Here is a 115,343-nt window from a genome sequence, read left to right as displayed (position 1 = left end):
TTAATCCAGTGAACTTGATTTGAATTGAAACCTATTTGGGCATTACTACAAATAAAATTAAGGCATGGTATTGCAATAAAAAGTTTTTTCATAGGGCTAGTAATATGTTTATTAATTTCTAGAATAACTCATTTTTCAGTTCATTTAGATACGTACTACAAATTAACATAAAAAAAGTAGATTTTTAATAAAATATTAAAAATCTACTTTAAAATAAACGAATATTCGTTAAATAATGTTAGTATAAATTTGATTTTAAATAAAGCTAATATAGTAACATTTTAACCAAAAAGTTTAAATTATTTTATAAACTTTTTTGTCTGAATTATTTTAAGGCGAGTGAATAATAATCCACTCGTAAATGTCGGAAAGATTTTTGCCTTTTAAACTTTTTCATAATGTTTTGTCATTTTCCAAAATATATTACAAGTGCTAGGTTAAACATAACTACAGTTTTTTTTAGCCTCAAAAAATCCAAGTGGAGGAGATATTTTGAAACCTCTTCGCCCAATATTACTATAAGCTGTTGGCGTGTAGATAATCCAAAAGTTATTGGCCTTTGAAGTTAGAGGAAATTATGTAAAATTAAAACAACCTGAAATGCAAGGAAAAGGTTGTGTATTTCTCGACATCGTAATTGCAGTAATAAAAATAAGAATTGTGTTTTCATGATGGTGTTGTTTTATTTTGGTAAAATAATTGGTTTGTCAAAGTTAATTTTACTATTTATGGGCTAGTTTCAATTACAAAATGCTTGTTTAAGGTATAATTATTCTTTACAAAATTTTATGTCCTTTCCATTATCTATTTTTAGGAAGTAGATGCCGTTGCTTAAATTTTGAAGGTCTATTTTTTGGTTGTTTGTGATAGTTCCATTAGAAATTTTTATGTCTAAAATAGAAAATAGGGTATAATTTGGTTCTGTCGTTTTGCCTGAAACAGCTATAAAATCTTGGTCAGGATTGGGGAATATAAACACGCTGTTTTTATTTTGAAAGGCTGTTGTATTCAAAGGGTTTGGATTTTCATAAATATGCACATGGTCTGCGTTGGCACCATTACCATCGCTATTAGGTAAAATTGTTGTTAATCGCGATTTCATATTTATTTTATATTAACTATCCAAGTATTTGTTAGTTTGCCAATCTTATTGTGAACTTCTAAGTATTCAACGTAATTTACGTTCTCACTATAACTTAAATACATTTTTTAAATGTTTACCTCTAAATAGCATTCTACTTCCAAAGTATCCATTTAGTTCCATCAAAAACTGCTAATGCTTTAGTAGCCAGATCATAAAAAAGAGTTCCAACAACTGCATTTCTATACTGGGTAATATCTGTAACTTTTGGTAAAATCAACGCTTTATTTGATGATTGTAAAACCAAAACTCCTGTTGCAGTACTTGTATTTGATCCCAGAATAACACCATTAAGTAAATCAGGAGCTGTATTGATATCAAGGTTTGGCAAAGGTGTATCATCTGTTAAATTAACCCATGCACCGTTTTGTCTCACTTGCACTGCAACACTGGAAACATCAACAGTGTTAACCAAGATGGTACCATCTGTAACGGCCGCGGTTTGTGTTGGCATCTCAGTCACCCGGGGTAATACAATGCCTCCTTTTAGATTTAAATCAAAATCTAAAATTCCTGAACCATTAACTGAATTTTTGCCGATAGCCACTTGCGCGGTACTATGAAAGCAGGTACCAAATAGGATTAAAAAAAATATTTTATTCATTATTGTAAATTTATATAGTGTTAAAAAAATAATTGTTGAATATGCTTATAATAGAAGTTTACAACTTTTTAATATACTTTTGCTGCCTTTATTAATTAACGCGTTCTATACATTTCCAAAGTACTCCATTATATAATTGATAGCAGTTTTCAGTGGTATTATAAATTAACATCCCTTCAACCGCAGTAAGCAAATCTCTTTCCGTTGTAGTTAAACGTGTAACAACCATACCTTTACCCTTAGCTTCTAAAACTAAATCACCACTTGCAATATTGTTTTTTATTCTATCTTCTAAATTGTTTTGTGCACTGATGCCTACTTTAACATCAGAATTAAGAAGTCCTACCAGACAACCATTTAGTGATGCGTTTGCTGTATTTTTAACCAATGGTATTTTTGCAAATGTATTTAGCTCTGTTTGTGTCATCATGTAATCATTAGCACCCAACCAATCTTGCATAAGTGTGGCAAAAATTTGACGATAGTCGTAACGCCTTTGCGTTGCATTGTTGTAATAAAATGAAGTAGTATCAGTAAAAACGGGATGATTTCCTAATATGCCAGGATTTACATTAGAACCTACCACAAAGAAAGGTGATAAATCGCCATGGTCTGTTCCTAAATTACCGTTTTGTCGTACTTGTCGTCCAAACTCGCTAAAAGTAGTAGTCATTACTAGGTCTTCTAATCCCATTGCCGCTAAATCTGCATGAAAAGCAACGACTGCATTGGATATGGTTGCTAATAAATTTGCATGACGCCCTAAATGCGTTGCGTCACTTTGTATTTGATTGACATGTGTATCAAAGCCTGTTAGATTGACCTGAAAAATTTTCGTTTTAGAACCTCCTTTAATCATTCGTGCTACTGTTTTTAATTGTTTAGCCAGATCGCTTGTAGGATAGGCAATGGTTGAATTTGAACCCGAATTAAAAACTTCTGTTACTCTATTATAATATCTATCCATACTATTTTGAACACCAGTAATGTAATTTAATAGCTCTTGGTGTTCCGAATTTGGTGGCATAATTCTATTCAATTGTCCAAATAACGTTCCTTGTAACGATGTCATATTATATTCTATATTGTTTTCATGACTGTGACCATAGAATAAACAAGGATTTGAACTTCCTAGTTGAATGGCCAAAGGATCAGGTCGCTCATTAGAAGGATTTCCTGCTAATCCAGGAAATACAGCAGCTAAATACCTACCAAAAATTCCATCAGAAACATCAGCAGCGCCGTCTGATCCTGAAAACATTATGTTTTCAGATGCAAAATGCGAGTAACTAGGTGATGGATAACTCACACCATTTATTAATGTTAGTTTTCCATTGTCATATAAATTTTTAAAACCTGTCATCCTTGGATGCAAACCGACTTTTTTAGCGTCTGTCTGGCTGTTATCAAGAGGGATATAGGCGCCAGTTCCTGTTTCGTTAATTCTTATGTTTGGTCGGAGAGCAGCATAAGTACTATATTGACTAACTGGAATAACGGTATTCAAACCATCATTTGCTCCTGATAAACGAACTATGACCATGACCCGATTATTTATGCCATCGCAACTTATTGGAAAATCTAAGAATTGCGTCATGGCTTGCGCAGTAAAGCCATTCAACATAAATGGCGTACCTACCGTAGCAGTGCCTATTAATTTTAAAAATTTTCTTTTATCCATTTTTTTTAAAATTTATCTGTTACAATTTACATTACTTGATACTCAGGCGATTTGACCATCGCACGCACCAATCTATCAAGAGCAATTTTGACTGTTGTATGATTATTTGTACTGATGTAGGCATTCCAATCCATTTGCCAGTTGATGGTACTTAAACTGTCTAATAGCGCTTCTCTAAAGTAAGTATGTCGTGTACCTTGAGGAGTAGCAGTAAACAAAAGGTCATAAAACTCTTGTAATAATACATCTGCATTAGCAGGATTTAAAAAATGACCGCTATTTTTTACAAAAGTATGGGTGTCAAGTCTATATAAATGTCCTGTGTATGTAAATCCAGTAATTAATTGATCAATAAACAATGAATATCGATTACGCAAAGAACTTGTTGTTATCCAATTTTTATCATAATTCAATATATCTGAATAAGCAGGATAACCATTAACATTTAGAGGATAAAGCCACTGAAATGAACATGTTGTAATGACATTAATAATTCTTACTCGAGTAAAATTGTTTATAGAAAGGGCATTAGTAGCATAATTTGGAAGCGAAATTTGAAAAATAGAATACAGTTGTAAGCACAATTCTAGAGGAGATTTTACTAAAGCTCCAATCACTTCATCCCCTACAATACCATCATCTTCATCATAAAAATGCTGGCTACAAAGTAATTGTTTCACTACCGGCATTACGTTATAGTTGTTTGCCATCAGTGAAGTAGAAAGTGGAGTGATGATATCCGTTTCTATTTCGGGCGTTATGTTTCTACTTACAAAATAGCGGTACATGCGCCTGCAATAGTTTTTTGCCGTTTCCGTTTGATTAAAAACCATGGCTACAAAATCAGCTAATTCTTGTTGAATTCCTGCTTGTGTATTGCTTCCCGTAATGACGGTATTGTTAAAAGCGGCACTAAATGTTTTGTTGCCCGAATCGTGATTTGTGATACTAATAGTACCATGAGGAATTTTTGTAATAGGATCTACGTTGGATAATCTTGTTGTTGGGTTATAAGTAGAAACTGTAAATCCTGTAAACACCCTAGCAGCTTGCTGTACATCATGCTCTGTATAATTGGTATAATTGCCTGTTGCAATTTGAGGTCCTTTTAATATGGTAAATAACTCAAGAAACTCACGAGCATAATTTTGATTGGGACTTATTAAGGTATTAAATCGGTTGTCTAAGTAAGTAGACATGTGGATGTTACGAGACATTCTAATGGCTAAATCTTGTAAACTACCGTTAGTATGATATCTCAGTAATTCCATATAATCAAAAATCTCTGCACTACCTCGGCCCAAATTACTTGTAATAAAAAGTGTATGTAACCAATTCAATAATTTAAATTGTATGGTAGGCATCGTTAAAGCTTGATGCACATACCAACTCATAACATTATCTCGTAGATTATCGTTTATAGCTTGAACATTTGGTTCATAAAATGTAGGTATAAAAGTTTGATTTAAATTATCTAAGGGTTTTGCGGGATTTGGTTGCATAAATACAAACAAATCATCTAAAGCTTGCTGAGGTGTTTTGAGTGCATAATCATTTATTAAAGTTTTGTTAAGACAATAGGTTACTCTTTTTAACAGATGGGTTGCATTGTCATAACCTAATACAGATGTTTTTGGAAGAATGGATGCCATATTTTAAATTTTTTAGGAAAAAAATGTTAAGTAATTTATTTTGTTATTTCGCTTTTTCTACCACTTCAAAGCGGGCATATTTACCTCCAATTTTTTTGTTTTTTTTGTATCAAAATGAGGGTAGGTATACTTAAATATAATGGTCGATTATCGTTTGTCCTAATCCCAAGGTAACAAATGGATCAAAAAAAGTGGTATCAAAAATAGTACTAGACTTAATTAATCGATATTTGATGGCTAAATCGTATGAAAAATAGTCTTTGTTTTTGTTTAAAGATGTACCGTTTACTATTTTATCGTTTTTATATTCGTTCATGGTAACACTTATTGTTGTTAATTATTAGCATGTCCCTGCATTTGTAAGGGTATAGATTATTTCTCACTTACTTTCCTAAGAGTTGCTTTATTTTTGGTAGTAGCATTTTTTTCAAAATCACTTAAAGCTTTCTTTGATTTTTCCAACTCTTTTGCACTATCTAAAGTTGTTTTTGCATGCGCGGTTAAAATGGCACTTTTTAATGCAATGTTTTTTTCGATTTCTCTCTTTTGATTTTCAACCGCTACTAATTCTTCTTCTAGCAAAAGCAGTTTTTGTTTTTCTTTCATTACATCTTGTTCTTTTTTTCCTATAAGAATTTCTAAATTTTTCCTTTCAACACTAACGCCGAGTTCGTCAAGCAAATCTAAAATGTTTTGAGAAGCACTTTTGTCATTTTCGAGGCTTATAAAATTGTCGTAGCCTTTACTAATTAGCACGATAATTTTAATATAAGAGCCATTATCTGTTTTGGTTTCGTTCATTTGATAGTAAATGTCTAAGTAGCTAGTGCTAATTTTTGTAAAATTAATTTGGTTAAATACCAAAAAATTATTCTCCGTCTTTTTAGCTGTACCTAAGCGATCAATTTCAAATTTTGATTTAAATATTTCGGTCACATACTCAAGTTTTTGTGGTAGTTCAATTTCAAAGGCATTGACTGATTTTGCTTGAAACTGAAACGGAATTGCACTACTCTTCACTTGACTTACCACATTTTGAAAGAAGATAAGAAAAAATACTGCTGCTAAAGTTTTAAATTTGCTCATGTTTGATTAAGGATTAATTGTTTTTATAATTTTTAGATAGTTTTTGGTCAAAATTTCGATTTTATTAATTTTTTATTTCACTTTTTCCAAACCTTCAATGCTGTCATATTTACCTACTATTTTTTTGTCTTTGTCTAAAACTATAAAGGTAGGTGTACCGTAGATGTAATAATCGCTTACTGCTTTGCCATCCCATTTTTTTAAATCGGTGTTGTGAAAAATGTTTGGAAATTGTTGTATTGTGGTTTCATAAGCTGTTCGGTCTTCGTCTAGGCTTATGGCTACTACTTTGGTCTTGGGGTTTTCTTTTGCCCAAGCGTTTACTTTGGGAAGCTCTTCCATACAATGCGGGCACCAACTTGCCCAAAAAACTACGATTGTTTTTTCACTTTGAATGTCGTATAAAGTGCTGTTATTGGTAAAGGTAATGTTGGGTGCTTGCATGCCTTCTTTCATAGCGGCATAACCCGCCATTCGTTTATCAAAGGCTGTTTTGTCGGCTTCGTCTTGGCATTGCGCTGCTAGTTCTTGATACTTTTCGTCAATATGCTGTAATACCTTTTCGTTACCTAGTTCTTTAAAACCCAATTGCAAGTATTGAAGTGCAAATTTTTTGGTTGCTTCGTTAGTACTAAATTTTTGCATAATGGTATCGACACTTTTTATAAAACCTGTGTTCATCTCTTGTTCGCTAAATTGCATTTCAGGATTCATGTAGTATTTTAGGTATTCTAAAATAAGCTCGGTGTACAATGGCGAATTTATGAGTGCAGGATTGCCTGCATCTACCTTGTCCCAATAGTGGTCTCGGACTGCAAGATCTTGCAAACGCCAATCGTCTTTAGGGTTGGTAAAATATACCTGTTTGTTTTGGACCATGCTTGCTGCCCAAGTGTTTGCGTAGTTTTTTAAAAAGGTTGTTTGTTGTTTGTGGTAGTTTTGTTGTTCTTGTGTTAGAGCAGTTTGCAACTGTGCTACAATTTTATCGGTAGCCTTAGGGTAGCCTGCCAGAGCTTGTTGTAAAGCGGCTATTTTTTGCAATTGCAGTTGGCTTTGGTTTTGGTAGCCGTACCAATTTTGATTTTCTTGCGATTGGGTAAAAATGGGTTTTCTTTTTTCGGCGTCGTTCTGGAGGTCTAGGCTAAAAGCAATGTTTTTTTCTTTGCCGTTGATGATGACATCTATATACTCATTAGCGGTTTGGCTGTATTGCAAGCGGTATACTCCTGGTTCTATATCTATGGGTGCGGTTATGGTAAATTTGTTGTTTTCGATAGGGAAGGCGCCAATAGCAAAACTCCCAATACCAAACTTATTGATTACTACTTTGGCAAAACGGCTGTTGTTTTTGAGTTCGCCTTGTATTACGATGCTGTCTTGTGCAAAGGTGTATATTGAGAAAAGAAGCAAGAAGCAAGAAGCGAGATGTTTTAATTTTGTGTTTGTTGTTTTCATTTTTTGTATTTATTTTTTTACCGCGGAGGCGCTGAGTTCGCTGAGTTTTTTTTTCTTCTTTGCGTTCTTTGCGTCTTTGCGGTGGATTGTTTTTTACCGCGGAGGCGCTGAGTTTGTTTCTTTGCGTTCTTTGCGTCTTTGCGGTGGATTGTTTTTTACCGCGGAGGCGCTGAGTTCGCTGAGTTTTTTTATAATTTGTTTACTATCCTTTTAAGTCCATTTTTTAAAAGCACTTCGTTAAAATTGATTAATAGTCCTAACTTTAAATCTTTTAGTTTTAAATAGGTTAATAATTGAGCCGTATGCATGTCTGCTAATGATTCTAGGCTTTTTAACTCTATGATTACTTTATTTTGCACCAACACATCTATTCTATAGCCTGCCTCTAGTTTAACTTCTTTGTATATTACTGGTAATGCTAGTTGCTGTTGCACTTTTAAGCCCATTTGCCTGAGTTCATAAACTAAACAACTTTCGTAGGTGCTTTCTAGTAGCCCTGGACCGAGTTGTTTGTGAACTTCTATGGCTGCACCGATAATTTTTGTGGCTATTTCGTTTTCTGTAATTTTTTTTTCTGTGTGTTCTCTGTGTCTTTGTGGTTAACTTACCACGGAGGCAAGGAGGTCACGGAGTTTTTTTATTTTTTTCTTTGCGTTCTTTTCTTCTTTGCGGTGGACTGTTTTTTACCGCGAAGGCGCTGAGTTCGAAGAGTTTTTTTCTTTGTGTTCTTTGTGTCTTTGTGGTTAACTCACCACGGAGGCACGGAGGTCACTGAGCTTTTTTTATTTTTTTCTTGGTGTTATTTTTTTATGTTGTTGCCGTTGTTTTTTCCATGTTTGGGGTTGTTTTATGGTTGTTTTTGGTTTGTGAACCCCAAGAAAGAGGTTGTATTGCTCGTTTTTGGGGTATTGGACCTCAAAGTATTATTCTTGAACGTCATTTGTGGGGTTATCGGCTTTTGTGGTTCCTGTTCTGTTAAAAAAATGTTTCAACTCGGTTTCTTTGGTGGCGTAGCCGGTGGCACCTGAGTTGTTTTTGTATTGGGTGTAACTGTAATCTACTAAAGCGGCTTGGTAGTTGTCCCAATCGTGTAGTATTTTGGCGTTTTCCATTCCTCGTACTAACTCGGTTAGGCGTTCGGCTTGGTTTTGCAAAAAGGCACGGCTGTCGTGGTCTTGCAGGTACTCGCTCCAATCCACATCTGGGCTGCTTAGGTTGGGTTGGCTTTCGCGGTTGTCTTTTACTTTGTTGATGATGCCCTTGTTTTACTCATTTACGCTACCGTATTGTTGGCGTTCTTGTGGGTTGAGGTTGGCTAGCTTGGATATTAGGGCTGATTCTAATAATGCTAAGGCCTCTTGTATTGTAGTTTTTTCTGCTGCAGAAAAATGACGGCTGTCGAAATTTAAAAATGGCATGTTTTGATTATTGTTTTATGGTTAGTGATAGTTTTTTGTTTATGTCTGTTGTAGATAAGTTGTTGGTAATTTACGTAATATCCTAAGACCCTTATGTTCCTTCGGAATGACAGACAAACTTCGGAATGGAAGACAAACAGACAAACTAGTTTGGTTGAAAAACGCCCGACTCTAAAAAGAGTAGAGCGTTTTAGTAATCTCAAATTTTTATTTATGCTAGCAAGCCCAAGGCCTTCGTATCGTTTGTTTTATAGGTGTTAATTTTTAAGACAACGAACACTAAAGCCACTCCATTTTTTGCTTGTGAAGCGACCCACACCGCGCAGGCTCGAGTAGACACGGCGGTCTAGAACCGTAGTAGGATCCGTAGCAGACGAAGTCCACCAGTAGGTGACACTCGGACGACCAAAGAAAGTACCGTCTGTTTTGCGTTGGCCGGCAAGCAAGCCCGAAAAACCAGAGGCATTGGTTTGACCTGTACCTGCACTACGCAGTTTATACCCCGGTGTACCTTGATTATCATCAGTATTAGCTCTATAAGTTTCATTGGTAACTTGCTGACTCAATGACATACCCTGCCCGTGTTCTAGGTACATCCACTCGCAATCGCTTGGTATGTGCCATCCTGCAGGGCAAATACCTTGTGCGCGCTCGGTAGTACTTCCAAGCATGGCTGCACTCCATTGGTATAATAATCCTTCATCAGCAGCTGGCTCTGTCGTAGCCCATCCTGCAGAACCATTTGTGGTATTCTTGTTAAAGTAACCATAGTATCCTAAATCTATTGTTTGGCTTGTATTTAGCCATTGGCTTGCATTTACAGCCACGCCATTTGGCAATTCTTTTAAGTTTTGCGTCATCCAGCATTGGCCGTTAATGTTTGCAATAGGGTAGGTGTTACCACCTATTGTAATTGTGCTACCCACACAAGCAGAAGTCGAGATCGGTTTAGAAAAACAAGTTCCGTTGTTACTGAAGGTTTCTCCCGTAGTATAAGTAGAAAGTAAGTTATTAACAGAAACCTCAGCTATAATACCGTTGAAATGAGTAGTGTAATTAGCACCAAGTTTTACATTTGTTACCGTTAAAGAAGTAGTTTGTGTAGTTGAACCCAAACCTGTAATGGTGAAAGCATCTCCACCTGCATTGTACGCCGTTTGAGTTCCTGCCGCGGTTAATGTCACCGTATGTGCTCCTGTAGCATACGTGCCACCTCCACTAAAAGAATAACCGTTTACTGTTGTTGTAGAAAAATTAATAGAACCCGGAGAGGTTACGTTGATGCTTACAGCAATTGCATTTGAGGCATCCATTAAACGATTCGTATAAAAATTTGATGAGGTTTGCGCAGCACCTGTAAAAGTAAATGTAGCGGAACCTACAGAAGCTGTTGGGTCGTAATATACTACTTGAATACCTGTTGTAGTTCCTGTTGTTGCTACTGGCGTTACTCCAAAACCAATAAATTTAGTTGCCTGCGCATTGGTTACTGTAAACGTTGTGGCGGTTGCCCCAGCAATAGCGGCTTGGTTGGTTCCTGTTGCATCATCAGCAGTGTACCATTGAAACAAACTTGTTCCTTCAGGATCCCCATTGGCATCCGCATATGTGTAACTAGCAGTAAGGTTCACATTGACACCAGGACTAGCAGGACTAAAAGTAACATTACTTGCAGTTGGTGCTGCTTCAGCAGCTAAAGTAACAGGGCCTACCCAGTTGCTGTACACAAAATTAGTAGCCGAAAAGGATGTGTTATCTATCGCTCTCACTCCAAAACGAATGTATCTGCCAATTTCTGTACTTAAAGGAATTAGGGTTTTGGTATGCGCTGTAGCACCATCTGGAAAAGCAATGGTTTGAATGTTTAATCCAACATTATTGGTAGCTGATTGCCAATCGTAAGTAGAACCTAAAGTGTTCTCAGTACCTGAGCCACCGTTAAAGGTATATACTCCAGTAAGTACACTTCCTTGTGTAACAGTACCTGTTACACTAAGGGCAGAACCATAAGGTAGCGTACCACTAACAACTTGCGTCCAATTACCATAATAGGCTATTCCATTGAGCATACCTGTAACTGCTCTTGGCGTCACTTTTATTCTCACAAAACGTCCAACGTTAGCAGGTCCAAAAGTAACTGATGCACCAGTACTTAAATTGGTTTTAGAAGTACCTAGGTTATCGTTAGCCATTTCCCATTGTAGGGTTGTTGCTCCTTCTACATCTCCTTGTGCATCTGAATAGGTGTACAGGATGGTTGCCGTACCACCGTCTCTAAATTCGCCCGTGTAGTTCAATGTACTAGCAGTAGGAGGAGTATTTTCCATACTATTTGCAGGTGTGTAACCACCCTCGGTAACGGCTACCCAACAAGTACAAGCGGTTTTGTACACCTCGAAAGAGTTGTTAGAGGTATTCCAAATCAATAGACCATTAGCTGGAGCTGTTATTGCTTCTCTTTGTGTAGAGGTCATACGAGGTATTAGAAGACCTTTGGTTGTAGAGGTTACATCAAGTGCCGCTGAGCCATCGGGAGTTGAGGTATTGATACCCACTTGGGCACTTGCTACTCCTAAGGATAGTAGTGCAAATGCGGTTAAAATTTTTATTTTATTATTCATATTTTAATTTATTTAATTATTATTTTACCATTTCCACAGCAAAAGCCAATGGACTATGTGTTTTCTGTTTTCTCATTTGCTACTGCGTTTTGGTTTTTGTTCCATCCTGCTAATTGATTGCTAATGTTTTGTATGGCAATATTCCATTTGGTAAATTTTTATATACTTATTTGTCGTAAATCATAGAGTAGCCTAATATACAAGCGGCATTTTTCTATACTTTCTCTCGCCTTGTCAATATAATCTACTTTGTTGTAGTTACTATTTGCACGCCAAATAAACATCATGGCATCTATCATTTCATTTTTAAGGTTTTCTCAAAGAGTATATTTAAAATCTCTATTGAAACTTTTGGAGGCTTTCAATAAATCAAAAAGCAACCCAAAAGTAACTTAAGACACATTTAATTCGGTATAATTTGCCATATTTTATAATTATTTTTGCAACTGGTATAAACACATATAAACCTCGATGGGTGTTTTACTAGCTAATGGATATTCTTTTAATTGATTTAAAATCAAAGTAGCACTTTTCATTTCATTTACAACAAAGGTAGTGTACCATTGTTCATATTTGTCAAGTTCAAAAATGACATTATTTATTGTGAATTTTAATATTTTATCATGAAGAGCGCTAATTTTGTATTGTATTCTGTATTTATTAAGAACACTCTGAGGAAACCCCATAGTATAAATGGTTGTATTTACCACTTTTAAATATTTAGCACTTACCTTGTACTTGGTTATTTTTTGAAACATAAACGCACCTTCCTTATAGACTTTATAAAACATGCCTTCTTTAAAAAGATAATAGTTTTTACAATCATTACTTTGTAGTGTCAATTTTTCTTGGATTGTCCTAAAAAAAAGAATAATAATTTTATTTCTACCCGAAAGGGCAGAAATAAAATTATCTTGATCAAAATAAACCAAAATTAATCTAATAAATCTAATCCTTAAGGCAACGAACACTAAAGGCGAAGAAGTTATTGTTGATGGTGCGTTGCACGCCTCTGTTGCCCGTGTTGATGATGCGGTTGATAGCCTGATTGGCACTCGTTGCAGACGAAGACCACAAGCCACTGTTAGCCCCACGACTGAAGAAAAGACCACTGTTATTGCGGTTGCCGGTAAGCAAGCCCGAAAAACCAGAGGCATTGGTTTGACCTACACCTGCACTACGCAGTTTATACCCCGGTGTACCTTGATTATCATCAGTATTAGCTCTAGAATTGCTGACAAGAACTTGCTGACTCAATGACATACCCTGCCCGTGTTCTAGGTACATCCACTCGCAATCGCTTGGTATGTGCCATCCTGCAGGGCAAATACCTTTTGCGCGCTCAGTAGTACTTCCAAGCATGGCTGCACTCCATTGGTATAATAATCCTTCACCAGCAGCTGGCTCTGTCGTAGCCCATCCTGCAGAACCATTTGTGGTAATCGTGTTAAAGTAACCATAGTATCCTAAATCTATTGTTTGGCTTGTATTTAGCCATTGGCTTGCATTTACAGCCACGCCATTTGGCAATTCTTTTAAGTTTTGCGTCATCCAGCATTGGCCGTTAATGTTTGCAATAGGGTAGGTGTTACCACCTATTGTAATTGTACTCCCCACACAAGCAGAAGTCGAGATCGGTTTAGAAAAACAAGTTCCGTTGTTACTGAAGGTTTCTCCCGTAGTATAAGTAGAAAGTAAGTTATTAACAGAAACCTCAGCTATAATACCGTTGAAATGAGTAGTGTAATTAGCACCAAGTTTTACATTTGTTACCGTTAAAGAAGTAGTTTGTGTAGTTGAACCCAAACCTGTAATGGTGAAAGCATCTCCACCTGCATTGTACGCCGTTTGCGTTCCTGCCGCGGTTAATGTCACCGTATGTGCTCCTGTAGCATACGTGCCAACTCCACTAAAAGAATAACCGTTTACTGTTGTTGTAGAAAAATTAATAGAACCCGGAGAGGTTACGTTGATGCTTACAGCAATTGCATCTGAGGCATCCATTAAACGATTCGTATAAAAATTTGATGAGGTTTGCGCAGCACCTGTAAAAGTAAATGTAGCGGAACCTACAGAAGCTGTTGGGTCGTAATATACTACTTGAATACCTGTTGTAGTTCCTGTTGTTGCTACTGGCGTTACTCCAAAACCAATAAATTTAGTTGCCTGCGCATTGGTTACTGTAAACGTTGTGGCGGTTGCCCCAGCAATAGCGGCTTGGTTGGTTCCTGTTGCATCATCAGCAGTGTACCATTGAAACAAACTTGTTCCTTCAGGATCCCCATTGGCATCCGCATATGTGTAACTAGCAGTAAGGTTCACATTGGTACCAGGACTAGCAGGACTAAAAGTAACATTACTTGCAGTTGGTGCTGCTTCAGCAGCTAAAGTAACAGGGCCTACCCAGTTGCTGTACACAAAATTAGTAGCCGAAAAGGATGTGTTATCTATCGCTCTCACTCCAAAACGAATGTATCTGCCAATTTCTGTACTCAAAGGAGTTATGGTTGTGGTATGCGCTGTAGCACCATCTGGAAAAGCAATGGTTTGAATGTTTAATCCAACATTATTGGTAGCTGATTGCCAATCGTAAGTAGAACCTAAAGTGTTCTCAGTACCTGAGCCACCGTTAAAGGTATATACTCCAGTAAGTACACTTCCTTGTGTAACAGTACCTGTTACACTTAGTGCAGAGCCATAAGGTAGGGTACCAGCAACAACTTGCGTCCAAGCGCCATAATAGGCTATTCCATTTAGGATACCTGTAGCTGCTCTTGGCGTTACTTTTATTCTCACAAAACGTCCAACGTTAGCAGGTCCAAAAGTAACTGATGCACCAGTACTTAAATTGGTTTTAGAAGTACCTAGGTTATCGTTAGCTATTTCCCATTGTAGGGTTGTTGCTCCTTCTACATCTCCTTGTGCATCTGAATAGGTGTACAGGATGGTTGCCGTACCACCGTCTCTAAATTCGCCCGTGTAGTTCAATGTACTAGCAGTAGGAGGAGTATTTTCCATACTATTTGCAGGTGTGTAACCACCATCGGTAACGGCTACCCAACAAGTACAAGCGGTTTTGTACACCTCGAAAGAGTTGTTAGAGGTATTCCAAATCAATAGACCATTAGCTGGAGCTGTTATTGCTTCTCTTTGTGTAGAGGTCATACGAGGTATTAGAAGACCTTTGGTTGTAGAGGTTACATCAAGTGCCGCTGAGCCATCGGGAGTTGAGGTATTGATACCCACTTGGGCACTTGCTACTCCTAAGGATAGTAGTGCAAATGCGGTTAAAATTTTTATTTTATTATTCATATTTTAATTTATTTAATTATTATTTCACTATTACAATTTTTACTCTTCGCGCCAAAGGGGTTCCATTGTTAGAGGGACTGTAGGTGGTGTCGATACCTTTAACATCTATTGTTATTCGGTCTCCGCTTACGTTAAAACTTTGCAATATGTTTTTTAATTTGGCTACTCTTCTGTCAGACAATAAATGGTTAGACTTTACGTTCCCTATATTCTCTGTATAACCTATCAGTTGCACTTTGTATTCCGGATGTTTTTGCAGGTAATCTATCACAAATTTTAATTTTTGTCTTGATTCTTTGTTGGGATCTACTCTGCTAAAATCGTAATACATGATGTTGTACTTAAATTCGATGATAGCATTGTATTCAGCGTCTTCTGAAGGATTAAAAGGTTTTATATATTCTAGGTTTTCTTCTTTTTTATCCGGAATACCTTTATTGTTTTCGTCACTAAATCTAAGTTTGGAGTCTACTTTTAGACCCGTATCGTTTTTCAAATCCAAATAATCAGGAACCCTATCTTTGTCGAAATCTAAAATTTTTTGTTCCAAATCTTCGATACGTTTTTTTAGTTCTTTATCGTCGTACTTTTCAACAGGATTTATAGCTACATCTTTTTCAGAATACCAGTCGGCATGTTTTTCTTTTTTACCTAAGTAAAAAGTTAAACCTAGTGAAGTATTGTACATCATACCAGAAAGGTTATCGTCAGAAATAGCTGCAGAGCCATCCCAATTTAAGTGTTGTCTAAGATTGTTAATGACAGTAAAGTCTGCTGTAAGTGCCAACCATTTTGTTAATCGCACTTGCGGCGTAATACCAAACATAACCCCACCATTGTCTTCGGTAATGTTTTTGTTTGCACCTTCATTCACAGATAATTGTGAAACATGAACTCCTGCATGTGTTAATAATCCTAAACGATTGGAAAACGATTCAAAACGCAAGAGTCTGCCTAAATTCATAACCCCTTGAAAGCCAAAACGATTAAGTTTAGTATCAAATGAAAGGGAACCTGCTCCAGATTGTTCCGAAAATTGATCCATACCGTAGTCTAACTTTAAACCAAAAGCATTTGAAAGCATATATCTAACGCCAATATCATAATGAGTTACCCCTGAAAAATTAAAATATTTAGTTGGGTCAGAGGAATAGTATCCTACAGCAAAAGGTCGCACAGCTTTGTTTTGTCCAGCGCTAAGTTCCACAGACCATTTGTTGTAATCGGTAGTGTTTTTTTCTTGGGTATGCCCTAAAAGGAAGGATAACAAGAAAGCACTAAAAAAAGCATTTTTCATAAATGTTATTTTTGATTGATAAGTTTAATGTTCGCTGTGCTACCGTTTTCTAAAGTTACTTTGGCGATGTACAATGCCTGTGCGTGATTGAAATCTGCAGAGAAACTAGTCGCATTTTGTATTTTAGATTCGTACAGTTTTTTGCCAGTTAAGTCAAAAATTGCAAAATTTACCATAGGAGCATTTGCAGTTAAGGTTACTGTGTTGTTTTTGATATTGGCTATAACCGCAGCAGCGTTGAGCTGGTTGTTCGAAAGCGTTTGTCCTTGGTATACAATTTTGAAACGGCTGTTATCTTCTGTTGCAGTGGTGGCAAAGCTGTAGGCACCATCGTTAAAATTGTGGTACACATTTAAGACCGTATCGTGCAGATATATTGGTGTAGTAGAAGCAAAAACACCTTCTTTTTGTGCCACATTGATGCTCAAGATTGCTGCATCTGTTGTTTCTTTTTTGAAACCAACGGCCACTTGATCGTTCACATCAAAAACAGGACGCGCGTTGATGGCTAATTTTTTAGTATCGCTGTCTAGGATGCTATACATTTGCAATGGACTCACTGTATTTAAGGAAGCATCGTACATACGGTCATAAGCTAAAGAAGCGTCTGGCATGTAGGCCACTAAAATTTGATTTCCTGTTCCGTCTGCATGTGTAATGTTTACATTGAATCGGTCGATGTTTGTGGTTGTTGCACTTGAGCTCATTTTCATGAATTGTGTATTATTTCCAGAAACACGCATGCAATTGTTGAATGTTGCTGTGCCAGTAGGAGCAGTGTCTATTGCTTTTACTTTAAATCCTTGGCCGGTAGCAATTTTTCCGTTGAAAGTGGCATTAATTCCAGAAATTCCCGTAGTACCTGCTCTAGTGTAAGCAATATAATCGCCAACAGCATAATTCGAAGTGCTTGTTCCTAGATTTGGTGTAGTTGCTCTCCATAAATAAATCACTCCATCTAAAGTGGTATTGTATTCTAAAAACTTATCAGCGTCTATAGCGGAAGGGTATGGATTGGCTAATAAATTATTGTTTCTCGCACTAGTGGTAGATGTTGCATTAACATTGGCTGTCGGTACATTGACCAAACCATTGTTTGCGCTACCTGTAAATGTTAGGTTGATGTAACCGCTGTAAGGAGTTGCGGCCGAATACGGTGCTTGGTCTTTTATACGCATAATAAAACCTTGCCCTTTGGTAGTAGCACCAAGTGGTTGCCAGCCGCCAGCTGTACCCATAATTCCTGCTGCGTAGGCATATTTGGAATCGAATGCAGCAGCGGTTCCTGTTAAAACATTAGTAGCATCATAAGCTCTGGCACCATCTAATTGGCTGAATGAATCGGTTGTTAATGGCGAACCCCAGTAGATGTAGTCGTTGGCGCGCATGTTTACACGAGAACTTTTTGTTAAAATAATGTTTGGAGTGATAATACTTGCATCATTACGCTGCATAACACTTGCTGTACTAGACATGGTAATGGTACCAGTACCTGTTATTTCGTTTACTACTTCAATGGTTTGTCCGTCTGCTAAAGTTACAGCATTCGTTCCAATATTTAATGAGTTACAAACAAATGAACCGGCATTACTCGGGTAAGGACCTGCTAACACGGCAGCATCTGCTAAAGTAGGAGTTGTATCCCAAGCCGTGCCACTCCATGTACTTGTAAGACCAGAGTTAGCTACTAGTGGAGCACAAGTGATGCCTTTTTCTGCTAGTGTAAACGCGCTATAAGTAGCTAAGTTTACTGCTGCCGAGGTAGCAATAGCTCCTGTACTCAATGATCCTGTAGCAACCTCTGAAGGAATGGCTACCCAAGTGGTACCAATTAAACCAGCCACCGTAAGATTGGCAATAGAATTGGTTAGCGAGACAATGCTACTATTCCATTTTAAAGTAAGTATTGCGTTATCGCCTTTCACATCCCAATAACCTGATGATGGCAAGGTTTGAATTGTAGCATCTGCCACAGTACTAGTTAAAGCACCATCGTAAAAAGCGGCATCTACTCCATTTGTAACTGCAAAATTAGTAACTCCAATTGGAGCATAGGTAGTGCCTTGCCCTGTAGGAAGTTCAAAGTAAGCAGCGCTTCTGGTGTTGGCATAACCATCTACGAACAAAGCAGCTCCTGAAGCTGAACCGTTTGCTGAAGCGCCAGTTCCAAAAGTAATCTTTCCGTAGCCCGAAGTTCTTAACGTTTTAGTAATAGAACCTGTTCCAAACGTAAAAACGCTATTTGTATGTAGTATGGCATTTTGACCTACGTATACGGTGCCATTATTCTGTACTTGCGCATGAAGATTGTTTGCACACGTAGTTACCAAAAACAGTGTTAGTGCTTTTGAAAAATACGTGTAAAAAGAATCTTTGATTAGATTTTTTTTCATTTAGTTTCTGATTTTAAGTTATGTTTTACTACTAAATACACTCCCAATAGTAGTCCAAAAATTACCGCAAGATTTATGTAATCGTCTATGGGTGCTGGTGGTGGTGGATCAATTTCATCCTGAGCATAAAGTCTAGAGCTCATCACTAAAAACAATAATACAATACCAAATTCTAATTTTAGTTTCGTTTTCTTCATAATTTTTGATTAATTTATTTACAAAATTATTTTTAAACCTTTGAAATAATGTGCTTATTATTGTCTTTTGTTGTTTATTTTAGATTTTATTATTATCATTTTATCAAAAAAAAAGTGCCAATTACAAATTTTAGTTGGCACCTCGATATTTTTTAACTTTTTATTTTTTTAAGTACGAGATATTAATTTCGTTGCATTTTCGAAAACTTTCTGGTGTTTTTCCAGTTATTTTTTTAAAAACGGAGCAAAAATTACTGTGGCTTTTAAATCCTAATTCGAAGGAAACTTGTGTTATAGGAATAGATGATTCGGAAAGTAATGTTTTGGCATAATCTATCTTTTTGATAATAACGTATTTGTAGGGTGTAATACCTATATATTTTGTAAATAATCTATTGAAGTGCTGCGAGTCCCATCGTGTTTGCTTTGCTAGGTCGGATATTTTTATTTTATTGGTAATGTTTTGGTTTATAAAAGTGATGGTGTGTTTTAGAATAAAAGGGATTTCATCGTTTAGTTCTTTATCTTGTCTTAACACATCAATGTTTCGGTATTTGAAATTATTTAGGACAATAGCCACCGTTATTTTGATATCCTCGGGTTTAAAAGGTTTTACAATGTATCCGTAAGGTCTGGTTTCGCTGGCTTTTTGTAATGTTGTTTTGTTGGAGTAGGATGTAATGTAAATGAACGGAATCGTATCTTTTTTTAATAAATAGTTTCCTAAATCGATGCCGTCTTTAACTTGTTTTAGGTTGATGTCAATTAATACTAATAAGGGATTTAAAGTTTCAATTTCGTTTATAGCGTCGTCCACGTTGGTGATGTTGATGATCGTATCATAACCTTCTTCAGTTAAAATTTCTTTTAAGTCTAGCGCAATGATTAACTCATCTTCAACAATTAGAATAGTTGGTTTCATGGTTGGTAGGTTAATTTCAGATTTAGGTATTATATCTTTTGCATATTTTGTTTTAAATACTGTTTTTCATTACATTAATTTAAGTAAACGATAGTACTTGGGCTAGTGTATCTTATTTTATCTTATGATTGAAAGTATTAATTTGTGCAACACATTAAATTATAATTTCTTGAAATAAATAAAAATTTGTTTTTACTTACGTTGAGTTCTTATTTCATGATAGATTGGAATACTTTATTCAATGCATAAAAACTATTATATTTTAGAAAAAATAAATGATATGTTTTCTGCACTAAAAGAATTGTAGATTTTTGCAAAAATGTAAGTGAATTTTAGTGAAATTGTAGCATGATTATGGCGGTTTTAGTATTTACAAGTATTCATGAACAAATATATTTTTATTAAATATATTTTATGTGCTAGTTATAGATATTATTTGCTTATATTAGATATATAATGCTCAATTTAGATATGAAATATTGATTTCGTTACTACTTTTGAAATAAAAAAATAGCGTGGGACAAACTAATTATCCTGAAAAAAAGGCACCGCCAAGCACCATAACCAAGAATAATTGTTGCCCACGCTTAGTTTTTAAGCATTTATAGAACTAATTATCTTGCGGTTAAATTTAAATTGGCGGTTTCTGTTTAACAAGATTCATAATAAAGAGATCTTCCTCTTTATTGACTACAAATTAAAAAATAAATTTTTAATAAAAAATTATTTGTAAGGGTATTTTTTAATTGTTGTTTATTCGTACAATTGGATTTGGGTGGTCAATATCACGGGAATTTGCAGTTTTAGAATTTAAAGTGTTTAATTTATGAATTGAATATTAGAATTTGAAAGTTTTATATTTTAGAAAGAAAGTAAGTGAGCTAATCAAGAACTTTTAGATAAATTAAGTTGGGTTAATTTTTGTTTTAGTATTTCCATATCATCACTTACCTTTTTATCAAGTATTTTCGCATACTGTTGAGTGGTTCTTAAACTGGCATGGCCAAGCATTTTACTGACGCTTTCCATTGGTACTCCATTTGCTAGTGTAACTGTAGTAGCAAATGTATGTCGCGAACTATGAAATGTTAGTTCTTTATTAATTCCACAAACATCAGCCACTTCTTTTAAATAACTATTCATTTTTTGATTACTTAAAATTGGTAATAGCTTAAATGAATTTTGGCATTTTGGATGGTGTTTATATTTTGCAATAATTGATTCTGGAATAGGAAGTAAAGGTATGTTAGAACGAATTTTGGTTTTTTGCCGATGCGTAAAAATCCATTTGGATCCGTCAATACCTATCGAAATATTTTCAGAAGTTAGTTTTTCTATGTCTACGTAAGCTAGCCCTGTAAAGCAAGCGAATAAGTATATATCTCTAACTAAATCAAGTCGGCTGATAGGTAAATATTTATTATACATAGTTTCTAAGTCTTCTTTATTTAAGATTTCTTTTTCTACGGGATTAATTTTAGCATTGTATTTAACAAATGGGTTTCTTTCAATCCATTCGTTATTATAACAATCTTGAATTATTTTACCAAAGTTTCTAACATATTTGATGGTAGAATTGTTATTACAGCTTTTTTCTGTCCTCAAATAAAAGTCAAAATCATTTATAAAAGAGATGTTAATTTTATCAATACTTACATCATTTAATTTATACTTTTTAAATAGAAACTCTTCAATATGCTTTAATGTAGTTCTAAATTTTTTTAATGTATTAATCGAGTATTGTTTTGTTACCAATGATTCCATTCGCTTATTATGTTCTTTAAATATTGGAATTAACATGTGTGATTGAATTTTTATGCCTAAAAATTTATTTTTAAATTCAATTAGGTCTATATTATTTGAATTGCGGAGTAGTAAGTTTTCAGTTTCGTATACTTTAGATCTTAAAAGATCTAGATGACTATTAATTAGCATGGCCTCTTTAGAATTACTTTTCATTCTGCCAGCATTTGAATTCCATTTGGAACGTTCTACATGCTTGCCTGTTTGAATTTCTAGTCTTTTTCCATTAATTGTAATCCTTAGATATATTGGAAGTAATCCATTCCTTAGTGCTCTGGAACTCTTTGCATGGAAGAGTATTGAAATTTTGTTTGACATAATGTGGTGACTTTTCTGATTTTTAAATTTACGCTTAGATTTAGAAGTTCACAAGATGTTCATTGTTTGAACACCTTGCTGTATAAGCTTTGACGTTAAATTCGGGGACAATTTTTTAAATTTAAAATTGTCCCCGAATTTGCCCCCGAATACATTATGTTTTTAAAGTTTATTTTGATATTTCGTAAACTAGAAAAGCCCATAAATCCTAAGATTTATGGGCTTTTAGTTTACTTTGAAAAGTAACTTGTGGAGTCGCCGAGAATCGAACTCGGGTCCAAACAAGCAATCAAAGAGCTTTCTACACGCTTATTTCCTGATTGAATTTTCGTTATTCTGCTTGGCCAGAAACAGCCACAAAATACTTATCTTCTTAAATTTTCGTAACAGCTCCAAAGCTCCACTGTTCTTAGGTTCGTATTTACGATTCACCTATACCGACCGCCACAAACCAAAGCTTTCGAGGTAAATCCTGCTTTCCTACCTTGTAGGAGCGTGGCTAATCTTACTATGATTCAGATTATGCAGCAAGAGCGTAGTTTCCTTCGCCGTTTATGTTTTTGTACATTTGGATTTACGAGCTAAAAATACAACGCTCGGCGTGCTTACAATTTAATTCCACTTGCTGTCAAAACCAGTCGACCCCATGCAGTATAGTACTAATTTTATAAGGGTGCAAAGATAGGATTCTTTTAGAAATACAAATCGAATTCTTCACTTTTTGAAATAAAATAATTTTTAATTGGTTTTTGTGCTAAATTTTAATTTTTAAACACCTCAATTTAAAGTGATATTTACGATATTTGCATTCCAAATTTTATAAAAAAAGTGATTATGGGAATGAATAAAAATACAGTTTTGGGATGGGCTACCTTTATCATGATTATCATGGGGTTGACTCTGATTGCTTTAGGTGCATTTCGATATAATGAAATTGCAGGTTGGGGTTTTGTTACGGTCGGCATCGGGTTTTTAGCCAATGCATGGGTTTTCAGCTCTTTAAAAGGTAGAGTTTAATGAGATTTGAATTAAAAATTAAGAATTAAGAATTAAAAATTAAGAATTAAAAATTAATATCAAAAATCTAATATCAAAAATCTAATATCAAAAATCTAATATCAAAAATCTGAAATCTAATATCTAATATCTAATATCTAATATCTGAAATCTAAAATCTGAAATCTAAAATCTGAAATCTAAAATCTGAAATCTAAAATCTGAAATCTAAAATCTGAAATCTAAAATCTGAAATCTAAAATCTAATATCTATAATCTAATATCTAAAATCATACACATACTATGTCAGACGATAAGAAAGTAATTTTCTCAATGCAAAAATTGAGTAAATCGTATCAAGGAAGTGATAAACAAGTGTTGAAAAACATTTATTTAAGTTTCTTTTATGGTGCCAAAATCGGAATTCTAGGACTTAACGGTTCGGGAAAATCATCTTTATTAAAAATCATTGCAGGAGTAGATAAAAACTACCAAGGTGATGTGGTATTCCAACCAGGTTATACTGTTGGGTATTTAGAACAAGAACCTCAGTTGGATGATACCAAGACTGTAATTGAAATCGTAAAAGAAGGAGTAGCTGAAACGGTTGCTGTTCTTGAAGAATTCAATAAAATCAACGACATGTTTGGTTTGCCAGAAGTATACGAAGATGCTGATAAAATGCAGAAACTGATGGACCGACAAGCCGATTTGCAAGATAAAATTGATGCGTCAGGTGCTTGGGAATTGGATACCAAACTCGAAATTGCTATGGATGCGCTGCGTACTCCAGAAGGAGATACTCCAATTAAACATCTGTCTGGAGGAGAACGTCGTCGAGTAGCCTTATGTCGCCTATTATTGCAACAACCAGACGTTCTATTATTAGATGAGCCAACCAACCACTTGGATGCCGAATCGGTACTTTGGTTGGAGCAACATTTAGCGCAATATGCGGGAACTGTAATTGCAGTTACACACGATAGATATTTCTTGGATAATGTTGCTGGTTGGATTTTAGAATTGGATAGAGGTGAAGGTATTCCTTGGAAAGGAAACTATTCTTCTTGGTTAGATCAAAAATCTAAGCGCATGGAGCAAGAAGAAAAAACTGCTTCCAAACGTAGAAAAACTTTAGAACGTGAGTTGGATTGGGTTCGTCAAGGTGCTAAAGGAAGACAGACGAAACAAAAAGCGCGTTTGCAGAATTATGATAAATTATTGAATGAAGACCAAAAGGAACTGGACGAAAAATTAGAAATCTACATTCCTAATGGACCGCGTTTAGGAACTAATGTTATCGAAGCGAAAGGCGTTGCCAAAGCTTTTGGAGACAAATTATTGTATGATGATTTGAATTTCACTTTGCCACAAGCAGGAATTGTTGGAATTATCGGGCCAAACGGAGCTGGAAAATCAACTATCTTCAGAATGATTATGGGCGAAGAAACTCCAGATGGAGGAACATTTGCAACTGGTGAAACTGTAAAAATTGCTTATGTAGATCAATCGCATTCGAACATTGATCCTAATAAGTCAATTTGGGAAAATTTCTGTGATGGTCAGGAATTAATAATGATGGGTGGAAGACAAGTCAATTCAAGAGCTTATTTGTCACGTTTCAATTTCGGAGGAAGCGAACAAAACAAAAAAGTATCGGCACTTTCTGGTGGTGAACGTAATCGTTTGCATTTGGCAATGACCTTAAAGGAAGAAGGAAATGTACTCTTGCTAGATGAGCCAACCAACGACTTGGATATTAATACACTGCGTGCTTTGGAAGAAGGATTGGAGAACTTTGCAGGTTGTGCTGTTGTTATTTCTCACGATAGATGGTTTTTAGATCGAATTTGTACCCACATTCTAGCTTTTGAAGGCGATTCTCAAGTCTACTATTTTGAAGGTGGATTCTCAGAATATGAAGAGAATAAGAAAAAACGTTTGGGTGGCGATTTGACACCGAAGCGCTTAAAATATAAAAAGTTAATAAGAAATTAAGTATATTTGTAAAGAAGTCCCATTTTATAATGGGATTTTTTTATTTAATTAACCAACCAATTTAACCCAACCGTATTGAAATTTAAGAAATTCATAGTATTATTTTTTGTACTAATTTGTAGTCAATTTACATTTTCACAAATTGATTTGGTTTCCAAAAAGGTAATCAATACCGAGTTACGCAATGCAGGTTTGGCATTTGTGAATCTTGAAGTTGAAAAATCTTTAAAACTGTCAAAATTGGCTTTAGAGCAATCGCATCAAATAAAAGACGATGTTTTGATGGCCAAAGCATATAACATCATTGGTCTTAATTTTGAAGAGTTTTATGATGTTAAAAAAGCTATCGATTTCTACAACAAAGCGCTGTATCATGCCAACTTAACTCAAAATGATTCCATCAAAGATTGGATTTACAACAATCTTGGAAACGCCTACACATACCGCGATATTGATTTTAAACAAGGGATTGCATATTATAAAAAAGGATTACTCTTTGCTCAAAAAATAAAAGATCCAATTGAGGTACTTTATACTCAATTAAATATTTCGTCGGCCTACTTTGCCATTAAAGATTTTAAATCCGGTTTATACTATTTGAATAGTGCAAAAGATGCTATTCTAGCTAGCGATGAGTTGGAAGCTAAAATCATGATGTGTACACAGTACGGTTCTTATTATAGTCATCTTAAAGATAATATAAAGGCTGAATTATTTTTTAACGAATCTATTAAGTTAGGAAAGCAAAGCAAATCGGGCGTTATCGATGCTACAATTGCCGATGTATATTTTGATTTTTCAGAACATTATAAAGGTACTAAGCAATTTGAAAAAGCACATTACTATTTGAGCTTACACAAAGAGCTGAAAGAAAAAATTTACAATGCCGATCGAACCAATAAAGTTAAAATTTCGGGTAGTGAAATTGAGACCGAGGAATACAAGCGTCAAATTGATAAAATTGAAGGCGAAAAGCACAAACAATCGAAAGACTTAAAAGAATCCAAATTAATTGTAATTCTGTTTGCCATTATATTTTTGATTTTAGTATTGTTTCTAACTTCTTTATACCGCAATAATGAGTTACGAGCCTTGTCAAACAAAGAGTTGACTATTGCGAATGCTAACTTGAAAGAAGCCAAAGAAAAAGCAGAAGAAGCTTCGATATTGAAATCGCAGTTTGTGGCAACCATCAGTCACGAGTTACGAACTCCGCTTTACGGTGTAGTTGGGATTACCAATATTATTTTAGATGAGCATAAGGAATTAGAAAACAGTCCGCATTTGAATTCCTTGAAATTTTCTGCCAAATATTTACTCTCGCTAGTCAATGATTTGCTTCAAATTAATAAAATTGAAGAAAACAAAATTACGATTGAAAAAACAATATTTAGCTTGGAAGATGAACTGAGAACAATCTCGGATTCGTTAGAATTTATTGCGATTAAAAATAATAACAAAATCGAAGTCGAAATTGATCCCGAAATACCTGAATTATTGATAGGAGACAAGCTTCGATTGGCGCAGATTTTTATGAATTTGGTGAGTAACGCACTTAAGTTTACTACTGATGGAACAGTAAAAATTACGGCTTCTTTTGATAAATTTGATAATCTAAAGCATTACGTTAAATTTGCTATAGCCGATAATGGTATTGGAATTGCTGCAGAAGATCAAATAAAAATATTTGAAAAATTTGTTCAAATAGAACGCAAAGAAAGCGACTACCAAGGAACAGGATTGGGATTGTCAATTGTAAAAAAGTTGGTAGAATTGTTTGATAGCAGCATTTCTCTAGAAAGTAAAGAAGGTGTTGGCACCACATTTTATTTTACCATTGGGTTCGAAGCCGACGAAAATTCTAAAAATAGTATTATCAATAATATCGAAGTTGATCTGTCAGTGCATCAATTTTACAAAATATTGGTAGTTGAAGATAACAAAATTAATCAATTGATAACTAGAAAGATACTGGAAAACAACAATTTTAAAACCACTATTTTAGAAGACGGTTATGCGGCTATAAACTTATTGGAGAACGAACAATTTGACGTGGTGTTAATGGATATTAACATGCCAGTCATCAACGGATTTGAGACTACAAAACTCATTCGAAAAAAAGGATTGAAAATTCCAATAATAGCTTTAACCGCTTTTGATAAACAGGAAATTATAGAAGATGCGCTTGCTGCAGGAATGAATGATATAATTGTAAAACCGTTTGACTCGGCGAAGCTTTTTCAAATCATCACCAATTTAGTAAACAAAAAAAACGCTGATTAATACCAGCGTTTTTTATTTTGTTTCGAAGCAGCCGATTTTCTCGAATTACTTTCTTTATTTTTATTTCTCAAATCGGGTTTAGCATCTGGATTTTCAGGTAAGTCGGTGTAAGGATAGGGATGTTCCTTTTCAACTTTAATATCCATTTTAATCAATTTCTGAATGTCTTTCCAATACGGTTGTTCGTCTTTAGCGCAAAATGAAATTGCCAATCCGCTATTACCAGCTCGACCTGTTCTTCCTATTCGATGTACATAGGTTTCCGGAATGTTAGGCAAATCTAAGTTTACAACATAAGGCAAACTTTCTATATCAATTCCACGTGCCGCAATATCGGTAGCAACAAGTACCGAAATTTCTTTGTTTTTAAAACTTTCCAATACGCGCTGACGAGCGTTTTGCGATTTGTCGCCATGAATAGCTTCAGCCAAAACACCATTTTTCTTTAAAGCTTTCACCACATTATCGGCTCCATGTTTGGTTCTTACAAACACCAATACATTGTCTATTTTATCATTTCTGATGATGTGGTATAATAATTTTCTTTTGTCTCCTTTTCCAACAAAATATACTTTTTGATTTACATTTTCGGCAGTACTAGAAACTGGTGTAACCGAAACGTATTTTGGTTTTCTCAAAAAAGTATCTGCAAGTTCTCTAATTGCCATTGGCATTGTTGCCGAGAATAGCAAGGTCTGACGGTTATCGGGTGTAAGTTTTACAATTTTCTTTACATCGTTGATAAAGCCCATGTCCAACATTTGATCGGCTTCATCAAGAACTAAAAAGTGTAGTGAGTCTAAATCTATAAATCCTTGTTTGTGTAAGTCTAAAAGTCGGCCAGGTGTTGCAATTAAAATATCGATGCCTTTTTTTAATTGATCGACTTGCGCCATCTGGTTTACGCCACCAAAAATTACCATCGATCGGATGTTGGTGTATTTTCCGTAAGTATTAAAGCTTTCATCTATTTGAATTGCAAGTTCACGAGTAGGCGTAACCACAAGTGTTCGGATAACTTTTCTTTTGGATGATGAGCCTGTAATTTTGTGTAAATAATTTAGTATCGGAATTGCAAATGCTGCTGTTTTTCCAGTACCTGTTTGCGCACAACCTACCAAGTCGGTTCCTTCTAAAATAATTGGAATGGCTTGTTCTTGAATAGGTGTAGGATTTTCGTAACCTTCTTCAACAAGTGCTTGTTGAATATTTCGTATTAAATGTAAGTCGCTAAATGTCATAAATGTAGTTTCGTATAATCGGCTTTGCCGTTTTGCAAAGATAGGCTTTATTTATGGATAAGTATTTTTAGAATTTATCTTGTAGAGCTGTTTTAGCTTTTATAAAATCGGTTACTAAATATCCAATCAATTTTCCTACCAAATGGCTGTTCTTTTCGTTGTCTAAACTTGGTGCGCCTTCGCAAATGTGTAAGTACGTAGCATTTTCATTCTTTCCAAAATAATATACAAATCGGCGCAATTCTTCTACTGAAAAACCGCTACAAGTCATGGCACTACTTGGAATATTGGGAATGGCATCTAAATCTATTTCAATTCCAAAAAAATCATTATTGAGGAACATTTTCGCAAATCGCATTTCGTCTTCAAAGTTTTTTTCTCTTCGAATGTTCACTTCATCGTAGGTGTTGAACTGCACGCGGTCTTGCAATTTCTTGAGTTCGGTTAACACACTTTTGGATGTATAACTTTCATGCAATCCGAAAATGAAGTATTTCTTTAAGAACCCTTCTTCAAATGCATAAGAAAAACCGTTGCCACTGTGACGTCCTTCCAAAATTCTAAAATCTGAATGCGCATCAAAATTGATTGCATTTACAGGCTTACCTTTTGCCAAAGCAGTTCCTTTGATATTTCCGTAGGCATTATTATGTCCGCCACCAATGATGATTGGAGTTTTACCCGCTTTAACAATTTGAGTAACCACATGGGCGACTTCTTTGTCTATTTTCACGACCAAATCGCTCATTTTTTTTCGATCTTCGGTTGTATTAAAGTCCAAACCTTGTACTGCATGCATTTCTTCGGTAACATCCAATTCGCCCAAAACAATAATATTGGAACCTTTATTAAAACGGTTGTGTTGAATGTTGGCAATACTTTTTATGGCAGTTTCCCATGCCGAGTTAGTTCCCGGACGACCGTAATTCGCGCGTACGCCAATGTCTTCGGGAATTCCGAACAGTACAAATTGTTCCTCGCGAGCAATTAAAAAGGGCAAGATTTCTTGATCGGGTGGAATGATGGTCATTTTTTCTCCGAACTTTACTTCACCACTTCTATAATTGGTAGCCTTTGATAAATCTGAGAGTGTAAACCGAATTAATTTGTCCATAAATATTAAACTTATCTTAAAATAATAATAATTTGGCGTAAATTTACGTTTTCTAAACTTATAAATAATTTGAATAAAGAAAAACTATGGAAAATCAAGAAAATCAAAAAAGCAATTCTTCGTTAAAAGCGGTTGTAATTGTGTTAGCGTTACTGTTAGCAGGAAGTTTAATTTATATTTTTAAACTTACAAATGATACTACTACACTAGAAACTACTGTTACAAAAACTTTAAGCGAAAAGGAAAGTGTAATGAAAGACTTGGGCGAACTCAAAGCTACGTATGATGCTGCAATTGCAGAAAACACATCGATGTCTGACGAATTGGTTGCAGAACGTGAGAAAATAGTTACGTTGATGGCAAATTTAGAAAAATCTAAAGGTGATGTAAATTCGTTAAAAAAATACAGACAGCAATACAACGATTTGCAAGCAAAAATGAAAACATTGATGCAGGAAGTTGAAGTTTTAAAACAACAGAATCAAACGTTGACTACTAATCTTGATAGTACCAAAGTGGTTTTAGAAGAATCTAAAAATTACAACCAAACTTTAGTAGGTCAAAATGAAGAACTTACAAAAACTGTTGAAAAAGCATCTAAACTAACGGTATTGAATTTAAAAACAGCAGCTTTCAAAAAAAGAAGCTCGGGTAAAGAAATTGCAACTGAAAAAGCAAGCAGAGCCGATATTTTGAAAGTAACTTTTACAATTGCTGAAAATCAAGTAGCAAAATCAGGTGATAAAACGTATTATGTTCAAGTTATTGATGCTAAAAACAATGTACTTGGAAATAAAGAAACGGTGACTTTTGGTTCAGAAGTTTTGACTTACAGTTTTAGCACTGTAGTTCAGTTTGAAAATAAAACTGTTCAAGTATCAGAAGAATTACCAGGCAAAAGTTTTGAAAAAGGGACTTATTTTGTAAATGTTTTCGATAAAAACGAATTGGTTTCAAGATCAAGTTTTACTCTTAAATAAGATACTATTAAAATTATTAAGAAAGGTGTGATTGATTCACACCTTTTTTTTGTTTATAACTTGCCAGTTTATCAACGCTGTAAACAAGCAATTTACTGTTAATTTGTGTTGCTTAACAACTCATTATGTCAACCAAAAGAAATGTTTCTATTCTTATCGGGATTATTGGAATTTTGATTTTGCTACTTGCAGGCAGTATCGGTTATATTATTGCTAATGAAGGAAATGGTGCTGCGAATAATTCAAATAATAGTGCCGAAAATGCTAAGGTTTTAAAAGAAATTGAAGCATTAAAGCAGTTGTACGATACCAAAATTGCAGATAAAACCAACAACTATGTTTCGTTACAAATACAGAAAGACAGTATTGAAGCTTTAGTACGTGCTTTAGAAGATTCTAAAAGCGACGCCGACGCTTTGATTAAATACAAAACACAATATCAGAATTTGGAGTCTAAAATGAAAATTTTGGTTGATGAGATTGTTGTTTTAAAATCAAAAAAATCAGTTGCAATTACTAAAAAAGGAAATAAGCCCAATTTAGAAAATGAACCAGTATTCAAGAAAATAGTAGATGTTGCACCTAATAAAAACGAAGGTGTAGCAAGTAAAAAAGAAAATCCAATTTCGAAGAATGAGGATTTTGTTCCTAAATCGGATGCACAAGCAGGTAAAAGTTCAACTTCAAAAGAAGAAGCTACAATTTCTAAATCGGAAACTACACCTCGCCGAAATAACAAATATGTGAAGATTACGTTGTCTGATGTTGCAGCTACTGCCTACAATTCGAAATCGGCAACGAAAAAAGTGCCAACTGATGCTGCTTCTAAAACTGATTTTATCAAAATTTCTTTTACCATCGATGGAAATTCTAACTTTGGAGAAGGAGAAAAGACCTATTATTTTCAGATTTTAAATAATAAAAACAATGTTATGGGAAAACGCATTACCGAATATTTTGACAATGAGGCGTTGACGTATAGCTTTTCAAAATCGTTCAATTATGATGGGCAATCGGTACAAGTGTCGCAAGAATTTTTAAACGCAAAATTTGAAAAAGGCTACTACTTTGTCAATATATTTGATCGAGATGCTTTGGTTGGCAAAACAAGTATTCAGCTTAAATAGTTTGTCCGTTTATTATTACCGTCTCAATAAGGTTACTTCCAAAAGCATAAGGTAATTGATAAAATGATGTAACTTCCTTACTTATAATTACATTAGCTTTTTTACCTAGAGTTATACTTCCATACAAATCTGAAATTCCCATAGCATATGCAGCATTGATTGTTGCTGCATTTATAGCTTCTTCAGGAGTCATTTTCATTTTAATGCAAGCTGTAGATACTACAAAATTCATGTTTCCTGATGGAGTTGAACCGGGATTGAAATCGGTAGCCAAAGCTAACGGTAATCCTGCCTGTAACATTTTTCGCGCTGGCGTGTACGGAATGCTTAAGAAATAGGAGCAACTTGGCAAAGCAACAGGCATGGTATCGGTGTTCTTTAATACTTCGATATCTTCATCGGTCATTATTTCTAGATGATCTACCGAAAGTGCTTTGTATTTCACAGCCGCTTGTATTCCTCCAATTGTATTAAACTGATTGACGTGAATTTTGGGTATTAATCCGTGTTGGATTCCAGCTTCCATGATGCGTTCAGTTTCATTCACTGAAAAATAGCCCGACTCACAAAAAACATCTATATACTCGGCTAAACTTTCACTAGCAATAGCAGGTAGCATTTTCTTGATAATCAAGTTAATGTATTCTTCATGATTCTCTTTATATTCTATTGGAAACGCATGCGCACCAAGAAAAGTAGCCTTTATTTTTAGGGGATAATTTTCAGAAAGTTTTTTAATAACCCGCAACATTTTTAATTCGCCTTCAACCGTTAATCCGTAACCTGATTTGATTTCAATTGCTCCAGTTCCGAGTTGCATGATTTCTTCTAAACGAATTTTAGATTGGTTGTAAATTTCTTCTTCAGAAGTTAGATTGAGTTTAGCCGCCGAATTTAAAATTCCGCCACCACGATTGGCTATTTCTTCGTAGCTCATGCCGTTAATTCGATCTACAAATTCTTGTTCGCGATTTCCTGCATACACCAAGTGTGTATGACTATCGCACCATGTTGGAAGTACGATTCTACCTGTGGCATCGATGGTTTTGTCGAAAGGTGTTTTTGGACAATGATCCATCAATCCAAAATCAGTTATTGTATCGTGTTCAAATACTAAATAGGCATTTTTTAGGGAAGGCAGTTGTGCCATTTCTTGTCCAGAAACTTTATCAATTCCGGCTTCACGAACCTGTAATAACTCTTTTATGTTAGTAATGATGGTTTTCATTTGTTTTTTTTAATCGTATTTTTCAATTTTAATTTTAAATTGATATTATTTCAAAGCAATAGTGTTAGATTTCGGGTAAAATTAGTTTGAAAATAATTATTATTTCTAAATTTATAAAAAAATTGAGTTTCGTGAGAAAAATTAAATATAAAAAAGGTCGTAAAGTAGTACCAACATTTCTAGATTATACTGGTGTTCACAAGAATATCGCCACCGAAATGCAATTATTTGTTTACGATAGCGAAAGTCTTGTTGAATACAATCATTTGGTTACGGAAGATTTGCAACAGTGTTTGGATTACAGTAAAGTGAATTGGTTGAACGTACATGGATTAAACGATATTGCTATTATTCAAGCAATTGGAACCAATTTTGATGTTGATAATTTTATGTTAGGCGATATTTTAAATACAACCAAACGAACCAAATTAGACGAGTATCATGATATTTTATTTTTCAATATAAAATCACTTTTACCAATCGAAGATTCGAATACAATTGCCGTTGAACAAATTAGTTTTTTATTAAAAAAAGGCGTTTTATTGTCTTTTCAAGAGAAACGAAGTGATTTTTTTCTCCACATCCGCGAACGCATCAGAACACATTCAGGAATTGTAAGAGAGAAGAAAGCAGATTATTTGTTGTACTTGCTTTTGGATGCCATTATGGAAAATTTTTATATCACTATTGAAAGTGAGGAAGATAAGGTAGAAGAGTTGATCAATATTTCTAAAACAAGTACCAATCCAGAAGTTTTAATTCAGGTAGAAAAGCACCGCGACAATTATAATTTTTTAAAACGTTCCATTATACCGTTACGCGATTCGTTGTACGCTATAAAAAGCATCAAAGATGATGAAATTTTTAATGAAATTGAAGACAAGAATTTTACGTTTTTTGACCGATTACATCAAAAATCATTAGAACTATTGGAACAAATAGAATATGATTTGACAACTTTAGACAGTGCTTCCAACTTTTATTTTTCTACGCAAAGTCATAAAATGAATGAAATTATGAAAACTCTAACCGTGGTTTCGGTTTTCTTTATGCCACTTACTTTTATTGTAGGCGTTTACGGAATGAACTTCGATAACATGCCCGAGCTGCATTGGGAGTATGGCTATTTTACTATTTTAGGATTTATGGTTTTACTTCTTTTAGGGATGATTTATTATTTCAAAAAGAAAAAATGGTATTGAATTAATTAAAAATTAAGAATTAAAAATTTTGAATTAATCTAAAAGCTCTTCGACAACTTCATTTTTCAGAACTGATTTTAAATAAAGAAATCCAAAAAGTCCAGCAATTAATGAGGAAACTAGTATCATAATTTTTGCATTGTCAATGTGTTCGGCATCTGAAAAGGCTAAAAGTGTTATGAAAATAGACATTGTAAATCCGATTCCACCAAGGAATCCAACACCAAAAACGGCTTTCCAGTTGATATCTTCTGGTAACTGACAAATTTTGAGCTTTACGGATACATAACTGAACAGCATTATTCCTATTGGTTTTCCTAAAATCAATCCCAATGCAATTCCGACAGTATAATTGTGTGAAAGGGCGTAATGCCAATCAGAATTTATTAAAATTGCTGTATTTGCAAGAGCAAAAATGGGAAGAATAAAAAAGGCAACTGGTAGATGAAGAAAGTTTTGCAAAATGATGGATCCCGATTTTTTATCGCCAGCACTAAACGGAATTGCAAATGCTAACAATACACCGGTAATAGTAGCATGAACTCCAGAATTTAGCATAAAGTACCACATGAAAACGCCTCCAATTAGATAGGGAATAAGATTATGAACTTTCAAACGGTTTAAAATCAATAAAAATGCAAATAGGGATAATGAGATTATAAGATTCATCCAAATTAGGGTTTTGGTATAAAATAATGCAATGATCAAAATGGCACCTAAATCGTCTATTACGGCCAATGCTGTTAAAAATACTTTCAGTGATGTAGGAACTTTATTCCCTAATAAAGATAAAATTCCGAGTGCAAATGCAATATCGGTAGCCATTGGAATTCCAGCACCAGATTGTGTATCGGTCCTAAAATTTAATAGTAAAAATAATCCCGCTGGTAGAATCATTCCTCCTAAAGCAGCTGAAATGGGTAACAAGGCATTTTTAATATCAGATAGTTCACCATTGTAAATTTCGCGTTCCAATTCTAGTCCAATTAATAAAAAGAAAATAGTCATTAATCCATCATTAATCCAATGTTCGATGCTATGACCTGCAAATTGTGTATGCCAAAAATGAATGTAGTTTTCACCTAATGCAGAATTTGAAACAAGTAATGAAGCTAGGGTACAAATAATTAAAACTATTCCGCCAGCTTTTTCACTATGAAAAAAGTCGTTAAATATTCTAGTAACTTTCATTTTTGTTGTTTTGATTCTTTTTACAAAGATAAATTTTATAATTCGTACTTCCTCAGTAAAAGAATACTAATGGTTGCTACTTGTTTCTTTTACTTTGAATTTCCTACCATAGTTTCTGGTTGTACCCATATATCAAAATCTTCTGCTGTAACGTAACCCAATCGAACCGCTTCTTGTTTTAATGTAGTTCCGTTTTTATGTGCAGTTTGGGCAATTTCAGCCGCTTTATAATACCCAATTTTAGTATTTAATGCGGTTACTAGCATTAGTGAATTGTTTACTAATTCTTGTATTCTTTTAGTGTTTGGTTCGATACCGATGGCGCAGTTGTCGTTAAACGACTTGCATGCATCACCAAGTAATTGTGCCGATTGCAGAAAGTTGGCCGCCATTACAGGTTTAAAAACATTCAATTCATAATGTCCTTGCATGCCGCCAATCGAAATAGTAACATCATTTCCAATTACTTGTGCGCATACCATTGTTAACGCTTCGCACTGTGTCGGGTTTACTTTTCCTGGCATAATTGACGAACCCGGTTCGTTTTCTGGAATTAATAATTCTCCAATTCCAGATCGTGGTCCAGAAGCTAGCATTCTGATATCGTTTGCAATTTTATTCAATGATACGGCCAATTGTTTTAAGGCACCATGCGATTCTACTATTGCGTCGTGCGAGGCTAAAGCTTCAAATTTGTTTGGAGCAGTTGTAAATGGATGTCCTGTGAAATTGGTAATGTATTCGGCAACTTTGGTATCATAACCTTTTGGAGCGTTTAATCCTGTGCCCACCGCTGTTCCGCCTAATGCAATTTCAGATAAATGCGGTAATGTATTTTTTAATGCTTTTAATCCGTAGTTGAGTTGTGCCACGTAGCCTGAAATTTCTTGTCCGAGTGTTAGTGGCGTAGCATCCATAAGATGAGTACGACCAATTTTTACAATGGTATCAAATTGGGTTGCTTTTAGATGCAGCGTATCGCGAAGAAGCTCTACTGACGGAATTGTATTTTCAACCAGTACTTTGTAGGCTGCGATGTGCATTGCAGTTGGAAAAGTATCGTTGGAAGATTGTGATTGGTTTACATCATCGTTAGCTTTGATTATGGCTTCATCTTCACCAATTCTGAATCCGGCTAGGACTTGTGCTCGGTTGGCAATCACTTCGTTTACATTCATGTTACTTTGAGTTCCTGATCCTGTTTGCCAAATAACTAGTGGAAACTGATCATTTAGTTCATCGGATAGTATTTCATTGCAAACTTTTGCAATAGCATCACGTTTTGTTTCCGATAAAATTCCCAACTCACAATTGGTGTAAGCTGCTGCTTTTTTTAAATAAGCGAATCCTTTTATAATTTCCAAAGGCATAGAAGCTCCTGGACCAATTTTGAAATTGTCGATGGAACGTTGGGTTTGTGCGCCCCAAAATTTTTCGGCTGGAACTTGTACTTCGCCCATGGTATCTTTTTCGATTCTGTATTGCATTGGTATTGATTTATAGGTTTTTACTTGTGGATTGTATTTTAATAGCTACATTTTTTCTAAAGAAAATCTGCTGTTTAAGGATTTACAATTTACGAATTTTAAAGTTTTAAAAAAATAATTGTCAGTATTTATTGGTTTGTGTAATTATATATTTTACTTTTGTTAGGAATTCAAAAAATCCGGAGAACATGTTCACATTTGCTCAGTATTTAGGCTTTTTGGCTTTTTTAACGATATTAACTATCGGTTTCTGGTTGATGATTTTTTTAATTCACTTCGTATTCTATTGGATAGGTGGTGCGTTATTTGAAATGTACAAAGAGAAAAAAGCTCAAAAGGCATTAGAACAAGCTTAATTGTTTGTTTTATAAAATAAAAAAGGTTCGCAATTGCGAACCTTTTTTTGTGTCTATTACTTTGTGATTAACCTGGGAAATCACCACCATCGTTATTATCTTGGTTTGATTTTCTTGGTTTTTCTTTTTCGTTTTTAGGTTTGTTGAAACGGTATGTGAATGAAAGTGTTACTTGTCTTTCTCTCCATTGCATTTCGCTGTATGATGATACAATTCCAGGTAGGAATGTTTCCATAATTCTTTTTCTAGAATTAAAAAGATCGTTAACATTTAATGCTATGGTTGCTTTATCCTTTAATACGTCTTTACTAAATGCTAAATTGGCTGCAAAAATTCCAAGTGATTTTCCTTGTGCATTGGTTTGCGGACCATTGTAAGTAAGGTTGGTTTGCCAGTCGATTTTATAAGGTAAATTTATTTTAGAGGTTAATCTAGTTGACCAAGAGTTGGCCGTGTTGTCAAAATTTTGATTTACTATTTCGTTATTCAAATTGGTGTAGGTAAAATCACCTTGAGTTTCTACTCTAAAGAAGTTGAAATTACTGTTAAGTTTCCACCATTTGTATGGATTGTAGTTCAATGTAAATTCAAAACCTGCACGGTATTCTGTAGCCAAATTGATTGGTGAACTTTGAACAACAGGAACTCCATTAACAATATCTCCAGTTTCTCTTCTTACAAATTGAAAAGAATCGTTGGTTTTGTTTACATATAATGAAGTACTTAAAGTTAATTTACTCCAACGTTTTAAATAACCAAAATCTAAGGCATCTGTAAATGCTGGATCTAAATCTGGGTTACCTACGAAAATATTGGTGTTGCTTGAAAGCCCGCCAAATGGATTAAGGAATCGTCCTCTTGGTCTTTGTATTCTTCGGCTGTAACTAACCGATGCACTACTTTTATCGCTAATTTCGTAAGTAAAAAAGGCACTAGGGAAAAAGTTATTATATCTTTTATTATTAAAATCTGATGTTGCTAATTGGTTGATGTCAATATTAGAATCTTCCCAACGAAGACCAAACAACATCGACAACTTACTTACTTTAGTTCCGAATTGAGTATATAGTGCGTTTACTTTTTCTTTGTATTGCAAAACATTGGTAAAGTTATTATCAATAGTTCCGTTTATATTAACTTGATAATCGGTAATTAATTCAGAGAAATCTCCTCGGTAACCCGCTTCAAATTGTGATTTTTTACCAATTGGCAACACGTAATCCGTTTGAAGTAAACTTCTATTTTGTTTTTGATTATTGAAAGTTTGATCTAAACGAATTACATTAGTATTGGTTGCAGCATCAGTAATTAATGCATCATTAATATCTGTATTAGAAGAAAATGAACCGTCTATGGTAAGTTTATGTCCTTCTTTTTTAAAGTTTTTGGTTAAGTTAGTAGCAAATTCAATGTTTTCACTTTTGCTAATTTCATTGTTTACACGGTTTCTTGTGTAATCAAAAACACGATTGGCATCAAAATTATCTTGAAAAACATTGTCAGTATTGTCACCACTTGTTTTTCTATAGTTAACAGTATTGGTCCAAGTAGTTGTTTTGTCTAGAAACCATTCCATTCCGAAATTACCATTATAGCCTTTGTTAAGACGATCATTTTCTCTAGTTTCGTCCACAAAACTTGTGGTTTCATTTAAGTCGTTTAAGTATCTAGAATTGGTTAATGCATTTCCAGGATTGCTACGGTAACTGTAACCTTGCGTCGTGAAAAGATTAAAATTTTCTGATTTGTAGTTTATACTTCCACTTAAACCGTGGTTATCAGGATAACCTGTAGTTGCAATTACAGTACCATTCAACCCGTTGGTTTTTCCTTTTTTAAGTACAATATTCAAAATTCCACCACCACCTTCTGCATCGTAACGTGCCGATGGATTGGTAATTACTTCTACTTTTTCTACTGCATCGGCTGGATATATTTTTAATGCTTCAGTAATGTTAATTGCGTTGGAAGGCTTTCCGTCAATTAAAATTCTAACATTTTCATTTCCACGAAGACTCACATTTCCTTCAACATCTACAGAAACAGAAGGAATATTGTCTAATACATCACTTACAGTTCCACCTTTGACCATCAAATCGTTACCTACGTTGTAAACTTTTTTATCTAGTTTTATTTCAACCGTAGTTTTTTCAGCACGTACCACGACTTCGTTAAGTTGTGTGGCATCTTCTGCTAGAGCGAAAGTACCTAAATTAGTATCAGTTGTTAATGATTTATTGTTTACTTCTTGCGATTTAAAAGATATAAACTCAGCTTTTATATTATATGTTCCTGGAACTACTTCAACGACAAATTCACCTTTGGCATCGGTACTTGCGCCCGAATTACCTTTAGGATTTTTGGTATTTGTTAAAGAAATAATTGCGTATTCTAAAGGTTGATTGGTTCCTTTATCTACAATTTTTCCTGTAATTTTGATTTTTTTAAAACCTGCAGCTTCTTGCGAATAGTTTAAAAACGTACTCATCAACAAGCCAATTGTTAGCAATAATTTGATGTTTTTCATAAATAGGATTAATAATTAAATGTTTTCTCACATTTGACGGCAAAATTAAACGATAGTTTAATTTTCAAATCACAAAGGTTTGTTAAAACATCTATTTATTAATTCTAAATAATGATTTGTTGGTTTTAGCTGTAGCATGGAGCTATTACAGTATTGTTTTTACCTTATCAAATGGTCTTGCAACGACAGCTTTTTTATTATGAACTACAATTGGACGTTCAATTAGTTTTGGATTCTGAACCATTGCTTCAATAATTTCGTTGTCTGATAGGTTCTTGTTTTTGTAATTTTCAACCCAAATTGCCTCTTTGGTTCTTACTAATTCAATTGGTTTGATATTTAATTGGTGCACTATTTCTGATAGGGATTCAAATGTAAATGGCGTATCCAAGTATTTGATGACTTCAAATTCTAAGTTTGTATTTTCTATAAATGCCAAGCATTCTCTTGATTTTCCGCAACGTGGATTGTGGTAAATTGTAATCATATTTTTTTTACAAAGGAAGTAATATTTGCAATAAATAATGTAATTTAGACCAAAGAAAAATTGCTAGTATGTTTATAGAACAAATACACACAAAAAATTTTAAGTGGTTTTTATATTTGCCCATTCCCTTAGGTTTTATATCTCTAATGGTTTTGAATTATTTTGTTTCGCAAGGAGTTGATACTGAAAAAACTATACACGATACAATCGAAAATTTTGGTGTCAACACAACTTTTGTACTAATCGTAGCGCCTTTGTCATTTGCTTGTTTAATGGTTCTATTTTGGGTAAAATTTGTGCATCAGCAAAGTTTGGTTTCACTTACAACTTCGAGAGCTAAAGTGGATTGGATGCGAATTTTCTTTTCATTTGGATTGTGGTCGGCTGTTACTGTTCTTACAACGGTGGTTGCTTACTATTCATCACCACAAGATTTTGAATTCAATTTTAAGCCAGTACCATTTTTAATTTTTCTTTTATTGGCTGTAGTGTTGATTCCGCTGCAAACTAGTTTTGAAGAATATTTGTTTCGTGGTTATTTGATGCAAGGAATTGGAGTTGTAACTAAAAGCAGATTAATTCCATTAGTTTTTACATCGGTACTTTTTGGAGTGATGCACATTGCAAATCCTGAAGTTGGAAAACTAGGTTACATTATTATGATTTATTATATAGGTACAGGTTTTTTTCTTGGAATTATTACGCTAATGGATGAAGGCTTGGAGTTGGCTTTGGGTTTTCATGCCGCCAATAATTTGGTTGGTGCGTTATTAGTAACTTCTGATTGGACTGCTTTTCAAACGCATTCAGTTTTAAAGGATGTTTCAACACCAACCGCAGGATTTGACATAATAATTCCAGTTTTTGTAATTTTCCCGATACTGTTATATATCTTTAGTAGAAAATACAAATGGAACAATTGGAAACAACGACTAACAGGAAACTTAAATTTAGATACTAACAAAATACTTTAATAAAAATGATAAATCCGACTTACGAAAACGTGCATAATTTGTTTAAACTAAATGGTTTTCATTTGGATAGAGAAGATTTATGTCGTGTAGCTTATAGTTTTATAAAAGAAGGTGAGGAGTTTGAAAAACCTGTTGGCGATTTTATTTTAGATTGGTTCGATGGAAAATCATTCATAGAAATGCATACTTCTGGATCAACTGGAATTCCAAAAATCATTCGTGTTGATAAGCAAGCCATGGTAAATTCGGCATTAGCAACAGGTGATTTCTTTGATCTTAGAGCTGGAAATAAAGCATTACATTGTCTTCCTGTGAAATACGTAGCTGGTAAAATGATGTTGGTGCGCGCCATGATTCTTGGTTTGGATTTAGAATTTGTTGCGCCAAGTTCACATCCTTTACGGAATTTAGATGGTGAGTTTGATTTTGCTGCGATGGTTCCAATGCAAGCGCAAAATTCGGTATCAGAGTTGCATCGAATAAAAAAATTGATAGTAGGCGGAGCAAAAATAAATGCCGCATTAGAAAAAGAGTTGATCCAATTAAATACTCAAGTTTTTGAAACCTATGGAATGACCGAAACCATTTCTCATATTGCTGCTAAAAAAGTAGGTGAGAAGGCCTTTACTGTTTTGCCTAATGTGACCATTTCTTATGATGATCAAAATTGTTTGGTAATTCATGCACCAAGAATCAGTGACGATTTGATTGAAACTAATGATGTGGTTGAATTGACCAATGAAAATCAGTTCGTTTTTCTTGGACGAATAGACAACGTTATCAATAGTGGCGGAATAAAATTGTTGCCTGAGCAAATAGAAGAAAAATTGGCTGGAACAATTGCGCCACGTTATTTTATTTCATCTAAAGAAGATAAAGAATTAGGTGAAAAAATTATCTTAGTTATTGAAGGTGATTCTTTTGAGGTAGATAAATCAATTTTTAAAGTATTAGATAAGTACGAAAAACCAAAAGAAATTTTGTTTGTACCCAAATTTAAAGAAACTGGAAATGGCAAAATTATTCGTAAAGAGAGTTTGAATTAAGCTACCATTTCATTTGATAAAAAAAAATGTCTCGACTAGTAATCGAGACATTTTTTTTAGCATTAAACTGTATTTTATTTTTCTTCGGTAACACGAACGTAAAATTCAGTTTTTAGCACTTCAACCTCATTTAAAGATTTGATTTTAAGTTTAGATTTTGCAAATTCATTTGTGGGATGAATTCGAGTTTCTTTTCCATTAATTTTTACATCAACGGGCATTTTAAAATTAGGCTCGTTGGTTTTCCATTTGAATTCTAATTTACTGTTGTTCAATTTTAGAATCAATTCTGGAAGTGCTGGATAACGCAAATATTGATTGAAAACCGAGGTTAAGTCTTGTCCACTTTCTTTGTTAAAAAAGGCAATTACCGTTTCGGTATCAATAATTTTGTGACGAAACGTTTCGGAATATTTCAAAATCAATTTCCACCATTTCTCATCGTTATCAATAATATTTCTGATGGTGTTTAAAAGCAAAGCTCCTTTAGGATACATGTCGCCCGAACCTTCGTTGTTTACGCCGTAATTTCCAATTATTGGAGTTTTGTTTCCAACATTAAAGCGCAGACCGTTTACATACTTATCGGCTTTTTCTTTTCCGTATTGGCATTCAACATATACTACTTCGGTGTATTGTGTAAAACCTTCATGAATCCACATATCGGCAATGTCTTTAGATGTTACACTATTGCCAAACCATTCGTGACCGCTTTCGTGAATAATGATATAATCGAACAACAAGCCAATTCCTGTTCCAGATAAATCAGAACCCATATAACCTTTTTTGTACTTATTTCCGTAAGCCACAGCACTTTGATGTTCCATGCCTAAATAAGGTGTTTCAACTAGTTTGAATCCGTCATCAGAAAACGGATACTTTCCAAATTTTTGCTGAAAGCAAGTTAACATTGGTTTTACTTCTTCAAAATGCGTTTTGGCTTTTTCTTCATTTTCTTTAAGTACGTAGTAATCTAAATCCAATCCGTCAAGCACATCATGAATGTGAGCGTAATCGGCAATGTTAAGCGTAATATCATACGTATTTATTGGGTTTTTAACTTCCCAATCCCAACGCGTGTAGCCGTTTTTTAAATCTTCTGAACCTAAAAAGCGACCGTTGGATACATTCATTAATCCGTTTGGCACCGCTACTTTTATGGAAGCACCATTGTCTGGCTCGTCGGATTGTGAATCTTTGACTGGATACCACAAACTAGCTCCAGTGCCTTGAACAGCAACAGCAACCCAAGGTTTTCCAGCTTTATCTTTTTTATAAACAAAACCACCATCCCAAGGAGCATTTTTAGCAACTAATGGTTTTCCAGAATAGTAAAATTTGATTTTTTCGTTGCTTCCCGATTTTAATTCGGATGGGAAGTTTATAAAAACGGCATTAAAATCTCTTTTGTATTCTAGTTTTTTATCTTTGAAAATGATCGAATCAACGGACATGTTATCAAATAAATCAATTTGAATTCGAGAAGTGTTGGAAACTACTTTGAACGCAATGTCGTTGTAACCAGAAATTGTTCGATCGTCAATATTGACCTTGATGTTTAAGTCATAACGTTGCACGTCAAAACTAGTTCGTTCAATTCGTAATCCGCCTTGAAGAGAGTCTTTTCTGGTGAAGGTTTCTTGCGCAGAAACAGACTGAAAACCAATAAACGTTAAACCAATAATAAAGATTTTTTTCATGATGATTTAATTTAAAATTGATTAGTAGTTGGTTTTTGGAATTTGTTACTAATAAAAAAAAATAAAACACAAAAGCCACAAAAGGTTTAATAAAAATTATTTTGTGATTTTTATGTTAAAAAATTACACCTGTATAACTCCCAAATTAAACTTCTTTTCAATAGGCGAGTGATTCGCTGCTTCAATTCCCATAGAAATCCAAGTTCTAGTTTCAAGTGGATCAATAATTGCATCGGTCCATAATCTTGAGGCTGCATAATAAGGAGAAACTTGTTCGTCGTATCGTGCTTTGATTTTATCAAATAATTCTTTTTCCTTTTCTTCATCAACTACTTCACCTTTTGCTTTTAATGAAGACGCTTCAATTTGCGCAAGAACTTTTGCAGCTTGCGTTCCGCCCATAACGGCTAGTTCAGCACTTGGCCAAGCAAATATCAATCTTGGATCGTAGGCTTTTCCGCACATTGCGTAATTTCCAGCACCATATGAATTCCCTACAATTACAGTAAATTTTGGAACAACCGAGTTGGCTACGGCATTTACCATTTTGGCTCCATCTTTAATAATTCCGCCGTGTTCCGATTTTGAACCTACCATAAACCCTGTTACATCTTGAACAAAAACCAATGGAATTTTTTTCTGATTGCAATTGGCAATAAATCGTGTTGCTTTATCAGCAGAATCAGAATATATAACACCGCCAAATTGTATTTCACCTTTTTTAGTTTTCGATACTGTTCTTTGGTTTGCAATTATTCCGACTGCCCAACCATCAATTCGGGCATAACAAGTAATAATTGATTTTCCGTAATCTTCTTTATACATATCCATATCAGAATTATCAACCAATCGTTTGATTACTTCCATCATGTCATATTGCTCGGTTCTTGCTTTGGGAATTATGCCGTAAATATCTTTTTCATCTAATGCAGGTTTTTGAGGTTTCTCTCTATTAAAACCAGCTTTGTCGTAGTCACCAATTTTACCCACGATGCTTTTAATTCGGTCTAAGGCATCTTTATCGTCTTTGGCTTTATAATCGGTAACTCCCGAAATTTCGCAATGCGTTGTAGCACCACCAAGAGTTTCATTATCAATATTTTCTCCAATTGCTGCTTTAACTAAATAACTTCCTGCAAGAAAAATACTTCCAGTTTTATCTACAATCATGGCTTCGTCACTCATAATAGGTAGGTACGCACCACCAGCAACACAACTTCCCATAACGGCTGCAATTTGGGTAATTCCCATACTACTCATGATGGCATTGTTTCTAAAAATGCGTCCAAAATGTTCTTTATCTGGAAAAATTTCGTCTTGCATTGGCAAATAAACTCCAGCGGAATCTACAAGATATATAATAGGAATAGAATTTTCCATCGCAATTTCTTGCGCTCGAAGATTCTTCTTTCCGGTGATAGGAAACCAAGCACCAGCTTTCACAGTAGCATCATTAGCAACAACAATACATTGTTTACCTGAAATGTATCCTATTTTTATTACAACTCCACCAGAAGGACATCCGCCATGTTCTTTATACATTCCATCGCCAACAAATGCGCCAATTTCAATACTTTTAGCTTTTTCGTCTAATAAATAATCAATTCGTTCTCTTGCGGTCATTTTGCCTTCGGTATGTAATTTTTCGATCCGATTTTCGCCGCCACCAAGTTTTACTTTGGCAAAACGTTGTTTTAAATCGGATACTAAAAGTCGGTTGTGGTCTTCGTTTTTATTGAAGTTAAGGTCCATATTTGAATGAATTTTTATACTAAATAGTTTAGGTTTGCTAAAGTACGAAAACGTTTTCAAAAGGAATAATTCTTACAAGTTAAAAAGTATTTTTTAATAAATTATTTAATAAGTTAATATTCACTTAACATTAGATGAATACATTTGCAGCATCAAAAAATAAAAAAAGTAATGACAATAAATAATATTTTTCAGTATTTAGTTCCTAAAGATAAAAAGTTTTTCCCACTTTTTGAGCAAGCTTCGGCAAATTTGATTGTTTTAGCAGAAACGCTGCATGAAGCAGTAAATGCTCCAAAAATCGAACGTGAAGAATATTTTCAAAAAATAGAGGAGTTAGAGGCAATTATTGAAGAGATTACTCATAAAACTCATTTAGAGTTGAGTAGAAATTTTATTACTCCATTTGATAGAGAAGACATCCATTCGCTTATAAAAGCAATTGATAATGTTGCCGATTATATGCATGGTGCGGCGAGTAGAATGCGTTTGTATCAAGTTGAGAAAATCACCAAATCTATACGTAAATTAACTGAAATCAATCTTGAAGCTTGTCAATTAATAGGTTTGGCCATTGGTGAGTTAAAAGATATGAACAATCTTAAAGCTATTTCTGAATATTGTAAGCGAATTAATAAATTGGAAAGCAAAGCAGATGTGGTTTTTGATAAAGCTGTCGCTGATATTTTTGAAAATGAAACTGATGCAAAGAATATAATTAAATATAAAGAAGTGCTTTCAGCTTTAGAATCAGCTTCAGATAAATGTAAAAGCGTAGCTAACGTTTTGGAACAAATATCGGTTAAACACTCGTAAGTAATAATAATTAGATAATTATACAGATGACATTATTAATTGTTATTATAGTTCTTGCTTTAGTTTTTGATTACATAAACGGTTTTCATGATGCTGCAAATTCTATTGCTACAATAGTTGCAACAAAAGTGTTAACACCTTTTCAAGCTGTTATTTGGGCTGCATTTTTTAATTTTTTAGCGTATTGGGTTTTTGGATTTGGCGTGGCAGATACTGTTGCCAAAACCGCTCATACCGCAAGTATTGACTTGGTTACCATTCTAGCTGGAGTTATTGCAGCTATAATTTGGAATTTGATTACATGGTGGAAAGGTATTCCATCATCTTCTTCGCATACTTTAATAGGTGGTTTTGCAGGTGCAGCAATTGCACATGGATTGTCTACCGTAACTGATCCTGAACATGCTGGATTTAAAATTGTAAACTGGTTCAAAGCAGCCAAAGAAGGAGAGTTGATGCCTTCTGGTGTTGTTATTGTGATTATTTTTATCGTTTTTGCTCCATTATTAGGAATGTTGATTTCCTATTTTATGTCGATATGGTTGATGTATTCTTCAAAGAAAAATATATATCCGAAAATCGTTACTGTAGCATTAATTATTCTCGTTTCATGGTTTTTAGTTTCCGTAATGATTTCTTATGAGGATATTAAAAAACCAAGATTTCAAAGTCATTTGTGGAGTGTTATTACAGAACCTCATAATATTAAGTGGTTTTTAGTAGCTTTTATCTTTTACAGTATAGCGATTTTTAATTTACTATTTAGTAGTTTTTCTACTGCAACTGCAGAAAAAGTATTAAAAAAAATGCAGTTATTATCTTCTGCAGCCTTTAGTTTAGGACATGGTGGAAACGATTCTCAGAAAGTTATGGGAATTATTGCTGCAGCTGTTGCTGTGTATATCAAAACTAACCCGAATGTGGATTTATCTGCTGGTTGGTTGGATTTAAATGTTGTACTTCCTTCAGAAAAAGATGGAGTAGTGGTAGATGGAGTAATGCCTGGATGGATACCACTGACTTGTTATACTGTAATTGCATTAGGAACATTGAGTGGCGGTTGGAAAATCGTTAAAACCATGGGTAGTAAAATTACTAAAGTTACCGCATTTGAAGGCGTTGTTGCTGAATCTGCAGGAGCATTAACCTTATTTACAACAGAGCACTTTAAAATACCTGTATCTACGACTCACACAATTACGGGTTCTATTATCGGTGTTGGGGTTACTAAAAGGATATCTGCTGTTCGTTGGGGTGTAACTGTTAAATTACTTTGGGCATGGGTATTAACCATTCCTGTATCCGCAGTGTTAGCGGCTTTAACCTATTACTTTTTGAAATTATTTTTATAAAATATAAATTATCTATTAAAAGCGTTCCTCAAAAGAACGCTTTTTTTTATATGTTTATTAACTTTTGTTCGCCTACTTTATTCCTAAGTTTGCTTTAAAATAAATAATTATGAAAAATAAAATAGTTTTAGTACTAGCTTTAATTACTAGCTCAGTATCAGCTTTAGCCCAGTTAAAAGCTGTAGATTATAATGATGGAAGTCAAAAACTAAGTGGTTTTTTTGCCAAACCGGTTAAATCGTTAAAAAATAATCCAGGAGTATTGGTTCTTCCAGCTTGGATGGGAATTGATGATCATTCCAAAGAAACTGCCACTGAACTGGCTGCTATGGGATACAATTCTTTTGTAGCTGATATTTATGGAGTGGGAAACAAGCCGAGTAATGCTTCACAAGCAGGTGAAAAAGCAGGTTATTACAAAAAAAATATTGCTGAATATCAAAAGAGAATTCAATTGGCATTAGATCAATTGGTGAAGAATGGCGCGAATGCTGATGAAATTGTTGTGATCGGATACTGCTTCGGTGGTACTGGAGCGATTGAGGCTGCAAGAAGTAACATGAAAGTAAAAGGTATTGTATCTTTTCATGGAGGCTTGGGTAGAGATGAAGCAAGAACAATTAATCCAATAAGTGCTAAAGTACTTGTACTTCATGGTGCTGATGATTTCTTTGTTCCTGAAGCTGAAATTAAGGCGTTTCAAAATGAGATGAGATCTGCAAAAGCCGATTGGCAAATGAATTATTATGCCGATGCTGTTCATGCTTTTACCGAAAAAGGAGCTGGAAATGACAAAACTAAAGGTGTTGCCTACAATGAAAATGCTGCAAAAAGATCATGGCAAGCAATGAATGATTTTTTGAAAGAAATTTTGAAATAATATATTTTAAATAATAAAAAGTCCCGATATGACAATAACAGTTCATATCGGGACTTTTAATAAATACAAAAGCCACTCTGGAGCGAGTGGCTATTGTGGTGAGGTGTAACTTCCTTTCGGAATCCTCGATGCAAATATACAGTATAAATATCTATTAAACTCCTGTATTGAATATTATTTTCTCAAAAATTCATATTTGATTGAAAATGAGGTTCTACTGAAATTAACTTCAGTAAAATTTATTGCTGCAATGTTGTATGTTTTATTAAATCTAATTTCAGCAACGAACCGATTATATTTATAACCAATAGATCCAAAAAAATTATACGTAAAATTAGCTACTTCTTGATCTGACGAACGTTCAAAATCAATTTTTGAACCGTTTTTTAAATTAGTAATAATCATACCACCACCTAAATAAAACTTTGTTGCAGGCTGTTTTCCAAAATAATATCGTACTCCGATAGGTACTTGTAATATAGATAAATCAACGGATACGTTTTGGCTTAACGTATTGTTAAATTCGTATTTTACTTCTTTATTGCTTTGGTATTTTGCATAATTTGGCTCAATAAAGAAACTCCATTTGTAGTTATTAAACGGAAAAATTAATTCTAAGTCGGTACCAATACCTAGTGTGACTTTTCGGTTTTTTTGAATCGCATCATTAGAGGTAGAATTATATTCAAAGCCGTCAGTATTGGCAATAACACTTAATTTTACACTAAAAATTGTTCTTTTTGAAACACTTTCAACGAAGTTGCTTGAACCGTTGCATGAGTTTATTTTAATAAAGTACTTTTGTAAATCACTTCTAGTATACTCCAATTTGTTTATGTCGCTTACGTTTGATAAATCACAGGTTACATTGTCTAATAGTTGTTTTTTAAAAGCTTCGTTCGCTAAAATACTTCCTGCTTTATTATTTTTATATTCAGGATTGGTAGTTACATCTTCGGTATCAATGGTATATAATAAGTAAACAAGTTGTTGCACTTCGTTTTTTGTATTAGAAAAAAAGAATTTTTCAATACCATTATCAAAATAATAATAAAGGTTGTGCGTACCCGAAATTAGAAATTTTAAGAAAACTGTTTCATCAATAAAAACTGGATTTTTGCTTTTCCTTAATGATCCAATTTTATCGCTTGATCGATCTATTTTTATTTTTGCTTTAATAAATCGATTTGTTTCAACACTAAATTCAATGCAATCATCTATCTTAATAATTTCTTTAGGCTGGTCTTCACTACTTTTAAAATCGAAAGATTTCGGATTGTTTTTCCAGTCTCTATTGTTTATATAACCTTCAATTTTTGCACCAGAGTTATCAATATAATAACCCTTTTGAAAGTTTTGAGCACAAAGAATTATTGAATAAAATACAAAAATGCAAGTAAGTATTGTTTTTTTCATATAGTTTAAGTTAATTTGGTTTACTCTTCTTTTTGTCCCATCATCATTAAATAGGCTTTTAGAAATCCATCAATTTCTCCATTCATAACGCCATCAACATTGCTTGTTTCATAACCAGTGCGAACATCTTTTACAAGTTTGTACGGTTGCATTACGTAATTTCTAATTTGTGAACCCCATTCTATTTTCATTTTTCCAGCTTCGATATCGGCTCGTTGTGCCATTTGTTTTTTGAGTTCAATTTCGTACAATTGAGATCGAAGCATTTGCATGGCTCTTTGGCGATTGTCTTGTTGTGATCTAGTTTCGGAACACTGAATCTGAATGCCAGTTGGTTTATGAAAAAGTTGGACTTTGGTTTCTACTTTATTTACATTTTGTCCTCCAGCGCCACTTGACCGTGACGTAATAATTTCGATATCGGCAGGATTAATGTCAATTTCGATGGTATCATCTACTAGTGGATAAACATAAACTGAAGCAAACGATGTATGACGTTTGGCATTGCTGTCAAATGGTGAGATGCGAACCAAACGATGTACGCCGTTCTCACCTTTAAGATAACCAAAAGCAAAATCACCTTCAATTTCGAGTGTCACTGTTTTTATTCCAGCCACATCACCTTCTTGAAAGTTAAGTTCTTTAATTTTATACTTTTGCTTTTCTGCCCACATCATGTACATTCGCATAAGCATTGATGCCCAGTCGCAACTTTCTGTACCACCAGCTCCAGCAGTTATTTGAATTACAGCGCTTAGATTATCACCTTCGTCGGAAAGCATGTTTCTAAACTCTAAATCTTCAATATGGGTGTTGGTAATTTCAAATTGTTGGTCTAATTCTTCTTCAGAAACATCTCCTTCTTTATAGAATTCATACGTGATTTGAAGTTCTTCTGCTAAAGCATTTCCTTTTTCAAAATCTTCGACCCACTTTTTCTTTGAACGTAAGTTTCTTACAATTGCTTCGGCTTCTTTGGCGTTGTTCCAAAAATTGGGTGCAAATGTTTTTTCTTCTTCGTTGGATATTTCGATAAGTTTGGCATCAATGTCAAAGATACCTCCTCAACGCACCAAGACGCTCTACAATACCTTTTATTTGTTCGGTATTTGTCATAAATTATTATATTTTTGTTGTTGCAAATTTAGTATTTTTTTTGGAAGAAAGATAGTTGTAGTTAGTACATTTGCGAAAGGGATTGCAATGGAAATCCTTTATTGTTTTTTTAACAATAAAGATTGAAATGGAAAGCCCGACAGCATTGCATTTTTTTCTTTTTAGAAAAATGTAATGGTGTTTCGCCCTAATTATATAAAATAGAAAATGGAAATAAATTTAGTGAGTGATACGGTTACTAAACCTAGTTTGGAAATGTTACAGCATATGTTTAGAGCCGATGTTGGTGATGATGTATACAAACAAGATCCAACAGTTAATGAATTGGAAGAAACTGTTGCTGATTTATTTGGAATGGAAGCCGCTTTGTTTTTTCCTAGTGGAACAATGGCAAACCAAACAGCTATAAAACTTCATACCAATCCTGGTGAACAAGTTATTTGTGATAAATATTCGCATATATACCATTATGAAGGTGGTGGTGCAAGTTTTAATAGTGGTGTTTCTTGCTGCTTGGTAGACGGTAAAAGAGGTATGATTACTGCAGATTTAGTGAGAGAAGCTATTAATGATCCTGAGTTTTATCATGCACCATTGACAAGCTTAGTGAGCATTGAGAACACTACAAATAAAGGTGGAGGAGCTTGTTATGATATTGAGGAATTACAAAAAATCAAGCAAGTTTGTGTTGAAAATAATTTGAAATACCACCTCGACGGTGCTCGATTGTGGAATGCTTTGATTGCTAAAAAACAACATCCAAAACAGTTTGGCGTGTTGTTTGACACCATTTCAGTTTGTCTTTCTAAAGGACTTGGCGCGCCTATTGGTTCGGTTCTAATTGGTAGTAAAGCCGATATGAAACGTGCTTTACGAATTCGAAAGATATTTGGTGGAGGAATGCGTCAGGCTGGATATCTAGCTGCGGCAGGAATGTATGCGTTGCAAAATAATGTTTCTAGACTTGAAGAAGATCATAAAAGAGCTAAAGAACTTGGCGCCGTTTTACAACAATTACCTTGGGTTGAAAAAGTAGAGCCTGTAGAAACTAATATTTTAATTTTTGCTGTAAAATCACCCTTAAGTGATAAAACGGTGATGGAAAAATTGAAACAAAAAAACATTTCAATAAGTTCGATGGGGCATGGAAAACTTAGAATCGTAACTCATTTAGATTATAAGCAAGTCATGCACACTTATGTGTTGGAAACTTTGGCTAAATTAACTTTCTAATAAAAAAGGCTTTCTAATTTAGAAAGCCTTTTTTATTATTTAAATAGTTGGTCCATTCCTGGAATCATGGGCATATCCATTTTGGCAACCGCATCAAGTTCTGCTTTATTGATAGCTTCTGCTTTTTCTAATGCTTTATTGATTACAAGTACCAAATAATCTTCTAACTGTTCTTTATCTTCTAACAGTGCATCGTCAACATGTATTGATTTTAATTTGTTATTGGCTGTGAAAGTTACTTTTAAAAGCCCATCTGAACTTTGCTCGTCGATTAAAACGGTGTCCAATCTTTTTTTAGTTTCTTCGATTTTGTTTTGGGTATCTCTTAATTTACCCATCATTCCCATTAAGTCCATAATTTTCTTTTTTAATGAAGCACAAATATAAGTAAATGCTGTTAATTTCTATTGTATAAATATTTTCAAATAACATTTTATTATGAGTAAGAACACTTATTTTTGTTTTTGATAATGACTGAAATTTACCTTATGAATAAAGATATACAAGCACCAATTGCAAAAATTATTCCGCATACTTTAGAAAAACATGGACATGTTAGAACAGATAATTATTATTGGTTGAATGAACGAGAAAACCCTGAGGTATTGGATTACTTGAATAAAGAAAACGACTTTTACAAGCAATCAACTGCGCATACTAAAGATTTTCAGGACGATTTATTTGAAGAAATGAAAGCCCGAATAAAAGAGGACGATGAGTCGGTACCTTATTTTTATAACGGTTATTTTTATATTACACGCTATGAAAAAGGAAAGGACTATCCAATTTATTCTAGAAAAAAAGGAACACTAAATGCCCAAGAAGAGATTTTATTTGATTGTAACGAAATGGCCAAAGGATTTAGTTATTTTCAGCTTTCGGGAATTAGTGTAAGTGAAGATAATAAATGGGCGAGTTTCGGAATTGATACGGTTTCGAGACGCCAATATACTATTCAAATAAAGAATCTAGAAACTAACGAAATTCTTCCAGTACAATTAGAAAATACTACTGGAGGATCAACGTGGGCAAGCGATAATAAAACTATTTTTTATTCTAGAAAAGACGAAACAACACTACGTCCCGACAAAATTTTTAAGCATAAATTGGGTTCAAATGCTGATACAGATGAAGTAATTTTTTATGAAAAAGATGAAACTTTTGACGTATCTGTTTATAAATCTAAATCGAATAAGTACATAATTATTAATTCTAGTAGTACATTAACTACTGAATATCAAATAGTTTTGTCATCATCGCCTGATGATAAATTCAAAATGTTTCAAAAACGTACTCGAGAATTAGAATATTCTATTTCACATTACGAAGACAGTTTTTATATATTAACTAATAAAGATGATGCTACCAATTTCAAATTGATGAAAACTCCAGAAGACAAAACTTCTAAAGAAAATTGGGTGGATTTAATTCCCCATCGCGATGATGTTTTATTAGAAGGCATTGACATTTTTAAAGATTATTTGGTTGTTTCTGAGCGCGAAAATGGCTTAAACAAAATTAGAATTATGCCTTGGAATGGAATAGGCGAGTACTATCTTCCATTTGATATTGAAACCTATACAGCCGAAACAACCACCAATATAGATTTTGATACCGAAATTTTGCGTTATGTGTATCAATCTATGGCAACACCAAGTTCTGTAATTGACTTCAATATGCGGACTAAAGAAAAAGTTGTCTTAAAAGAACAACAAGTTTTAGGGGGAAAATTTGATAAAAACAATTACACCGAAGAGCGCATTTGGGCAACCGCAACCGATGGAACAAAAGTTCCAATTTCAATGGTGTACCGAAACGGAATAGCGTTGAATTCAGAAAATCCTTTTTTACTTTATGCTTATGGTTCGTATGGAATGAATATTGATCCCTACTTTTCAACAACAAGATTGTCCTTGCTTGACCGCGGATTTATTTATGCAATTGCGCATATTCGAGGCGGAGAAGATTTAGGACGTCAATGGTATGAAGATGGAAAATTATTGAAAAAGAAAAATACATTTACCGATTTTATCGATTGTTCTAAACATGTTATTGAACAAAAATATACTTCTCCCCAACATTTATATGCCGAAGGAGGTTCCGCGGGCGGTTTATTGATGGGTGCAATTGCCAACATGAATCCAGAACTTTATAACGGAATCATTGCTCAAGTACCATTTGTAGATGTTGTCACCACAATGTTAGACGAAACAATTCCGTTAACCACAGGCGAATATGATGAATGGGGAAATCCTAACAAGAAAAAATATTATAATTATATGTTGTCGTATTCACCCTATGATAATGTAGAAAATAAAGAATATCCTAACATGTATATTTCAACTGGATTGCACGATTCACAAGTACAGTATTGGGAACCAGCTAAATGGGTAGCAAAACTAAGAGTTAACAAAACCAATGCAACTAAATTATTTCTTGATACAAATATGGATGCTGGACATGGAGGTGCATCGGGAAGGTTTGAATCGCTTAAAGAAGTTGCTAAAGAATTTAGTTTTTTGTTAGATTTAGAAGAAATTAAAAGATAGTGTAAAAAAAAATTATTAAATTTGCAAAGTTTTGAAGTATCTAAAAATTGACTTTGAATAATTGCCTTGACTAATTTATTTTATGAAAGAAGATATAAAAGCTTACAATAACGTTTTGGAATTAATAGGAAATACACCTCTTATTAAATTGAATAGAATCACTGAAAAAATAGAAGGTAACTTCTACGCTAAAGTTGAAGCTTTTAATCCAGGACATTCATCAAAAGATAGAATTGCACTTTACATTATTGAAGAAGCCGAAAAAAAAGGTATTCTAACTCCGGGAGATACAATCATTGAAACTACATCTGGAAATACCGGTTTTAGTCTTGCAATGGTTAGTATTATAAAAGGTTACAATTGTATTCTTGCGGTAAGTTCTAAATCATCTAAGGATAAAATTGACATGTTGCGCAGCTTGGGAGCAAAAGTATATGTTTGTCCAGCTCATGTTTCTGCAGACGATGAACGTTCTTATTATAGCGTTGCCAAGCGTTTGCACGAAGAAACGAAAGGTTCGGTATACATCAATCAATATTTTAATCAATTGAATATTGATGCACATTACTTAACAACTGGTCCAGAAATTTGGGATCAGACTAATGGTAAAATCACTCATTTAGTTGCTTGTAGCGGAACCGGAGGAACAATTTCGGGCGTTGCAAAATTCCTTAAAGAAAAAAATCCAAATATTAGAATTTTAGGGGTTGATGCTTTTGGTTCGGTATTGAAAAAATACCATGAAACAAAAGAATTTGATGCCAACGAAATATACCCATACCGTATTGAAGGTTTAGGAAAAAACTTGATTCCAACGGCAACGGATTTTGATTCGATTGATCATTTCATGAAAGTTACCGATGAAGCAAGTGCGCACACAGCAAGAGAAATTGTTAAATCGGAAGGCTTATTTGTAGGTTACACTTCAGGAGCAGTTATGCAAGCTATAAAGCAATATGCTGATGAAGGTGAATTTGATGAAAACAGTAATGTTGTTGCAATTTTTCCAGATCACGGTTCGCGATATATGAGCAAAGTCTTTAGTGATGAATGGATGAACGTACAAGGCTTTTTTGATAGCATTAATGCAGAAGAAGTTCAGAAAATTGAGTTTATTAAATAAATGACATATAGAATATATAAAAATCCCAAGTAATTTACTTGGGATTTTTTTGTAAAATTAATTTTTAAACGTTGTAACATTTATGAAAAAGAGGTTTATTTTGTTTGTTTTTTTAATGGTAAATTGTTCGTTTTCTCAAGACTATGAAAATAAACTTATAATTTATCAAGATTCTATTACAAAAGAATTTAAACAAAATGGAATTACTGAATATCTTTTTTTATCAAATAATTGTCCAGGTAGTGTGGCTGTAAGTAGCAAAGAATTTAAAGATGAAATTAAAAATGTTAATGTATTTGTAACATATTTAATTTGGAAGAAAAAATCTAAAATATTAATAAGAAAGATTTCTAATAGCGACAATTTTTTGATTATCAAGGAATCTGCTAATTTTGAAATTAAAAATTTTAATCCATTTAAATTCATCAATAAATACAAATCAAAAATTTTGAATGAAAAGGTTTTACAGAATGTAATAATAGATGATCATGGTGAAAAAACAACTTTTTTAACGACATTGCAATGCAAAACAATATTGAGAATTTACTTGAATTCTATTTACATTGAAAATTACTTTTTTGAAAGTGATCTTGTTAAAAGAATTTATTTAAACTATGATGGAAAATCAAATGAATCAGAAGGTTTAAATATCAATTATAAAGTAAATAATAATTTAAAAATGATTAGACTTTTTAGAAAATTAAATCTAGAAATTAATAAGATAAAATTCTAATACTCACTAAACTGTAAGTTACTTAAATTCTTATAAATACCATTTTCAATTTCAAGTAGCTCTTTATGGGTTCCTTTTTCAGAAATAACACCTTTGTCAAGAACCAAGATAGCATCAGCATTTCTAATAGTAGATAATCTATGTGCAATAATAATGCTTGTTCTTCCTTCCATTAAAGTTTCCAATGCTTCTTGAACTAGTTTTTCGCTTTCGCTATCTAACGATGAAGTGGCTTCATCCAAAATCAAAATACTAGGATTTTTTAACAAAGCTCTTGCAATTGCAATACGTTGACGCTGTCCACCTGAAAGCTTTATACCGCGTTCTCCAACTAAAGTATCAAATTTTTCTGGAAATCCGTTTACAAAACTAAGTGCATTAGCTTGTTTTGCAGCTAATAAAATTTCTTCTTCGGTTGCATTTGGTTTTCCGTAGGCGATGTTTTCTCGAATTGTTCCGCCAAACAAAATCACATCTTGCGGAACAATACTCATATTCCCACGAAGATTTTCCAATTCGTAATCGTAAATATTTTTATCATCAATTAATATTTGTCCGCCATCAATATCATAAAAACGCAGTAGGAGCGAAGAGATAGTTGATTTTCCAGCACCACTCGGACCAACAATTGCAATTTTCTGACCGAAACTAGCCGTGAAATTAACGTCTTTCAAAACTTCGATTTCTTTTCTTGAAGGATAACTAAACGATACATTTTGAAATGTTACATTCCCATTAATTTTTTCGGTGATAATTGCTTGTGAAGAATTTATTTTTTCTGATTTTTCTTCTAACAATTCAAAAATTCGTTCGGTTGATCCAATTGCTTTCTGAATTTGAGAATACAATTCAGCGATACCACCAAACGATGCACCAATAAACGAGGTATATAAAACAAACGAAATTAAATCACCAATTCCGTCAACTTCGCCTTTGATGGTTAAAGTAATTCCATACCAAACGACTGCTACAACGCATCCAAATAAACACAAGATTATGAAGGAAGCAAAATATCCACGATATTGTCCGCCTTTAATTGCAATTTTTACAATTTCTCTAATTTTGGTTTTGTAGCGTTCTATTTCATACCATTCGTTGGCAAATGCTTTTACATTGCTAATTCCTTGCAGCGTTTCTTCTACCACAACCTGACTTTCGGCTACTTTATCTTGTGTTTTTTTTCCGTATTTTCTAATAAATTTACCGAAGATTACTGCCGCAACAGCCACAATCGGAACAATTGAAAGCATCATCAAGGTCAGCTTTGGGCTAATTGTTGCCAAAATAATAAATCCTCCGATTATCAAAATAAACTGACGTAAAAATTCGGCAATTGTGCTTGTTAACGTATCTTGAAGTTGAGAAACATCGGCGCTTAATCTGCTATTAAGTTCACCTACACGTTTTTGAGAATAAAAAGACATAGGTAATTTAATCAAATTTTCATACAAAGCAAAACGTAAATTTGCCAAAGTATTTTCGGTAAAATTTACAAATAATGACAATCTGAAGAAGGAAAAAATTGCTTGTAAACCCAGAATTCCCATTAACGAAAGTGCAATCCAATTGGCCTGACTTAAATCTTTATTGGTAACGCAATCAACCAACATTCCCATTAACATAGGAAATGCTAATGCTGTCGCGCTTGTGAGTAAAAGGAAAAATAAACCCAAGTAGAATTTCCATTTGTGATTGGCGGCATATTTGAATATTAAAATCGCATTTTTTAAAGAACTTGCATTGACTTTTGCTTTTGGTAAATCGTTTTCTTGAAACCTTGCCATAAATAGAAATTTTTAGCAAAAGTAACGAATAAATAGGCAGTTTTTAATTAGACAAATTGTAAAATTTTAATTTTGCTTCTTCACTTTCACTACATACGTACATATAGGCTGAACTCCTATAGTTACATGTACATCGTAGGTACCAGTGCTGGTAAAAGTATATTTTATTTGTATGGTATCATTTTTTAAACGTTCTATTGATGGTTTGATAAATTGGCTACTTGTTCCGTAATCAATTTGTAAAAAAAATGAAGTAGTATCAAGTTCTTTTACATTTTTAAAGATGAAAATAGCTTCTTTATTTTTTAGAACTTCTATGTTCATCAATGAGGGTTCCATTGGAAAAGTAGCATATTTATAAGCGGCACCATATACCAAAGGAGCTTTTAAAAAATCATTTAATAACGGCTTTTCGTTTAGTAATAACCACTGTGCATCAATTGGAAAATGATTTTTTGCAAACAATTCAGGATCAGCTAAAAAGTAACCTTCATTGTATTTAAATTCAAAGGTATAGGTAGTTAAATTATAAGTACCACTAGACCAAGTTGCATCACACAAATACCATTTATTATTGAGCTGTACCGCATTCCAAGAATGATTTGGAAATTGTAGTTTAGAAGCTATTGTGCTTTCATTGCGACCAAATCCACCAATAATTTCACAATTGATGTTTACCAAATTGGCTAGAGTTTTAACCAAATACGCATAACCTGTACAAATCGTTTTTTTCTCTTTTGCTAATTTTTTAAAAACTTGATTGCTAAAGATTTCATTCCATTTGACTTGCTCCAAACTATCATTTTGATGCTTACTTCTTTTAGCGCTATTTTTTCTAAATCCGTCATAGTCACCTTCGATATTAGTGCTAACCCATGTGTAAATAGCTCTAAATTTTTCGACATCAGTAGATAAATTGTATGTAAGATTGTAAGCAAGTGCAGGCAAATTGGATAAGTCATTACCTTTATAAGCATCCGCAATTTTATCAGCATTTTTAAAATTGATGTTTTTAAAATCTGAAATTTGTGCTTCAATTTTTAATTGACTTAGCAAGGTAATGACTAAAAAAATCCACTTATTCATTTGTAAATAATGATTTTATTTTCTGAAACAATGTTCGTTTGGATTTGTAAACTTTATTGGTAGCGACTTCTCCCAACATAACCATTTGGCAGCTATCAAGCTTAACATCATAACTCATAATTATTGATTCGTTTTTACTTTTTACTACAATTTGTTTGTCATTATATCCCAATAAAGAAACAGTTAATACATCTCCAATTTCCAATTGTTCTGGAAAATTAAATTTCCCATCAACATCAGTAGTTGTAGTATTGTTTTTACTTTTCCAATAAACAATTGCACCTGGAAGCGGACCTACTGTATCGTAAACTACGCCGCTAACAGTAATTTTTTCTTTAAAATCTATCGAATCATTTTCTTTTTTAGTTGCGCTATTTTCCTCTTTTACAATTGAAGTAGCATTGGTTTGTTGCTGGGAATGGGCATTAGTTAACGATAAAAGAGATACTAGTGAAATCCCGAACACGCTTGAAGCAAAGGTGTTCGACATTTTTCTGTTTTTGGAATGGATCGGATTTGAATAGCTTTTTAATTGCGATTCGAGAAATAGGCCACACGTTTTACTTTTTTGAGTTTCAAAGTAGCGAAATACTTCTTGGTCACTCATTTTAGTAAAATCTACCACATTTATTTTACATGAATTACAAAATCCACCATTCTCTGTTTTTTGAAAGCTCTTGAATTTCTCAGAGCACGGATTGTTGATTTGAATGTTAATTTTTTCCATCTTTAAAGTTTTTAGGTTTCTTATAAAGAGGTGATTATTTTGCAAAAGGTTGGGATAGGTAAAAAAAAATCCGCTTTGCTTTCACAAAACGGATTAAAAATTAGATTAAAAAATTATTTTTTTGTTGTTGATGTGTCATTTTTCGTATCCATCATTTCCATTAGTTTCATACCTAACAATCCGCTAATACCACCTTCAGAACCATTTGTTCCTGAAATCAACACATCAGGAATTACTTTAATATTACCTTTACCGATTTCTTCAGTAATTTTGTATTTAGCAAAATTATCTTCACCCATTGCAGAAACCTGTAATTGATAAGCCTCAGCAGTTGATTTACCAATTGCCATAATTTTCTCAGCTTCTGCCAAACCTGTTTTAGAGATTTTTTCAGCTTCTGCACTAGCGTTTAGTTTTGTTGCTTCGGCTTGTGCACCAGCTCTAGCTTTGGTTGCTTCAGCTTCAGCGTTAGCTCGCATTTTTGTAGCTTCAGCTTCTGCGTTGACATTTAATTTCAAACTGGTTGCATCACCTTCTGCTTTCTTTACAGTTGCATCGGCTGTTCTTTGAGCAATTTCTACACTTTGCGACGCTTTTACAATTTCTTTTTGCATGTCAGCAATTGCGGTTTCTTTCTCCATTCCTTGGCGTTGTTCTTGTGCCATTTTTTGGGTTTGATACGTTTTTTGCTCTTCTTCGGCAATCTTTCTATCAGTCAAAGTTTTCATTAATGAATCTGGCGGAACGATATCACCAATTAAAGTATCAACTGCATTTACATTGTATTCATCCAAAACCACTTTGATATGATTTTTGGCTGATTCCTGACGTTCTTTACGAGTACTTAAAAACGAAATCACATCGCTTTCTTGAGCCGAGTTTCTAAAATAATTACCAATTGTTGGTTCTAATACCTGGGAAACCAAGTTGGTCATGCTTCCAAAACGTGCAATAACTTTTGGCGCTTCGTTTGCCGGAACATGAATGATTTGTGAAACGTCCAAATTGAATGGGAAACCATCTTTAGAACGTACTGTAATTGTAGATAAATTGTGATCTAAATTATGTGATTCACTTCTAGCATCTGCCCAATTCAAAACTAAATTGGTTGTTGGAACCGATTCTAATTTGGTTGTATATTTATTCAAAGCGTATTTTCCTGGTCCAAGTGGTTCCATCCAAACACCACGTTGTCCTTTAGAAACAATATTTCCGTGTTTAAAATGCTCACCTGTAACGTCTAAACCGTCTTCACCTATATAAGAAATTACAACACCTACATAACCAATTGGCACATCAGTCATTGGATTTTGCTCAATTTGAATTGCCCAAGAATTAATGTAATACGAACCTGCCAACATCACTTGAGGTTGCAATCCACGGTTACCACCAGCTTCCAAAAACATATCAAAATCTTGAAAATTATTGTGATTGGATACATTTTTACCAGCAATTTGTCCGTCTGGAATTGGATCACCATCTAAGGCTGTTACAATTCCTATCATGTTTTCGTAGATTTTTACTTGATCTACGATAATAATTTCAAAAATAAAGGTGTTGATTCGGTAAGAACCAGTTGTAATAAATGCTGTTTGACGTCCTTTTTGACCGCCGTTATTTAGAAAGGCTTCGGCATCTTGAAAATTATCACTTTGTACTTTTCTGGCAAGAATTCTACCAGTTGGAATTTCTTTTCCGTCTTTACTCAATACTAGTCCAATTTTTCCTTCTGGAATAATAGTAAATGGAGTCATATCGACAGAGAATTGCCAAATCCACATTCCCCAATATAATCCTGGCGCTAATGTTTGCGCTTGAAATCCTGATTCACCTTTAGTAGCAATTATTCTGCTATCTGGAAGCGATTTGTCGGCTCCAAAGAGAACGAACTTTTTGGTTACTAATCCTATTTTGTCTTCGGGAACAATTACCATTCCGAAGAAAACTCTTAAAAAAAATTTGTAAAGAATTACAGATAAAACAATAGGAATTACCCACCACAATGTAAAAAATGTTGTCATGTTATAATATTTAAAGTAAAAAATGGTTTTTGATTTTGGATAGAAGAATAAGATAATAAATCGTAAAACAGGTAGTTCACGTACCACAAATTCAAAGTACTAGTTGGTTTTGAATTTAGTTTTTGAATTACAACACTTTATTGTGCCATTTTAGAATTAGTTCTATTTTAAAATCTTTTATTATACGAAACGCTTGTTAAAAAGTTACAAATTTTTAACATAATATTTATTACAAAAAGGGTAATTATTTAATTATCAAAATGTTATAGCAAAAAAAAACTTCAAGTTTCCCTGAAGTTTGTAAAATGCTTTTTAAAAATCGACTTCAATGTCAATAATAATGTCAAATTCAATGTCAATATCAAATTCAATTGAAAATATTTAAGTTCAAAAATCCAATATCTAAAATCCAATATCTAAAATCCAATATCTAAAATCTAATATCAAAAATCTAAAATCTAATATCAAAAATGCTATTGCGATTCGTCCATAGTGTGATACACATTCATCACGTCATCGTCTTCTTCAATCTTCTCGATCAGTTTTTCAACATCAGCAATTTCTGCTTCAGAAAGTTTTTTTGTGATTTGTGGAATTCTTTCAAAGCCTGAAGATAAAATTTCAATACCACGACTTTCAAGCTCTTTTTGAATTGCTCCAAAGCTCTCAAATGGTGCGTATATTAAGATTCCATCTTCGTCGGCAAAAATTTCTTCGGCACCAAAATCGATGAATTCCAGTTCCATTTCTTCAATGTCAACGTTGTTATTTGGAATTCTAAAATTACAAGTGTGGTCAAACATGAATTCTACCGAACCTTGTGTTCCTAAAGTACCGTTACATTTATTAAAATAACTTCTAATATTGGCAACGGTTCTGTTGTTATTGTCAGTAGCAGTTTCAATTAAAAGTGCTATTCCGTGTGGTGCATAACCTTCAAAAAGTTGCTCTTTGTAGTTAGCAGTATCTTTATCAGTAGCTTTTTTAATGGCGCGTTCAACATTTTCTTTCGGCATATTAGCCGATTTAGCATTTTGAATAACAGCACGTAGTCTAGAGTTGGCTTCCGGATTTGGACCACCTTCTTTAACGGCCATTACGATATCTTTTCCAATACGAGTAAACGCTTTTGCCATTGCTGACCAACGTTTCATTTTTCTACCTTTTCTAAATTCGAATGCTCTTCCCATTTCTAATTATGTATTTCACTATTCAACATTCTTAATTGAACAGTCAATATTTACTATTTTAAAAATTATTATTTATCATTTACAGTTTGCAAAAATAGTGTAATATTCTATTTATTCAAATCTAATTTCAAATCTAATTTACTCTTGCGGAACGTGTCTTGATACAAAGCTATCGCTCACCGAATTCCAATTGTTTATGGCATTACTCTTTTCTTGAAAATTTAGATTGTTGGCTTTGTTGTATTTATCTATCTCTTTATTAACTTGTTTTACCATTGCGTTGTAGTTATCCACTTCTTCTTTACTTCGATCTTTTTGAGACTTGGCGTCCAATGTTTTTTTGGCATTTTCAAATTTGTCGTTAAACATATAAAAATCTACTACGCTTGGTATGAATTTTTCGGCTTCTTTTTTGTAAAATTCCAATGCTTTCTTGGTAGCGTTAGCCAGCGAAGCATCATTTTTATAATTAGGTAGCGTTTTTAACTTTTCTAAACCTTCATTACTGTATTGAATTAAGGAATTGGCATTTTGCTGAATTGCTCCTAAATCTTTACTTTCAATGGCTTTGGATAAATTGTTGTCGGTAAAATTGGCTTTGAAAAACACTAAATAAATGATGGTATGGTAGTCAAAAACTTCGTTAGAAATTTTCATTTTCTTTCCCAATTCCGAAGTGTCTTCAGTTAATGTGATGTTGTATTTGGCAGCAAACGCTTTTTGTGCATTGCTTACTTTATTGTTTTCAGATTCAATTTTATCATTTACCAAATCTTTTGCCAAAATATAGGCTTCCATAAAATCATATGATTGTTCGGCGACTTCTTGCATATCAATAATTTTACCATAATCCTCATTGATATGATTTTCTGATAATTTTAAAAAGTCTAACACTTGATTTTTGTATTCTACATCACCTTTGTAGCCTTCTTTTAAATCAGCTATTTTCTTACTAGCGGTTTGAATGCTTTTGATTAATAATTTCCTAGTTGCATCAATCCTTCTTGCGCTTTTAGAATGTGCCACTGCTGATGTATATTTCCACATACTTTTGGAAATAGTGGTTTGTTCTTTTCCAATAAAACTTAAATAATCTACTGGAGTTTTAAATTCTTGTGCGTTTCCGTACAGCGTGAAAAGGACGAATAGGGTATAGGTAAATTTCAATTTCATAGTTTTTATTTTAGGTCGTTAAGTATATTGGTGGCTTCAACAATATGTATATTGGTTTTGATAGCTTTAATTTTTTCTTTATTACTGCTCTTTAAATATTCATCAAATTGTTGATAATCAACATCTACAGAGTTTTGCTTTACCACAATCGGAAATTCAATTTCGGACAGCGATTTTATTTCTTTCCATAAGTTATTGACTCTTTTAATTTCATCAAAAACTTTTGAAAACTGCAGCGTTACTGGAGGAATATCAAAATCATAAAGCAAATTAATTTTATTATTTAAAGCTGTAATCGCTTTCATAGAAGCATTTTCAGCTACGCGAATTTTACTTTTTTCGATTGCTTCTTTATTAGAATTTACAAAAGCCGTATAACGAAGATTGGTAGTGATCTCATCATTTTTTAGTGCCGTTGGGTACGCACTCTCTCGCGGCATTTGTTTGTCAAATAGGATTGGTATCTCAACATCGGGTGTAATCCCCGAATATTGATTGCTTTTTCCTGTAATTCTGTAAAATTTTTCAATAGTAAGTTTTACATATTCTTCTGGTTTTGCCTCGTTGGAAAGTGGTAAAATTCGTTGCATTGTAGCTTTTCCCAACGATTGATTTCCAATTACTACTGCGCGGTTATAATCTTGCATGGCATTGGTAAAAAATTCACTAGCCGATGCAGAAAAACCGTTAATCATGATTACAATTGGACCTGAAAAAATCGTCCCACGATTGGTATCTTTTAGCGTCTGATTTTTCCCTTGTTTTGTATTCATTAATGCAATTGGACCGATATCAGTAAACAAACCAGTCATTCTAATGGCTTCATCCATCGAACCACCGCCATTGTTTTCTAAATCGATGATTAATCCCGTTACTTTATCCTCTTGAAGTTTATAAATTTCGCGAACCAAATCATCGGTAACACTAGTTTTTCCGTTTTCGAAAGTAGAATAAAAACTTGGTATTCTGATGTAACCTAATTTCTTTTTATCTTTTTCAATAATGTAACTGTACACGTTGTTTTCATAATCTTTCATGACTTGTTTTACCAAAGACACGGTAAATACTTCTCCGCTTTTTTTCTTAAAGGTAAAATCGGCCTTCATATAGTTGCTTGAACTGATGATTTCTGCAATTTTCTCCATCGAGGAACAAGCAATGGTGTATTCTTCATTCTTCGATTTCAATTGTATCAAAACATCTCCAGCATCAATTTTTTCGGAAAAATAGGCCGAACTTCCAGCAATTACATCATCAACTACAACTTCGTCTTTTTCATTTTGAGATACATAAATACCAAAAGTTAGGTTATCAGCACTTACAGATGATAAAAAAGAAGATTTCTCACTTGCCGAAAAATAATTGGTGTGTGGATCAAAATAAGTACAGAAAATATTAAATAATTTGGTATTGAAATCAGTTCTTGAAAGGCGTAAACTGGAAGTTTTGCATTCGTAGGATTCAAATATTTTGGCTTTAGAAATTGGTGCGAGTTTGTCAAAATTTGCCGCAATTGAATCTTTATTGTCGCTTATTTCGGAAATATCTTTTAATATAGTGAACAAAATACTTTTTCGATACAGGTTCTTTAACTCTTTATCATCTTTTAAATAAGGAAATGATTTCTTAGAAAAACGTATGTTTTCTTCGCTCGAAAATGCAAAAGGTTCTTTTTTTAAAGAGGTGATGATGCTTTCGTACCGATCAATTGCCTTTGTATACGTAGTATAAATTTCATCAAGAAAGGCACAATTTTTTGACAGAATATAATTGTCAATTTGTAACTTATTTTTCTTAAAACTTTCAATTTCAGGTTCGATAAAAAGTCGATTGTCTTCGTCTAATGACTTTAGAAATTCATTAAAAACATACACCGACAAACTATCATCAACAGGTTTTGGCTTGTAGTGTTGGTCTTGAATGAGTTGATTTATTTTTTGTAATGTTTCACAAGGATTTACCTCACTTTGCGCAAAAAATAGGGTAGGAACAAAAACTAAAAGGAGGTATATTTTTTTCAACAGCGCATTTTTATAAACCGCAAAATCATAAATTATATTTTTTATACAATTTGTGAATTTGCGGTATTTCTCTTTATCTATTTTTTGTAAAATGGCATCTTAACCACTTTAGCAGCAACTTTTTTATCTCTAATTAGAATAAAAATTTCAGTATCGACAGCCATAAATTCGGTCTTCACGTATCCCATTCCAATTGCTTTTCCAACACTTGGTGCCATTGTTCCTGATGTTACTATTCCGATGTTGTTTCCGTCAGCGTCTACAATTTCATAATCGTGTCTTGGAATTCCTCTTTCGATTAATTCAAATCCGATTAGTTTTTTAGTAACTCCAGCTTCTTTCTGCGCTTTTAAGTTTTCAGAATTGGTGAATTCTTTAGTAAATTTAGTAATCCAACCTAAGCCAGCTTCTAAAGGAGAAGTAGTATCGTTAATGTCGTTGCCATACAAACAGAATCCCATCTCTAAACGCAAAGTATCTCGTGCTGCCAAACCAATTGGCTTGATACCAAAAGCTGCACCTGCTTCAAAAACCTTGTTCCAAACTTGTTCCACTTCTGAATTTTTGCAATAAATTTCAAATCCGCCTGAACCGGTATATCCTGTAGCCGAAATAATTACGTGTTCAATTCCAGCAAAATCGGCTACTTCAAAATGGTAATATTTTATGGCGGCTAAATCCACAGAAGTCAAAATCTGCATGGCTTCAACTGCTTTTGGACCTTGAATAGCAAGTAACGAATAATCGTCGGAAAGGTTTTTCATTTCGGCACCCATTGTATTTTGAGCGGTAATCCAATCCCAATCTTTATCGATATTAGAGGCGTTAACTACTAACAAATATTGTTCGTCTTTAATTTTGTACACAATTAAATCGTCTACAATTCCGCCATCGTTGTTAGGTAAACAAGAGTATTGTGCTTTTCCTATTTCAAGAGTAGCTGCATCGTTGGACGTTACTTTTTGAATTAAAGCCAAAGCTTGTTCACCCGAAATTAGAAATTCACCCATGTGCGACACGTCAAAAACACCAACGCTATTTCGTACGGTTTCGTGTTCTGCGTTGACACCTTCATAAGAAACGGGCATATTGTAACCTGCAAACGGAACCATTTTGGCTCCTAATCCTTCGTGAACGTGCGTTAAAGCTGTATTTTTCATTACCAATTTTAGTTTGAATGTTTGAGTTGCTAAAATAGTATTTTTTTAGACAATTGGCGTAGCTTGGAAAGTAAATTTATTTGAGGAATTATTAACTATAAAAAGCGTAAATTCAGTTGACAATTGCATTGGTTTTATTGGATTTTTTTTGCGGAGTTTAAATTTTATTGTCTTATAAACTTTAACGTCTTTGGAAATAATCTGGCTGTTTTATTATATCGCAACTGTTTATCATCAATTTCCCAAAGCAAGGTATTATTATTAAATGTAAGGTTAACTTGTGAGGTGGCACCACATTGCCACGTATCGCTATTTTCTGAAAAGAAAACTATAATTTTATTTACGTTATTTTTGTCTTCAAATATTCCACCTGCAATTAAATTTGGTAAAGAACTAATTAATGTATCTTTATTTTTTATGACTTTTAACTCTATAAGTAGCATATCTTGTTGGTTATCGCTATCAAATTTTTGAAAAACTTCTAAATCGATTTTATATAATTCGTCTTTATAAAACCACTTACCAAGAAATTTTTCAAAAACATTATTTAGATCTTTAAACACATACTTTTGGTGGTTCTTATCAGTACGTAAAACATCCATTTTACTTTCAACTGGCAAAACATTATTTTGTGAAAATAAATTAGAACTTAAAAAAATTAGGAGTACAAAATATCTCATGTTAATGTTGTTTTACTTTTTAATTTTTCAAAATATTTTTTCAAATGAATCGTCATTAAAAGTATAAACACTTCCATTTGCCATTCCAAAAAGTAAATTGTTATTATTGTCTTTAAAGATAGTCCAAACCATTTGTGATTTAAGACTTTTGTCTATGGTATAGTTTGTCATGGTAGTACCATTATATTTCCAAGCTCCAGTATCTCGATCTCCAAACCAAATATTTCCATGATTATCCTCTTCAATAGCAAAAACGTGTTCAAGCGTTCCTGGCAAAGACTTATTTCCATTTTTTGAACTTGTTGGATGAATTAAGTTGTGCTTTTCAGAAAAATTGCTAGTTGTTTTACCTTCCTTTAATACTACGCCGATTCCATTATTTCCTATCCAAATGCGTCCTTTTGAATCTGCTAGAACACTTCTAATGTGCAAATACTCATTCGGTTTTAGCTTTAATTTCTCATGATTAAAGATAGTAACCATTTTGCCATCATATTTGAATAATGCTGCATAGGTGGCAATCCAAACTTTTCCATCTTTATCTTTTGATATATCGGTTACACCATATGAATTTTCAGGATTTTCATTTTTAGGTTTTGGAAAAATTAAATAGTTCATATTGATTCCGTCAAAACGATTTATTCCGTCTTTCTCACCTGCATTAAACCATAAATCTCCGTTGGTTTCATTCCATTTATACTTTGGTTCGTTACTATTTATTGAATAATTAGTAAACTTTCCTTGGTAATATACACTTACACCATTGGCAGTACCAAACCAAATTTTTCCACTCTTGTCTTCTTCAATGGAACGGATTTGATTGTCGGATAAACCTTCATTGGTAGTAAAGTATTCAAAAGAATTTCCGTTGTAATTGCTTACACCTTCATTATGACTTCCAAGCCAATAATTACCTTTACTGTCTTGTAATATTGAACGTATTCCGGAAGTAAATTTTAAAGTATCTGTTTTTGAATTATTTAATAATTCAGATTGATTTATTACTTTTTCGGTTGTTCTTTTTTCAACACAGGAAAGGTTGAGTGTTATAAATAATAAGTAAATTAAAGTATTTAAATTTCTCATAATGAACTTAGTTTCCAAATTTCTCAAACGAATCACCATTAAACTTATATACACCTGCATTGTGACTTCCAAGCCAAAGAACTCCTTTATTGTCTTTATAAATAGTAAAAAGTAACACATCTGTTGATCCATCTTTGATAGGGTAGTGAATCAGTTCTTTTCCATTGTATTTCCAAACACCGTTTTCATAAGTTACCATCCACAGGTTACCTTTATTATCCTCTGCTATGGATAAAAAAAATGGAAACTCTAGTTGTTTATTCTCGTTTTTATAACCAACTCCGACCTCTTTATGAAAGTCAATATTGGTACTACTATTAGGTTGTATATTGTACCGAAAACGTGTATTATTTATCCAAAACTTTCCTTCTTTATCTTCAAAGATGGCACGTGTTCCAAAAGAGCCACCACTTGGTGTTGTTTGTAATTGTTCTTCGTAATGCCAACTTATTTTTTTGCCATCAAATCGACATAAGCCAAGATGCGATGTTCCAAACCACATATATCCGTTACGGTCTTTGTAGATGGTATAAATTCCATAGGGTTTTAACCCATGATTATTTGATTCTGTGCTATATAATATATCTTCTTGAGGAGATTTTGGCAATTTCAGATAATGTACAAGTTCTCCGTCAAATCGATATACACCATTAGCATTAAAGCCAATTCTGAACCACAAGTCATTAGGTTCTAAAAGCCAATCTGTTGAAGGCGAATCGGGGTTTGCTATTTGCAACGTTTTGAAAGAATGTCCATCAAATTTACTGATACCTCGCTCGGTTTCAATGTAGACATTGCCCAACGAATCTTCTTGAAAACCGCGGACTTCATTGTTTATCAAACCATCATCTACAGTAATTTGTTTAATTTGCTGACCGTTATAATAATATACTCCATTTTCCTTACTTCCGAACCAATAATTTGATTTTTTATCTTGATAAATACTCCAAATTGCTTTGTCAACTTTAGAAACAGTTCTTCCGATTTCAATAGTCTTCCATTTCTGTTTTTCTGTTTTTTTTTGCCCATTACTACAAGTAAAGGTTGAGAAAAAACTTAATAGTGAAATTGAAAATAGGAAGATTTTAATCGTATTCATTTTAAAAATTTGTTTGAATAGTGTTCTGATTTATGATGCCACTCAAAATTTAGGATAGTAATGAATTTGAGATAAACTAAAACCATACCTTAACAAATATAACCAAAATTTTAATTTGAATTATTTTGTATTTCAGGTAAATTCGGTGATGTGCAATTTTTATAAGCTGCTGTTAGTAGCCGATTTTAGTATTTAATTTTTCAAGAATCTTTTCATTTTCGATTTGATTCAGGGATGTTTTTATACAAAAAGTTTTTACTTGATTTTTTTCGTTCAAATAATTCACTTTGATTGTATTATTACTTTCTAAATCAATTTTTCTAATTGTATTTATTAAAATTATTTTTCTGATAAAGTAATTCCGTTTTTTTATAAAATTGATGATTTCGTATAAAAATAGCAATCCAATTATTAAGTTTAATGTTCCTGAGTAAATTTTATTGTTATCAAAACTTTGATAAGAAAAACAAAATAAGCCTATTGCAAAAAAAAGTTTTACGACGCTTTTTAAATTATGCTTAAGTAATTCTATGTCGGATACCTTGTCGGTACAATTGTCTAAACTAAAAATTAATTTTTGGTTGCTAATGTGACAAAATCCTTTTGTTGTTTTAAATGATTCGAACGTCATAATTCCGTCTTTTATTAATAGGCTACTAACTTTTCTCATCACCAAGAATTGCGATGAATATATACCAAATTTTCACAAATGTAATTAAGTTTTAAATTGAAACTGTTTCTAATTTCTGATAAATCCCGAGACTTTCCATTGCTGAAAGCCTCTTTGGCACTGAATATTTTTATATTCATCATCAGATAGTATTTTTTTGTCAATATTCCGACGGAAGGTTTAATTAATTTAATGATTTTTTCTTTGTCTTCTGTTGAAAGTTTATTGTCAGCCTTCTTGATAAATTTAGTGAGTTTTTCTAATTTACTTTTTTTGAAATTAAACATAGTATTCTATTTTTTTTGGGTTTATGAAAATTTATGCACAAGAATAAACATCTATTACATTCAAAACCTACCAATTTATCCAAATATAAAAAAGTCTTGGGTAATTTGATTCTTGAGGTAATTGTGCCACAACATTTACCAAAGCAAGACACTAATATAATAAAGTTCTATGAAATTTCTAAGCATATATACACTACTATTTGAATTAACTAAGATACTATAATAATTGACGGTACTGAATTTCATTTTTATTAGGATTAACCCTTTTTTTTATGTAATTTTAAGTATCTAATATCGTAGTATGATTGAAGTGACTAGAGATTTTATCCTGAATTTATACCAACCAATTGCAAGCAATACGCACAAAGGACTACAAGGTCATGCACTTCTAATAGGAGGTAGTTATGGCAAAATGGGTTCGGTGTGTTTGTCCAGTAAAGCTGCTTTGAAATCGGGTTGTGGTTTGGTTACAGCCTATATTCCAAAATGTGGTTATACTGTTGTGCAAGTAAGTATTCCAGAGGTTATGGTTTTAACCGATGACAATGAAAAATTTATTACCAAAATTACTTTTGATTTTACAGCTAGTGCTATAGGGATTGGCATTGGTATTGGTCAAGAAATGGAAACACAAATTGCAATTCATCAATTGCTTTTAAGGACCCAAATACCTATGGTTATTGATGCCGATGCATTGAATATTTTAGCTTTAAATCCAACTTGGCAAACACTTTTACATCCTAAAACTATTTTGACACCACATCCGAAAGAACTAAAACGTTTAATTGGAACTTGGAGTTCTGAGTCCGAAAAAATTTGAAAAAACAATTCAATTTTCAAAACAATTTAATGTTATCATAGTTATGAAAGGTGCCCCAACTATTACAATTGATGGTGACACCGTTTATCAAAATTCGACAGGAAATCAAGCGCTGGCAACAGCAGGAAGTGGCGATGTGCTTACAGGAATTATTACAAGTTTACTGGCACAAAATTACGAACCAATAAATGCTGCACTTTTTGGTGTTTACCTTCACGGATTGACAGCTGATCTGGCATTACCAGAAACTGGTTATCAATCATTCATAGCATCTGATATCATTAATTATCTTGGAAAAGCTTTTCTAATTTTAGAAAATTAATTTATTCTGCTTCAGATTTATTGTAATCTTCCCGTACTTTTTGTTGTTCCAATATTGCTTTCAAAAAAGGTTTTATCTGCTTTTCAACTTCTGCTTCAGAAATAATTAGGGCTTTCGGATTTTGAACCAATTGCAACCAAGGTTTTGGCGCATCAAAATCATAACTACCGAAAACCACAACTGGAGTTCCTTTTACTTGCACCGTTTGTTTGTCTTCTAGAATCCATTGATCGGCCCAATCATATAAAAATCTGGCATCTTTTTCTAGTAATCGCAAGCAAGAATGTGATGCAGGATAACCAGGTAATTCATATTCGTGAAAGCCTACACCTAATTTATTTTCAATGTTGAAATTCCATTTCAATTCCCACTCGTCGTCAAAAGTACTTGTAGTTTTTTCTGCCTTCCAATTGGTGTAAAACAATCCAGTAGGAGTCAGATCTTTTTTTCTACCCATATTCGTTGGGCCGGAATAGACAAGAACACCATTTTCATAAGCTGCAAAAGTTTGTGTAGGATAGGAGAAAAGTACTACTTTAGAAACGTCATCTAGATAGTTAACTTCTAGTGGAAATGGTAAATAGTAAACCACATCACCACTAAAGTCGGTTGGAATTACAATCGAATCTTGCTTAGCTAAGTTCTTTTTATCAGTTCGATTGATGGCTGTTACGATTTCAATTTTCGAAACATCAGTACCATTTTGCTCCAACCATGTTTTAGCATTTACTAAAGTATAAGAAACCGATTTGGGTTGCTTTCTAACTATTTTCTTTTTTTCTTTTATTGGACTTCCGTTTTCCTTGCATGAAAATAGAGTAAGAAAAGCGATTAGCGTAACAATAATAAATTTAAATTTCATCGGTTTTGGTTTTCTGTAAAATTCATCATTTCGCAATCAAAAACCTTTACACAATTTTTAAAAATAGTTGTCTAATTTACGGTTTTAGAAAACGTTTCAAATCTTCATACGTTTTAATTTTACTGCTAATCTTTTCTTTATTTAAAACACGTTCAATTTGTTTAGGGATTTCCAATTTGACATTCAAAACAGGTTCTACAACATCTAAAAACTTTATTGGATGCGCCGTTTCTAGGAAAAAACCAACTGCATTTGGATAACGCAGTAACTCTTTTTTTAATCCTAAATAACCTACTGCGCCGTGAGGTTCAGTAATATATCCCGAGTTTACATGAATGTTTTTCATGGCAAATTGGGTTTCATCGTCAGAATAAGAATAAGACGAAAAATCGCTTTCGAAAGCTTTCAAATCATTATTATATAATTCTTGAATGCGCACAAAATTACTTGGATTTCCAACATCCATAGCATTTGAAATGGTTGCTATTGATGGTTTTGCATTGTAAATTCCGCTTTCTAAGAACCTTGGAACGGTATCGTTGGCATTGGTAGAAGCAACAAAATGGGTGAGTGGCAATCCTAATTTTTTAGCCATGATTCCAGCGCAAATATTTCCGAAATTTCCACTGGGACATGATACTAGAACCTGTTTGTTGTATTTTTTTAATTCTTTGTAAGCAAAGAAAAAGTAAAACATTTGTGGTAACCAACGTGCAATGTTAATGGAGTTAGCCGATGTCAGGTTTTTAAACTTTAAATCATCATCAAGAAATGCTTTTTTGACCATATCCTGACAATCGTCGAAAACACCATCAACTTCTAAAGCAGTACTATTTTGACCTAAAGTTGTTAATTGTCGTTCTTGAATATCGCTTACTTTTCCGGATGGATACAAAATTACAACTTCAACGCCTTTCACACCCAGAAATCCGCTTGCAACTGCGCCACCAGTATCGCCAGAAGTTGCTACTAAAACTGTATTTTTTTGATCTTTATCTCTGTTGAAATAGGCCAAACAACGCGACATGAATCGGGCGCCAACGTCTTTAAATGCCATTGTCGGACCATGAAATAATTCTAACGAAAACACATTTTCTTCGACTTTTACCACTGGAAAATCGAAGGATAATGTTTCTTTTATTATTTGCTTTAATTCGGCTTCTGGAATTTCAGTTCCTACGAATTGCTTTATCGCTTGGAACGCAATTTCTTCGTTTGATAACTGCTCTATTTCATCAAAAAAGGATTGTGGTAATTGAGTAATTATTTCAGGAAAATACAAACCTCTGTCAGGAGCAAGTCCTTGAATAACGGCTTCTTGGAACGAAACCTTGTTATCTCTATTATTTAAACTGTAATATTTCATTTTTTACTAATTTTTTCACACGAATTTGACGAATTAATTATGATTATTGATTTCACTAATTTATTTTTGCGAAATTTTTTAAATTCATGTAAATTCGAGAAATTTGTGTCTAAATTTTAATTATATTGACTCCGTGAGAATTTATTTTTGAAATATGCATATCAAAAGCAATTCTGGTATCTTGATAACTTTCGCTCATGGCAAATGCTACTTTTTCAGCACTTTCTTGTCCTTTACATAAGGCAAAAATACTTGGTCCAGCACCAGAAATTCCAGAACCTAAAGCACCATTTTGCAATGCTGTATTTTTAACTTCATCAAAGTTAGGAATCAAATGTTTTCGTGCAGGTTCAACAATCACATCATTTAGTGAACGACCTATTAAGTTGTAATCCTGTGCGTACAAACCAGCTATCAATCCGCCAAGATTTCCCCATTGCGTTATCGCGTCTTTCATCGGAATCATTGGTTGTAGAACAGCTCGTGCATCAGCTGTTTTTACTTCGATATGTGGATGCAAAACTACTGCATAGAGTTCAATTGGACTTTCAATTCGAATCACATCCAACGGATTGTAACCGCGAACCAAAGTAAAACCACCAAGTAGGCAAGGAGCAACGTTGTCGGCATGTTCCGAACCACTTGCAATCGCTTCTCCTTTCATGGCAAAATCTACCAATTCGTGCTTTGTGAATGGTTTTCCAAGTAATTCATTGATTCCGAAAACTGCTCCAGCGGCGCTTGCCGAAGAACTTCCAATTCCGCTTCCAGCTTTAATTTTTTTATGAATTTCTATTTCAAAACCAAAATCTAAATTCAACTCTTTTATAATTGCCAAGGCAGCAACACCAGCAACATTTTTCTCGGTTGCTAATGGCAAAACGGCACCAGTTATTTTGGTGATTTTTATTCCTTTTTCTGCTGATTTTCTAATAATCATTTCATCGCCAACACCTTCTAGGCATAAGCCTAAAACGTCAAATCCGCAATTGAGATTGGCGATGGTTGCTGGACAGAATATTTTTATGCTAGTCATAAAGTTTTAAAGTTTGAAAGTTTTAAAGTCAAAATGTCATGAATAGGTTGAAAAGTTTTTTTCTTTGGACCTTATGACTTTTGACTTTTGACTTTCGACTAAATTACACATTTCCAATTCGAATGACATCAGCAAAAATTCCAGATGCAGTAACGGCAGCACCAGCTCCAGCACCTTTTATAATTAATGGTTGGTCGATGTACCTATCGGTGTAAAATTCAACGATATTGTCTTTTCCTTCCAAATTGTAAAACGGACTTTCTTTTGGAATAAATTGCAAACCAACACTAGCTTTTCCGTTATCAAATGAAGCTACAAACTTAATTCTACAATCTTTCGATTTTGCTTCAGATAAAAGGTTTTCAAAATGGCTTGAATGTTTAGTCAAAGACTTGAAAAAATCTTCATTATTAGTTGTTTCCATGCATTCTTGTGGCAAAAAACAATTGTTTTCTATGGCTTCCATTTCCATTTCGTAACCGCTTTCGCGAATTAGAATTAGAATTTTTCTAGCTACATCAACACCACTTAAATCAATTTTTGGATCAGGCTCAGTAAATCCTTGCACTCCAGCTTCTTTTACAACATCGTGGAAGTTATACGAATCACTAAAATTATTAAAAATAAAGTTCAAACTTCCTGATAAAACAGCATTAATTCTGTTTACTTTATCTCCCGAAGCAATTAAATGTTTTAGCGTGTCAATAATTGGTAAACCAGCACCAACATTGGTTTCGAATAAAAATGGAGCGTTGTATTTTCGAGATAATTTTTTTAAGTTTTTATAGTTGTCATATTGTGATGAACAAGCAATTTTATTACATGTAACTACAGCAATATTTTGTTTCAAAAACTGATCGTAAATGGATGCAATGTCACCATTTGCAGTAATATCTACAAAAATACTGTTGCGTAAATTCAGTTCTTTTGCACGAGAAATAAATTCAGAAACATTGGCAATTTCGCCTTCATCTAGGAGTGATTTCCAATCTTTCAGCGACAATCCATCTTCATCAAACACCATTTTTCTAGAGTTTGACATTGCAATTACGCGAACATTAATTTTTAAATTCTCTTTCAGGAATTTCTTTTGTTGGTTAATTTGGTCAACGAATTTTTCACCGACATTTCCAACGCCCATTACGAACAAATTCAGCTGTTTTGTGTTGTCTTCAAAGAATCGTTCGTGCAACGTGTTCAGTGCTTTTTTAACATCTTTTTCATTAATTACAACCGAAATATTTCTTTCAGATGCACCTTGAGCAATGGCACGAATATTTACGTTATTTTTTCCCAAAGTACTGAACATTTTTCCGCTCAAACCTTGGTGGTTTTTCATATTTTCACCAACCAAAGCCACAATACACAAGTCTTTTTCGACAATACAATTGTCTATTTTATTTTGAGTAATTTCTAATTCGAACGTTTTATTTATTGCTTTTCGAGCTCGTTCTGCATCTTGATTTAGAATTCCGATACATATGGAATGTTCTGATGAAGCTTGAGTTATAAAAATCACATTGATATTTTCTTGAGAAAGTACTTCAAATAATCGTTTTGATGATCCAGCGACACCAATCATTCCAGAACCTTCAACGGTTAACAAAGCAATAGTATCAATGTGAGAAATTCCTTTTATTGGGTTGGCATTTGCATCAGGATTGTTAGAAATTAAGGTTCCGTAAGCTTCAGGTTCAAATGTGTTTTTTATCCAAATTGGAATGGCAGCTTTCAAAACCGGTTGAATTGTTGGTGGGTACAAAACTTTGGCACCAAAATGCGACAATTCCATTGCCTCTTGATAGGAAATAGATTCTATCGGCTGTGCTTGTTTGACTATTTTCGGATTGGCAGTAAACATTCCGTTGACGTCGGTCCAAATTTCTAATGAATCGGCATTCACGCCATTTGCAATAATTGCTGCTGTATAATCAGAACCACCACGACCCAAAGTTGTAGTATTTCCGTCCTTAGAAGAAGCAATAAAACCGGGTAAAATTACAACCTGTGATTTATTTGAATTGAAATAATCAGCAATTAACGAATTAGTTACATCAAAATTCACGACTGCTTTTCCAAAATTCGAATTGGTTTGAATCAACTCACGACTGTCTTTAAAATTACTATTTGGAATAGTTTGTTGCAAAGCAGTTGCTATAATTTGTGAGGATAATAATTCACCAAAACTTGCAATAGCATCCGATGTTCTTGGCGTTAATTCGCCCAATAAAAAGCATCCATCAAGAAGTGTTTGCAATTGATTAATTTGACTGTTTATCTTAATTAAAAGCTGATTTTGATTGTTGCTATCAATTAAATCTGAAATGGTTTCGAAGTGTTTTTGTTTGATTTCTTCAATGTTATTTTTATAGTTCTCGTCTTTTGAAGCTGCTTTTTGCGAGGCATTCAATAGCATATCTGTGACGCCACTTAAGGCAGATACTACTACAATTAATTTTTCTTTTTTAGATTTCTCTGTAACAATGTTGATTGCTAATTGAATATTTTGAGCATTGGCAACAGAGGTTCCACCAAATTTTAATACTATCATGATTTTTATTGTAAATTGATTTTATGAAAATGATTTCAATACGAATTGCACTCTCATTTTGAAAGCCCATAGAAATTGGATTATATGTGAAAATTATACCCCAAATGGGGTTGTAGTTGTTGTAGAGGTAGTGCCAATAAAATTGTCAACCAAAGAATTGGTTGTTGCTAGAAAGCTGTATTTGTGGCAATTGTTATACATAAACCTCAAAAATACCATTTTTTAGTTATCAAAAAAATGAGTTTCAAATTTTTGTGAATACTTCATTTTTGAGCAGTTTATTAATTTGTAAAAATGATATTCTATTAATATTATGTAATTTTTTAACAAATACTCAATAAAATAATGTCATTAAACCTTGTTTTTTAACAATCGTTTACGGAATTTTGAGCTCTAATTTAATTCCAAAATGGACAATTCGCATTATATAAGTTCAGAAGTACTGCACTTAGAGACTTTACAAGAAATAATTTCACAACATAAAACCATTGCATTATCCGAAGAAGCCAAAGTTAATATTCAAAAATGTAGAGAATATTTAGACACCAAAATGGCTGGAAACGAAAAAGCGATTTACGGAATTAATACCGGTTTCGGCTCTTTATATAATGTAAAAATTTCCAATGAAAATTTATCGCAATTACAATCTAATCTTGTAAAATCACATGCTTGTGGTACTGGTGATGAAGTTCCGAGTGAAATAGTGAAGATTATGTTGCTGCTTAAAATTCAATCGCTGAGTTATGGACATTCAGGTGTCCAATTGCAAACAGTAGAGCGATTGGTTGATTTTTATAACAATGATGTTTTACCAGTAATTTACACGCAAGGATCGCTTGGTGCGAGTGGCGATTTGGCACCATTGGCTCATTTATCCTTACCATTATTGGGTGAAGGTGAAGTAAATTATGATGGATTTCGTCAGCCGTCAAGCAAAGTTTTGGATAAGTTAGGTTGGCAACCAATAGTTTTACAATCAAAAGAAGGATTGGCGTTATTGAATGGAACGCAATTTATGAGTGCTTACGGAAGTTATATTTTGCTTAAAGCGATGAAATATTCGTATTTGGCAGATGTGATTTCGGCAATTTCATTAGAAGGATTTGATGGTAGAATCGAACCTTTTAACGAATTGATCCATTATGTTCGTCCGCATAAAGGTCAGATTGTAACGGCAAAAAGAATGACTGAATTGCTTGAAGATAGCGAAATTATTGCTCAAGAAAAACAGCACGTTCAAGACCCATATTCATTTAGATGTATTCCGCAAGTACATGGTGCATCGAAAGATACAATTGATTATGTGAAAAAAGTTTTTAAGACTGAAATTAATTCGGTTACCGATAATCCTAATATTTTTGTGGGTGAAGATGTGATTATTTCAGGTGGAAATTTTCATGGACAACCTTTGGCAATGGCTTTAGATTTTCTTGCGATTGCTTTATCAGAATTAGGAAGTATTTCTGAAAGACGAACGTATCAATTAATTTCTGGCTTGCGTGGTTTACCTGCGTTTTTGGTTGATAATCCTGGTTTGAATTCAGGTTTTATGATTCCACAATACACGGCTGCGAGCATTGCTAGTCAGAACAAACAATTGGCAACACCAGCAAGTATTGACAGTATTGTTTCAAGTAATGGTCAGGAAGATCACGTTTCTATGGGTGCTAATGCGGCTACAAAATGCTTGAAAGTTATGGAAAATTTAGAGCGAATTTTGGCCATTGAATTAATGAATGCTTCGCAAGCCATTGAATTCAGAAGACCTTTGAAATCTAGCGATTTTATTGAAATGTTTGTAAAATCATACCGAGAAGAAGTTCCGTTTGTGAAAGAAGATCGAATACTTCATTATGATATTGAAAATTCTGTAGCTTTTTTAAATAGTTTTTTGATAGATTTGGAAGAGTAAATTAAACCTCAGAATATGGAAAGGATCAAAAAGTATAGCGAGTTTTATGCGTTTTATTTAACGGAACATAATAATAAAACGTCGAGAATTTTACATTTTATAGGTACATTGCTATTTTTTCTTTTCCTTATTTATATCATTTACAGCAATCAATGGTCACTTTGGTGGATTTTACCGCTTATTGGTTACGGATTTGCTTGGGTTGGACATTTTTTCTTTGAGAAAAATAAGCCAGCGACATTTAAATATCCATTTTGGTCTCTGATTTCTGATTTTAAATTGTTCTTTGAGCTATTAGTTGGTAAACAGAAGTTTTAATTATTAAATAAACTCAAAATCCCCAAAATTGCAGGAACACTTTGAACATAAAATATGCGTTTAGAAACGGTAAAAGCTCCATAAAGTCCAGCGATTAAAACACAGATTAGAAAAAACAACGCCACATTGCAACTCCAAATTTCATCAGTGATAAATAGCGACCAGAGTAATCCAAACGCTAGAAATCCGTTGTATAATCCTTGATTGGCTGCCATTACTTTAGTTTTCTCAAACAGATCTTCTGGTATGGTTTTAAACACTTTTCTGGCGCGAGTTGTCCAAGCAAACATTTCTAGCCATAGTATGTATAAATGAATAAACGCTACAAAACCAACAATAATCTGAGATACTATATTCATGATTTTAATTATTTATACTTCCAAGCGTTTTATGAATTTTTCTTTTATGGTGTGTTTGTGTTAAATTTTTATCACCTGAAATTACACTTATATTACCATCAATTTCCATCATAGCAAGTTTTACATCCCTAAAGTTTTCAACTCCATGTTCTCTGATGACTTCGTCTAATTCGTCGGATGTAATTTCTAATTTTGATAAAATAGTAAAATCTATAATTCCGTTATGAATCAAAATTTTGGGTTTGTCTTGAATCAATTCTTTTATAGTTGTAGAATTGTACATTATTTTTTTCAAAATAAAATTTATAGAAAACAATACTAAAGCAGCGACTAATCCTCCAGCGAGAGACGAATTACTTCCAACCATAGCATTTTGTACCGAGTTGCTAATTAGTAAAATAAGAATAACATCAGCCGTATTCAATTGCGACAATTCTTTTTTTCCGAAAATACGTAATGCAATCACCATGAAAAGATACACGGAAACACTTCTGATGATGATGTCTAAATAGGGATTTTCGAACATTTTTATGATTCTAATTCATGATTAAATTATTTCCACTTAAAATTCTTTTCAATAGCTTTAATCATTTCGCCAGCAATGTCTTTATTTGTTGCACCTTCGATACCTTCTAATCCCGGTGACGAGTTTACTTCTAGTAATAATGGACCTTTGGATGAACGAATTATGTCAACGCCAGCAACTTTTAAATCCATTGCTTTGGCTGCTTTTATGGCAATTCTTTTTTCTTCGGCAGTAACTTTTACGACCGAAGCAGTTCCACCCATGTGAATGTTGGCTCTAAATTCTCCAGGCGCTGCTTCTCGTTGCATTGAGGCTACGACTTTTCCATCAATTACAAACAAACGTAAATCTTTTCCGTTGGCTTCTTTAATAAACTCCTGAACCAATATGTTGGCATTAAGGCTTTTGAATGCATTGATTACTGATTCGGCAGCCTTTTTTGTTTCTGCCAAAACGACACCTTTTCCTTGAGTTCCTTCTAATAATTTTACAATTAAAGGCGAACCTCCAACCATTTTTATCAAATCATCGGTATCAAGTGGCGAATTTGCAAATCCAGTTGTTGGAATGTCAACACCGTGATTAAGGAGTAATTGAAGTGAAAAAAGTTTGTCTCTAGATTGCGTAATCGCAGCAGCAGAATTTAAGCAATATACCTTTAAGGATTCAAATTGTCTGGTCAAAGCACAACCATAGAATGTAATACTTGGACGAATTCTTGGGATAACTGCATCGAAATTATCTAAAACGCGACCACCACGATAATGAATTTCTGGCTTTGTGGCGTCTAATTTCATGTAACATTCCTTAATGTTAAGAAAATGCATTTCATGACCGCGCATTTCACCAGCTTCGATAATTCGTTTGTTACTGTAAAGCTCAGGGTTACTGGCTAAAAGTCCAATTCGTAATCCTTTTTTAGTTTCTACCGAATTAACATACAAATCTTTTAAATTCTCTGTTGTAGTTTGACCTAATAAATATTTCTGTTCAGGATCAACCAGAATTCTTCCGCTCATGGCTTCACGACCAAGTAGCATTCTGAAACCCATGGAATCTCGGTTGGTGAGTGTCATTTCGATAATCCACGTTTCGGTTCCAATTTGAATGTTACTCTGAATTACATAACGTTGTTCTCTGAAACCGCTAGAACTTTTTACAATTCTTTTGTCAATAAGTAACGCTTCACAATGAATAACCGTTTTTAGATTGTTCTGAATTGGATTGATGTCAAATTTCACCCAATTGATATCATCTTTTACAAAAGGAGCAATATTTATGGCATGCAACGCGGATGTTTTGGCACCAGAATCTACACGAGCTTTGATAGCAGGAATTCCTAAATCTGGGAACGAACACCATTCCTCTGAACCTAATATGATTTTGTTTTCTGGCATTTTTTGATTGATTAAATACAAATCGAAAGTACTACTTTTTTTAAAATCAAAAACCACTAACAAAACAAATTTATCACAATTGATAGTAGGTCTTGCTAGTGGCTTATAAATAAACTAATTATCTTTTAACTAGTAGGTTCTTCTGCTTTTTGAATTCTAACAGTTAACTCTTGATTACCTTCTTCGATATCCATGAATATTTCGTCTCCAGAACCAATTTTGGAAGTAATAATTTCTTCAGCTAGAGCATCTTCAACATATTTTTGAATTGCTCTTTTTAATGGTCTTGCGCCAAATTGTTTGTCGAAACCTTTCTCTGCAATGAATGCTTTGGCATTGTCTGATAAAGATAAGTTGTATCCTAAATCTTTAACACGAGCATATAATTTTTTCAATTCGATTTCGATAATCACGTTGATATCTTCTTTCTCTAAAGCGTTAAACACAATTACATCGTCGATTCTGTTCAGAAATTCCGGTGCAAAAGTTTTCTTTAAGGCATTTTCGATAATGCTTTTCGAATTGTCTTCAGCGTTTGCAACTCTCGCTGCAGTTCCAAATCCGACACCTTGTCCGAAATCTTTCAATTGACGTGCTCCAACATTGGAAGTCATGATGATAATTGTATTTTTGAAATCAATTTTACGACCTAAACTATCAGTCATAAATCCGTCGTCCAAAACCTGTAGCATCATGTTAAAAACATCTGGATGTGCTTTTTCGATTTCATCTAATAGAACTACGCAATACGGTTTTCTTCTAACTTTTTCAGTTAATTGTCCGCCTTCTTCATATCCTACATATCCTGGAGGCGCTCCGACCAATCTTGAAATGGCGAATTTCTCCATGTATTCACTCATGTCAATACGGATTAAGGCATCTTCAGAATCAAATAATTCTTTCGCTAAAACTTTGGCCAATTGTGTTTTACCAACACCAGTTTGTCCAAGGAAAATAAATGAACCAATAGGACGGTTTGGATCTTTCAATCCAGCACGATTTCTTTGAATAGAACGAGCAATTTTTAACACTGCTTCATTTTGACCAACAACCTTACCTTGAATAAGTTCAGGCAGTTTAGCTAATTTATTACTTTCAGTTTGAGCAATTCTATTTACAGGAATTCCAGTCATCATTGAAACAACATCAGCTACATTATCTTCAGTAACTTGTATGCGATTATTTTTAGAATCTTCTTCCCATTGTTCTTGAGCAATAGCTAGGTCTTTTTCTAATTTTTTCTCGTCATCACGCAATTTTGCTGCTTCTTCGTATTTCTGTCTTTTTACGACCGCATTTTTAAGTTCGCGAACTTCCTCCAACTGACGCTCTAAATCTAAAATTTGTTTAGGAACATCAATATTAGTAATATGAACTCTAGAACCTGCTTCGTCCAAGGCATCAATAGCTTTGTCTGGCAAGAAACGTTCTGACATGTATCTGTCGGTCAATTTCACACAAGCTTCAATTGCTTCGTCAGAATACGTAACGTTGTGGTGGTCTTCGTATTTATTTTTTATGTTATTCAAGATTGTAATTGTTTCTTCCACCGAAGTTGGTTCTACAATTACTTTTTGGAAACGTCTTTCTAAAGCCCCATCTTTTTCAATATACTGACGGTATTCATCTAATGTTGTGGCACCAATACATTGAATTTCACCTCTTGCCAAGGCTGGTTTGAACATGTTTGAAGCATCAAGTGAACCAGTTGCTCCACCAGCGCCAACAATAGTATGAATTTCATCTATAAAAAGAATAATGTCATCATTCTTTTCCAATTCGTTCATAACTGCTTTCATTCGTTCTTCAAATTGTCCGCGGTATTTAGTTCCAGCAACTAATGAGGCTAAATCTAAAGTTACCACACGTTTATTGAAAAGAATTCTTGAAACTTTCTTTTGAATAATTCGCAGCGCTAAACCTTCGGCAATGGCAGATTTACCAACTCCAGGTTCTCCAATTAGTAATGGATTATTCTTTTTTCTTCGGCTTAATATCTGCGAAACGCGTTCAATTTCTTTTTCACGACCAACCACAGGATCTAATTTTCCTTCTTCTGCCATTTCGGTCAAATCACGTCCAAAATTATCTAATACTGGAGTTTTAGACTTTTTGTTGGATTTATTTGCAGGCGTATTAAAACTATCACCTTTAAGGCTGTCATCTTGTCCTGAATCTTCGTTGAAAGATTCATTTTTTGGTAGATTTTCTAAAAAATCGTCTTCTTTTGGTGTCATATCTAAATAGTGTTCTTTAGCTACTTCATAATCTATTTTAAGCTTATTTAGTAACTTAGTTGTTGGATCATTTTCGTTTCTCAAGATGCAAAGCAACAAGTGTGCCGTGCTAATTGAGGAACTTTGAAATACTTTAGCTTCAAGGAAAGTAGTTTTTAAAGCTCTTTCTGCCTGACGCGTTAAATGCAGGTTTTTTTTATCGATGCTAGAATCTATGTTGGGATTTGGCGGACTTAAAATTTCAACTTTACGTCTTAAATGATCTAAATCGACTGAAAGACTATTCAAAATTGATATTGCTTTTCCGTTTCCATCTCTTAAAATCCCAAGCATAAGATGTTCAGTACCAATAAAATCATGGCCTAAACGTAATGCTTCTTCCTTACTGTAGGTAATAACATCTTTTACTCTTGGTGAAAAATTATCATCCATTTTTATATGTATTATTGATGTAAATTTAGTGAATTACATACGGAATTGCAAAAACCATTCCGCGATAAAAGTACTGACAGCTAAGTGACAAAAAAATACTGACAAATAAAAGGCTGTTAACATTATATTTATTAACTATTATAAAGGTGTATTTTGTTAATAAATCGTCGAAATTAGAAGTTAAAAATGCTTTCAAAAATAGTTAAAAAGTGTATCTTGCGCGTTAGAATTAAAAATTAATTTATTTAAAATTTTATAAATATGTCTGACGGAGAAAAGTTAATTCCTATTAACATTGAAGACGAAATGAAATCAGCTTACATTGATTATTCAATGTCTGTAATTGTTTCAAGAGCATTGCCTGACGTGCGCGACGGTTTGAAACCAGTACACCGAAGAGTATTGTATGGAATGTATGATTTAGGAGTTTTTTCTAACAAAGCCCATAAAAAATCCGCAAGAATTGTTGGAGAAGTTTTAGGTAAGTATCACCCACACGGAGATACTTCGGTATATGATGCGATGGTTCGTATGGCTCAAGAATGGAGTATGCGTTACCTTTTGGTTGATGGTCAAGGTAATTTTGGTTCTGTAGATGGCGATAGTCCTGCTGCAATGCGTTATACTGAGGCTAGAATGAAAAAGATTTCGGAAGAAATTATGGCCGATATCGAAAAAGAAACAGTTGATTTTCAGTTGAACTTTGACGATACCTTGTATGAGCCAAAAGTAATGCCTACAAAAGTTCCAACATTATTGATAAATGGAGCAACCGGAATTGCAGTTGGTATGGCTACTAATATGCCACCACACAATTTAACAGAAGTAATTAATGGAACATTGGCTTATCTAGACAATAATGATATTGAAATAGATGAGTTGATGAACTACATAAAAGCACCAGATTTTCCTACTGGCGGAATAATATACGGTTACGAAGGTGTTCGTGAAGCATTCAAAACAGGTCGTGGAAGAATCGTAATGCGTGCCAAAGTTGGTTTTGAAGAAGCTAACGGTAAGGACGTAATTATTGTTTCTGAAATTCCGTATCAGGTTAATAAGGCAGAAATGATTAAGAAAACTGCCGATTTAATCAATGAAAAGAAAATCGAAGGTATTTCTAATATTCGTGATGAGTCGGATCGAAATGGAATGCGAATTGTGTACGAATTAAAGCGTGATGCCGTACCAAACGTGGTTTTGAATACACTTTATAAATTCACACAACTGCAAGCGTCTTTCAGTGTTAATAATATTGCCTTAGTGAAAGGTCGTCCTCAAATGTTGAATTTGAAGGATATGATTCATTACTTCATTGAGCACCGACACGATGTAGTAGTAAGAAGAACGCAATTCGAATTACGAAAAGCAGAAGAACGAGCACACATATTAGAAGGTTTGATTATCGCATCAGATAATATTGATGAAGTAATTGCACTTATTCGTTCGTCTAAAGATGGAGAAGAAGCAAGAGGAAAATTAATTGAACGATTCAAGTTGTCAGAAATTCAAGCACGCGCCATTGTTGAGATGCGTTTGCGTCAGTTGACAGGTCTTGAGCAAGACAAACTTCGTGCAGAATACGAAGAAATCATGAAATTAATTAGTCACTTAAAAGCATTGCTTGCTGATGTTGCTTTAAGAACCGAATTAATTAAAGAAGAACTTACTGAAATTAGAGATAAATATGGTGACGAGCGTCGTTCACAAATTGAATATTCTGGTGGTGATGTAAGTATTGAAGATTTAATTGCTGATGAAAATGTGGTCATTACAATTTCACATGCTGGTTACATCAAACGTACAAATCTTACTGAATATAAAACACAGAATAGAGGTGGAGTTGGACAAAAAAGTGCCGGAACAAGAGATCAAGATTTCTTGGAGCATATGTATGTTGCAACCAATCACCAATACATGATGTTCTTTACACAAAAAGGTAAGTGTTACTGGATGCGTGTTTACGAAATTCCAGAAGGAAGTAAAACGGCAAAAGGTAGAGCATTACAAAACCTTATCAATATTGAGCCAGACGATAAAGTAAAAGCATTTATTTGTACTCAAGATTTAAAAGATAAGGAATATACTAACAGCCACAACCTTATAATGGTTACTAAAAAAGGTCAGGTTAAGAAAACATCTTTAGAGAAATATGCAAAACCTAGAATAAATGGAGTTGCAGCGATTACAATTAAAGATGGAGATGAGCTATTAGCAGCAGAATTAACTGATGGAAATAGCCAAATTATCTTAGCTGTAAAATCGGGTAAACTAGTTCGTTTTGAAGAAACTAAGACACGTCCGATGGGAAGAACAGCTTCTGGAGTTCGTGGAATTGTTCTTAAAGATGAAACCGATGAAGTAATTGGTATGGTTTCTGTAAATGACATGAATAGTGAAATTCTTGTAGTTGCGGAAAACGGATACGGAAAACGTTCAAGTCTTGACGAATATAGAATTACAAACCGTGGTGGAAAAGGTGTGAAAACATTGAATATTACGGAGAAGACAGGTAAACTGATTTCGATTAATTCTGTTACTGATGCAGATGATTTAATGATTATTAACAAATCTGGATTAACAATCAGAATGGCAGTTGAGGATTTAAGAGTTATGGGACGAGCAACGCAAGGTGTGAAACTTATTAACATTAAAGGAAATGATTCGATTGCTGCAGTAACCAAAGTTATGAAAGACGATGTTGAAGAGGTTATTGTCGACGAAGAAGGAAATATAATTGATGCACCTGTAATTGAAAGAGTAAAACCAGTTCTAGAAGTTCTAGAAGATGATGGTGTTGCAGACGATGATGACGATGAAGACGATGAAGTAGAAGAGGATGAGGAATCTGATGATACTGAAGAAGACGATTCTGACGAATAAAAATGAGTATATTTAAATCACCAATAGCAGTATTGGTGATTTTCTAATTTATAAATTAAAAACAAATTATGATGAATGCAAAACAAATAATAATTGCCGGAACGTTATTAGTTTCTGTTGCTTCTTTTGCTCAAAAAGATGAGTTAAAAGCATTGAAGAAAATTTATGCAAAAGAAATTCCTTCTGCAAATGATATAGTTGAGTATAAAGCTAATCTATCAAAATTGGAAACTTTAGCTTCTGAGGAAGGTGATAAAGTATATACTGGTTTTTACAAAGCCATGTTGCCAATTATGGAAATTACTGCGCTTGGACAAAATATCACACAAGTTCAAATGATGAAATTTGTAAATCAAAAATCAATTTCTGATTTAGAAGTAGGTCTAAATGCAACTTTGGATTATGAAAAAAAGACAGGAAAAAAAATCCAAACTGATGATATTAAAGAAACAATTGCTTCTTACAAACCAGAATTAATGAATTACGTTGTGGCGTTGGGTGAGTCTAAAAAATTCAAAGAAGCTTCAGATGTTTTATATTCTATTTACAAAATGGATAAAACGGATGCAGAAAAATTGTATTATGCTGCGGGATATGCAGTGAATGGTAAAGATTTTGATGCTGCTTTAAAATACTATCAAGAGTTAAAAAAACTAAATTATTCTGGTGAGGCAACTGTTTATTATGCCGTAAACTTAGCTTCAGATAAAGAAGAATCTTTTAATAATAAAGTTGACCGTGATAGGTTGGTAAGTTTAAAAACTCACAACAAACCAAGAGAAGAAAAAAGCGAATCTAAAAGAGGTGAAATTTATAAAAACATTGCTTTGATTTTAGTCGATAAAGGTCAAACTGATGAAGCAAAAGCTGCCATAACAGAAGCTAGAAAATTAAATCCAACTGATTCTTCGTTATTAATTACCGAAGCTGATTTATATTTCAAAATTAATGATATGGATTCCTATAAACGATTGATAGGAGAAGCGTTGCAACAAAATCCGAATGATGTTAATTTATTATTCAATCTTGGAGTAGTATCAGGTAATGCAAATCAAGTTGAAGAAGCCGAAAAATACTATAAAAAAGTAATTGAAATTGATCCAACATACGTTAATGCCTATTTGAATTTATCAGAATTGACGCTTCGTGCTGACGAAAAGTTTGTTGAAGAGATGAACAAACTAGGTACCACTCCTAAAGAAACGAAACGTTACGAAGTATTAAAATTAGAAAGAGAAAAAACATTCAAGAAAGTTTTACCATTGCTAACCAAAGCAGTTGAGCTAGATGATAAAAATGAACCAGCTAAAAGAGCTTTAATGAGTGTTTATAATGCTCTTGAAATGGATGCAGAATACAAAGCATTAAAAGCAAAACTATAATTGAGAGTACACATTTATAAAAAAAACGTTCTGAAATTCAGAACGTTTTTTTTATATAATTTTTTTAATAACACGAAGTCGGTGCGTATGCCTGTTTTGGTCTGCATTATAAATTCCCAAATGGTCCAAACGATCAATTCTTACTTTTCCACTGGCATGAATGATATAATTGTTTTCTAAAATTATACCAACATGAATGATATTGCCTTCTTCATTGTCAAAAAACGCTAAATCACCAGGTTCACTCTCTTCTATAAAACTTAATACTTCGCCTTGACCAGCTTGTTGCGATGCGTCTCGTAATAGTTTATAACCATTCAACTTATAAACCATTTGTGTAAATCCCGAACAGTCTATACCAAAAGGTGTTTTTCCACCCCAAAGATACGGTGCATTAAGATATAAATATGCTGTTGCAACAATATTTGATTTAGGTTTGATACCCGTGATTTTTAATCCTTCAAAATCATAATTTTCAATGTTAATATCACTATGATTTAAAAATGAAAGTGAAGCACCAAGAGTGATAGGAATTAAGTTATTGGAAGCATTAGATACATATTCAACCAAATCAGAATTTAATATAAGTGCTTCTTTTGAAAGAGTATTAAAATTATCTTCGGATATAATTTGATACTGCTTAGTGTCTATCCAACCTTCGTAATCATCGAATTGCAATCTAACTTTTGACCATTGTTTTTGCTGTTCTATAATTTCAAAATGTTCTCCAAATAAAATTTGAGAAACAATTTCGCTTCTGTCAGACGGTTCAAATCGTAAAGGAATTATAGATAAATTACAAATGGCAAACATGCTTCTTTTTTAAAATAACAAATTTTTAATTTAGGATTTTAATTACAAATATAAAATCCTAAATTTACTTTTTTTAGATTCTTTCAATTACTATTGCTGATGCTCCACCGCCACCATTACAGATAGCTGCGGCACCAATTTTAGCATTGTTTTGTTCTAATACATTCAGCAGCGTAACCACAATTCTTGCACCAGAACAACCAAGCGGATGCCCAAGAGATACCGCTCCACCATTTACATTTACTTTGTCGTTTGGCAATCCTAATATTTTCGCATTAGCCAATCCAACTACTGAGAAAGCTTCGTTAAATTCAAAATAATCAACATCAGAAATTGAAATACCAGCTTTGTCTAATGCCTTCGGAAGCGCTTTTGCAGGTGCAGTAGTAAACCATTTTGGTTCTAGAGCAGCATCAGCATAACTTTTTACATAAGCTAATGGTTTCAATCCTAAAGAATGTGCTTTTTCTTCGCTCATTAATATTAAAGCAGCAGCACCATCGTTTATCGTTGAAGCATTAGCTGCAGTTACTGTTCCATCTTTAGTAAATACCGGATTTAATGTTGGGATTTTATCCAATTTTACATTAGTAAATTCTTCATCCTTGGTTACCATAATCGGTTCGCCTTTTCTTTGAGGAACGGCAACTGGTACGATTTCTGCATCAAATTTTCCAGAATTTGACGCGTCTGAAGAACGCTCATACGATTGAATTGCAAAGTTATCTTGGTCTTCTCGTGAAATGTTATATTCTGTAGCACAAATATCCGCACAAACCCCCATAGCATTGTTGTCATAGGCATCGGTAAGTCCGTCTTTTTGCATTCCGTCAACCATTGAGGTTGGACCAAATTTCACGCCATTTCTTAAATTAACGTAATGCGGAATCAAACTCATATTCTCCATTCCTCCAGCAACTACAATTTCAGCATCGCCGGCTTGTATAGCTTGAGCTGCAAACATTATTGCTTTCATTCCAGAAGCACAGACTTTATTAACCGTTGTGCAAATTACGGATTCTGGCAAACCTGCAAAAAGTGCTGCTTGTCTAGCTGGTGCTTGACCAACTCCGGCTTGAACCACATTTCCCATAAATACTTCATCTACTAATTTTGGATCAAGATTTATTTTATCTAAAGCACCTTTGATTGCAGTTGCACCTAGTTGTGGAGCCGAAACGGTAGATAAAGCGCCCATAAAACTTCCAATAGGAGTTCTCACAGCCGATACGATAACAATTTTTTTACTCATAATCTTATGTATTGAAAAGTTGGTAGTTTGTTTATCTTGCAAAGCTACTATTTTTTACGGAAAATACATTTTTGATTAAGATTTATTGACATCTTTTTAAAGAATAAAAAAATATTTTTTTGTATTAGATTGATTTTTAAGTATTTCATTTCTGTAGTAAATTTATATTAAAAAAAACGTCAGAAATTCTTGTAAATATTAGAATGTTACCTTACATTTGCAACCGCTTAAAAGATTTACGTTCATTGAGCTTGGAGAGTTGCCTGAGTGGCCGAAAGGACATGTTTGCTAAACATGCGTATGGGAAACTGTACCAAGGGTTCGAATCCCTTACTCTCCGCTAGATTACTAGTTGATAACTATTCGGGGTGTAGCGTAGCCCGGTTATCGCGCCTGCTTTGGGAGCAGGAGGCCGCAGGTTCGAATCCTGCCACCCCGACTTTTTTTGAGTTTTTCATAAAAAACTTATTTTGGTTCCATAGCTCAGCTGGATAGAGCAACTGCCTTCTAAGCAGTAGGTCGAAGGTTCGAATCCTTCTGGGATCACAAGTAAAAGCCACTATTTCAGTGGCTTTTGTTGTTCTTGTATGTTTCATATTACAACAATCATTTTTAAATTTATCTAAGATTATGCGTATCTTTACAATTATACATATCTAAATTATTTTATGCGAGTTTTATCATTCTTATCCGTTTTAGTATTTATTTCTTGTAAAAATATATCGTCACAAGATAAATTGGTTTTTGTTTTACCTAAAGATTTAAAAGAAGTTTCCGGAATTCAGAAATCCATTTCGTCAGACATTATTTGGACTATTGAAGATAGTGGAAACGCAAATGAAATTTATGCTGTAGACTTAGACGGCGCAATTAATAAAACTATAAAAGTTGAAGATTTAAAGAATAATGATTGGGAAGATTTGACTTCTGATAAAGAAGGAAATCTTTACATTGGAGATTTTGGAAATAATGGAAATATAAGAAAAGATTTGGCTATCTATAAAATTGATCAAAGTAGATTGGATAGTACTTCCGTTAAAACTACTTACAAAGTTTCATTCTATTATCCCGAACAAACAGAATTTCCACCTAAAAAGAAAGCATTTTTATATGATTGCGAATCTTTTTTTGAGTTTAATAATAACTTTTATTTGTTTACAAAAAATAGGAGTAAAGCATTTGATGGAACAACATTGATGTACAAAGTTCCAAACAAACCAGGTAATCACAAAGCTATATTGCTTGGGAAATTTAAAACTTGTGAAACTTATAGCACTTGTGCAATTACAAGTGCCGCATTATCGCCCGATGCTAAAAAAATGGTGTTACTAGCTCACAATCAAATTTGGTTGTTTGAAGATTTTGATGCTGATGCTTTTTTCGATGGAAAAGTTACTGCCTTAAACCTTGACAATTATACCCAGAAAGAAGGATTGTGCTTTAAAGACAATACTTCCATTTATATAGCTGATGAAAAAACTAAAAAAGTTGGTGGAAATGTATATCTGTACAATTTAAATGATTTAAAATCCAAACCCTAATCCGAACGCCAATCTGCTTCTGTCTTCATCGCTTCCTTGAAAATAGGTGATGCGTGCTGTAAACATGTTCAATCCGTTTAACCATAAACCTATTCCATAAGATTGGTGCCACGTTTTTGAATCTTCTTGGTCTAGCCAAACGCGTCCGTAATCATAGCCGCCAAGTACACCGTACGTCATCGGAACAATACTTTTTCTAATTTTACCAATGTTATAGCGAATATCTGAACTTTGAAAGAATGACGAGTTGCCAAGAAATCTTTGGTTTCTATAACCGCGTAAATCATAATCACCACCAAGAGTTGCTCCTTGAAAAAACTCAAAATTATTATTAACAATATATTTTCCTTTAAATAAAGTCCCAAATACTACTTTTCCGTTAGAATCAATTTTGTGACTAAAATTTAATTTACCTTCAAATGTTGGAAAATTTCTTTTAGAATCATTTATATTGGTAATCCAACTTGCCGCAACCGAAAATCCCATTCCCATAGTTGGATTGGATTTTAAATCATAATTTTCAAAACTATACTTGGCTGTTGCTCCAACAAATTGTTTGGTTTCGAAAAGTTGTTGATTATTGCTATTCGATTGGCTTACAAACCTACCATTTGTATCATCAACTTTAATGTTTTCGAAAGTTGGCTCAAATGTTACTTCGCTGCCGTAGCGACCAATCTTCTTTACGATTGGTGAAAATTTGAAAATTTCAAATTTGACTCTGTTGTAATCCATTCCTAAATCGCGATCATTATTTACCGTTTCGTTGCCGTAACCAAAATAATTTACAACAAAATTGGGACTCGTGAACATAGAATTAATTTCTAAATCCCACTTACCGAATAATTTTGGAAAACTTCCAATATATTTTAATTCATATCCGCTAGAGGCAAAATAATAATTGGCTATAATTGAATTTTTAGAAGTATACGGATTTTGTTTAAATGCAGTTCGTGTGTAGCTGTATTTTAAACCCAATTTTAATCCATCGTCGGGATTGTAACCAATTGAAGGTAATTTACTGAATTTACTAAACTTTGGTTTTGTATAATCGTATAGATTTTGTTCGTAATCGTCACTTAATTTTAATCGAGTTTTAGCATCAATTTCTAATGTATTTTTCTTCGATTTAAAATCATAAACAAATATTTTTTTTCCGTTTTCAATTTTATATTCGTCGTTATTAAGTCCACCAATAAGTCTGACTTTTATTCTGATTTTTTTATTACCTTTTACTTCATATACATCATCATCATCCAATCCGTAAATCCATAATTCCCTAGTTTTGTTAGGATTTAGTATTTTGGTTTGTACTAATTCTTCACCATCTTTTTTTATTCTGAAATTTTGAATTTCAATTTCATTGGAATTCTTTTTGGTAATTACAAATTTATCTTTTTTATCGGTACCAACTATAATTACTGTTTTTTGAAGAACATTGTAATATTCTGAAGCATATTGAGTTAAATCATTTTTTCTTATTTTCAATAATTTAATTATCAAGTCAATATTCTTATCCTGAACTTCTTGTGGCAGATTTTTAAATGCATTGTTTATTTCTTCATCAGATAGATTATTCTGAATATACTGTGCTTGTTCAATCCAATCTTTTTCGGTACTATTTTTTAAAAAAGCCATGTCCAAAGGATATGGTTCTCTATTCAACCACTTAATATCTCTAATTTTTTCTTTAAAAGTTTGCATGTGTTTGAATTCTGACAAAGTCATAATCCAGGCTAATAATGGTCCGTCGTATTTAGTAAATGCTTGATCTCTATCTTTAGGAATAGGTTTGTAAATTATGTTATCACCTTTTTTATATTCGCCCCAACGCCATTGGTCATAATGTCTATCCCAATCGCCAATTAGCATATCAAAAAGACGTGCCTTGATATATTCTTTTTCATCAATAGCATATTTTTCATCTTTCTTTAAGTTTTTCAATACGTCTTCGGTACTAATCATTGCTGTTGGAGTTCCAAAAGTTTTTTGGGATATTTGACTATCTGATGGTCGCTCTTCAACCATGTAAAGTTCGTCTCCAAAGTCGGCATTAAATTCTTTTAATTCTTTGTGCTTCGGAATATAAAACAGTTTAGGATTGGTATGTGCAACACCTATTTTATCTGCTAAATTACCGACTGCAAATGGAGTATAGGGATGTGACGAAGTATAGAATTGAAGTAAAAAACTTTCAGCATAAGTATCTTTAAACTCTTCTTCTACATATTGATCTTTGAATGCCACTGTTTGTAAAAATCGTGAAGCACTTTTTTTCAAAGCACGCATTACAAACTCTTTTCCATCTTTGTCTGCTAATCGTAGCGACTTAGATTGATGCCCGCCACCAGCTTCCAAAGGTTTTAAACCACCATAAAGTGTGTCTAACGTAGCCGTTTTAGCATCAATATTTAAGCTGTAATAGTATTTATAATGTTTTCCCCAAAGCATGTTGTGAAAGATTGTTTTGGTTGTCATTTTTTTGGTGTAAATCGATGTATTCGTTACAGCAGGGAAATTCTTGGGATACTCTATTTTAGGAAAATCTTTTTTAGCGTAAATTTTGTGTTGCCAAAGAAGCGTTTCATTATCGTCTTTATAAGCGTAAAAACTTACATTTTGATCTCCATTTTTTAGAATATCTAATTTTGCATAACCATTATTTCCATAAGAAAAATCGTTATCACTAATTACTCTTGCGTTTTCTTGTTTCGATCCAGCGCCACTAATAATTTGTTTTATTCCTTCATTATCAATAAACTGTAAATTATGATCGTGACCAGAAACTACAATTACGTTATCTTGACCTTTAATCAGAGCTTTAATTCTTTTGTTCAAAGTTGTGTAGACTTTGTTTTGGATGTCTTGCGGACTTACACCAGATGTTTTTCGGATAAGATTGATAAATGATCCTAAAATAGGTAATGGAAATTTATATTTTAAAGGATAAAGCTGCTTTCTAGCACCGTATTGTCCTCCATGACTACCATTACTTATTAGTGGATGATGTATGGCTACAATTTTTACTTTATCTTGGTTTTTATTCAATAGGTTTTCAAGTTCTTCAAACAAACCTTCTTTGGTTTTAATATCACAGTCTTCATTAATGTTTGGATGGTTATCCCAATCTTCCAAAAACCATTGGCTGTCTAAGGTTATCAATACGATGTTGTCACTAATTTCTCTATCGTCAATAGCGCATTGCTTTTTAGGCATGTAGGCTTTATCATCTTTGATATATCTTTCAACAAATTCTGCTTGATTTTTTAACCCATCAAAACCACTATACCAATCGTGATTTCCGGGAATCATGATTACTTTTCCTTTAAAATTTTTAGCAGCATTGAGTTGATTTCTAAGTTTTATTGCTGCAACTCTATAATCAGGATCTTTTTTATCTCCTGGCATTCCGTAAGGATAAATATTGTCGCCTAAAAATAGTAATGTTGAATTTTTTTCTGCATTATCGAGTCTTTCTTTTAGTACAGAAAGTGTAGATCGTGTAATAGTATCGTCGGCATAGCCAGCATCGCCAATTAAATAAAAGGAATGTTCTATTGAAGTTGAATCTAATTTTGTAAAGGTTTCGTTGGCTTTGTAATTAGTTCCAAATTGAAGTTTTTTGGAGGCACAAGATTGAAATAATAATGCAAATACTAATAATTGTGTAAAAGTTTTAGAATATTTTAAACTTAATTTTACCGAAATGTTTTTCATATATTAGTACTTTATAAACATGCTTATGAATATTTTACTCAAAGCCGAAAATTACGTTGTAAATTTATTTAAAAATAAGTTGTCCAAGTTATATAATTACCACAATTTAGAACATACGAAAGGTGTGGTAAATGCAACTAAACAATTACTAAAAAATTATCAATTTTCTGAAAATGAAAATCAAATTATTGAACTAGCTGCATGGTTTCATGATACAGGTTATATTGATGGAAGTTTGAATCATGAAGAACGAAGCAAAGAAATTTTTATTGAATTTGCAGCTGAAAATGATTTGTCAAAAAGTTTAGTAGCATCTGTTTGTGACATAATTGAAGCCACGAAATTTCATATTTTACCTATTAATGATTTTCAAAAAATAATCAAAGATGCTGATTATTATCATTTTGGAAACGAAGATTATTTTGAAACTAGTACTTTACTCAGAAAAGAATGGGAAGCGGTTGAACAAAAATTTTATAACGATTTAGAATGGATGGAAGGCAATCTAGACATGTTTACCAATTGCCATCAGTTTTACACACCATACGCAATCAAAGAATGGCAACCTCAAAAAGAAAAAAATATAGCTCTAATTTTGAAAAAAATTAACGAATTAAATATGGAAGAAATTACAAAAAAAGAAGAAAAAAAACAGTCTAAGAAAGAGTCTAAAACGGTTGACACCATGTTTAAGATTACCATAACCAATCACATCAGACTCAGTGAAATTGCCGATAGTAAAGCTAATATTCTTTTATCGGTTAATGCCATAATTATATCGATAGCACTATCATCATTAATTCCAAAATTGGAAAGTCCAAGTAACAATCATTTAATTCAACCTACTTTTATATTAATATTGTTTAGCGTGCTGTCTATAATTTTTGCAATTCTATCTACAAAACCCAAAGTTACCACAGGATCTTTTACTAGAGAAGACATTGCTGACAAGAAAATCAACTTATTGTTTTTTGGAAATTTTTTCAAAATGCCTTACGAAGAATTTGAATGGGCAATGAAAGAAATGATGAAAGACAAAGATTATTTGTTGAGTTCTATGACCAAAGATTTGTATTATTTAGGATTAGTTTTGGAACGAAAATATAAGCTCTTGCGAATTACCTACAATATTTTCATGATAGGAATTGTAATTTCGGTTATATCATTTGCAATAGCATTCAAACGTTTTTAAACTGAAAACTAATTTTTAATAGCGTTGACTACTTTTACACGAATACCTTTTAATCCCGAAACGCCTTGTAAATCTTCAATATCAAATTGTTCGACTTCGGGTTCAAGAATATTTTTAAATTGAAGAAATTTGATATATTTCAAATATTCCTCACGTTCGTTTTTGTGAGAATAAACAATAGTTATCTTTTCTTGTTCTGTAATGCGCTCTTCGGAACCTTTAATGAGAGCTTTGTCAATACGTTTCTTCACAACTTCATATCTGGCATTGTACGAACCATCCACATCAAAACGTTTTTCATCCATTCTGAATCGGATGGTTATGGGCGAACTAAAAACTAAGATTAACGAAGCAACTTCTAGCGAGTAGGGTAAATCTTTTTTAAGTTTGTAGTGTTCCAATTCCATTTCGCAAAGCGTTTGTAACTGCCACAATCTCAAATTATTAAGATACACTTCGTCATAACTTTTATCGGGATCGATAGAAGCGCCGATGTATAAATTGTGTTCAACACCATCGGTTTTAAAACGTTCGTAATAGTGAGGGAAAATCTGTTGTGCTTCCAATTGCTTGGTATCTAGAACTTTGGCAAGCTTTTTATTGATTACATATAAAGTGTTATCAAACTTTTTGCGCTCGTTATAAAACATACCAGTTTTTTCATCAATTTTATCAAAATAGGAATTTACTAATTCTGTAATTTCTGAATCTGTTTCTGTGTTTTTAAGAACAGGATGAACTTCAGTAGTAATATATTTCTGAATTTGTTGCTCGGTATCAGCTTTTAAATTTTCTTTTATTTGCTCTAGCAACGATTTTAATTCGAATTCACGTTGTTCTAAAATCACAAAATTGGTAGTCGATTTTATTTTACTAATAATATCAAGCAGCGTTTCTAATTGATTTTTTAAATCAATTTTTAGAGTAGTATTTCGATGTTCGGATGAACTTTTCACATCTATTTGTCCAAATAATGGATATACATCTTTAAAAACTATTTCTTTAAAGCTATAGTCTTTAGCAGTAGATGAAGATTGTAAATAGGCTTGCGCTTCTTTCTTAAATTTCCAATAAACACTATTGTGAATAGCGGTATACTCTTTCTGAACTATAGCATCAATTTGATTTTTAAAATCAATGTTATAACGATCTATAGTATCAACTAAATAGGGTAGTACCAATTTTAGTTTGTTAGAGTTTAAACTATTTAATGCGTTTTTTTGATCTGAAACCAATTCTACAATTCCCAATAACTGTCTTTTCTTTACAATTGGCGCAAGAATACAACTTTTAATGTTTTGACTTAATAAATGATTTGCAAGTGATTTATTTTCGCTTTTTTTAGCAAATTTATCAATATCAGAAATTGCAAATGTATTTTTCTTATTTATGACTGTATCGTAAAAGCATTTATAGAATTCGTTTTTACAATCGTTAAAGTTTTCATTATCAGAATTTAAAAGTATAAAACTTGGGATTTTATGAGCATCGTTAAGAGTTGATGCAAACGTGTTTTCTTCAGAATTGTACAATGAAAAACCAACTTTTAAATCAGGAATTTTAAAAATTGAACGAAATATTGTCTGAGAATTTTCGGTGAAATTTTCTATTTCAGAATCGGGTTTAAGTAAGTCACTTTTTAATATTGATACGGCACTTTCTATTGTTGCATCAAAAAGTTGTACAATTCCAAATCCTTTCATAATCCAACTTTCAGGAGGGAATTTTTCTTTCCAAGCCTCAATACTGTCGTAATTGTCAATCAAAAATTGAATGTCTTCTTGCGAAAGTTCTACCGATTTTTTGGTAGGCATGAGTTCAACAAAATCAGCATTATATAGTATTCTGTAATGTTTAATTATGCCATGAGCATCGGGAATATCATAAAATAATGGCGAACTAAAATCAAAGTTTTGACCATAATGTGCATTTAGAATTAGACAACAACTCATTATATAAAACTGATTGTTGTCGAAATCTCTAAAATTGGTGTCAAATTCAACTCCAGCGTCGTTTATTATTTTTTTAAATCTTTCGGTGTAATTAAAAGTAAAGTTTTGGAAAGGTATCGTAACGGCTTTAATTTCATTATGTGTTAATGCAGTAGGAAATAAATCCGATAATAGATTTTTTATCAAATCGGCATGCGCATCAATCAATGTTACGTCTTCTATACCCGTTTTTAATTGCGGCACTTTCGCGATTTCTTCAAGCAATGATTGAGCATATTGTGCACGATAATTCACGTCAGACAAAGCAATTTCTTCTAAACTTTCAATAAGTTTATGAAAAGAGATTTGAATCTTAAACGGACTTTCATCAAAAATTTCTTGATTCACTTTTTTTATGTAAAAGTACGATAAAAGTTGACTTGTTAGTTTTGGATATTGTATAAACCACGTTATTTTTATAATTAAATTAACTAATAACTCTTAATCCTAATTTTTTTTATAAATTGTCATTTTAAAAATAGGAACATGCAGAATTTAAAATTCGTACTAATAATATCATTTTTTCAACTACTTTATTCTTGCAAACCTGCAGAGTCGTTTACTTCCATCAAAAAAGATGCATTAAAAAATAATTATATTGAAGGTAATTCGTTAGAGTTATATGCCGGAATCGAGGACACCACATTTGTGAATTTAAAATCATTTAGCACTGGTTTTCAATTGGATATGAAATATGCCACAGATGATAATTTTTTAAAGAGTAAGGTGTATGATTGCGATGAATGTTTTTTAAGATTAAAGACTATTAAAAAACTTATCGATGCCAATAAAGAATTTAATTCATTGGGCTATTCGATTAAAATATTTGATTGTTACCGACCTTTGGATATTCAAAAGAAAATGTGGGAAATTGTACCCAATGCCGATTACGTTGCCGATCCTAAAAAAGGATCAATTCATAACCGTGGTGGTGCGGTGGATATTACTTTGGTAGATAAAAATGGTACCGAACTTGATATGGGAACTACATTTGATTTTTTTGGACCCGAAGCAAGTCATAACTACGACAATTTATCATCTAAAATAAAGAAAAACAGAGCTTTACTTAAAAAAATAATGCTGAAACATCAATTTAAATCATTTGATTCTGAATGGTGGCATTACAATTTATCGGAAAGTTATAAAGATAAATTAGCTAATTTTAAGTGGCAATGCGATTGATATTATTCGATACATTTTAAATAATTGATGAAATAATTATCAGGATTATATGTTTTTCTGTCCAATTCTGAAGTTACTGAAGACGAAAAAATATAGTCAACTGTTTCTGTAATATATTTTATTCTCATATAGGATATTGGCGATTTTTTCAATTCTTCAAACGAATCTTTCATAAACATAAAATATCCTGTCGTAATTCGGTTGTTAAATCCTTTATCATCACGTACCATAGTTCCGCAACTTTCTTGATCCATGTGAATCATTGTAACAATCTTACCATTGTTTAATTGAAAATAGATTCTTGAGTTTTTATCAAAGCAATAGGTTTTAATAAAATCCATACTGCGGTTTAAAAACTGAACATTTAGAGTTGGTAAATCATCTGTTTTGGCTAATGAGAAAAATATATAATTGGCTGTTCCACCAAATATTTTTTCATGAACAAGATAATCTTTGGTTGATTTGTAAGTTCCTAAACTGTCGGTAACATTAGTACTGTATTCACAATTACTTTGTGCATAAGAAAATGTTGATACTATAAAAGTAATGGCTAGTAAAATTGATTTCATTTCAAATATTATTTTTTGCAAATTAACACTATTTTATTGTTATTTTTATCGGTTGTGAAAAAACAATATTCGTTTCCACCATCTTTTATTTTCCATTTTTTACGAATATTTTCAACCGTTTCAGGAAAATTTCTTGTCGTAATATTGAATTTTTTATTTTCTAAATATTCTTTCATTTTAGGTTTAGAATAATCAATAATCTTTTCAATTTCAAAAACTCGTCCTGGGAAATCTATTTTTTCGTTAGAAGTATATAAATGAGAGTGTTGGTGTAGTTTTTCTAGATTATAGAAAATTCCTAAAGCAGCAAAACCACCAGATTTCATTATTGCACTATTGGGCTCGTAAAGATATTTTTTTGGCAAAGAAATAGTTGATTCTGATGTTGTATTGAAATCAAATTCAAATTGCTCCGATTTTTCTTTAGTACAATTTACCGTTTTAATTACTACGGAATTCTTAAAATTTTTTTGAATTTCCCACAGTAATTCTTTTACTTCATTTTCTACAGCGATGATGTGAATGGTTTTTACATTTTTTAATTCTGTCAATGCTGCGCTAATATCAAGCATTGGCGAAGTTTTAATAAGTATTTTATCCGAATAGTTAAAATAAAATTCTTGTAAGTCAGGTACATTTGGTAAACAATCAGCCAACATAAAAACTTTTCCTTTGGCATCATTTCTTCTTGAAGGATCGATGTAAAGCAGGTCAAACTTTTGATTTAAATCTTTTAAAATTTGAGTGCTATCTCCTGAAATACAATTGATATTGGCAGTTTGCAATACTGAAAAGTTATGTTTTACAATTTCAGAAAGTGCTGTATTTATTTCGCAATGCGTAACTCTTGTAATTTTTTTTGAAAAATAATAGTCGTCTACACCAAAACCACCGGTTAAATCTATTAATGATTGGCCTTCAACAAGGGTTGATTTGTACTTGGCTGTTAGCTCAGACGAAGTTTGTTCAACCGAAATTTTACTTGGATAAATTATATTTTCTGTTTTAAACCAAGTTGGCAATTTATCTTTTGCTTTAGCTTTAGCTTCAATCTGATTTAAAATGAGCTTGTAATCAATTTCAGGAAACGGATTTTTTTGCAACGCTAATTTGGCTATTGGAATACCTACATTAGCGTTGATAAAGTCTTGTATTTTAGTATTTAACAGGTTCAAGTTTTTTTATTTGGTGTTATTTAGCCTAAAATTTTAATTCAATTTATCCAGTTAAATGTTTTTTGTTAATAATTTAATGACCTTATAATCTGGATAAAATTCTTTAGCAATAATTTTGATAATAGTATACAGTGGTATGGCTATAATCATGCCTGTTATGCCGAAAAGTGTTCCAATAATTAGAATTACAAGAAAAATTTCTAGCGGATGTGAATTGACACTTTTAGAAAAAATAATAGGTGAGGAGATATTATTGTCAATAAGTTGTACAACAAAAAAACCTATTGTTACATATATTGTTGTTGGTAAAGTAACGGTTTGAAAATCGTTATTGATGTTGGAAAGCATCGTTAAAATACCAGCTAATATTGATCCAATTAATGGTCCGATGTAAGGAATAATATTTAAGATAGCACATAAAAATGCGATTACAAAGGCATTTTCAACTCCAAAAACTAACAAAACTATTAGATAAAGAATGCAAATGATAGTTAGTTGGACAATTAATCCAATAAAATATCGCGTTAACATGTGTCTTATTTTTTCAATTGAATTTAGTATTTGTGTTTCGCTATTATCAGGAAGAACTTTCTTCATTCCTACTATAAACTGAACCTTATCTTTTAATAAAAAGAAAGTAATAAAAAAAGTAGTTGCAAGTGTCATTCCTAAACTACTTATAGTTCCTAAAATGGTATTGAAAAAATTGGTTAAAAAGTTAAAATTTAATTTGGATGTGACATCGGCTTTATTGAGCATTTTATTCAAATCGATATTTTTATTATCAAGATAAGTCATGAGTTGTGAATAAAGCTCAATGCTTTTATTTTGAATTGCCTGTGTATCAAGTAATGACAAATTATTGCTTTGAGAAACAATTAATGGGACAAAAAGCATTATCAATCCAAAAATTAAAAACAAAAAGAATAGTAATGTAAAAATTACTGCAAGTGTATTCGAAAACTTTAATCTTTTTCTTAGAAACTCAACTATAGGATTAGCTATGAGTGAAAGAATTATAGATATTAAAATATAGACTATGATATTTTGAATTTCATAAACAAAATAGAGTGATAAGAAAATTAGCGCTAAAACACCAATTGATCTAAGAATACCGTTGGCAATAATTTTTGAAGTCATTGTTTTGATTTAGTTGATAAAGATAAAAAAAACTCGTTCAAATTAATGAACGAGTTTACAAATATTAAAAACTTAAACTAACTAGTTTCTAAACGAAGCTCTTGATCCGCCCACAGCAAATACAGCATTCATTCTTGTTTTTTGTCCGTTTGAGAACATGTACATTCCAGCATCGTCAGTATAATCCATATAATTCATGGTCATTTCTACTGGAGTTCCAGAACATGTGCTGTAGTGAGGATAAGCAAGAATTCCGTAATTAGCCGTGTTATGCGTTGGTGTATCCGCTACTAAATCGCTTCCACAAGTTGCATCACCCCAAATGTGACGTAAATTCATCCAGTGACCCACTTCGTGTGTTGCAGTTCTACCTTTGTTAAACGGCGCAACAGCGGTTCCTGTATTTCCTAAGTATTTAGAATCAATAACTACACCGTCAGTAGTTGAAGAACCGCCAGGAAATTGTGCATATCCTAAAATTCCGCCACCAATTGTGCAAACCCAAAGATTCATTTTTGTAGTAGGTGTTACTGGTGCTAATCCTCCAGTTGAAGTTCTTTTCATAGCATCATTTGTACCCCATGATGTTCTTGTTGTAGATTTTCTAATAACTTGATCTAATACGAATGATATTCCAACATTAGCTTTCACTCCAGCAAATAATGCAGGTACTTGATTAAAATCTGAATTTAACGCGTTGAAATCTTTATTTAAGATATCAATTTGAGATTGAATTTGCGCCAATGAAATGTTTTCAGCAGCAGTTCGGTATAATACATTTACAACTACTGGGATTTCAATTTTGCCATTTACTAATCTTCCTTCAGCAATTGCATTTTGAGTAAACTCTTCAATTTTATTCATCTTGATAGCTAACTCAGGATTTTCTTGTAATTGACGTTCTAGCACATCTTGAGAAGCACAAATTTTGCGTGAAGCACTTGCGTTTTCAGTTGATGAAGATGAAGAATCTTCATTTTGACAAGAAAAAAGCATCGCTAGTAACGATACTGATAAAAATAGTTTTTTCATAAAATATTTGGTTTATGGTTAATTATTTGACAATTTTATGTGATAAATGTTGAATAAAAAAATTTTTACATCACTTTTTTTTAAATAATCGATAAACGGTATATTTTTATGAAATTACTAGTAATTGAAAATATAATTTAAAATGTTAGCACCCATTTTTAGTGCCTTCTCTCTCACTTCTTTAGGATCGTTATTTACCTCTGCATCTTCCCAACCATCGCCCAAGTCGCTTTCATAGGTATAAAGCAAGACCAACCTATTGTTTTCAAAAATACCAAATGCCTGTGGTCTTTTACCATCATGCTCATGAATTTTGGGTAATCCAGATGGAAAATTATTTGGTGTTTGAAATATGGGATGATTGGTAGGAATTTCCACTAAATTATTTGAAGGAAAAATCTTTTTAATTTCTTTTCTGACAAATTCATTTAAACCATAATTATCATCAATATGTAAAAAACCACCCGAAAGCATGTAGTTTCTAAGATTGGAAACATCAGCATCACTAAACACTACATTGCCGTGACCAGTCATGTGAACAAACGGATAAGAAAATAATTCCGGACTACTTGCTTCAACAGTTGCAGGTTTTAATTTTATTGTAGTTTTTATATTTAAATTACAATACTTTATAAGATTAGGCAATGAGGTAGGATTGGCATACCAATCGCCACCACCATTATATTTTAACAAAGCTATTTCTTGCCCAAGCGCAACAGTTGTACATAAAAACAGTAGCATCAATTGTGATAATTTCTTCATTTCTTTGCGAATTTTATTTCGGATATAATAACATCAAATTCTTCGGTTTTCCAACCCATTTTGGAAGCAAAATCTTTTCCTTTTTGAGCATAAATTAATGCCGATTTATAATCTTCTGTTTTAAAATATAGTTTAGAAAGTATTTTGTATTTCTCAGAATTTTCTTCTAATAGCAAGGATTGTTTGAGCCAATTTGTAGCCTTTTGAATTGCTATTTTATTAGAAGTATGATTTCCGAAATTAGTGGCTATTTCTATTAAAGTCTTTGAATCCGATTGTGCAAATTTATCGGCAGATGCTACTGCGATTTCTTCGTATTTTTTCCAATTATTTGTGTGCTCATATAAAATTAAATCGTATCTAAAAAGTAATGAATCAACACTTCGATAACCAAATTTTTCAGCAATACTTCTTTTTTTATAATAACCAACAGTGTCCAATAGTTCGAGTGACGGTTTTAGGTTTTCAGAAGTCACAAAAAATAATTTTCTTTCAACTCGTTTTTCAGAGGAAACCTTAGCAAAATTGTCTTTATTGTCCGAAATAAATTGAATTTCTTTCGCTTCAATGTCGGTAATTCCGTTGGATAGAATACGCCAATTTAATTCGGTAAATAGTTGTTTTTCAGTTTGTGTTTCCAAATATTTTCTAGTAATTGGTGTAACATCAAAACCAGCTTTTTTATGAACTGTAATAAACTTTAAACAATTTATAGGATCTGAAATATCAGCATAAAAATCTTCTTTTATTTTTTTATAATGGTTTTCGGGATTTAAAAGCTCTTTTCCCATTTTGATAAATCCTTCTTTTTTTAATTCTCCTGAAGATGCATATAGTAAATTTTCATTGGAATCTAAAATTGCAAATGTTGGATAGGATTTTACTTTGAATACGGATTCAAATTTATTTTTCAAAGCAATCCCAGCTTCACTTTCAACATCAACAGCTACACAATTATAATTAGTTTGATACAGTTTTACAACTTCATTATCAATAAAAACTTCAGACTTCATTTTATTGCAATGCGCACACCATTTAGCATAAAAAAAAACAACTAATGGCTTTTGTGTTATTTTGGACTCTTTAATTACAGCATTATAGTCTTTATCAATAAATAAAGTTTGATTTTGTGCTTGAATCAAAAAGGTGCAACAAAAAAATAGAACTAAATTGAAAAAAACGCTTTTCATAAATTAATTATTAGAGTAAACTACACTGTGGCATGCTACAATTGCTGCAGTTTCTGTTCGTAATCTCGTGGTTCCCAAAGATACTGGAATATAATTATTCTCGAGCGCTAATTGGATTTCTTTAACAGAAAAATCGCCTTCAGGACCAATTAATATGGTTGTATCTAGGTCAGTTTTAAGTGCTTCTTTTAGTGTTTTTTTGTCTGTCTCTGCACAGTGTGCAATGAACTTTTGACCGTTACTTTCCTTCTTAATAAAGTCTTTATAGAGAATAGGTTCGTTTAATTTAGGTATAAAATAATGTAACGATTGTTTCATCGCTGACTCAACAATTTTTTGAAAACGGTCTGTTTTAACAACTTTTCTTTCAGAATGATCGCAGATAATTGGAGTAATTTCTTGAACACCAATTTCAGTTGCTTTTTCTAAAAACCATTCGAAGCGCTCATTCATTTTAGTGGGAGCAACCGCTAAGTGTAAATGATATTTTGGCTTTTCTTGTTCTTCAAATGAGATGATGTGAACGGTACATTTACTATCAGAAGCTAATTTTATTTCCGTTTTAAATAAAAATCCTAAACCATTGGTTACAAATAAAATATCACTTTCTTTTTTACGTAATACTTTAATTATGTGTTTGCTTTCTTCTTTATCAAAAACAAATGACAAATCAGTTTTAGAAATAGCGGGATTATAAAATAATTGCATAATTTTTTTTAGTTATTTTTCAGCCAATTTGACCATTCTTTTCCGACAATTTCCCAATTGTAAATTTCATAATTTGGTTCTAATTTATCGTTTACAGGAAAATAATTATGATCTAAATCAAGGTAAGGTTTAATTGTGATGGATTGTAATTTTTTTCTAATCGATTCAACGTAAAATAAATCGTTATATTTTGCATTCCAATCTTTAGTTCCATAATTTATTAGGATTGGAATTTTCAGTTTTAGTAAATATTGAGCCATTGGAGTAGAAAAATCATAGGTAGTTTTATAAGTATCTCCTCCATTGTAAGAGGCATCGCTTTTATTGGCAACAATTTCCCTCCAATAATCCAATACATCATAATTTTTTTCTTTGTAGATAGACTCGGCCAAAATACTTAAGAATCTTCCATAAGGATTTCCTCCAGAATAAATTAGATGTGAAATACTTTTATTTTCATAGGCCATTTTTGCAGCAATAGTACTACCTTCGGAATGACCAGCTACCACAAGTTTCTCATCTGAAACCCACTTTTCTTGTTGCAACTTTCTGATAATGTAATTATTACGCTTTACATAATAATCCAAATAATTACGTTCTGAATATTCCTTTGGAACTTGGAGACTATCGTTTAAAATAGAATAAGTACCTTTTAAGTTCTTAACATCCGATATTATTGGAATTCCTGGTTTTCCAACGATAACTAAATGATAATTTTCTAAAAAATCATTCTCATCAAATGGAACAACCGAAAAAATTCCATTTTCGTTATATTTAATTACAGGTTGTGGCAAACTTCCTTGACACCAAAAAAATAAAGGTTTTTTGATGTTTTCCTCATTATTCTTGGATTTTAGTAGTACTTCTACAACCTCTTTTTTGTAATTAAATTTTAGATTTTTATAGCCAAAATCTTGTGGTGTTTTTTGACCAAACATCGAAAATGAAAGCAGCAGAAATAAATATTTCATATTAAAATTCAATTCTAGGTTTTGAAATTACGGATGCACTTTCAAATTTATTGTGCAAATATTTTTGATACCCTACAATTCCAATCATAGCGGCATTATCTGTTGTATATTCGAATTTTGGTATGTAGGTTTTCCATCCATATTTGGACTCAGCATCCTTTAACGTTTGTCGAATCCCTGAATTTGCAGAAACACCACCACCAATAGCTATTTGAGTTATTCCGGTTTCAGCAACCGCCATTTTCAATTTATCCATTAAAATTTCAATAATTGTATGCTGAATGGAAGCGCAAATATCGTTTTTTCGTTCTTCAACAAAATTTGGATTTTCAGCAGTGTTTTTTTGAATAAAATAGAGAATTTGTGTTTTCAATCCAGAAAAACTAAAACTCAAGCCTGGTACTTTGGGTTTAGTAAATGTAAATGCTTTGGGGTTTCCTTCTTTAGCAAACTTATCAATTAATGGTCCGCCAGGATAAGGCAAACCCATGATTTTCGCGCTTTTATCAAATGCTTCTCCAACCGCATCATCGGTAGTCTCTCCAATTATTTCTAAATCGAAAAAACCGTTTACTTTCACAATTTGAGTGTGACCACCAGAAATTGTTAGTGCTAAAAATGGGAATGTAGGTTTGTCATAACCTTCCTCGTCTATAAAATGAGCTAGGATGTGCGCATGCATATGATTTACAGCAATTAGCGGAATATCCAAAGCAATCGCTAACGATTTGGCAAACGACGAACCAACTAATAACGAACCCATTAAACCTGGTCCTTGAGTAAAGGCAATTGCAGAAAGCTGATTTTTTGTCACATTTGCTTTTTGTAACGCTACTTCAATTACAGGAACAATGTTCTGCTGGTGTGCTCTTGAGGCAAGTTCTGGAACAACGCCGCCATATTGCTCGTGTATTTTTTGACCTGCAACAACATTAGATAAAACCTTGTTATTGTGCAAGATAGCAGCCGCAGTATCGTCGCAAGAACTTTCTATTGCTAGTATAAAAACATCATTAGATTGCATTAGGCATAATTTTTGAATTATATTTGATAAACCGTAATAAAACGATTATTTTTACATCGAATACAAAAGTAACTATTTTCTTAGTTTTCTTATTCAAAGCCTAAATTAAATTTGAAAGAAAAACAAACAAATACCCGTTTCAAGACCTTTAGAAAAGTAATTCTTCGTACCCTATTAGTACTATTATTACTTTTACTCGTAACTGGTATTGCTCTTACTTTGCCGATTGTTCAAACTAAAATTGCCAATTATCTTACTGAATCAATCAATGAAGATTATGGAACCGACATTAATGTTGAACGCGTTGAAATAAATATTTTTGGCGGAGTTCAGCTTAAAAATGTTATGATTAGAGATAAAAAAAAGGATACTTTAATTGCTGCTAATAGAATTGCTACAAGTATTTTAGATGCAAATAGATTGCTAAAAGGTGATTTGTTATTTGGATCAATTACTGCAGATAATTTTGTTTTGAACATTAAAACATATAAAGGCGAAAAAAGCACCAATTTTGATCAATTCATTAAAGCTTTTGATAACGGTAAAGCGCCAAATAATAAATTTTTAATGACATCCAAAAAAATAATTTTGACGAACAGTCAAGTTATTGTTTTGGATGAAAATAGAGCGAATCCGAAAGATGTAGATTTTAAGAAACTCAATGCTGTGATTGAAAATTTCAAAATTTATGGTCCAGATCTTATGGCGAATATAAAAGAAATGTCGTTTAAAGATCACCGCGGATTAGTTGTTGAAAATCTTCAGTCGAAATTTGCTTATTCAAAAACAAGAATTAAACTTGAAGAATTAGATCTAAAAACGAGTTATTCCAAATTTGTTGGGACTGTTATTTTAAACTATAAGGTTAAAGATTTTGCTGATTTTAATAATAAAGTAAAGTTTGATATTACAACCAAATCAGCTTTAATTTCAACCAATGACATTCGTTTCTTTTATAAAGAAATTGCTAAAGATCAAACCTTCAACTTAAAAGCTAAAATTGACGGTACGTTAAACAACTTAACGTTAAAAAATTTAAATTTAATTGATTCAAATAATTCACAAATTGTTGGTAATGTAAACTTTAAAAATTTATTTCCTAAAAACGGACAACAATTTTACATGAAAGGATCGTTTGACAAAATAGCTTCCAGTTACGATAATCTTACGGCGCTTTTACCAAATGTTTTAGGTAAAAAACTTCCAACGTCGTTGCGTAAACTGGGAAAATTTGAATTGATTGGCGATGCCGAAATTACCACAAAAACTATTGATGCTGATTTTCTACTAGAAACGGTTCTTGGATCTATCAATTCTAAATTGATAATGACCAATCTTAATACGATTGATAATGCTTCCTATAACGGAAGAATTGCTTTAGACAATTTTGATATTGGAGCCTTTTTAAATCGGAAAGATGTTGGTAAAGTTACCATGGATGTTGATGTTGACGGAAAAGGATTTAATGAAAAATATTTAGATACTAAATTTTCTGGAGAAATTCAGAGTGCAACCTACAACGGATACACTTATAAAAATATCATTGCTGACGGAAGTTTTAAAAAACCAATTTTTAAAGGTGATGTGAGTATTAATGATCCAAATTTATTTTTAGATTTTAGCGGAACTGTTGACTTAAGCAAAAAAGAAAATATATATGATTTTCATGCTGTTGTAGATTACGCAAATCTAAAAAAATTAAATTTCATTAACGATGAAATAGCAGTCTTTAAAGGAGATGTTGTAATGAAAGTTAATGGAAGTAATGTCAATAATCTTCAAGGTGCTGTAGTACTTTCTAATGCATCATATCAAAATACCAAGGATACTTATTTCTTTGATAATGTCACCGTTACTTCTAGTTTCAGCGATTCAAATGAAAGAACAATTAAAATTATTTCTCCAGATGCCATTAATGCTGAAATAGTTGGAAAATACAATGTCAATCAGATACAAAAGTTAGTTCAAAATTCGCTTGGAAGTCTGTACACGAATTACAAAGCAGACAAGCTTCAGAAAGGTCAGTATTTAAAATTTAACATTACCGATTTTAATAAAGTTGTCGAAATCCTAAATCCAAGTATTATTTTAGATTCTACAACAACGGTTAGAGGAAGCATAAATGGAGATGATAATGATTTTAAGTTTAAATTTTCTTCTAAAAAAGTTAATGCTTTTAAAACCGATTTAGATAATGTTTTGTTGGAAATAGACAATAAAAATCCACTTTACAACACGTATGTACAAATAGATAGTATCAAAACCAAGATGTACAAGGTTCGTGATTTTTCGCTTATTAATGTCACATCCAAAGATACTTTATCATTTAGAACTGAGTTTAAAGGTGGCGAAAAAGGTACTGATTTTTATAATCTAAACATGTACCATACTATTGATGAAAACAATCAAAACATTGTCGGATTTAATAAATCAGAAATGATGTTTAAAGATTTCATTTGGAATATAAATGAAGCTGAGAATGATAAAAACAAAATTGTATTTGATAAATCATTTAAGAACTTCAATTTTGATGATATTGTAATTTCACACGAAAATCAATCAATTGCATTAAAAGGTTTCATTAACGGAAAGACATCTAAAGATATTCAGCTTACATTTAAAGATGTCAATTTAAATAAAGTAACTCCAGACGTCAAGAAATTCAAATTTGACGGAAGTCTTAATGGTGAAATGTTTTTAAAACAAAATAATTCGGTTTACCAGCCAACAGCTTCATTAGAAATCAAAGATTTGTATGTAAATGACAACCAATTAGGAAACCTTATTCTAGATATAGAAGGAGAAGATAACTTTAAAAAGTTCAACATTACATCTGAAATTGAAAACGAAAATTTCAAATCATTTAAAGCCGATGGAAATTTACAAATTGTGAATAATGAAACTTTATTGGACTTGAATTTAAATTTCCAAAAATTTAATTTGGGCGTTTTGAGTAATCTTGGCGGAGAGGTTTTATCTAATATTCGAGGTTTTGTATCTGGAAATGCGCGACTTGATGGCAATGTTAATAATATTGACTACAATGGTCGATTATTTGCTGATGAAGTAGGATTGACCATACCGTATTTAAATGTTGATTATACGTTACGCGAAAATTCGATTATAGATATAACTCAGAATAAATTTATCATTCAAAAAACCAAAATCACAGATTCTAAATTTAAAACTGAAGGAAATTTAAATGGTTTTATCAAGCACAATCAATTTGCCGATTGGGAACTTGATTTACAAATTGATGCTGACCGATTGTTAGCGCTTAATACCAAAGATCAAGAAGACACACCTTATTATGGAGTCGCTTTTATAAAAGGTGATGCCAAAATATTTGGACCAACTACAGGTTTAACTATAAATGTGAATGCAGAATCAGAGTCAGGAACCGATATTAAAATACCAATTAACGACACCGAATCGGTTACTGAGAGTAATTTTATTCACTTTACAACCAAAAACGAGAAATACAATATTGGAAAACCTGTTGTAGACAATTCTAGAAACTTCAATGGTTTAGAAATGAATTTCGATTTTAACATTACAAGAGATGCTACAATCGAAATTATTTTAGATAGAAATACAGGTCACGGTATGCGAGGCAATGGACGTGGTGGATTATTATTTGCAATAAATACCCGTGGTAAATTTCAAATGTTTGGCGATTTTCAAATTTGGGAAGGAATTTACAATTTTAAATACGGTGGTATCATTGATAAAAAGTTTGAGGTTAAAAAAAATGGCTCCATTTCTTGGCAAGGCGATCCATTACGGGCAACTTTAGACCTTGAAGCTATCTATAAAACACAAGCTAATCCAGCAGTTTTAATAGATAATGCATCGTTCAATAAAAAGATACCTGTTGAAGTTGTAATTGGCTTGAAAGGAAATTTATCAAGTCCTGAACCTGATTTTAATATTAACTTTCCAAATGTAAGTTCGGTACTAAAATCTGAAATTGAGACCAAACTTGGCGATAAAGATACACGTCAAACTCAAGCGTTGTATTTGCTTTCTTCAGGCGGTTTTCTTAGTCAAGATGGTGTTAATCAAAGTCAATTTGCTAACAATTTATATGAAAGAGCTAGTGCTTTATTTGGAGATTTGTTTCAAGATGACGATGCCAAAATAAATTTGGGAGTAGGATATGTTGGAGCCGATCGAACTTTGGGTGCCGAAACTGACGGACGATTTACAGCAAATTTATCAAGTAAAATTAGCGAAAGAATTACAATTAACGGACAAGTTGGTGTACCTGTAGGAGGAATAAACGAATCAACTATTGTTGGAAATGTAGAAGTTCAATATCGTGTAAACGAAGATGGTACGCTAAATTTACGCGTATTCAATAGAGAAAACGATATTAACTATATAGGACAAGGAATTGGATATACGCAAGGAGTAGGTGTGACTTATGATGTCGATTTTGATACTTTCAAAGAATTAGTCAATAAAATTTTCAAAAAAAATAAATTAGACCGTCTAACAAACGAAGCAGGTCAATCTGAAGATTCTGATATCTTACCTGACTATATAAAGATTGATAAAGACAAAAAAGAAGCGGACAAAAAAAGGCAAAAAAACTTAAAGCCGAATCAGGAAGCACGTCCCGAAGACGAATAATTGATAATTCTGTATTTATCAAATTGTTATTTTTATACCCTATAAAATAGAAACTTATCAACGAAAACGATTGAATTTTAGTAATTCCTTGAAATTATAAAAATTACTTGCCAATAATCATTTCATCTTTGTTAATTTTACATTTTAAACGAATATTTTAATGTCGAAACCAATCAAAAAAATAGGTGTTTTAACGTCCGGAGGTGATTCTCCAGGAATGAATGCCGCAATACGATCAGTCGTAAGAACATGTGC

The 115,343-nt window shown here is 33.0% G+C and carries 89 protein-coding genes, 3 tRNA genes and 1 other RNA gene (2 of these 93 cut by a window edge); 30 read left to right on the top strand and 63 right to left on the bottom strand.

All coding sequences use genetic code 11. From position 1 onward, the window contains the following. From ACZ098_RS12055 to ssrA, 19 genes are all read right to left on the bottom strand, one after another. On the bottom strand, nt 1-92 hold the start of the coding sequence (locus ACZ098_RS12055; RefSeq protein WP_487312000.1) for a sensor histidine kinase. The gene continues 904 nt to the left of window position 1, outside the view; only the first 92 of its 996 coding nucleotides appear in the window; it begins with the start codon at nt 90-92; its stop codon lies beyond the left edge, outside the window. A gap of 677 nt (nt 93-769) precedes the next feature. Next, nucleotides 770-1,102, bottom strand: coding sequence for a T9SS type A sorting domain-containing protein (locus ACZ098_RS12050; protein ID WP_487311999.1), 333 nt, complete (start codon nt 1,100-1,102; stop codon nt 770-772). 133 nt (nt 1,103-1,235) lie between these two features. After that, a complete protein-coding gene (locus ACZ098_RS12045; RefSeq protein ID WP_487311998.1) occupies nt 1,236-1,745 on the bottom strand; it encodes a hypothetical protein in 510 nt (169 codons plus the stop codon). A 91-nt stretch (nt 1,746-1,836) separates the two neighbouring features. Then, nucleotides 1,837-3,426: a DUF1501 domain-containing protein gene (locus tag ACZ098_RS12040; RefSeq protein ID WP_487311997.1), complete on the bottom strand. Its 1,590-nt coding sequence runs from the start codon at nt 3,424-3,426 to the stop codon at nt 1,837-1,839. Nucleotides 3,427-3,452: 26 nt separating this feature from the next. Then, nucleotides 3,453-5,078: a DUF1800 family protein gene (locus ACZ098_RS12035; RefSeq protein ID WP_487311996.1), complete on the bottom strand. Its 1,626-nt coding sequence runs from the start codon at nt 5,076-5,078 to the stop codon at nt 3,453-3,455. 130 nt (nt 5,079-5,208) lie between these two features. Beyond that, nucleotides 5,209-5,394 carry a hypothetical protein gene (locus ACZ098_RS12030; protein WP_487311995.1) on the bottom strand — a complete coding sequence of 62 codons (186 nt, stop codon included), beginning with the start codon at nt 5,392-5,394 and terminating at the stop codon, nt 5,209-5,211. A 56-nt stretch (nt 5,395-5,450) separates the two neighbouring features. Continuing rightward, complete coding sequence (locus tag ACZ098_RS12025) at nt 5,451-6,164, bottom strand: hypothetical protein (RefSeq protein ID WP_487311994.1); 714 nt, start codon at nt 6,162-6,164, stop codon at nt 5,451-5,453. Between the two features lie 72 nt (nt 6,165-6,236). Beyond that, nucleotides 6,237-7,619, bottom strand: a complete 1,383-nt coding sequence (locus ACZ098_RS12020) for a thioredoxin-like domain-containing protein (RefSeq protein ID WP_487311993.1) — start codon at nt 7,617-7,619, stop codon at nt 6,237-6,239. Between the two features lie 188 nt (nt 7,620-7,807). Then, a complete protein-coding gene (locus ACZ098_RS12015; protein WP_487312101.1) occupies nt 7,808-8,170 on the bottom strand; it encodes a GxxExxY protein in 363 nt (120 codons plus the stop codon). Between the two features lie 372 nt (nt 8,171-8,542). Beyond that, nucleotides 8,543-8,818 (bottom strand): hypothetical protein, encoded by a 276-nt coding sequence (locus tag ACZ098_RS12010; RefSeq protein WP_487311992.1) that lies wholly within the window; start codon nt 8,816-8,818, stop codon nt 8,543-8,545. 476 nt (nt 8,819-9,294) lie between these two features. Continuing rightward, nucleotides 9,295-11,658 (bottom strand): fibrobacter succinogenes major paralogous domain-containing protein, encoded by a 2,364-nt coding sequence (locus ACZ098_RS12005; RefSeq protein WP_487311991.1) that lies wholly within the window; start codon nt 11,656-11,658, stop codon nt 9,295-9,297. 434 nt (nt 11,659-12,092) lie between these two features. Continuing rightward, the gene (locus tag ACZ098_RS12000) at nt 12,093-12,500 is read right to left on the bottom strand and encodes a hypothetical protein (RefSeq protein WP_487311990.1); all 408 of its coding nucleotides are present in this window, start codon (nt 12,498-12,500) and stop codon (nt 12,093-12,095) included. Between the two features lie 106 nt (nt 12,501-12,606). Next, nucleotides 12,607-14,970 carry an FISUMP domain-containing protein gene (locus tag ACZ098_RS11995; protein WP_487311989.1) on the bottom strand — a complete coding sequence of 788 codons (2,364 nt, stop codon included), beginning with the start codon at nt 14,968-14,970 and terminating at the stop codon, nt 12,607-12,609. Nucleotides 14,971-14,989: 19 nt separating this feature from the next. Further along, nucleotides 14,990-16,267 carry an OmpA family protein gene (locus tag ACZ098_RS11990; protein WP_487311988.1) on the bottom strand — a complete coding sequence of 426 codons (1,278 nt, stop codon included), beginning with the start codon at nt 16,265-16,267 and terminating at the stop codon, nt 14,990-14,992. A 5-nt stretch (nt 16,268-16,272) separates the two neighbouring features. Next, a complete protein-coding gene (locus ACZ098_RS11985) occupies nt 16,273-18,660 on the bottom strand; it encodes a hypothetical protein (protein ID WP_487311987.1) in 2,388 nt (795 codons plus the stop codon). Then, complete coding sequence (locus tag ACZ098_RS11980) at nt 18,657-18,857, bottom strand: hypothetical protein (RefSeq protein WP_487311986.1); 201 nt, start codon at nt 18,855-18,857, stop codon at nt 18,657-18,659. The genes ACZ098_RS11985 and ACZ098_RS11980 overlap by 4 nt, the downstream gene beginning before the upstream one ends. Before the next feature lie 160 nt (nt 18,858-19,017). After that, entirely contained in the window at nt 19,018-19,779 is a 762-nt protein-coding gene (locus ACZ098_RS11975; protein ID WP_487311985.1) for a helix-turn-helix domain-containing protein, read from the bottom strand. An 885-nt stretch (nt 19,780-20,664) separates the two neighbouring features. Next, a complete protein-coding gene (locus tag ACZ098_RS11970) occupies nt 20,665-21,900 on the bottom strand; it encodes a site-specific integrase (protein ID WP_487311984.1) in 1,236 nt (411 codons plus the stop codon). A gap of 247 nt (nt 21,901-22,147) precedes the next feature. Then, nucleotides 22,148-22,546: a transfer-messenger RNA gene (ssrA, locus tag ACZ098_RS11965) on the bottom strand. 188 nt (nt 22,547-22,734) lie between these two features. Between ssrA and ACZ098_RS11960 the strand changes: the two genes are divergently transcribed. The 3 genes from ACZ098_RS11960 (at nt 22,735) to ACZ098_RS11950 (ending at nt 27,177) form a co-directional block, all read left to right on the top strand. Further along, on the top strand, nt 22,735-22,917 hold the full coding sequence (locus ACZ098_RS11960; protein ID WP_487312100.1) for a CAL67264 family membrane protein: 183 nt from the start codon (nt 22,735-22,737) through the stop codon (nt 22,915-22,917). A 282-nt stretch (nt 22,918-23,199) separates the two neighbouring features. Next, nucleotides 23,200-24,894, top strand: a complete 1,695-nt coding sequence (gene ettA, locus ACZ098_RS11955) for an energy-dependent translational throttle protein EttA (RefSeq protein ID WP_487311983.1) — start codon at nt 23,200-23,202, stop codon at nt 24,892-24,894. A gap of 75 nt (nt 24,895-24,969) precedes the next feature. Continuing rightward, a complete protein-coding gene (locus tag ACZ098_RS11950) occupies nt 24,970-27,177 on the top strand; it encodes an ATP-binding response regulator (protein ID WP_487311982.1) in 2,208 nt (735 codons plus the stop codon). Here the strand turns inward: ACZ098_RS11950 and ACZ098_RS11945 are convergent. Then, a complete protein-coding gene (locus tag ACZ098_RS11945; protein WP_487311981.1) occupies nt 27,174-28,418 on the bottom strand; it encodes a DEAD/DEAH box helicase in 1,245 nt (414 codons plus the stop codon). The two genes, ACZ098_RS11950 and ACZ098_RS11945, sit on opposite strands and share 4 nt — an antisense overlap. Nucleotides 28,419-28,485: 67 nt before the next feature. Further along, a complete protein-coding gene (locus ACZ098_RS11940; protein ID WP_487311980.1) occupies nt 28,486-29,532 on the bottom strand; it encodes a formimidoylglutamase in 1,047 nt (348 codons plus the stop codon). A gap of 86 nt (nt 29,533-29,618) precedes the next feature. Here ACZ098_RS11940 and ACZ098_RS11935 point away from each other — a divergent pair, with 86 nt between their 5' ends. Both ACZ098_RS11935 and ACZ098_RS11930 read left to right on the top strand, forming a co-directional pair. Continuing rightward, complete coding sequence (locus ACZ098_RS11935; RefSeq protein ID WP_487311979.1) at nt 29,619-30,512, top strand: hypothetical protein; 894 nt, start codon at nt 29,619-29,621, stop codon at nt 30,510-30,512. A gap of 125 nt (nt 30,513-30,637) precedes the next feature. Next, nucleotides 30,638-31,639, top strand: a complete 1,002-nt coding sequence (locus tag ACZ098_RS11930) for a hypothetical protein (RefSeq protein ID WP_487311978.1) — start codon at nt 30,638-30,640, stop codon at nt 31,637-31,639. Here ACZ098_RS11930 and hutI read toward each other — a convergent pair. Then, complete coding sequence (gene hutI, locus ACZ098_RS11925; protein ID WP_487311977.1) at nt 31,632-32,867, bottom strand: imidazolonepropionase; 1,236 nt, start codon at nt 32,865-32,867, stop codon at nt 31,632-31,634. The two genes, ACZ098_RS11930 and hutI, sit on opposite strands and share 8 nt — an antisense overlap. 131 nt (nt 32,868-32,998) lie before the next feature. Between hutI and corA the strand changes: the two genes are divergently transcribed. Next, nucleotides 32,999-34,069: a magnesium/cobalt transporter CorA gene (gene corA / locus ACZ098_RS11920; RefSeq protein ID WP_487311976.1), complete on the top strand. Its 1,071-nt coding sequence runs from the start codon at nt 32,999-33,001 to the stop codon at nt 34,067-34,069. Nucleotides 34,070-34,102: 33 nt separating this feature from the next. Here the strand turns inward: corA and nhaA are convergent, their stop codons facing one another. Further along, the gene (gene nhaA / locus ACZ098_RS11915) at nt 34,103-35,260 is read right to left on the bottom strand and encodes a Na+/H+ antiporter NhaA (RefSeq protein ID WP_487311975.1); all 1,158 of its coding nucleotides are present in this window, start codon (nt 35,258-35,260) and stop codon (nt 34,103-34,105) included. Between the two features lie 89 nt (nt 35,261-35,349). Next, nucleotides 35,350-36,747, bottom strand: a complete 1,398-nt coding sequence (gene fumC, locus ACZ098_RS11910) for a class II fumarate hydratase (protein ID WP_487311974.1) — start codon at nt 36,745-36,747, stop codon at nt 35,350-35,352. A gap of 188 nt (nt 36,748-36,935) precedes the next feature. Here fumC and ACZ098_RS11905 point away from each other — a divergent pair, with 188 nt between their 5' ends. Beyond that, nucleotides 36,936-37,103 carry a hypothetical protein gene (locus ACZ098_RS11905; RefSeq protein ID WP_487311973.1) on the top strand — a complete coding sequence of 56 codons (168 nt, stop codon included), beginning with the start codon at nt 36,936-36,938 and terminating at the stop codon, nt 37,101-37,103. 67 nt (nt 37,104-37,170) lie between these two features. On the opposite strand, the gene ACZ098_RS11900 is transcribed toward ACZ098_RS11905, so the two are convergent. Both ACZ098_RS11900 and arsC read right to left on the bottom strand, forming a co-directional pair. Beyond that, nucleotides 37,171-39,630: a TonB-dependent receptor gene (locus ACZ098_RS11900; protein WP_487311972.1), complete on the bottom strand. Its 2,460-nt coding sequence runs from the start codon at nt 39,628-39,630 to the stop codon at nt 37,171-37,173. Between the two features lie 145 nt (nt 39,631-39,775). Next, a complete protein-coding gene (gene arsC / locus ACZ098_RS11895; protein WP_487311971.1) occupies nt 39,776-40,117 on the bottom strand; it encodes an arsenate reductase (glutaredoxin) in 342 nt (113 codons plus the stop codon). A 68-nt stretch (nt 40,118-40,185) separates the two neighbouring features. Here arsC and ACZ098_RS11890 point away from each other — a divergent pair, with 68 nt between their 5' ends. Together ACZ098_RS11890 and ACZ098_RS11885 are read left to right on the top strand one after the other, a co-directional pair. After that, nucleotides 40,186-41,091 (top strand): CPBP family intramembrane glutamic endopeptidase, encoded by a 906-nt coding sequence (locus ACZ098_RS11890; RefSeq protein ID WP_487311970.1) that lies wholly within the window; start codon nt 40,186-40,188, stop codon nt 41,089-41,091. A 5-nt stretch (nt 41,092-41,096) separates the two neighbouring features. Further along, nucleotides 41,097-42,137 (top strand): AMP-binding protein, encoded by a 1,041-nt coding sequence (locus ACZ098_RS11885; protein ID WP_487311969.1) that lies wholly within the window; start codon nt 41,097-41,099, stop codon nt 42,135-42,137. Between the two features lie 74 nt (nt 42,138-42,211). Here the strand turns inward: ACZ098_RS11885 and ACZ098_RS11880 are convergent, their stop codons facing one another. After that, nucleotides 42,212-43,837, bottom strand: a complete 1,626-nt coding sequence (locus tag ACZ098_RS11880; RefSeq protein ID WP_487311968.1) for a M1 family metallopeptidase — start codon at nt 43,835-43,837, stop codon at nt 42,212-42,214. Between the two features lie 123 nt (nt 43,838-43,960). Continuing rightward, a complete protein-coding gene (locus tag ACZ098_RS11875; protein WP_487311967.1) occupies nt 43,961-45,589 on the bottom strand; it encodes an acyl-CoA carboxylase subunit beta in 1,629 nt (542 codons plus the stop codon). 171 nt (nt 45,590-45,760) lie between these two features. On the opposite strand from ACZ098_RS11875, the gene ACZ098_RS11870 reads away from it, so the two are divergent. The 3 genes from ACZ098_RS11870 (at nt 45,761) to ACZ098_RS11860 (ending at nt 48,637) form a co-directional block, all read left to right on the top strand. Then, nucleotides 45,761-46,405 (top strand): DUF47 domain-containing protein, encoded by a 645-nt coding sequence (locus ACZ098_RS11870; protein ID WP_487311966.1) that lies wholly within the window; start codon nt 45,761-45,763, stop codon nt 46,403-46,405. 26 nt (nt 46,406-46,431) lie between these two features. After that, nucleotides 46,432-47,757, top strand: coding sequence for an anion permease (locus tag ACZ098_RS11865; protein ID WP_487311965.1), 1,326 nt, complete (start codon nt 46,432-46,434; stop codon nt 47,755-47,757). Between the two features lie 109 nt (nt 47,758-47,866). Next, nucleotides 47,867-48,637, top strand: a complete 771-nt coding sequence (locus ACZ098_RS11860; RefSeq protein ID WP_487311964.1) for a dienelactone hydrolase family protein — start codon at nt 47,867-47,869, stop codon at nt 48,635-48,637. Nucleotides 48,638-48,811: 174 nt separating this feature from the next. On the opposite strand, the gene ACZ098_RS11855 is transcribed toward ACZ098_RS11860, so the two are convergent. Both ACZ098_RS11855 and prfB read right to left on the bottom strand, forming a co-directional pair. Continuing rightward, nucleotides 48,812-50,053 (bottom strand): outer membrane beta-barrel protein, encoded by a 1,242-nt coding sequence (locus tag ACZ098_RS11855; RefSeq protein WP_487311963.1) that lies wholly within the window; start codon nt 50,051-50,053, stop codon nt 48,812-48,814. A gap of 20 nt (nt 50,054-50,073) precedes the next feature. Next, a protein-coding gene (prfB, locus tag ACZ098_RS11850; protein ID WP_487311962.1) for a peptide chain release factor 2 occupies nt 50,074-51,169 on the bottom strand; the annotation gives its coding sequence in 2 pieces (ribosomal slippage) (nt 50,074-51,105 and nt 51,107-51,169; 1,095 coding nt in all). 207 nt (nt 51,170-51,376) lie between these two features. Between prfB and ACZ098_RS11845 the strand changes: the two genes are divergently transcribed. Then, a complete protein-coding gene (locus ACZ098_RS11845) occupies nt 51,377-52,402 on the top strand; it encodes a threonine aldolase family protein (RefSeq protein WP_487311961.1) in 1,026 nt (341 codons plus the stop codon). Between the two features lie 35 nt (nt 52,403-52,437). On the opposite strand, the gene ACZ098_RS11840 is transcribed toward ACZ098_RS11845, so the two are convergent. Continuing rightward, nucleotides 52,438-52,758, bottom strand: coding sequence for a YbaB/EbfC family nucleoid-associated protein (locus tag ACZ098_RS11840; protein ID WP_487311960.1), 321 nt, complete (start codon nt 52,756-52,758; stop codon nt 52,438-52,440). 132 nt (nt 52,759-52,890) lie between these two features. On the opposite strand from ACZ098_RS11840, the gene ACZ098_RS11835 reads away from it, so the two are divergent. The 3 genes from ACZ098_RS11835 to ACZ098_RS11825 all read left to right on the top strand — a co-directional run bounded on the left by ACZ098_RS11835 (nt 52,891) and on the right by ACZ098_RS11825 (nt 56,807). Beyond that, nucleotides 52,891-54,951, top strand: a complete 2,061-nt coding sequence (locus tag ACZ098_RS11835) for a S9 family peptidase (protein WP_487311959.1) — start codon at nt 52,891-52,893, stop codon at nt 54,949-54,951. A gap of 82 nt (nt 54,952-55,033) precedes the next feature. After that, on the top strand, nt 55,034-56,074 hold the full coding sequence (gene capA / locus ACZ098_RS11830; RefSeq protein WP_487311958.1) for a cysteate synthase: 1,041 nt from the start codon (nt 55,034-55,036) through the stop codon (nt 56,072-56,074). Nucleotides 56,075-56,174: 100 nt separating this feature from the next. Beyond that, nucleotides 56,175-56,807 carry a hypothetical protein gene (locus tag ACZ098_RS11825; protein WP_487311957.1) on the top strand — a complete coding sequence of 211 codons (633 nt, stop codon included), beginning with the start codon at nt 56,175-56,177 and terminating at the stop codon, nt 56,805-56,807. Here ACZ098_RS11825 and ACZ098_RS11820 read toward each other — a convergent pair. The 11 genes from ACZ098_RS11820 to ACZ098_RS11770 form a co-directional block, all read right to left on the bottom strand. Continuing rightward, on the bottom strand, nt 56,804-58,591 hold the full coding sequence (locus ACZ098_RS11820) for an ABC transporter ATP-binding protein (RefSeq protein ID WP_487311956.1): 1,788 nt from the start codon (nt 58,589-58,591) through the stop codon (nt 56,804-56,806). The two genes, ACZ098_RS11825 and ACZ098_RS11820, sit on opposite strands and share 4 nt — an antisense overlap. A gap of 66 nt (nt 58,592-58,657) precedes the next feature. After that, nucleotides 58,658-59,677, bottom strand: a complete 1,020-nt coding sequence (locus ACZ098_RS11815) for a transglutaminase domain-containing protein (RefSeq protein WP_487311955.1) — start codon at nt 59,675-59,677, stop codon at nt 58,658-58,660. Then, complete coding sequence (locus ACZ098_RS11810; protein WP_487311954.1) at nt 59,670-60,404, bottom strand: carboxypeptidase-like regulatory domain-containing protein; 735 nt, start codon at nt 60,402-60,404, stop codon at nt 59,670-59,672. Before ACZ098_RS11810 ends, ACZ098_RS11815 begins: the two co-directional genes overlap by 8 nt. 113 nt (nt 60,405-60,517) lie before the next feature. Then, a complete protein-coding gene (locus ACZ098_RS11805) occupies nt 60,518-62,425 on the bottom strand; it encodes an SPFH domain-containing protein (protein ID WP_487311953.1) in 1,908 nt (635 codons plus the stop codon). A 473-nt stretch (nt 62,426-62,898) separates the two neighbouring features. Next, nucleotides 62,899-63,615, bottom strand: coding sequence for a YebC/PmpR family DNA-binding transcriptional regulator (locus tag ACZ098_RS11800; RefSeq protein ID WP_487311952.1), 717 nt, complete (start codon nt 63,613-63,615; stop codon nt 62,899-62,901). Between the two features lie 138 nt (nt 63,616-63,753). Further along, on the bottom strand, nt 63,754-64,788 hold the full coding sequence (locus tag ACZ098_RS11795) for an LIC11966 family surface protein (RefSeq protein ID WP_487311951.1): 1,035 nt from the start codon (nt 64,786-64,788) through the stop codon (nt 63,754-63,756). A 5-nt stretch (nt 64,789-64,793) separates the two neighbouring features. Then, the gene (locus ACZ098_RS11790) at nt 64,794-66,809 is read right to left on the bottom strand and encodes a S41 family peptidase (protein ID WP_487311950.1); all 2,016 of its coding nucleotides are present in this window, start codon (nt 66,807-66,809) and stop codon (nt 64,794-64,796) included. A 77-nt stretch (nt 66,810-66,886) separates the two neighbouring features. Beyond that, the gene (gcvT, locus tag ACZ098_RS11785) at nt 66,887-67,969 is read right to left on the bottom strand and encodes a glycine cleavage system aminomethyltransferase GcvT (protein WP_487311949.1); all 1,083 of its coding nucleotides are present in this window, start codon (nt 67,967-67,969) and stop codon (nt 66,887-66,889) included. A 164-nt stretch (nt 67,970-68,133) separates the two neighbouring features. After that, complete coding sequence (locus ACZ098_RS11780; RefSeq protein WP_487311948.1) at nt 68,134-68,649, bottom strand: DUF6705 family protein; 516 nt, start codon at nt 68,647-68,649, stop codon at nt 68,134-68,136. A gap of 27 nt (nt 68,650-68,676) precedes the next feature. Next, nucleotides 68,677-69,735 carry a ligand-binding sensor domain-containing protein gene (locus ACZ098_RS11775; RefSeq protein ID WP_487311947.1) on the bottom strand — a complete coding sequence of 353 codons (1,059 nt, stop codon included), beginning with the start codon at nt 69,733-69,735 and terminating at the stop codon, nt 68,677-68,679. A 7-nt stretch (nt 69,736-69,742) separates the two neighbouring features. Then, nucleotides 69,743-70,834 carry a ligand-binding sensor domain-containing protein gene (locus tag ACZ098_RS11770; protein WP_487311946.1) on the bottom strand — a complete coding sequence of 364 codons (1,092 nt, stop codon included), beginning with the start codon at nt 70,832-70,834 and terminating at the stop codon, nt 69,743-69,745. A 1,258-nt stretch (nt 70,835-72,092) separates the two neighbouring features. Between ACZ098_RS11770 and ACZ098_RS11765 the strand changes: the two genes are divergently transcribed. Together ACZ098_RS11765 and ACZ098_RS11760 are read left to right on the top strand one after the other, a co-directional pair. Next, a complete protein-coding gene (locus ACZ098_RS11765; RefSeq protein ID WP_487311945.1) occupies nt 72,093-72,611 on the top strand; it encodes an ADP-dependent NAD(P)H-hydrate dehydratase in 519 nt (172 codons plus the stop codon). A 43-nt stretch (nt 72,612-72,654) separates the two neighbouring features. Continuing rightward, nucleotides 72,655-72,933, top strand: coding sequence for an ADP-dependent NAD(P)H-hydrate dehydratase (locus ACZ098_RS11760; protein ID WP_487311944.1), 279 nt, complete (start codon nt 72,655-72,657; stop codon nt 72,931-72,933). Nucleotide 72,934: 1 nt separating this feature from the next. On the opposite strand, the gene ACZ098_RS11755 is transcribed toward ACZ098_RS11760, so the two are convergent. The 4 genes from ACZ098_RS11755 to thrA form a co-directional block, all read right to left on the bottom strand. Then, nucleotides 72,935-73,795, bottom strand: coding sequence for a L,D-transpeptidase (locus ACZ098_RS11755; RefSeq protein WP_487311943.1), 861 nt, complete (start codon nt 73,793-73,795; stop codon nt 72,935-72,937). Nucleotides 73,796-73,871: 76 nt separating this feature from the next. Next, nucleotides 73,872-75,161: a threonine synthase gene (thrC, locus tag ACZ098_RS11750; RefSeq protein ID WP_487311942.1), complete on the bottom strand. Its 1,290-nt coding sequence runs from the start codon at nt 75,159-75,161 to the stop codon at nt 73,872-73,874. 109 nt (nt 75,162-75,270) lie between these two features. Beyond that, a complete protein-coding gene (locus ACZ098_RS11745) occupies nt 75,271-76,197 on the bottom strand; it encodes a homoserine kinase (protein WP_487311941.1) in 927 nt (308 codons plus the stop codon). Nucleotides 76,198-76,300: 103 nt separating this feature from the next. Beyond that, complete coding sequence (thrA, locus tag ACZ098_RS11740) at nt 76,301-78,748, bottom strand: bifunctional aspartate kinase/homoserine dehydrogenase I (protein WP_487311940.1); 2,448 nt, start codon at nt 78,746-78,748, stop codon at nt 76,301-76,303. A 409-nt stretch (nt 78,749-79,157) separates the two neighbouring features. On the opposite strand from thrA, the gene hutH reads away from it, so the two are divergent. Further along, a complete protein-coding gene (gene hutH / locus ACZ098_RS11735) occupies nt 79,158-80,660 on the top strand; it encodes a histidine ammonia-lyase (protein WP_487311939.1) in 1,503 nt (500 codons plus the stop codon). Nucleotides 80,661-80,675: 15 nt separating this feature from the next. Next, a complete protein-coding gene (locus ACZ098_RS11730; RefSeq protein WP_487311938.1) occupies nt 80,676-80,978 on the top strand; it encodes an Mpo1-like protein in 303 nt (100 codons plus the stop codon). Here ACZ098_RS11730 and ACZ098_RS11725 read toward each other — a convergent pair. From ACZ098_RS11725 to ACZ098_RS11710, 4 genes are all read right to left on the bottom strand, one after another. Continuing rightward, the gene (locus tag ACZ098_RS11725; RefSeq protein ID WP_487311937.1) at nt 80,975-81,337 is read right to left on the bottom strand and encodes a DUF1304 domain-containing protein; all 363 of its coding nucleotides are present in this window, start codon (nt 81,335-81,337) and stop codon (nt 80,975-80,977) included. The two genes, ACZ098_RS11730 and ACZ098_RS11725, sit on opposite strands and share 4 nt — an antisense overlap. A gap of 4 nt (nt 81,338-81,341) precedes the next feature. Further along, complete coding sequence (locus ACZ098_RS11720; RefSeq protein WP_487311936.1) at nt 81,342-81,863, bottom strand: DUF421 domain-containing protein; 522 nt, start codon at nt 81,861-81,863, stop codon at nt 81,342-81,344. A 26-nt stretch (nt 81,864-81,889) separates the two neighbouring features. Continuing rightward, nucleotides 81,890-83,260 carry a 30S ribosomal protein S6--L-glutamate ligase gene (gene rimK / locus ACZ098_RS11715; RefSeq protein WP_487311935.1) on the bottom strand — a complete coding sequence of 457 codons (1,371 nt, stop codon included), beginning with the start codon at nt 83,258-83,260 and terminating at the stop codon, nt 81,890-81,892. Nucleotides 83,261-83,385: 125 nt separating this feature from the next. Further along, nucleotides 83,386-85,929 (bottom strand): ATP-dependent Clp protease ATP-binding subunit, encoded by a 2,544-nt coding sequence (locus ACZ098_RS11710; protein WP_487311934.1) that lies wholly within the window; start codon nt 85,927-85,929, stop codon nt 83,386-83,388. Between the two features lie 261 nt (nt 85,930-86,190). Between ACZ098_RS11710 and gyrA the strand changes: the two genes are divergently transcribed. Together gyrA and ACZ098_RS11700 are read left to right on the top strand one after the other, a co-directional pair. After that, nucleotides 86,191-88,812, top strand: coding sequence for a DNA gyrase subunit A (gene gyrA / locus ACZ098_RS11705; RefSeq protein WP_487311933.1), 2,622 nt, complete (start codon nt 86,191-86,193; stop codon nt 88,810-88,812). A 68-nt stretch (nt 88,813-88,880) separates the two neighbouring features. Next, entirely contained in the window at nt 88,881-90,194 is a 1,314-nt protein-coding gene (locus ACZ098_RS11700; RefSeq protein WP_487311932.1) for a tetratricopeptide repeat protein, read from the top strand. 51 nt (nt 90,195-90,245) lie between these two features. Here the strand turns inward: ACZ098_RS11700 and ACZ098_RS11695 are convergent, their stop codons facing one another. Then, on the bottom strand, nt 90,246-91,007 hold the full coding sequence (locus ACZ098_RS11695; protein WP_487311931.1) for a C40 family peptidase: 762 nt from the start codon (nt 91,005-91,007) through the stop codon (nt 90,246-90,248). 73 nt (nt 91,008-91,080) lie between these two features. Next, nucleotides 91,081-92,259: an acetyl-CoA C-acyltransferase gene (locus ACZ098_RS11690; protein ID WP_487311930.1), complete on the bottom strand. Its 1,179-nt coding sequence runs from the start codon at nt 92,257-92,259 to the stop codon at nt 91,081-91,083. 253 nt (nt 92,260-92,512) lie between these two features. Here ACZ098_RS11690 and ACZ098_RS11685 point away from each other — a divergent pair. The 4 genes from ACZ098_RS11685 (at nt 92,513) to ACZ098_RS11670 (ending at nt 93,800) form a co-directional block, all read left to right on the top strand. After that, nucleotides 92,513-92,599, top strand: a tRNA-Ser gene (locus ACZ098_RS11685). 24 nt (nt 92,600-92,623) lie between these two features. Then, nucleotides 92,624-92,698: transfer RNA gene (locus ACZ098_RS11680), tRNA-Pro, on the top strand. Between the two features lie 33 nt (nt 92,699-92,731). Beyond that, nucleotides 92,732-92,805: transfer RNA gene (locus ACZ098_RS11675), tRNA-Arg, on the top strand. 122 nt (nt 92,806-92,927) lie between these two features. Further along, the gene (locus tag ACZ098_RS11670) at nt 92,928-93,800 is read left to right on the top strand and encodes a hypothetical protein (RefSeq protein ID WP_487311929.1); all 873 of its coding nucleotides are present in this window, start codon (nt 92,928-92,930) and stop codon (nt 93,798-93,800) included. Here ACZ098_RS11670 and ACZ098_RS11665 read toward each other — a convergent pair. Beyond that, nucleotides 93,783-97,517, bottom strand: coding sequence for a metallophosphoesterase (locus ACZ098_RS11665; RefSeq protein WP_487311928.1), 3,735 nt, complete (start codon nt 97,515-97,517; stop codon nt 93,783-93,785). The genes ACZ098_RS11670 and ACZ098_RS11665 overlap by 18 nt on opposite strands. A 25-nt stretch (nt 97,518-97,542) precedes the next feature. On the opposite strand from ACZ098_RS11665, the gene ACZ098_RS11660 reads away from it, so the two are divergent. Further along, nucleotides 97,543-98,709: a Pycsar system effector family protein gene (locus tag ACZ098_RS11660; protein WP_487311927.1), complete on the top strand. Its 1,167-nt coding sequence runs from the start codon at nt 97,543-97,545 to the stop codon at nt 98,707-98,709. 8 nt (nt 98,710-98,717) lie between these two features. On the opposite strand, the gene ACZ098_RS11655 is transcribed toward ACZ098_RS11660, so the two are convergent. Continuing rightward, entirely contained in the window at nt 98,718-101,048 is a 2,331-nt protein-coding gene (locus ACZ098_RS11655) for a GAF domain-containing protein (protein ID WP_487311926.1), read from the bottom strand. Between the two features lie 138 nt (nt 101,049-101,186). Here ACZ098_RS11655 and ACZ098_RS11650 point away from each other — a divergent pair, with 138 nt between their 5' ends. Next, nucleotides 101,187-101,882: a M15 family metallopeptidase gene (locus ACZ098_RS11650; protein WP_487311925.1), complete on the top strand. Its 696-nt coding sequence runs from the start codon at nt 101,187-101,189 to the stop codon at nt 101,880-101,882. A gap of 2 nt (nt 101,883-101,884) precedes the next feature. Here the strand turns inward: ACZ098_RS11650 and ACZ098_RS11645 are convergent, their stop codons facing one another. The 9 genes from ACZ098_RS11645 to tsaD form a co-directional block, all read right to left on the bottom strand. Continuing rightward, a complete protein-coding gene (locus ACZ098_RS11645; RefSeq protein ID WP_487311924.1) occupies nt 101,885-102,451 on the bottom strand; it encodes a hypothetical protein in 567 nt (188 codons plus the stop codon). A gap of 8 nt (nt 102,452-102,459) precedes the next feature. After that, nucleotides 102,460-103,626: a THUMP-like domain-containing protein gene (locus tag ACZ098_RS11640; RefSeq protein WP_487311923.1), complete on the bottom strand. Its 1,167-nt coding sequence runs from the start codon at nt 103,624-103,626 to the stop codon at nt 102,460-102,462. Nucleotides 103,627-103,677: 51 nt separating this feature from the next. Beyond that, nucleotides 103,678-104,766, bottom strand: coding sequence for an AI-2E family transporter (locus tag ACZ098_RS11635; RefSeq protein WP_487311922.1), 1,089 nt, complete (start codon nt 104,764-104,766; stop codon nt 103,678-103,680). 81 nt (nt 104,767-104,847) lie between these two features. Then, complete coding sequence (locus ACZ098_RS11630; RefSeq protein ID WP_487311921.1) at nt 104,848-105,798, bottom strand: zinc metalloprotease; 951 nt, start codon at nt 105,796-105,798, stop codon at nt 104,848-104,850. 117 nt (nt 105,799-105,915) lie between these two features. Further along, the gene (locus ACZ098_RS11625; protein WP_487311920.1) at nt 105,916-106,560 is read right to left on the bottom strand and encodes a DUF4159 domain-containing protein; all 645 of its coding nucleotides are present in this window, start codon (nt 106,558-106,560) and stop codon (nt 105,916-105,918) included. Further along, nucleotides 106,557-107,750 carry a thioredoxin fold domain-containing protein gene (locus tag ACZ098_RS11620; protein ID WP_487311919.1) on the bottom strand — a complete coding sequence of 398 codons (1,194 nt, stop codon included), beginning with the start codon at nt 107,748-107,750 and terminating at the stop codon, nt 106,557-106,559. Before ACZ098_RS11620 ends, ACZ098_RS11625 begins: the two co-directional genes overlap by 4 nt. Before the next feature lie 3 nt (nt 107,751-107,753). Then, nucleotides 107,754-108,458 carry a 16S rRNA (uracil(1498)-N(3))-methyltransferase gene (locus ACZ098_RS11615; RefSeq protein ID WP_487311918.1) on the bottom strand — a complete coding sequence of 235 codons (705 nt, stop codon included), beginning with the start codon at nt 108,456-108,458 and terminating at the stop codon, nt 107,754-107,756. A gap of 8 nt (nt 108,459-108,466) precedes the next feature. Further along, nucleotides 108,467-109,429 carry an alpha/beta hydrolase family protein gene (locus tag ACZ098_RS11610; protein WP_487311917.1) on the bottom strand — a complete coding sequence of 321 codons (963 nt, stop codon included), beginning with the start codon at nt 109,427-109,429 and terminating at the stop codon, nt 108,467-108,469. A 1-nt stretch (nt 109,430) separates the two neighbouring features. After that, complete coding sequence (tsaD, locus tag ACZ098_RS11605) at nt 109,431-110,453, bottom strand: tRNA (adenosine(37)-N6)-threonylcarbamoyltransferase complex transferase subunit TsaD (protein ID WP_487311916.1); 1,023 nt, start codon at nt 110,451-110,453, stop codon at nt 109,431-109,433. Nucleotides 110,454-110,564: 111 nt separating this feature from the next. Between tsaD and ACZ098_RS11600 the strand changes: the two genes are divergently transcribed. Together ACZ098_RS11600 and pfkA are read left to right on the top strand one after the other, a co-directional pair. Continuing rightward, a complete protein-coding gene (locus ACZ098_RS11600) occupies nt 110,565-115,088 on the top strand; it encodes a translocation/assembly module TamB domain-containing protein (RefSeq protein WP_487311915.1) in 4,524 nt (1,507 codons plus the stop codon). 160 nt (nt 115,089-115,248) lie between these two features. Beyond that, a protein-coding gene (pfkA, locus tag ACZ098_RS11595) for a 6-phosphofructokinase (RefSeq protein WP_487311914.1) crosses the window boundary here: on the top strand, nt 115,249-115,343 show its beginning. Its footprint extends 892 nt past the window's final position; the window shows 95 of its 987 coding nt (coding positions 1-95); the start codon lies at nt 115,249-115,251; the stop codon falls past the right edge of the window.

This window comes from Flavobacterium sp. SP2, from assembly GCF_057626655.1.
The sequence above is the reverse complement of the archived record's forward strand: the minus strand, read 5'-3'. Positions and strand labels throughout refer to the sequence as shown.

What these genes read in the sequence shown, in the direction of transcription:
- ACZ098_RS12050 (WP_487311999.1), bottom strand. Translation starts at nt 1,102, where the DNA reads ATGAAATCGCGATTAACAACAATTTTACCTAATAGCGATGGTAATGGT.
- ACZ098_RS12045 (WP_487311998.1), bottom strand. Translation starts at nt 1,745, where the DNA reads ATGAATAAAATATTTTTTTTAATCCTATTTGGTACCTGCTTTCATAGT.
- ACZ098_RS12040 (WP_487311997.1), bottom strand. Translation starts at nt 3,426, where the DNA reads ATGGATAAAAGAAAATTTTTAAAATTAATAGGCACTGCTACGGTAGGT.
- ACZ098_RS12035 (WP_487311996.1), bottom strand. Translation starts at nt 5,078, where the DNA reads ATGGCATCCATTCTTCCAAAAACATCTGTATTAGGTTATGACAATGCA.
- ACZ098_RS12030 (WP_487311995.1), bottom strand. Translation starts at nt 5,394, where the DNA reads ATGAACGAATATAAAAACGATAAAATAGTAAACGGTACATCTTTAAAC.
- ACZ098_RS12025 (WP_487311994.1), bottom strand. Translation starts at nt 6,164, where the DNA reads ATGAGCAAATTTAAAACTTTAGCAGCAGTATTTTTTCTTATCTTCTTT.
- ACZ098_RS12020 (WP_487311993.1), bottom strand. Translation starts at nt 7,619, where the DNA reads ATGAAAACAACAAACACAAAATTAAAACATCTCGCTTCTTGCTTCTTG.
- ACZ098_RS12005 (WP_487311991.1), bottom strand. Translation starts at nt 11,658, where the DNA reads ATGAATAATAAAATAAAAATTTTAACCGCATTTGCACTACTATCCTTA.
- ACZ098_RS11995 (WP_487311989.1), bottom strand. Translation starts at nt 14,970, where the DNA reads ATGAATAATAAAATAAAAATTTTAACCGCATTTGCACTACTATCCTTA.
- ACZ098_RS11990 (WP_487311988.1), bottom strand. Translation starts at nt 16,267, where the DNA reads ATGAAAAATGCTTTTTTTAGTGCTTTCTTGTTATCCTTCCTTTTAGGG.
- ACZ098_RS11985 (WP_487311987.1), bottom strand. Translation starts at nt 18,660, where the DNA reads ATGAAAAAAAATCTAATCAAAGATTCTTTTTACACGTATTTTTCAAAA.
- ACZ098_RS11980 (WP_487311986.1), bottom strand. Translation starts at nt 18,857, where the DNA reads ATGAAGAAAACGAAACTAAAATTAGAATTTGGTATTGTATTATTGTTT.
- ACZ098_RS11975 (WP_487311985.1), bottom strand. Translation starts at nt 19,779, where the DNA reads ATGAAACCAACTATTCTAATTGTTGAAGATGAGTTAATCATTGCGCTA.
- ACZ098_RS11970 (WP_487311984.1), bottom strand. Translation starts at nt 21,900, where the DNA reads ATGTCAAACAAAATTTCAATACTCTTCCATGCAAAGAGTTCCAGAGCA.
- ACZ098_RS11960 (WP_487312100.1), top strand. Translation starts at nt 22,735, where the DNA reads ATGGGAATGAATAAAAATACAGTTTTGGGATGGGCTACCTTTATCATG.
- ettA (WP_487311983.1), top strand. Translation starts at nt 23,200, where the DNA reads ATGTCAGACGATAAGAAAGTAATTTTCTCAATGCAAAAATTGAGTAAA.
- ACZ098_RS11945 (WP_487311981.1), bottom strand. Translation starts at nt 28,418, where the DNA reads ATGACATTTAGCGACTTACATTTAATACGAAATATTCAACAAGCACTT.
- ACZ098_RS11940 (WP_487311980.1), bottom strand. Translation starts at nt 29,532, where the DNA reads ATGGACAAATTAATTCGGTTTACACTCTCAGATTTATCAAAGGCTACC.
- ACZ098_RS11935 (WP_487311979.1), top strand. Translation starts at nt 29,619, where the DNA reads ATGGAAAATCAAGAAAATCAAAAAAGCAATTCTTCGTTAAAAGCGGTT.
- ACZ098_RS11930 (WP_487311978.1), top strand. Translation starts at nt 30,638, where the DNA reads ATGTCAACCAAAAGAAATGTTTCTATTCTTATCGGGATTATTGGAATT.
- hutI (WP_487311977.1), bottom strand. Translation starts at nt 32,867, where the DNA reads ATGAAAACCATCATTACTAACATAAAAGAGTTATTACAGGTTCGTGAA.
- nhaA (WP_487311975.1), bottom strand. Translation starts at nt 35,260, where the DNA reads ATGAAAGTTACTAGAATATTTAACGACTTTTTTCATAGTGAAAAAGCT.
- fumC (WP_487311974.1), bottom strand. Translation starts at nt 36,747, where the DNA reads ATGCAATACAGAATCGAAAAAGATACCATGGGCGAAGTACAAGTTCCA.
- ACZ098_RS11905 (WP_487311973.1), top strand. Translation starts at nt 36,936, where the DNA reads ATGTTCACATTTGCTCAGTATTTAGGCTTTTTGGCTTTTTTAACGATA.
- ACZ098_RS11900 (WP_487311972.1), bottom strand. Translation starts at nt 39,630, where the DNA reads ATGAAAAACATCAAATTATTGCTAACAATTGGCTTGTTGATGAGTACG.
- arsC (WP_487311971.1), bottom strand. Translation starts at nt 40,117, where the DNA reads ATGATTACAATTTACCACAATCCACGTTGCGGAAAATCAAGAGAATGC.
- ACZ098_RS11890 (WP_487311970.1), top strand. Translation starts at nt 40,186, where the DNA reads ATGTTTATAGAACAAATACACACAAAAAATTTTAAGTGGTTTTTATAT.
- ACZ098_RS11885 (WP_487311969.1), top strand. Translation starts at nt 41,097, where the DNA reads ATGATAAATCCGACTTACGAAAACGTGCATAATTTGTTTAAACTAAAT.
- ACZ098_RS11880 (WP_487311968.1), bottom strand. Translation starts at nt 43,837, where the DNA reads ATGAAAAAAATCTTTATTATTGGTTTAACGTTTATTGGTTTTCAGTCT.
- ACZ098_RS11875 (WP_487311967.1), bottom strand. Translation starts at nt 45,589, where the DNA reads ATGGACCTTAACTTCAATAAAAACGAAGACCACAACCGACTTTTAGTA.
- ACZ098_RS11870 (WP_487311966.1), top strand. Translation starts at nt 45,761, where the DNA reads ATGACAATAAATAATATTTTTCAGTATTTAGTTCCTAAAGATAAAAAG.
- ACZ098_RS11865 (WP_487311965.1), top strand. Translation starts at nt 46,432, where the DNA reads ATGACATTATTAATTGTTATTATAGTTCTTGCTTTAGTTTTTGATTAC.
- ACZ098_RS11860 (WP_487311964.1), top strand. Translation starts at nt 47,867, where the DNA reads ATGAAAAATAAAATAGTTTTAGTACTAGCTTTAATTACTAGCTCAGTA.
- ACZ098_RS11855 (WP_487311963.1), bottom strand. Translation starts at nt 50,053, where the DNA reads ATGAAAAAAACAATACTTACTTGCATTTTTGTATTTTATTCAATAATT.
- ACZ098_RS11845 (WP_487311961.1), top strand. Translation starts at nt 51,377, where the DNA reads ATGGAAATAAATTTAGTGAGTGATACGGTTACTAAACCTAGTTTGGAA.
- ACZ098_RS11840 (WP_487311960.1), bottom strand. Translation starts at nt 52,758, where the DNA reads ATGGACTTAATGGGAATGATGGGTAAATTAAGAGATACCCAAAACAAA.
- ACZ098_RS11835 (WP_487311959.1), top strand. Translation starts at nt 52,891, where the DNA reads ATGAATAAAGATATACAAGCACCAATTGCAAAAATTATTCCGCATACT.
- capA (WP_487311958.1), top strand. Translation starts at nt 55,034, where the DNA reads ATGAAAGAAGATATAAAAGCTTACAATAACGTTTTGGAATTAATAGGA.
- ACZ098_RS11820 (WP_487311956.1), bottom strand. Translation starts at nt 58,591, where the DNA reads ATGGCAAGGTTTCAAGAAAACGATTTACCAAAAGCAAAAGTCAATGCA.
- ACZ098_RS11815 (WP_487311955.1), bottom strand. Translation starts at nt 59,677, where the DNA reads ATGAATAAGTGGATTTTTTTAGTCATTACCTTGCTAAGTCAATTAAAA.
- ACZ098_RS11810 (WP_487311954.1), bottom strand. Translation starts at nt 60,404, where the DNA reads ATGGAAAAAATTAACATTCAAATCAACAATCCGTGCTCTGAGAAATTC.
- ACZ098_RS11805 (WP_487311953.1), bottom strand. Translation starts at nt 62,425, where the DNA reads ATGACAACATTTTTTACATTGTGGTGGGTAATTCCTATTGTTTTATCT.
- ACZ098_RS11800 (WP_487311952.1), bottom strand. Translation starts at nt 63,615, where the DNA reads ATGGGAAGAGCATTCGAATTTAGAAAAGGTAGAAAAATGAAACGTTGG.
- ACZ098_RS11795 (WP_487311951.1), bottom strand. Translation starts at nt 64,788, where the DNA reads ATGAAATTGAAATTTACCTATACCCTATTCGTCCTTTTCACGCTGTAC.
- gcvT (WP_487311949.1), bottom strand. Translation starts at nt 67,969, where the DNA reads ATGAAAAATACAGCTTTAACGCACGTTCACGAAGGATTAGGAGCCAAA.
- ACZ098_RS11780 (WP_487311948.1), bottom strand. Translation starts at nt 68,649, where the DNA reads ATGAGATATTTTGTACTCCTAATTTTTTTAAGTTCTAATTTATTTTCA.
- ACZ098_RS11775 (WP_487311947.1), bottom strand. Translation starts at nt 69,735, where the DNA reads ATGAGAAATTTAAATACTTTAATTTACTTATTATTTATAACACTCAAC.
- ACZ098_RS11770 (WP_487311946.1), bottom strand. Translation starts at nt 70,834, where the DNA reads ATGAATACGATTAAAATCTTCCTATTTTCAATTTCACTATTAAGTTTT.
- ACZ098_RS11765 (WP_487311945.1), top strand. Translation starts at nt 72,093, where the DNA reads ATGATTGAAGTGACTAGAGATTTTATCCTGAATTTATACCAACCAATT.
- ACZ098_RS11760 (WP_487311944.1), top strand. Translation starts at nt 72,655, where the DNA reads ATGAAAGGTGCCCCAACTATTACAATTGATGGTGACACCGTTTATCAA.
- ACZ098_RS11755 (WP_487311943.1), bottom strand. Translation starts at nt 73,795, where the DNA reads ATGAAATTTAAATTTATTATTGTTACGCTAATCGCTTTTCTTACTCTA.
- thrC (WP_487311942.1), bottom strand. Translation starts at nt 75,161, where the DNA reads ATGAAATATTACAGTTTAAATAATAGAGATAACAAGGTTTCGTTCCAA.
- ACZ098_RS11745 (WP_487311941.1), bottom strand. Translation starts at nt 76,197, where the DNA reads ATGACTAGCATAAAAATATTCTGTCCAGCAACCATCGCCAATCTCAAT.
- thrA (WP_487311940.1), bottom strand. Translation starts at nt 78,748, where the DNA reads ATGATAGTATTAAAATTTGGTGGAACCTCTGTTGCCAATGCTCAAAAT.
- hutH (WP_487311939.1), top strand. Translation starts at nt 79,158, where the DNA reads ATGGACAATTCGCATTATATAAGTTCAGAAGTACTGCACTTAGAGACT.
- ACZ098_RS11730 (WP_487311938.1), top strand. Translation starts at nt 80,676, where the DNA reads ATGGAAAGGATCAAAAAGTATAGCGAGTTTTATGCGTTTTATTTAACG.
- ACZ098_RS11725 (WP_487311937.1), bottom strand. Translation starts at nt 81,337, where the DNA reads ATGAATATAGTATCTCAGATTATTGTTGGTTTTGTAGCGTTTATTCAT.
- ACZ098_RS11720 (WP_487311936.1), bottom strand. Translation starts at nt 81,863, where the DNA reads ATGTTCGAAAATCCCTATTTAGACATCATCATCAGAAGTGTTTCCGTG.
- rimK (WP_487311935.1), bottom strand. Translation starts at nt 83,260, where the DNA reads ATGCCAGAAAACAAAATCATATTAGGTTCAGAGGAATGGTGTTCGTTC.
- ACZ098_RS11710 (WP_487311934.1), bottom strand. Translation starts at nt 85,929, where the DNA reads ATGGATGATAATTTTTCACCAAGAGTAAAAGATGTTATTACCTACAGT.
- gyrA (WP_487311933.1), top strand. Translation starts at nt 86,191, where the DNA reads ATGTCTGACGGAGAAAAGTTAATTCCTATTAACATTGAAGACGAAATG.
- ACZ098_RS11700 (WP_487311932.1), top strand. Translation starts at nt 88,881, where the DNA reads ATGATGAATGCAAAACAAATAATAATTGCCGGAACGTTATTAGTTTCT.
- ACZ098_RS11695 (WP_487311931.1), bottom strand. Translation starts at nt 91,007, where the DNA reads ATGTTTGCCATTTGTAATTTATCTATAATTCCTTTACGATTTGAACCG.
- ACZ098_RS11690 (WP_487311930.1), bottom strand. Translation starts at nt 92,259, where the DNA reads ATGAGTAAAAAAATTGTTATCGTATCGGCTGTGAGAACTCCTATTGGA.
- ACZ098_RS11670 (WP_487311929.1), top strand. Translation starts at nt 92,928, where the DNA reads ATGCGAGTTTTATCATTCTTATCCGTTTTAGTATTTATTTCTTGTAAA.
- ACZ098_RS11665 (WP_487311928.1), bottom strand. Translation starts at nt 97,517, where the DNA reads ATGAAAAACATTTCGGTAAAATTAAGTTTAAAATATTCTAAAACTTTT.
- ACZ098_RS11660 (WP_487311927.1), top strand. Translation starts at nt 97,543, where the DNA reads ATGAATATTTTACTCAAAGCCGAAAATTACGTTGTAAATTTATTTAAA.
- ACZ098_RS11650 (WP_487311925.1), top strand. Translation starts at nt 101,187, where the DNA reads ATGCAGAATTTAAAATTCGTACTAATAATATCATTTTTTCAACTACTT.
- ACZ098_RS11645 (WP_487311924.1), bottom strand. Translation starts at nt 102,451, where the DNA reads ATGAAATCAATTTTACTAGCCATTACTTTTATAGTATCAACATTTTCT.
- ACZ098_RS11635 (WP_487311922.1), bottom strand. Translation starts at nt 104,766, where the DNA reads ATGACTTCAAAAATTATTGCCAACGGTATTCTTAGATCAATTGGTGTT.
- ACZ098_RS11630 (WP_487311921.1), bottom strand. Translation starts at nt 105,798, where the DNA reads ATGAAAAAACTATTTTTATCAGTATCGTTACTAGCGATGCTTTTTTCT.
- ACZ098_RS11625 (WP_487311920.1), bottom strand. Translation starts at nt 106,560, where the DNA reads ATGAAGAAATTATCACAATTGATGCTACTGTTTTTATGTACAACTGTT.
- ACZ098_RS11620 (WP_487311919.1), bottom strand. Translation starts at nt 107,750, where the DNA reads ATGAAAAGCGTTTTTTTCAATTTAGTTCTATTTTTTTGTTGCACCTTT.
- ACZ098_RS11615 (WP_487311918.1), bottom strand. Translation starts at nt 108,458, where the DNA reads ATGCAATTATTTTATAATCCCGCTATTTCTAAAACTGATTTGTCATTT.
- ACZ098_RS11610 (WP_487311917.1), bottom strand. Translation starts at nt 109,429, where the DNA reads ATGAAATATTTATTTCTGCTGCTTTCATTTTCGATGTTTGGTCAAAAA.
- tsaD (WP_487311916.1), bottom strand. Translation starts at nt 110,453, where the DNA reads ATGCAATCTAATGATGTTTTTATACTAGCAATAGAAAGTTCTTGCGAC.